This is a genomic window from Pseudomonas sp. SMSB3 (assembly GCF_052041965.1).
Classification (GTDB): Bacteria; Pseudomonadota; Gammaproteobacteria; order Pseudomonadales; family Pseudomonadaceae; genus Aquipseudomonas.
Map to the genome: position 1 here is coordinate 339847 of NZ_JBKGGV010000002.1, position 115343 is coordinate 455189.

Annotated in this window: 104 protein-coding genes, 1 tRNA gene and 3 pseudogenes (2 of these 108 only partly in view); 69 read left to right on the plus strand and 39 right to left on the minus strand. The window is 59.5% G+C overall.

Features of this window, described 5'->3' with window-relative positions:
- Together ACLEJW_RS04815 and ACLEJW_RS04820 are read left to right on the plus strand one after the other, a co-directional pair.
- Window positions 1-184, plus strand: the 3' end of a protein-coding gene (locus tag ACLEJW_RS04815) for an OBAP family protein (RefSeq protein ID WP_440777067.1). 608 nt of this gene lie to the left of the window's left edge; 184 of the gene's 792 nt are visible here — the last part of the coding sequence; its start codon lies beyond the left edge, outside the window; the stop codon is at window positions 182-184.
- Window positions 185-329: 145 nt separating this feature from the next.
- Window positions 330-521, plus strand: a complete 192-nt coding sequence (locus ACLEJW_RS04820) for a hypothetical protein (RefSeq protein ID WP_145187255.1) — start codon at window positions 330-332, stop codon at window positions 519-521.
- A gap of 34 nt (window positions 522-555) precedes the next feature.
- Here ACLEJW_RS04820 and ACLEJW_RS04825 read toward each other — a convergent pair whose 3' ends face one another.
- The 3 genes from ACLEJW_RS04825 to ACLEJW_RS04835 form a co-directional block, all read right to left on the minus strand.
- Window positions 556-843, minus strand: coding sequence for a hypothetical protein (locus tag ACLEJW_RS04825; protein ID WP_145187258.1), 288 nt, complete (start codon window positions 841-843; stop codon window positions 556-558).
- Between the two features lie 149 nt (window positions 844-992).
- Window positions 993-1406 carry an alternative ribosome rescue aminoacyl-tRNA hydrolase ArfB gene (arfB, locus tag ACLEJW_RS04830; RefSeq protein ID WP_313302160.1) on the minus strand — a complete coding sequence of 138 codons (414 nt, stop codon included), beginning with the start codon at window positions 1404-1406 and terminating at the stop codon, window positions 993-995.
- A 134-nt stretch (window positions 1407-1540) separates the two neighbouring features.
- A tRNA-Ser gene (locus ACLEJW_RS04835) sits at window positions 1541-1628 on the minus strand.
- A 123-nt stretch (window positions 1629-1751) separates the two neighbouring features.
- Here ACLEJW_RS04835 and ACLEJW_RS04840 point away from each other — a divergent pair.
- The 8 genes from ACLEJW_RS04840 to ACLEJW_RS04875 all read left to right on the plus strand — a co-directional run bounded on the left by ACLEJW_RS04840 (window position 1752) and on the right by ACLEJW_RS04875 (window position 7507).
- Window positions 1752-2423 (plus strand): Bax inhibitor-1/YccA family protein, encoded by a 672-nt coding sequence (locus ACLEJW_RS04840; protein ID WP_027919754.1) that lies wholly within the window; start codon window positions 1752-1754, stop codon window positions 2421-2423.
- A 183-nt stretch (window positions 2424-2606) separates the two neighbouring features.
- Window positions 2607-3986 (plus strand): nucleobase:cation symporter-2 family protein, encoded by a 1380-nt coding sequence (locus ACLEJW_RS04845; RefSeq protein ID WP_440777068.1) that lies wholly within the window; start codon window positions 2607-2609, stop codon window positions 3984-3986.
- An 85-nt stretch (window positions 3987-4071) separates the two neighbouring features.
- Complete coding sequence (gene tusD, locus ACLEJW_RS04850) at window positions 4072-4464, plus strand: sulfurtransferase complex subunit TusD (protein ID WP_440777069.1); 393 nt, start codon at window positions 4072-4074, stop codon at window positions 4462-4464.
- A gap of 1 nt (window position 4465) precedes the next feature.
- Entirely contained in the window at window positions 4466-4825 is a 360-nt protein-coding gene (tusC, locus tag ACLEJW_RS04855; RefSeq protein WP_313302152.1) for a sulfurtransferase complex subunit TusC, read from the plus strand.
- Window positions 4825-5121: a sulfurtransferase complex subunit TusB gene (gene tusB, locus ACLEJW_RS04860; protein ID WP_145187368.1), complete on the plus strand. Its 297-nt coding sequence runs from the start codon at window positions 4825-4827 to the stop codon at window positions 5119-5121. The genes tusC and tusB overlap by 1 nt, the downstream gene beginning before the upstream one ends.
- Window positions 5118-5453 (plus strand): TusE/DsrC/DsvC family sulfur relay protein, encoded by a 336-nt coding sequence (locus tag ACLEJW_RS04865; protein WP_145187370.1) that lies wholly within the window; start codon window positions 5118-5120, stop codon window positions 5451-5453. The genes tusB and ACLEJW_RS04865 overlap by 4 nt, the downstream gene beginning before the upstream one ends.
- The gene (locus ACLEJW_RS04870; RefSeq protein ID WP_440777070.1) at window positions 5450-6454 is read left to right on the plus strand and encodes a glycosyl transferase family protein; all 1005 of its coding nucleotides are present in this window, start codon (window positions 5450-5452) and stop codon (window positions 6452-6454) included. The genes ACLEJW_RS04865 and ACLEJW_RS04870 overlap by 4 nt, the downstream gene beginning before the upstream one ends.
- Before the next feature lie 93 nt (window positions 6455-6547).
- The gene (locus ACLEJW_RS04875; RefSeq protein WP_145187374.1) at window positions 6548-7507 is read left to right on the plus strand and encodes a glutathione S-transferase family protein; all 960 of its coding nucleotides are present in this window, start codon (window positions 6548-6550) and stop codon (window positions 7505-7507) included.
- Window positions 7508-7546: 39 nt separating this feature from the next.
- On the opposite strand, the gene cysG is transcribed toward ACLEJW_RS04875, so the two are convergent.
- From cysG to ACLEJW_RS04905, 6 genes are all read right to left on the minus strand, one after another.
- A complete protein-coding gene (gene cysG, locus ACLEJW_RS04880) occupies window positions 7547-8938 on the minus strand; it encodes a siroheme synthase CysG (protein ID WP_145187377.1) in 1392 nt (463 codons plus the stop codon).
- Window positions 8939-10219, minus strand: coding sequence for a serine--tRNA ligase (gene serS, locus ACLEJW_RS04885; RefSeq protein WP_145187380.1), 1281 nt, complete (start codon window positions 10217-10219; stop codon window positions 8939-8941).
- A gap of 30 nt (window positions 10220-10249) precedes the next feature.
- A complete protein-coding gene (gene crcB / locus ACLEJW_RS04890; RefSeq protein WP_313302135.1) occupies window positions 10250-10624 on the minus strand; it encodes a fluoride efflux transporter CrcB in 375 nt (124 codons plus the stop codon).
- Complete coding sequence (locus tag ACLEJW_RS04895) at window positions 10621-11946, minus strand: replication-associated recombination protein A (RefSeq protein WP_145187386.1); 1326 nt, start codon at window positions 11944-11946, stop codon at window positions 10621-10623. The genes crcB and ACLEJW_RS04895 overlap by 4 nt, the downstream gene beginning before the upstream one ends.
- Before the next feature lie 12 nt (window positions 11947-11958).
- Window positions 11959-12582 (minus strand): outer membrane lipoprotein chaperone LolA, encoded by a 624-nt coding sequence (gene lolA / locus ACLEJW_RS04900; RefSeq protein ID WP_440777071.1) that lies wholly within the window; start codon window positions 12580-12582, stop codon window positions 11959-11961.
- A gap of 62 nt (window positions 12583-12644) precedes the next feature.
- Entirely contained in the window at window positions 12645-15158 is a 2514-nt protein-coding gene (locus ACLEJW_RS04905) for a DNA translocase FtsK (protein WP_178108325.1), read from the minus strand.
- 362 nt (window positions 15159-15520) lie between these two features.
- On the opposite strand from ACLEJW_RS04905, the gene aat reads away from it, so the two are divergent.
- The 3 genes from aat to infA all read left to right on the plus strand — a co-directional run bounded on the left by aat (window position 15521) and on the right by infA (window position 17284).
- Window positions 15521-16201, plus strand: a complete 681-nt coding sequence (aat, locus tag ACLEJW_RS04910) for a leucyl/phenylalanyl-tRNA--protein transferase (RefSeq protein WP_313455606.1) — start codon at window positions 15521-15523, stop codon at window positions 16199-16201.
- Between the two features lie 55 nt (window positions 16202-16256).
- Window positions 16257-16964 carry an arginyltransferase gene (locus ACLEJW_RS04915; protein WP_145187395.1) on the plus strand — a complete coding sequence of 236 codons (708 nt, stop codon included), beginning with the start codon at window positions 16257-16259 and terminating at the stop codon, window positions 16962-16964.
- Between the two features lie 101 nt (window positions 16965-17065).
- Window positions 17066-17284: a translation initiation factor IF-1 gene (gene infA, locus ACLEJW_RS04920; protein ID WP_002553999.1), complete on the plus strand. Its 219-nt coding sequence runs from the start codon at window positions 17066-17068 to the stop codon at window positions 17282-17284.
- An 85-nt stretch (window positions 17285-17369) separates the two neighbouring features.
- On the opposite strand, the gene clpA is transcribed toward infA, so the two are convergent.
- Together clpA and clpS are read right to left on the minus strand one after the other, a co-directional pair.
- On the minus strand, window positions 17370-19640 hold the full coding sequence (clpA, locus tag ACLEJW_RS04925; protein WP_145187398.1) for an ATP-dependent Clp protease ATP-binding subunit ClpA: 2271 nt from the start codon (window positions 19638-19640) through the stop codon (window positions 17370-17372).
- A 30-nt stretch (window positions 19641-19670) separates the two neighbouring features.
- Entirely contained in the window at window positions 19671-20033 is a 363-nt protein-coding gene (gene clpS, locus ACLEJW_RS04930; RefSeq protein ID WP_003251220.1) for an ATP-dependent Clp protease adapter ClpS, read from the minus strand.
- Between the two features lie 231 nt (window positions 20034-20264).
- On the opposite strand from clpS, the gene cspD reads away from it, so the two are divergent.
- Window positions 20265-20525 carry a cold shock domain-containing protein CspD gene (gene cspD / locus ACLEJW_RS04935; RefSeq protein ID WP_145187401.1) on the plus strand — a complete coding sequence of 87 codons (261 nt, stop codon included), beginning with the start codon at window positions 20265-20267 and terminating at the stop codon, window positions 20523-20525.
- Window positions 20526-20592: 67 nt separating this feature from the next.
- Here cspD and icd read toward each other — a convergent pair whose 3' ends face one another.
- Complete coding sequence (icd, locus tag ACLEJW_RS04940; protein WP_440777072.1) at window positions 20593-21849, minus strand: NADP-dependent isocitrate dehydrogenase; 1257 nt, start codon at window positions 21847-21849, stop codon at window positions 20593-20595.
- Between the two features lie 424 nt (window positions 21850-22273).
- Here icd and ACLEJW_RS04945 point away from each other — a divergent pair, with 424 nt between their 5' ends.
- From ACLEJW_RS04945 to ACLEJW_RS04980, 8 genes are all read left to right on the plus strand, one after another.
- Complete coding sequence (locus ACLEJW_RS04945) at window positions 22274-24499, plus strand: NADP-dependent isocitrate dehydrogenase (protein ID WP_440777073.1); 2226 nt, start codon at window positions 22274-22276, stop codon at window positions 24497-24499.
- Window positions 24500-24654: 155 nt separating this feature from the next.
- On the plus strand, window positions 24655-25095 hold the full coding sequence (locus tag ACLEJW_RS04950; RefSeq protein WP_145187411.1) for an NUDIX hydrolase: 441 nt from the start codon (window positions 24655-24657) through the stop codon (window positions 25093-25095).
- A gap of 60 nt (window positions 25096-25155) precedes the next feature.
- On the plus strand, window positions 25156-26280 hold the full coding sequence (gene mnmA / locus ACLEJW_RS04955; RefSeq protein WP_440777074.1) for a tRNA 2-thiouridine(34) synthase MnmA: 1125 nt from the start codon (window positions 25156-25158) through the stop codon (window positions 26278-26280).
- Entirely contained in the window at window positions 26277-26900 is a 624-nt protein-coding gene (gene hflD / locus ACLEJW_RS04960; RefSeq protein WP_440777075.1) for a high frequency lysogenization protein HflD, read from the plus strand. Before mnmA ends, hflD begins: the two co-directional genes overlap by 4 nt.
- Before the next feature lie 104 nt (window positions 26901-27004).
- Window positions 27005-28375, plus strand: coding sequence for an adenylosuccinate lyase (purB, locus tag ACLEJW_RS04965; protein WP_440777076.1), 1371 nt, complete (start codon window positions 27005-27007; stop codon window positions 28373-28375).
- A gap of 81 nt (window positions 28376-28456) precedes the next feature.
- A complete protein-coding gene (locus tag ACLEJW_RS04970) occupies window positions 28457-29623 on the plus strand; it encodes a ribosomal protein uL16 3-hydroxylase (protein ID WP_145187423.1) in 1167 nt (388 codons plus the stop codon).
- Window positions 29616-30044, plus strand: coding sequence for a GNAT family N-acetyltransferase (locus tag ACLEJW_RS04975; RefSeq protein ID WP_313303205.1), 429 nt, complete (start codon window positions 29616-29618; stop codon window positions 30042-30044). Before ACLEJW_RS04970 ends, ACLEJW_RS04975 begins: the two co-directional genes overlap by 8 nt.
- A gap of 139 nt (window positions 30045-30183) precedes the next feature.
- Window positions 30184-32148, plus strand: a complete 1965-nt coding sequence (locus ACLEJW_RS04980) for a DNA topoisomerase III (protein ID WP_313455616.1) — start codon at window positions 30184-30186, stop codon at window positions 32146-32148.
- Window positions 32149-32153: 5 nt separating this feature from the next.
- Here the strand turns inward: ACLEJW_RS04980 and ACLEJW_RS04985 are convergent, their stop codons facing one another.
- The 5 genes from ACLEJW_RS04985 to vasI form a co-directional block, all read right to left on the minus strand.
- A complete protein-coding gene (locus ACLEJW_RS04985; protein ID WP_313296241.1) occupies window positions 32154-32870 on the minus strand; it encodes a glycosyltransferase family 25 protein in 717 nt (238 codons plus the stop codon).
- Window positions 32871-32925: 55 nt separating this feature from the next.
- Entirely contained in the window at window positions 32926-34296 is a 1371-nt protein-coding gene (locus ACLEJW_RS04990; RefSeq protein WP_145187435.1) for an oligosaccharide flippase family protein, read from the minus strand.
- Between the two features lie 839 nt (window positions 34297-35135).
- Window positions 35136-38744: a type VI secretion system membrane subunit TssM gene (gene tssM / locus ACLEJW_RS04995; protein ID WP_440777077.1), complete on the minus strand. Its 3609-nt coding sequence runs from the start codon at window positions 38742-38744 to the stop codon at window positions 35136-35138.
- On the minus strand, window positions 38741-40213 hold the full coding sequence (tssA, locus tag ACLEJW_RS05000) for a type VI secretion system protein TssA (RefSeq protein WP_440777078.1): 1473 nt from the start codon (window positions 40211-40213) through the stop codon (window positions 38741-38743). Before tssA ends, tssM begins: the two co-directional genes overlap by 4 nt.
- Window positions 40201-40833: a type VI secretion system-associated protein VasI gene (gene vasI, locus ACLEJW_RS05005; RefSeq protein ID WP_440777079.1), complete on the minus strand. Its 633-nt coding sequence runs from the start codon at window positions 40831-40833 to the stop codon at window positions 40201-40203. Before vasI ends, tssA begins: the two co-directional genes overlap by 13 nt.
- Before the next feature lie 317 nt (window positions 40834-41150).
- Here vasI and tssB point away from each other — a divergent pair, with 317 nt between their 5' ends.
- From tssB to ACLEJW_RS05100, 19 genes are all read left to right on the plus strand, one after another.
- A complete protein-coding gene (gene tssB / locus ACLEJW_RS05010) occupies window positions 41151-41654 on the plus strand; it encodes a type VI secretion system contractile sheath small subunit (protein ID WP_440777080.1) in 504 nt (167 codons plus the stop codon).
- Between the two features lie 16 nt (window positions 41655-41670).
- A complete protein-coding gene (gene tssC, locus ACLEJW_RS05015) occupies window positions 41671-43161 on the plus strand; it encodes a type VI secretion system contractile sheath large subunit (protein WP_440777081.1) in 1491 nt (496 codons plus the stop codon).
- Window positions 43158-43568, plus strand: a complete 411-nt coding sequence (tssE, locus tag ACLEJW_RS05020; RefSeq protein WP_440777082.1) for a type VI secretion system baseplate subunit TssE — start codon at window positions 43158-43160, stop codon at window positions 43566-43568. The genes tssC and tssE overlap by 4 nt, the downstream gene beginning before the upstream one ends.
- A 3-nt stretch (window positions 43569-43571) precedes the next feature.
- Window positions 43572-45338, plus strand: coding sequence for a type VI secretion system baseplate subunit TssF (gene tssF, locus ACLEJW_RS05025; protein ID WP_440777083.1), 1767 nt, complete (start codon window positions 43572-43574; stop codon window positions 45336-45338).
- Window positions 45302-46318, plus strand: a complete 1017-nt coding sequence (gene tssG / locus ACLEJW_RS05030) for a type VI secretion system baseplate subunit TssG (protein WP_440777084.1) — start codon at window positions 45302-45304, stop codon at window positions 46316-46318. Before tssF ends, tssG begins: the two co-directional genes overlap by 37 nt.
- Complete coding sequence (locus tag ACLEJW_RS05035) at window positions 46315-46878, plus strand: FHA domain-containing protein (RefSeq protein ID WP_313296272.1); 564 nt, start codon at window positions 46315-46317, stop codon at window positions 46876-46878. The genes tssG and ACLEJW_RS05035 overlap by 4 nt, the downstream gene beginning before the upstream one ends.
- Complete coding sequence (gene tssJ, locus ACLEJW_RS05040; RefSeq protein ID WP_313296275.1) at window positions 46875-47672, plus strand: type VI secretion system lipoprotein TssJ; 798 nt, start codon at window positions 46875-46877, stop codon at window positions 47670-47672. Before ACLEJW_RS05035 ends, tssJ begins: the two co-directional genes overlap by 4 nt.
- 34 nt (window positions 47673-47706) lie before the next feature.
- Window positions 47707-49044: a type VI secretion system baseplate subunit TssK gene (gene tssK / locus ACLEJW_RS05045; protein WP_440777085.1), complete on the plus strand. Its 1338-nt coding sequence runs from the start codon at window positions 47707-47709 to the stop codon at window positions 49042-49044.
- A 55-nt stretch (window positions 49045-49099) separates the two neighbouring features.
- Window positions 49100-49915 (plus strand): type IVB secretion system protein IcmH/DotU, encoded by an 816-nt coding sequence (gene icmH, locus ACLEJW_RS05050; protein ID WP_440777207.1) that lies wholly within the window; start codon window positions 49100-49102, stop codon window positions 49913-49915.
- A 131-nt stretch (window positions 49916-50046) separates the two neighbouring features.
- Window positions 50047-50562 carry an Hcp family type VI secretion system effector gene (locus ACLEJW_RS05055; protein WP_110739898.1) on the plus strand — a complete coding sequence of 172 codons (516 nt, stop codon included), beginning with the start codon at window positions 50047-50049 and terminating at the stop codon, window positions 50560-50562.
- Window positions 50563-50634: 72 nt separating this feature from the next.
- A complete protein-coding gene (locus ACLEJW_RS05060; RefSeq protein WP_440777086.1) occupies window positions 50635-52701 on the plus strand; it encodes a type VI secretion system Vgr family protein in 2067 nt (688 codons plus the stop codon).
- Between the two features lie 15 nt (window positions 52702-52716).
- Window positions 52717-54072: a DUF2169 family type VI secretion system accessory protein gene (locus ACLEJW_RS05065; protein WP_440777087.1), complete on the plus strand. Its 1356-nt coding sequence runs from the start codon at window positions 52717-52719 to the stop codon at window positions 54070-54072.
- Between the two features lies 1 nt (window position 54073).
- Window positions 54074-54430: a DUF4150 domain-containing protein gene (locus tag ACLEJW_RS05070; RefSeq protein WP_440777088.1), complete on the plus strand. Its 357-nt coding sequence runs from the start codon at window positions 54074-54076 to the stop codon at window positions 54428-54430.
- Window positions 54431-54434: 4 nt separating this feature from the next.
- Window positions 54435-55535, plus strand: a complete 1101-nt coding sequence (locus ACLEJW_RS05075) for a polymorphic toxin type 15 domain-containing protein (RefSeq protein WP_440777089.1) — start codon at window positions 54435-54437, stop codon at window positions 55533-55535.
- Window positions 55532-55768 carry a polymorphic toxin type 15 domain-containing protein gene (locus tag ACLEJW_RS05080; protein WP_440777090.1) on the plus strand — a complete coding sequence of 79 codons (237 nt, stop codon included), beginning with the start codon at window positions 55532-55534 and terminating at the stop codon, window positions 55766-55768. The genes ACLEJW_RS05075 and ACLEJW_RS05080 overlap by 4 nt, the downstream gene beginning before the upstream one ends.
- A gap of 3 nt (window positions 55769-55771) precedes the next feature.
- A complete protein-coding gene (locus ACLEJW_RS05085; RefSeq protein ID WP_440777091.1) occupies window positions 55772-56434 on the plus strand; it encodes a GAD-like domain-containing protein in 663 nt (220 codons plus the stop codon).
- Between the two features lie 326 nt (window positions 56435-56760).
- Window positions 56761-57159: an SMI1/KNR4 family protein gene (locus tag ACLEJW_RS05090; protein ID WP_440777092.1), complete on the plus strand. Its 399-nt coding sequence runs from the start codon at window positions 56761-56763 to the stop codon at window positions 57157-57159.
- A 108-nt stretch (window positions 57160-57267) separates the two neighbouring features.
- Window positions 57268-58509 carry an IS256 family transposase gene (locus ACLEJW_RS05095; protein ID WP_440777093.1) on the plus strand — a complete coding sequence of 414 codons (1242 nt, stop codon included), beginning with the start codon at window positions 57268-57270 and terminating at the stop codon, window positions 58507-58509.
- Between the two features lie 238 nt (window positions 58510-58747).
- Window positions 58748-62053: a VPA1262 family protein gene (locus ACLEJW_RS05100; RefSeq protein ID WP_440777094.1), complete on the plus strand. Its 3306-nt coding sequence runs from the start codon at window positions 58748-58750 to the stop codon at window positions 62051-62053.
- 405 nt (window positions 62054-62458) lie between these two features.
- Here the strand turns inward: ACLEJW_RS05100 and ACLEJW_RS05105 are convergent, their stop codons facing one another.
- From ACLEJW_RS05105 to ACLEJW_RS05115, 3 genes and pseudogenes are all read right to left on the minus strand, one after another.
- Entirely contained in the window at window positions 62459-64192 is a 1734-nt protein-coding gene (locus ACLEJW_RS05105) for an FUSC family protein (RefSeq protein ID WP_440777095.1), read from the minus strand.
- Window positions 64189-65069 (minus strand): annotated as a pseudogene (locus ACLEJW_RS05110) (efflux RND transporter periplasmic adaptor subunit). The gene ACLEJW_RS05105 and the pseudogene ACLEJW_RS05110 overlap by 4 nt, the downstream one beginning before the upstream one ends.
- Complete coding sequence (locus ACLEJW_RS05115) at window positions 65066-65221, minus strand: hypothetical protein (protein WP_440777096.1); 156 nt, start codon at window positions 65219-65221, stop codon at window positions 65066-65068. Before ACLEJW_RS05115 ends, ACLEJW_RS05110 begins: the two are co-directional and overlap by 4 nt.
- A 149-nt stretch (window positions 65222-65370) precedes the next feature.
- Here ACLEJW_RS05115 and ACLEJW_RS05120 point away from each other — a divergent pair, with 149 nt between their 5' ends.
- The gene (locus tag ACLEJW_RS05120; protein WP_440777097.1) at window positions 65371-66138 is read left to right on the plus strand and encodes an IclR family transcriptional regulator; all 768 of its coding nucleotides are present in this window, start codon (window positions 65371-65373) and stop codon (window positions 66136-66138) included.
- 130 nt (window positions 66139-66268) lie between these two features.
- Here ACLEJW_RS05120 and ACLEJW_RS05125 read toward each other — a convergent pair whose 3' ends face one another.
- From ACLEJW_RS05125 to ACLEJW_RS05165, 9 genes are all read right to left on the minus strand, one after another.
- Entirely contained in the window at window positions 66269-66751 is a 483-nt protein-coding gene (locus tag ACLEJW_RS05125; RefSeq protein ID WP_440777098.1) for a YbaK/EbsC family protein, read from the minus strand.
- A gap of 61 nt (window positions 66752-66812) precedes the next feature.
- Window positions 66813-68225, minus strand: coding sequence for an aspartate ammonia-lyase (locus tag ACLEJW_RS05130; RefSeq protein ID WP_440777099.1), 1413 nt, complete (start codon window positions 68223-68225; stop codon window positions 66813-66815).
- 2 nt (window positions 68226-68227) lie between these two features.
- Complete coding sequence (locus ACLEJW_RS05135; protein WP_440777100.1) at window positions 68228-69199, minus strand: LysR family transcriptional regulator; 972 nt, start codon at window positions 69197-69199, stop codon at window positions 68228-68230.
- A 41-nt stretch (window positions 69200-69240) separates the two neighbouring features.
- Complete coding sequence (locus ACLEJW_RS05140; protein ID WP_440777101.1) at window positions 69241-70611, minus strand: MFS transporter; 1371 nt, start codon at window positions 70609-70611, stop codon at window positions 69241-69243.
- 315 nt (window positions 70612-70926) lie between these two features.
- The gene (fdhA, locus tag ACLEJW_RS05145; RefSeq protein ID WP_325976155.1) at window positions 70927-72129 is read right to left on the minus strand and encodes a formaldehyde dehydrogenase, glutathione-independent; all 1203 of its coding nucleotides are present in this window, start codon (window positions 72127-72129) and stop codon (window positions 70927-70929) included.
- A 29-nt stretch (window positions 72130-72158) separates the two neighbouring features.
- A complete protein-coding gene (gene dddP, locus ACLEJW_RS05150) occupies window positions 72159-73487 on the minus strand; it encodes a dimethylsulfonioproprionate lyase DddP (protein WP_440777102.1) in 1329 nt (442 codons plus the stop codon).
- Between the two features lie 117 nt (window positions 73488-73604).
- On the minus strand, window positions 73605-74633 hold the full coding sequence (gene proX, locus ACLEJW_RS05155; protein WP_392483819.1) for a glycine betaine/L-proline ABC transporter substrate-binding protein ProX: 1029 nt from the start codon (window positions 74631-74633) through the stop codon (window positions 73605-73607).
- A 56-nt stretch (window positions 74634-74689) separates the two neighbouring features.
- Window positions 74690-75643, minus strand: coding sequence for a glycine betaine/L-proline ABC transporter permease ProW (proW, locus tag ACLEJW_RS05160; RefSeq protein WP_440777103.1), 954 nt, complete (start codon window positions 75641-75643; stop codon window positions 74690-74692).
- A 22-nt stretch (window positions 75644-75665) separates the two neighbouring features.
- A complete protein-coding gene (locus ACLEJW_RS05165; RefSeq protein ID WP_440777104.1) occupies window positions 75666-76826 on the minus strand; it encodes a quaternary amine ABC transporter ATP-binding protein in 1161 nt (386 codons plus the stop codon).
- Window positions 76827-77312: 486 nt separating this feature from the next.
- On the opposite strand from ACLEJW_RS05165, the gene ACLEJW_RS05170 reads away from it, so the two are divergent.
- The 9 genes from ACLEJW_RS05170 to ACLEJW_RS05210 all read left to right on the plus strand — a co-directional run bounded on the left by ACLEJW_RS05170 (window position 77313) and on the right by ACLEJW_RS05210 (window position 87198).
- The gene (locus ACLEJW_RS05170; RefSeq protein ID WP_440777105.1) at window positions 77313-78269 is read left to right on the plus strand and encodes a LysR substrate-binding domain-containing protein; all 957 of its coding nucleotides are present in this window, start codon (window positions 77313-77315) and stop codon (window positions 78267-78269) included.
- 110 nt (window positions 78270-78379) lie between these two features.
- Complete coding sequence (locus ACLEJW_RS05175) at window positions 78380-79636, plus strand: aromatic ring-hydroxylating oxygenase subunit alpha (RefSeq protein ID WP_440777106.1); 1257 nt, start codon at window positions 78380-78382, stop codon at window positions 79634-79636.
- A gap of 5 nt (window positions 79637-79641) precedes the next feature.
- Window positions 79642-80775, plus strand: a complete 1134-nt coding sequence (locus ACLEJW_RS05180; RefSeq protein ID WP_440777107.1) for an FAD-binding oxidoreductase — start codon at window positions 79642-79644, stop codon at window positions 80773-80775.
- A 181-nt stretch (window positions 80776-80956) separates the two neighbouring features.
- Complete coding sequence (locus ACLEJW_RS05185) at window positions 80957-82594, plus strand: BCCT family transporter (protein WP_440777108.1); 1638 nt, start codon at window positions 80957-80959, stop codon at window positions 82592-82594.
- Window positions 82595-82794: 200 nt separating this feature from the next.
- Entirely contained in the window at window positions 82795-84114 is a 1320-nt protein-coding gene (locus ACLEJW_RS05190; RefSeq protein WP_440777109.1) for an NAD(P)/FAD-dependent oxidoreductase, read from the plus strand.
- A 9-nt stretch (window positions 84115-84123) separates the two neighbouring features.
- Window positions 84124-84903: an NAD(P)-binding domain-containing protein gene (locus tag ACLEJW_RS05195; RefSeq protein WP_440777110.1), complete on the plus strand. Its 780-nt coding sequence runs from the start codon at window positions 84124-84126 to the stop codon at window positions 84901-84903.
- Between the two features lie 204 nt (window positions 84904-85107).
- On the plus strand, window positions 85108-86457 hold the full coding sequence (locus ACLEJW_RS05200) for an MFS transporter (RefSeq protein WP_440777111.1): 1350 nt from the start codon (window positions 85108-85110) through the stop codon (window positions 86455-86457).
- Between the two features lie 35 nt (window positions 86458-86492).
- Window positions 86493-86843 carry a cupin domain-containing protein gene (locus ACLEJW_RS05205; RefSeq protein WP_440777112.1) on the plus strand — a complete coding sequence of 117 codons (351 nt, stop codon included), beginning with the start codon at window positions 86493-86495 and terminating at the stop codon, window positions 86841-86843.
- Between the two features lie 10 nt (window positions 86844-86853).
- A complete protein-coding gene (locus tag ACLEJW_RS05210; protein ID WP_440777113.1) occupies window positions 86854-87198 on the plus strand; it encodes a RidA family protein in 345 nt (114 codons plus the stop codon).
- A gap of 62 nt (window positions 87199-87260) precedes the next feature.
- Here the strand turns inward: ACLEJW_RS05210 and ACLEJW_RS05215 are convergent, their stop codons facing one another.
- Complete coding sequence (locus tag ACLEJW_RS05215; protein WP_440777114.1) at window positions 87261-88307, minus strand: GlxA family transcriptional regulator; 1047 nt, start codon at window positions 88305-88307, stop codon at window positions 87261-87263.
- 206 nt (window positions 88308-88513) lie between these two features.
- Between ACLEJW_RS05215 and ACLEJW_RS05220 the strand changes: the two genes are divergently transcribed.
- The 5 genes from ACLEJW_RS05220 to ACLEJW_RS05240 all read left to right on the plus strand — a co-directional run bounded on the left by ACLEJW_RS05220 (window position 88514) and on the right by ACLEJW_RS05240 (window position 95656).
- A complete protein-coding gene (locus tag ACLEJW_RS05220; RefSeq protein ID WP_440777115.1) occupies window positions 88514-89905 on the plus strand; it encodes an NAD(P)/FAD-dependent oxidoreductase in 1392 nt (463 codons plus the stop codon).
- Window positions 89906-89922: 17 nt separating this feature from the next.
- Window positions 89923-90891, plus strand: coding sequence for an NAD(P)-dependent oxidoreductase (locus ACLEJW_RS05225; protein ID WP_440777116.1), 969 nt, complete (start codon window positions 89923-89925; stop codon window positions 90889-90891).
- The gene (locus ACLEJW_RS05230) at window positions 90888-92339 is read left to right on the plus strand and encodes an aldehyde dehydrogenase family protein (RefSeq protein ID WP_440777117.1); all 1452 of its coding nucleotides are present in this window, start codon (window positions 90888-90890) and stop codon (window positions 92337-92339) included. Before ACLEJW_RS05225 ends, ACLEJW_RS05230 begins: the two co-directional genes overlap by 4 nt.
- Window positions 92340-92442: 103 nt before the next feature.
- Window positions 92443-94086, plus strand: a complete 1644-nt coding sequence (locus tag ACLEJW_RS05235) for an acetolactate synthase large subunit (protein WP_440777208.1) — start codon at window positions 92443-92445, stop codon at window positions 94084-94086.
- 241 nt (window positions 94087-94327) lie between these two features.
- Window positions 94328-95656 carry an MFS transporter gene (locus tag ACLEJW_RS05240; RefSeq protein WP_440777118.1) on the plus strand — a complete coding sequence of 443 codons (1329 nt, stop codon included), beginning with the start codon at window positions 94328-94330 and terminating at the stop codon, window positions 95654-95656.
- 93 nt (window positions 95657-95749) lie between these two features.
- Here the strand turns inward: ACLEJW_RS05240 and ACLEJW_RS05245 are convergent, their stop codons facing one another.
- From ACLEJW_RS05245 to ACLEJW_RS05270, 6 genes and pseudogenes are all read right to left on the minus strand, one after another.
- Window positions 95750-97021 carry a c-type cytochrome gene (locus ACLEJW_RS05245; RefSeq protein ID WP_440777209.1) on the minus strand — a complete coding sequence of 424 codons (1272 nt, stop codon included), beginning with the start codon at window positions 97019-97021 and terminating at the stop codon, window positions 95750-95752.
- Between the two features lie 59 nt (window positions 97022-97080).
- A complete protein-coding gene (locus tag ACLEJW_RS05250) occupies window positions 97081-97464 on the minus strand; it encodes a GMC oxidoreductase (RefSeq protein ID WP_440777119.1) in 384 nt (127 codons plus the stop codon).
- 418 nt (window positions 97465-97882) lie between these two features.
- Window positions 97883-98851 (minus strand): annotated as a pseudogene (locus ACLEJW_RS05255) (GMC family oxidoreductase); the annotation flags it as partial.
- 36 nt (window positions 98852-98887) lie between these two features.
- Complete coding sequence (locus ACLEJW_RS05260; RefSeq protein ID WP_440777120.1) at window positions 98888-99529, minus strand: gluconate 2-dehydrogenase subunit 3 family protein; 642 nt, start codon at window positions 99527-99529, stop codon at window positions 98888-98890.
- 431 nt (window positions 99530-99960) lie between these two features.
- Window positions 99961-100589: pseudogene (locus tag ACLEJW_RS05265) on the minus strand (TetR/AcrR family transcriptional regulator).
- The gene (locus tag ACLEJW_RS05270; protein WP_440777210.1) at window positions 100586-100912 is read right to left on the minus strand and encodes a LysR substrate-binding domain-containing protein; all 327 of its coding nucleotides are present in this window, start codon (window positions 100910-100912) and stop codon (window positions 100586-100588) included. The pseudogene ACLEJW_RS05265 and the gene ACLEJW_RS05270 overlap by 4 nt, the downstream one beginning before the upstream one ends.
- On the opposite strand from ACLEJW_RS05270, the gene ACLEJW_RS05275 reads away from it, so the two are divergent.
- The gene (locus ACLEJW_RS05275) at window positions 100826-101020 is read left to right on the plus strand and encodes a hypothetical protein (protein WP_440777213.1); all 195 of its coding nucleotides are present in this window, start codon (window positions 100826-100828) and stop codon (window positions 101018-101020) included. The genes ACLEJW_RS05270 and ACLEJW_RS05275 overlap by 87 nt on opposite strands.
- A gap of 143 nt (window positions 101021-101163) precedes the next feature.
- On the opposite strand, the gene ACLEJW_RS05280 is transcribed toward ACLEJW_RS05275, so the two are convergent.
- On the minus strand, window positions 101164-103224 hold the full coding sequence (locus ACLEJW_RS05280; protein WP_440777121.1) for a TonB-dependent receptor: 2061 nt from the start codon (window positions 103222-103224) through the stop codon (window positions 101164-101166).
- A gap of 367 nt (window positions 103225-103591) precedes the next feature.
- Between ACLEJW_RS05280 and ACLEJW_RS05285 the strand changes: the two genes are divergently transcribed.
- A complete protein-coding gene (locus tag ACLEJW_RS05285) occupies window positions 103592-104626 on the plus strand; it encodes an ABC transporter substrate-binding protein (RefSeq protein ID WP_440777122.1) in 1035 nt (344 codons plus the stop codon).
- A gap of 66 nt (window positions 104627-104692) precedes the next feature.
- Here the strand turns inward: ACLEJW_RS05285 and ACLEJW_RS05290 are convergent, their stop codons facing one another.
- Window positions 104693-105433 carry a sulfite exporter TauE/SafE family protein gene (locus ACLEJW_RS05290; protein ID WP_440777123.1) on the minus strand — a complete coding sequence of 247 codons (741 nt, stop codon included), beginning with the start codon at window positions 105431-105433 and terminating at the stop codon, window positions 104693-104695.
- 493 nt (window positions 105434-105926) lie between these two features.
- Between ACLEJW_RS05290 and ACLEJW_RS05295 the strand changes: the two genes are divergently transcribed.
- The 9 genes from ACLEJW_RS05295 (at window position 105927) to ACLEJW_RS05335 (ending at window position 113051) form a co-directional block, all read left to right on the plus strand.
- On the plus strand, window positions 105927-106664 hold the full coding sequence (locus ACLEJW_RS05295) for a hypothetical protein (protein ID WP_440777124.1): 738 nt from the start codon (window positions 105927-105929) through the stop codon (window positions 106662-106664).
- A gap of 113 nt (window positions 106665-106777) precedes the next feature.
- Window positions 106778-106993, plus strand: coding sequence for an AlpA family transcriptional regulator (locus ACLEJW_RS05300; protein ID WP_102689176.1), 216 nt, complete (start codon window positions 106778-106780; stop codon window positions 106991-106993).
- 3 nt (window positions 106994-106996) lie between these two features.
- Complete coding sequence (locus tag ACLEJW_RS05305) at window positions 106997-107875, plus strand: ParA family protein (RefSeq protein ID WP_440777125.1); 879 nt, start codon at window positions 106997-106999, stop codon at window positions 107873-107875.
- A 14-nt stretch (window positions 107876-107889) separates the two neighbouring features.
- A complete protein-coding gene (locus tag ACLEJW_RS05310) occupies window positions 107890-109425 on the plus strand; it encodes a ParB family protein (RefSeq protein ID WP_440777126.1) in 1536 nt (511 codons plus the stop codon).
- A 16-nt stretch (window positions 109426-109441) separates the two neighbouring features.
- A complete protein-coding gene (locus tag ACLEJW_RS05315) occupies window positions 109442-109993 on the plus strand; it encodes a DUF2857 domain-containing protein (RefSeq protein WP_440777127.1) in 552 nt (183 codons plus the stop codon).
- Complete coding sequence (locus ACLEJW_RS05320; RefSeq protein WP_440777128.1) at window positions 109987-111207, plus strand: STY4528 family pathogenicity island replication protein; 1221 nt, start codon at window positions 109987-109989, stop codon at window positions 111205-111207. Before ACLEJW_RS05315 ends, ACLEJW_RS05320 begins: the two co-directional genes overlap by 7 nt.
- Window positions 111208-111358: 151 nt before the next feature.
- Window positions 111359-112111: a PFL_4669 family integrating conjugative element protein gene (locus tag ACLEJW_RS05325; RefSeq protein ID WP_440777129.1), complete on the plus strand. Its 753-nt coding sequence runs from the start codon at window positions 111359-111361 to the stop codon at window positions 112109-112111.
- Window positions 112108-112617: a DUF3158 family protein gene (locus ACLEJW_RS05330; RefSeq protein WP_440777130.1), complete on the plus strand. Its 510-nt coding sequence runs from the start codon at window positions 112108-112110 to the stop codon at window positions 112615-112617. Before ACLEJW_RS05325 ends, ACLEJW_RS05330 begins: the two co-directional genes overlap by 4 nt.
- Window positions 112614-113051: a single-stranded DNA-binding protein gene (locus ACLEJW_RS05335; RefSeq protein WP_440777131.1), complete on the plus strand. Its 438-nt coding sequence runs from the start codon at window positions 112614-112616 to the stop codon at window positions 113049-113051. Before ACLEJW_RS05330 ends, ACLEJW_RS05335 begins: the two co-directional genes overlap by 4 nt.
- Window positions 113052-113146: 95 nt before the next feature.
- Here the strand turns inward: ACLEJW_RS05335 and ACLEJW_RS05340 are convergent, their stop codons facing one another.
- Window positions 113147-113374: a hypothetical protein gene (locus ACLEJW_RS05340; protein ID WP_440777132.1), complete on the minus strand. Its 228-nt coding sequence runs from the start codon at window positions 113372-113374 to the stop codon at window positions 113147-113149.
- 100 nt (window positions 113375-113474) lie between these two features.
- On the opposite strand from ACLEJW_RS05340, the gene ACLEJW_RS05345 reads away from it, so the two are divergent.
- Entirely contained in the window at window positions 113475-113819 is a 345-nt protein-coding gene (locus tag ACLEJW_RS05345) for a helix-turn-helix domain-containing protein (RefSeq protein ID WP_440777133.1), read from the plus strand.
- A gap of 126 nt (window positions 113820-113945) precedes the next feature.
- On the plus strand, window positions 113946-115343 hold the 5' portion of the coding sequence (locus tag ACLEJW_RS05350) for a DNA topoisomerase III (RefSeq protein WP_440777134.1). The gene runs 582 nt beyond the window's last position; 1398 of the gene's 1980 nt are visible here — the first part of the coding sequence; its start codon is at window positions 113946-113948; its stop codon lies beyond the right edge, outside the window.

Here is a 115343-nt window from a genome sequence, read left to right on the forward strand (position 1 = left end):
TTTGCAGATCGACGCGGCGAAAAACAAATCCGCTCGCGCCGACATCCCGATCCCCCGGGCGGACCCAGCCGCCAATGGCTGGCAGCACGGCCAGGTGATTCAGTTGACTGATCCAACAGGCGGGCATCTGCACCAACCTGCCAAGTCGACTCCGGAGGCCAGTAACAGCCGCTCAACCCGATAAGTTCCACGGCCAGCGACAAAATTTAGCAATTGTTGCTCTTCGCAGTGAACGTTTAGCCCATCCAGGCACTCCATGTACCGCACCGTGCGTTCATGTCGAACACGGTGCGGGAAGGATCCTGCTGGTAGTCCATGGAGAGGTAGCCGTGAGCGTCACCCTGAGATGCCTTAAATGCGAAGGGCAGGAGCTGGTCAAGCCAACGCGCCTGCACCGAAAGTCGATCCTGACCTGCCGCACCTGCAGCGCCATCGCCCTGTACGGTGACTTGCTCGAAGCGGCTGGTCAGCGCCTGATGGCCGACATCAAACAGCGGCTACCCCTGATGAACGTCGGCTAACGGCTTGCACCTCCCTCGGCCTGCCAGACCACGGTCAGGCCGAGCGACGATCCTGTTGCGGCTGCGTTGCCAGGCACCTTGCCCGCCCCACTCCCCACGCGAGCGCGCGGGTCATCGACTCGCCCGGCCGATTGTCGAAGGCCTCCTCATGCAAGGCCATGCCGGTGCCGGCATACACCCCAATGAACATCTGCGTGTGCCCCGTGCGCGACAGGCGTACCTGAATGTCCATGGTCGTGCCGTTATCCAGGGTTTCGTCATGAGTCCTGTGGTGTAGCGTGGGGTCTGCCCATTGCCAGAAAATGTCACCGCGAATCCGCATGCCGACCTCCTACGACTTTAGTCTTATATGGGTGCCTTCACGATAGCGCAGCGAAGCGGCAACGCAATCACCGGCTGGCGGATTATGGCGTTGGATTGTGACGGGATATGAGTTCCTGGTAAGCGGCGCACGCGGCGTCGACAGCGGCGTTAGAAATCCACCTTGCCCCGACCCGCCTTGACCGTACTGCGCCGCGCCTTGCCGTCCAGACGACGCGTCTTCGAGCCCAGCGTGGGCTTGGTCGGGCGGCGTTTCTTTTCGGTCTTGCCAGCTGCGCTGATCAGCTCGACAAGACGCGCAAGCGCATCGTTGCGGTTCTGTTCCTGGGTACGGTATTGCTGGGCCTTGATGATCAGCACACCGTCGCTGGTGATGCGATGGTCACGCAGTGCCAGCAACCGCTCCTTGTAGAATTCTGGCAATGACGAGGCGCGGATATCGAAGCGCAGATGCACCGCGCTGGACACCTTGTTGACGTTCTGCCCGCCCGCACCTTGCGCACGGATGTAGGTCAGTTCGATTTCGCTGTCGGGCAGGTGTACGGTGTTGGAGACAGTGAGCATGACGTGGCCTTGGTGAGTAAGCGCCATTATCACAGGCTTCGCGACTGTTCCCTAGTGCACCGGAGAATCTGCGGTGACCGACGGTCCATAACGACGAAACCCCCGGAACGTGGGTTCTCGGGGGTTTCAGAATATGGCGGAAGCGTAGAGATTCGAACTCTAGGATAGTTGCCCATCGACGGTTTTCAAGACCGTTGCCTTAAACCACTCGGCCACGCTTCCAGCTCGTTTGCGGCCGCCATAATACCGTAATGAAACACGCTGTCAAACTCTCTGTGTCGCGGGTTGCAGGGGCTCTGTTAGACTGCTTGCATCTGAACGTCCAAAACCAACAGGAGTGTCGCCATGCGCGAACAGGATTACGCCGTACACCACGGCCAGCAAGCCGAGCAGCAGGAGGTCAGCAAGGTCCTGCGCAACACTTACAGCCTGCTGGCACTCACCCTCGCCTTCAGCGGTGTCATGGCCTTCGTCGCTCAGCAAATGCGCGTTGGTTACCCGAACGTCTTCGTCGTGCTGATCGGCTTCTACGGGTTGTTCTTCCTTACCGCCAAGCTGCGTGACTCGGTCTGGGGTCTTGTGTCCACCTTCGCCCTGACTGGCTTCATGGGCTTCATCCTCGGCCCTATCCTCAACCGCTACCTCGGCATGGCCGGTGGCGCTGAAGTAGTGAGCTCGGCCTTCGCCATGACCGCGCTGGTGTTCGGTGGCCTGTCGGCCTACGTGTTGATCACCCGTAAGGACATGAGCTTCCTCAGCGGCTTCATCACCGCAGGTTTCTTCGTGCTGCTGGGCGCGGTGGTCGCAAGCTTCTTCTTCCAGATCAGCGGCCTGCAATTGGCGATCAGCGCCGGCTTCGTGCTGTTCTCGTCGGTCTGCATTCTGTTCCAGACCAGCGCCATCATCCATGGCGGCGAGCGTAACTACATCATGGCTACCATCAGCTTGTATGTCTCGATCTACAACCTGTTCATCAGCCTGCTGCAGCTATTCGGGATCATGGGTCGGGACGACTGATACTTCCCGGCCATACCCTGCAAAAGCCCGCTTCGGCGGGCTTTTTTCATCACCTCCGCCTGACTTGCGAGTCAGGAAAATTGGCGAATACCCGTAGAACGTGTCGGTATCGTCCCCGCCTCTACCGCAATCGTGGTTCTGCCCGTAGAATGCGCTCCTTTTTTCTCCGGGGCAGCTTCAGCCATGAGCTCACACGAAAACAGCCCGGGCGCGTCAGCGCCTGCCAATGAACTGGTGCTTGGCCTGGAAGACAAGCCGCGGCTGTTGATCGGCCTGCTGGCGGCATTGCAGCACCTGCTGGCGATCATCGTGCCGATCGTCACGCCTGGCCTGTTGATCTGCCAGGCGCTGGGCGTCTCGCCGCGGGACACCAACCTCATCGTCTCGATGTCGCTGGTGATCTCGGGGATTGCCACCTTCGTTCAATGCAAGCGCTTCGGCCCCTTCGGTGCCGGGCTGTTGATCGTGCAAGGCACGAGTTTCAACTTCGTCGGCCCGCTGATTGCCGGTGGTGCGCTGATGGTCAAGCAAGGCACAACCGTGGAAAGCGTGATGGCAGCGATCTTCGGTGTGGTGATCGCAGGCTCGTTCGTGGAAATGGGCGTCTCGCGAATCCTGCCTTTCGTCAAACGGCTGATCACCCCTCTGGTCACCGGCATCGTCGTGCTGATGATCGGCCTCACACTGATCAAGGTCGGCTTGATCAGCATGGGCGGTGGTTTTGGCGCCATGGCCAACGGCACCTTTGCTGACGGTGAGAACCTGCTGCTTTCCGGCGCGGTGTTGGCGGTGATCGTCATCCTCAACCGCGTCCCTGTGGTGTGGATGCGCAGCTGCGCCATCGTCATTGCACTGGCGGTCGGCTACGCATTGGCCGGTTATCTAGGCCGCCTGGACTTCACCGGCATGCACGAGGCTGCCCTGTTCCAAGTACCGACCCCACTGCACTTTGGCCTGGGTTTCTCCTGGGCATTGTTCATTCCCATGCTGGTCATTTATCTGGTGACCTCGCTGGAGGCCATCGGCGATGTCACCGCCACCAGTAAAGTGTCGCGCCAGCCGGTCGAAGGTCCGCTGTGGATGCAGCGGATCAAAGGCGGCGTGCTGGTCAATGGCGCCAACTCGCTGTTGGCAGGGCTGTTCAACACCTTTCCCAGCTCGATCTTCGCCCAGAATAATGGCGTGATTCAGTTGACCGGCATCGCCAGCCGCCACATCGGCGTGTGGATTGCCGTGATGCTGGTACTGCTCGGCCTGTTCCCAAGCGTAGCCGGGGTGATCCAGGCAGTGCCTGAGCCGGTACTCGGTGGTGCGGCGATGGTCATGTTCGGCGCAGTCGCAGCATCTGGCATCAACATCCTGGCCAGCACCCGCCTGGATCGCCGGGCACTGTTGATCATCGCGGTGTCACTGGCTTTGGGCCTGGGTGTTGCGCAGGTGCCCGAATTCCTTGCGCACATGCCCGCCGCGGTGCGCAACGTACTGGAATCGGGCGTGGCCACTGGGGGTATCTGCGCCCTGCTGCTTAATTGGTTCCTGCCAGAAACCAGACAAGACGCCTGATACGCCTCTTCGTCCGTGCAAGCCCGCGCCCACTTGCGCGGGCTTTTTGTTTTATCATGACGGCATCCATTTGCATGAGTTGCCCATGAAATTCGCTATCGCGGTGTTTTCCCCGGCCCACGCCCCTTCCTCGCGGCGCGCCTTGCGCTTCGCCGAGGCGGCGCTCGCTGGCGGGCACGAGATTGTCCGGTTGTTCTTCTATCAAGACGGCGTGCACAGCGCTTCAGCCAACATTGTCGCGCCCCAGGATGAGCAGGATATCGCTGGCCAATGGCGTGCCTTTGTCAGCGAGCAGCGACTCGACGCCGTAGTCTGCATCGCCGCAGCGCTGCGCCGTGGGGTGCTGGATGAAGCCGAAGCCAATCGCTACCAACGCGCTGCGGTGAATCTGCCCAGGCCCTGGGAACTATCGGGGCTTGGCCAGTTGCATGAAGCCGCTCAACTCGCCGACCGCCTGGTCTGCTTCGGAGGCGACTGAATTGGCCAAATCCATGTTGATCATCAGCCGCCAGGCGCCGTGGAGCGGCCCTTCGGCGCGCGAAGCGCTGGATATCGCTCTGGCCGGCGGCGCCTTCGACCTGCCCCTGGCCATGCTGTTTCTCGACGATGGCGTGCTGCAGTTGGCACCTGCTCAGCAGCCTGACGCGGTACAACAGAAGAACCTTGCGGCCAATCTGCAGGCCCTGCCGCTGTTCGGCGTCGACGAGTTGTTCGCTTGCCAGCGTAGCCTGGCCCGGCGCGGTATGCCCAGTGAGGGCCTGGAGCCTGCTGTGACAGTACTCGACGACGCCGAACTGCAAGCGCTGATCGCGCGCTTTGACCAAGTGGTGACACTCTGATGCCGACCCTCCACGTGCTTTCCCATTCGCCATTCAATGACGACCGGCTCGACAGTTGCCTACGCCTGCTGGGCAGTGAAGACGCCCTTTTACTGTGCGGCGATGCAGTCTACGCGCTACACGAGGGCTGCGACCCACAGGCAAAGTTGATCCGGGCTAATCTGAGCCATCGCCTGTTCGCCCTCGATGAAGACCTCAAGGCACGCGCCATCGACAGTCCATTGATGCAAAGCGTTGATTACTCGGCCTTCGTCGAGCTGACCTTGCGCTTTGACAAGGTGAACAGCTGGCTATGAGCACATTGCACGTTGGCGAGCAGCTCATCGCCCTGGATAAAGATGGTTTCCTGCTTGATCTGCATGAGTGGTCCCACCCCGTCGCGCACGCGCTGGCCGCACGCGAAGGAATTACCTTGAGCGCCGATCACTGGGAGATCATTGAACTGCTGCGGCAGTTTTACGATGAGTTTCAGCTCTCTCCAGCCACCCGCCCGCTGATCAAGTACGCCGCGCTCAAACTGGGCGCGCAAAAAGGCAACAGCCCGCACCTTAACCGCCTGTTCAATGGCACTCCTGCCAAGCTCGCCGCGAAGCTCGCGGGCCTGCCCAAGCCGACCAATTGCATATGACCGTAGCTCGCCCGCTTACCCTGCAAACCCCCGACGAGCACCCGTTCGCCGAATTCGTGCGCATCCTCGGCAAAGGCAAGCGCGGCGCGCGCGGGCTGTCTCGCGATGAAGCCCGCGCCGCCATGACCTTGCTGCTTGAAGACAAAGTCGAGGACACCCAGCTGGGCGCTTTTCTCATGCTGCTGCGGCACAAGGAAGAAAGCGCCGAAGAGCTTGCCGGCTTCACCGAGGCAGTGCGCGCGCACGTGCAAGCGCCGCCGATTGCCGTGGACATCGACTGGCCAAGCTACGCCGGCAAGAAACGTCACCTTCCCTGGTACCTGCTGGCCGCCAAGTGTCTGGCCGATAACGGCGTACGCATCTTGATGCATGGCGGCGGTGCGCATACCGCTGGGCGCCTGTACACCGAGCAACTGTTGGTGTTGTTGAAAATCCCGCTGTGCCGTGACTGGGCCTCGGTCAGCCGAGCGCTGGATCAGCAGCGCCTGGCGTTCGCGCCCTTGCAGGACTGGGCACCGGCACTGCAGCGCATGATCGACTTGCGTAATACCCTCGGCCTGCGCTCACCCATTCACTCGCTGGCGCGCGTACTCAACCCGCTGGGCGCACGCTGCGGCCTGCAGAGTATCTTTCACCCTGGTTACCAGGCAGTACACCGTGAGGCCAGCCGGCTATTGGGCGACCATGCCGTGGTCATCAAAGGGGACGGTGGCGAGATCGAGGTAAATCCCGACGTCATCAGCCACTTGTATGGCACGACGGCAGGCGATGCATGGGATGAACAATGGCCTGCGATGAGCGAGCGCCGGCACGTCAAACCGGCAAGCTTGCAACCTGAGCAACTGGTGGCGGTATGGCGCGGCGAAGCCGAAGACAGCTATGGTGAAATGGCCGTGATCGCCACTATCGCCCTGGCGTTACGTGGCTTGCACCATGACCGCGAGCAAGCCTTCGCCATCGCCCGCAGCTACTGGGTCGCGCGTAATCAATCGAATATCTAGATAATTTGTGCGCACTCTTTGCGCTAGTTATTCGAACGATATTCCCTAGACTGGGCTCCAACGACAACCAACTTGTGTTTCGAGGAGCTCACCATGGGCCTTTTGATCGACGGCCGCTGGCATGATCAGTGGTATGAAAATGGCAAGGACGGCAGCTTCAAGCGCGAAAGCGCCCAACGCCGCAATGAGCTCCCAGCCGCAGAAGCAGGTCGCTATCACCTGTATGTTTCATTGGCCTGCCCGTGGGCACACCGCACCTTGATCGTACGCGCGCTCAAGGGACTGGAGCCTTTGATCGACGTCTCGGTGGTGAGCTGGCTGATGCAGGATCACGGCTGGACCTTCGATCAACGGCAGGGCTCAAGCGGCGACCATCTCGACGGCTTGCAGTACCTGCATCAGCGCTATACCGAGGATGACCCACACTACACCGGCCGGGTGACCGTGCCGGTGCTGTGGGACAAACAGGAGAAGCGCATCGTCAACAACGAGTCGGCGGAAATCATTCGGATCTTCAATACAGCCTTCAACGCGCTGACCGGCAACGCCCTGGACCTCTACCCTGAACCGCTGCGACCTACCATCGAGGCGCTCAATGAACGCATCTATCCAGCCGTGAACAACGGCGTGTACCGCGCGGGTTTCGCCACCACCCAGGATGCCTACGAGGCAGCGTTCGACGATGTCTTCAACGAGCTGGATCATCTGGAAGCGCTGCTAGAGCGCAACCGCTACCTGGCCGGCGAATACCTGACCGAAGCCGATATCCGCCTGTTCACCACCCTGGTGCGTTTCGATGCCGTGTATCACGGGCATTTCAAATGCAACCTGCGCCGTTTGAGCGACTACCACAATCTGTCCAACTGGCTGCGTGAGCTGTACCAATGGCCGGGGGTGGCAGACACGGTGAACATGGAGCACATCCAGAAACACTATTACATGAGCCACAAGACCATCAACCCGAACGGCATCGTGCCCAAAGGGCCGCTGCAGGACTTCACTCAGCCGCATGATCGGCAGCGGCTGCCAGGCAAGGGTATCTGGCAGGCTTGAAGCAAAAGGGGCCGCATTTCAAGTGCGGCCCCGTTTGCTTCAGCTGTTTTGTGAGCCTTCGAACCAGGCCAGTTTCTCGCGCAGTTGCACCACCTCCCCGACAATCACCAGCGTAGGCGCATGCACCTCATGCCGGGCGACCAGGTCAGGCAGGTCCGCCAAGGTACCGGTGAATACCCGCTGATTGCGCGTCGTGCCCTGCTGCACCAGCGCAGCCGGAGTGCTGGCCGCACGACCGTGACGAATCAGTTCAGCGCAGATGGTGGGCAGTCCAACCAATCCCATGTAGAACACCAGGGTCTGGGCTGGAGCCACCAGATCATGCCAGGGCAGGTTGCTGGAGCCGTCCTTGAGGTGCCCGGTGACGAAGCGCACCGACTGGGCGTAATCGCGATGGGTGAGAGGTATGCCCCCGTACGCCGAGCAACCACTGGCCGCGGTGATGCCTGGCACCACCTGGAATGGGATACCCTGCTCGGCCAGCTCTTCGATCTCTTCGCCACCTCGGCCGAAGATGAACGGATCGCCGCCCTTGAGGCGCAGTACCCGCTTGCCCTGCTGCGCCAGGTCGACCAGCAGACGGTTGATCTGGTCCTGGGGTACGGCGTGATCGGCCCGGCGCTTGCCCACATAGATGCGCTCGGCATCACGCCGGCACATCTCGATGATCGCCGGGGCCACCAGACGGTCGTACAGCACCACGTCGGCCTGCTGCATCAGCCGCAAGGCGCGAAAAGTCAGCAGGTCCGGATCGCCCGGCCCCGCGCCCACCAGATACACCTCGCCTCCTTGCTGCATCGGCGCGCCGTCGACCATGGCCTGCAACATCCGCTCGGCTTCGCCACCCTGTCCGGCCAACTGGCGCTCGGCAATCGGGCCTTGAAAAACCGTCTCCCAGAAGCCACGGCGCTGATTGACGTCCGGATAGAGCGATTTGACCGTGTGCCGAAAACGCGCAGCCAAGCCTGCCAACTCACCGTACGCGGCGGGAATCCACGCCTCGAGCTTGGCCCGGATCAGCCGTGCCAGCACTGGCGCATCGCCGCCACTGGACACCGCGATGACCAGGGGCGAACGGTCGACGATGGCCGGAAAGATCACCGTGCACAGGGCTGGCGCATCGACCACGTTCACTGGCACGCTGAGCGCCTGTGCATCGGCCGATACCTGGGCGTTGAGCTGCGCATCGTCGGTGGCGGCGATGACCAGTCGGCAACCTGCCAGGTCCGCAGCCTGATAGCCGCGCACCAGCACCTCACCGCCCCCTTCGCGGGCCAATGCGGCCAGTTGGCCGTCGACGTCCGGCGCGACCACGCGCAGCGCGGCGCCGGCATCGGCCAGCAAGCGCGCCTTGCGCAAGGCAATCTCGCCGCCGCCGACGACCAACGCACGGCCGCCCTGCAACTTGTGGAACAGCGGCAGGTAATCCATTTAGCCGATGACCTCGATGCCGCCCATGTAAGGCTTGAGCACTTCTGGCACACGGATCGAGCCATCCGCCTGCTGGTAGTTTTCCAGCACCGCCACCAGCGTACGGCCTACAGCCAGCCCCGAACCGTTGAGGGTATGCACCAGCTCCGGCTTGCCGGTTTCCGGGTTGCGCCAGCGCGCTTGCATGCGTCGCGCCTGGAAGTCGCCGCAATTCGAGCAGGAGCTGATTTCGCGGTATTTGTCCTGGCTGGGCACCCACACTTCCAAGTCATAGGTCTTGACGGCGCCAAAGCCCATGTCGCCGGTGCACAGGGCCAGCACCCGGTATGGCAGCTCGAGCAGCTGCAGCACACGCTCGGCATTGGCCGTCAGGCCTTCGAGCGCTTCCATCGACTTGCCCGGCTCGACCACCTGGACCATCTCGACCTTGTCGAACTGGTGCTGACGAATCATGCCGCGGGTGTCACGGCCCGACGCACCGGCCTCGCTACGGAAGCACGGGGTATGGGCCACCAGCTTGAGCGGCAGCTGCTTGGCATCGAGGATCTGCTCGGCCACCAGGTTGGTCAGCGACACCTCGGCCGTCGGGATCAGGTAGAAATCGGCTTCGCCTTCGCGCGTGATCTTGAACAGGTCTTCCTCGAACTTCGGCAACTGCCCGGTGCCCTGCAGCGCAGGTGCTTGCACCAGGTACGGGGTGTAGTGTTCCTCGTAGCCGTGCTCGCCGGTGTGCAGGTTGATCATGAACTGCGCCAGGGCGCGGTGCAGGCGTGCGATGGGGCCGCGCAGCACGGCGAAGCGGGCGCCCGAAAGCTTGGCGGCAGCTTCGAAGTCCAGGCCACCGCTGATTTCGCCCAGGGCCACATGGTCCTTGATGTCGAAATCGAAGGCAGGCGGCGTACCCCAGCGGCGTACTTCGACGTTGTCGTCTTCGCTGGCACCGACCGGCACGCTGCTGTCCGGCAGGTTCGGGATGGTGAGCAAGATGCCATCGAGCTCGGCCTGGATCGCGTCCAGTTCGGTCTTGCCCAACGCCAGCTCGTTGGCCATGCGCTCGACGTCGGCCATCAGCGGCGCGATGTCTTCGCCCTTGGCCTTGGCCTGGCCAATCGACTTGGAGCGGGCATTACGCTCGGCCTGCAGCTGCTCGGTGCGGGTCTGCACCGTCTTGCGGCGCTCTTCCAGTGATTCGATGCGCGCGACATCCAGGCTATAGCCACGGGAGGCCAGGCGATCCGCCACTTCCTGAAGTTGGCCGCGTAACAGTTTGGAATCGAGCATATCGTTCTCTCGTTATAGGTAGGTGTTGGTTCAGAAGCGAGTGAGGGACAGGCCGGCCCAGGTGGCCAATAGCCCGCCCACTACGCTGATACTGGTATAGCCCAATGCAAGCGGCACTTGCCCACTTTCAAGCAGGCGCACGGTATCGAGCGAGAAGGAGGAAAAAGTGGTAAGACCGCCGAGAAACCCCACGATCAGGCCGGCGCGCAACTCGACAGGCACCAGCGGCTTGTGCAGGAACAGGCCGTACAGCAAGCCGATCAGCAGGCAACCGAGCAGGTTGACCGCCAGCGTACCCAGATAGAAATGCCGTGGCCAGTGGGCGGTGACCCAAGTGGCGGTGGCAAAACGCAGCAACGTGCCAGCTACCCCACCGGCGCTTACGGCGGCAATCAGCGCAATCATGGTTTTCTCCGCTGTCGCGGGCTAGTGCGGTCTAGATCGGCCAAATGGCGGAGCTTCTCGCCGATTTTCAACTCCAGGCCTCGCGGCACGGGCTGGTAGTATTGCCGCGGCTCAAGCGCGTCTGGGAAGTAGTCTTCACCGGCCGCGTAGGCGTCGGGCTCGTCATGGGCATAGCGGTACTCATCGCCATAGCCTAACTGCTTCATCAGCTTGGTCGGGGCATTGCGCAGGTGCAGCGGCACTTCCAGCGAACCGTGCTCGGCGGCCTCACGCATCGCGGCCTTGAAGCCGGTATACACGGCATTGCTCTTCGGCGCGCAGGCAATATAGGTAATTGCCTGCGCCACTGCCAGTTCGCCCTCGGGACTACCCAGGCGTTCTTGCACGTCCCACGCCGCCAGGCACAGGCTCAGGGCACGGGGGTCGGCATTGCCGATGTCCTCGCTGGCCATGCGCACCACCCGCCGGGCGATGTACAGCGGATCGCAGCCACCATCGAGCATGCGCGCGAACCAGTAGAGTGCGGCATCGGGGTTGGAGCCGCGTACCGATTTGTGCAACGCAGAAATCTGGTCGTAAAACGCCTCGCCACCCTTGTCGAAGCGTCTACGGCTGTCGCCCAGCAGGCTTTGCAGCATCTGCACGTCGATTTCGCTGCCATCTTCGGCAAGGTCGGAAGCGTTTTCGAGGAAGTTGAGCATGCGCCGGCCATCGCCATCGGCGGCGGCCATGAGCATCTTGAAGGCTTCATCGCCAACCCGCAGGTGGCGTTTGCCCAGGCCGCGCTCTTCAGTCAGGGCGCGATCGACCAGCTTGCGCAGGGCGGGCTCGTCGAGACTTTTGAGCACGTACACCCGCGCCCGCGACAACAGCGCGTTGTTCAGCTCGAACGAAGGGTTTTCCGTAGTGGCGCCGATGAACAGCAGGGTGCCGTCCTCGACATAGGGCAGAAAGGCATCTTGCTGGGACTTGTTGAAGCGGTGGACCTCGTCGACGAAGAGGATGGTTCGCCGCCCATACTGCCCGGCCTGCTGCTTGGCCACTTCGACCGCCTGGCGAATCTCCTTGACCCCGGCCAGCACCGCCGAGACTGTTTCGAAGTGCGCGTCACAAAACTGCGCCAGCAACCGCGCCAGGGTGGTCTTGCCCACTCCAGGCGGGCCCCAGAAGATCATCGAATGCAGTGCACCCTGCTCCAGTGCCTCGCGCAGCGGTTTTCCACGCGCCAACAGGTGCTCCTGGCCAACGTACTCGTCCAGGTTGGAAGGACGCAGGCGTGCCGCCAGAGGTTGGGCCACAGGTTCGCTTCGAAACAGGTCCATGACGCGCTCTGTTTACTCCTTGATGACGTCGGCACCTTTGGGGATGTCGAACGTAAAGGTGCTGTCCGCCACGGCCTGGTTGGCCTTGACGCCATTGAACAGGATGTTGGTGCGCTGACCGACGCTGTCGATCAACTGCATGTCATTGATCAGACCCTTGCGGAACGATACCCGCAACGAATCGAACAACGTGTCCTTGGTCTTGGGCTTGAGGGTGAAGTCCATGACATCACCCTGCTGCTTGGAGGTAATGTCGAAACTCTGGCTGATCTTCGACACATCGCCAGAGAGCAGCAGTGCCGGGGTCTGGTTCAGACGCTGATCGAGCTTCTTGACGGTGGCCTGCTCCAGGTCCGGGTCCCACAACGTTACATTGCGGCCGTCGGACACTACCACCTGCTCCTGAGGCGCATCAGTGTGCCAGTAAAACAGACCTGGGCGCTTGACGGTCATCTTGCCGGAGGTTTCCTGCAAGCTGGTGCCGCCTGCGTCGAGGGTCAGCTGGGAGAAATTGGCCTGGATGGTCTGGGACTTTTCCAGCAACTGGGTCAGGCGCTGCACATCTTGCTCACCGGCATAAGCAGTAACCGAGCCCAGGGTAAGGGCAGAAGCCAACAGCATGCGAATCGCGCGCATGGGAATCCTCTTTGAGCGTATGGAAAAGCCGAGCGTCCTGTAGGACACCCGGCAGGTATCGGTCAATCGCGCGGGCCACCAGGGGCAATCACTTCCCGCGAACCGTTGCTGTTCATTGGCGTTACCACGCCGGCCATTTCCATGGCTTCGATCATCCGCGCGGCGCGGTTGTAGCCGATCTTGAGCTTGCGCTGCACGGCCGAGATCGAGGCGCGACGGCTCTCTAGCACGAATTGCACGGCCTCATCATACAGGGCGTCGGTTTCGGAGTCGTCCCCGTCGCCACCACCGCTGCCACCTTCGAAGCCGCTGCCGGCCTCTTCGACGCCGTTGAGGATGTCATCGTTGTAGTCCGGGGCGCCGCGTTGCTTCCAGGCCTCGACCACACGGTGCACTTCGTCGTCGGAAACGAATGCACCGTGGACGCGAATCGGCAAGCTGGTACCCGGCGGCATGTACAGCATGTCGCCGTGACCGAGCAGCTGTTCGGCGCCGCCCTGGTCGATGATGGTTCGCGAGTCGATCTTGCTCGACACCTGGAACGCCATGCGAGTTGGAATGTTGGCCTTGATCAGGCCGGTGATCACGTCGACCGAGGGACGCTGGGTGGCGAGGATCAGGTGAATACCCGCGGCGCGCGCCTTCTGCGCGATGCGGGCGATCAGCTCTTCGACCTTCTTGCCGACGATCATCATCATGTCGGCGAATTCGTCGACCACCACGACGATGGTCGGCAGGGTTTTCAGCGCGGGCGGCTCATCGTCCATGCTTTCACGGCGGTACAGCGGGTCGTGGATGATCTCGCCGGCCTCCTGGGCATCCTTGACCTTGCGATTGAAGCCGGCCAGGTTACGCACGCCCATGGCCGCCATCAGCTTATAGCGGCGCTCCATCTCGGCGACGCTCCAGCGCAGGGCATTGGCGGCATCCTTCATGTCGGTGACCACCGGGCAAAGCAGATGCGGGATACCTTCATAGATCGACAGCTCGAGCATCTTCGGGTCGATCATGATCAGACGCGCGTCTTCCGGACTGGACTTGAACAAAATCGACAGGATCATCGCGTTGACCCCCACCGACTTGCCCGAACCCGTGGTACCGGCGACCAGCAAGTGCGGCATCTTGGCCAGATCGGTGATCACCGGCTTGCCGCCGATGTCATGCCCCAGCGCCAGGGTGACCGGGGATTTCTGCTCATCGTACTGCGGTGTGGCCAGCACTTCGGAAAAGCGCACCATCTGCCGGTTTTCGTTGGGAATCTCGATACCCACGGTGGTTTTGCCGGGGATAACCTCGACCACCCGCACACTGGTTACTGCCAACGAACGGGCAAGGTCCTTGGCCAGGTTGGCAATACGGCTGACCTTCACCCCTGCTGCCGGCTGGATTTCGTAGCGGGTGATCACCGGACCCGGGTGGATGGAGTCCACCGAAACCTCGACGCCGAATTCCTTGAGCTTGATTTCCAGCAGTTGGCCGACCCCGGCCAGCGATTCAGGCGAATACTCGATCTTCTTCTGCTCGGCCGGATCGAGAATGGTGATCGGCGGCAGGGTGCCTTCGACGGCGCTGTCAACGAACAGCGACGCTTGCTTTTCCTTCACGATTCGCTTGATCGGCTCGGGGGCACGTGCCGCCGAAGGTGGCACGATGGTCGGCGTCGGCGCCTTTGGCTGCTCGCGTGCGATCAACGCCTGGCGCGCCACCACAGGCTCACGGGCCAGGGTCGGCTCGCGCGGCGTGATCGGTTCGTCGTCGAAGGTTGGCTCGCGCGGCTCGACCGGCTGAGCGGTGGCTTCACGCTTGAAGATGCGCTCGCGCAAGGCCGGCTTGGCGGCAGGCTCGGGCTTCTCGGCAGCCTTTGGCGCCAGGTTGAAGACCGGTTCATCCACTTCGCGCAGCTGCGCTTCCAGGCGTTTGCGCTCGTTGCGCGCCTCCCACCAGCGGCTGGCCGCGCCCTGGACCAGCTCGAACAGGTCGAGGGTGATCTTGCCGGTCATGTCCATCACCTTGAACCACGACAGGTCGGTGAACACGGTCAGGCCGAACAGGAACAACGCAATGAACATCAGCGTGCTGCCCTGCACGTTCAGCAGGCTGCGGGCCAGGTCACCAAGGCTTTCGCCAAGCGCACCGCCTGCCGAAAACGGCAAGCTGGCAGGCGGATGGAAGTGGATATGCGCCAGCGCAGCGCCCGACAGCACGAGAAACACCAGGCCAATCAAACGCCAGGAGAACAGCCAGCCACTCCACTGCCAGGGCTGGTGCCGCTCACGGAAGATCTGCCAGGTCTTGATCGCCAACAGTAGCGGAAAAATGTAAGCGAAGTAGCCGAGCACCATGAACAAGACGTCGGCGAAATAAGCCCCGGCACGCCCGGCAGCGTTCTGCACCTGGTCGACGTTGCTGGTGTGGCTGAAGCCCGGGTCGGAAGTGTCGTAGGTCAGCAGTGCCATCCACAGGTACAGGCACAGGGCACCGACCGCGATCAGCGCACCCTCCTTCAGGCGATAGTGCAACTGCTGGCGCCACAGGGGCACTGGCAAAGGAGCTGGAGTTGCGGTGGATTTCTTCAAAACGCGTCTATTCCTGCGCGTGCTGCGCGTCCAGTAGAGCTCGGCCGGGACTCGGCCGTGGAACCACTACTTTTAACATTACTGCCCGCCAGCCGCCATCGCGGCACGCCGTATGGCGCTCGTAGGGTGGGCGACTTTCATAGGCTGCAATTTGAGCATGCATTTTCTTTCGTGACAAAGGCTTATGCTGTGTTTTTGCACAGGTGTGACAGCAAATGTCGCCGATGGTGCCAGGGGCTTGATGAATGTGTAGGAAATTGCCCAATTTGCTGCCAGCCCATGGCCCATGCCTCTGCCAGCATTGACCCCACCCACCCTGCACGCCATGCTGAGCACTCCCCTCCCCTAGCGCACCATAGACCATGCTCACCTGGCTGACCCGCGATTCGCTGACCTTCCCGCCTCTGGAAAAGGCCCTGCACGACCCCAACGGCCTGCTTGCTGCTGGCGGCGATTTGAGCCCTGAGCGCCTGGAGCAGGCTTATCGTCATGGCTGCTTTCCCTGGTACCAGGATGGCCAGCCGATCCTATGGTGGTCGCCGGACCCGCGTACCGTGCTGGTGCCCGATGAGCTGCACGTTTCACGGTCTTTGGCCAAATTGATGCGCCAAGGCCGCTACCAGGTGAGCTTCGACACAGACTTTGCAGCGGTCATCGATGCCTGCGCAGCACCTCGCGATTATGCCGACGGCACCTGGATCACCGACACCATGCGCGACGCTTACTGCGAACTGCATCGGCGCGGCATCGCCCATTCGGTCGAGGTGCGCGAAAACGGCACCTTGGTCGGCGGCTTGTACGGTCTGGCGATCGGCAAGCTGTTCTTCGGCGAGTCGATGTTCAGTCGCGCCGACAATGCCTCGAAGGTCGGCTTCGTGACGCTGGTCGAGCACCTGCGCCAGGCCGGCTTTGTGCTGATCGACTGCCAGATGCCAACCAACCACCTGCACAGCCTCGGCGCCCGCGCGATCAGCCGCGCTCGCTTCGCCGAGTACTTGGCTGCCCACCTTGACCAGCCCAGCAGCGCTAGCTGGGTTCGCTAGGCGAGTTCTGCCAGCTGGCATACACTTAAGGCAACGTCTCACCAAGGGGTCGATCATGACAGAGCTGGCGCGGTTGAAGTTCTATGCCACTCAGCCCCATTCCTGCAGCTACCTGCCGGACGAGCAGGCCACTACGCTGTTTCTCGATCCCAGCCAGCCAATGGACGTGCATGTGTATGCCGACCTTTCGGAAATGGGCTTTCGCCGCAGCGGCGATCATCTCTATCGCCCGCATTGCCAAAACTGCAATGCCTGCGTGCCGGCGCGCATCCCGGCGGCGCGGTTCATCCCCAACCGCCAACAGCGGCGCATTCTCAAGCGCAACGCCGACCTGACCGTCACGGCAGCGCGCCCGGCATTCACCGAAGAATACTTCGATCTCTACCGGCGCTACATCGAAACTCGGCACGCCGATGGCGACATGTACCCGCCAAGCCGCGATCAATTTTCCACCTTTCTGGTGCGCGACTTGCCGTTCTGCTGGTTCTACGAGTTTCGCTTCAACGGCCGGCTGCTGGCGATCGCGGTGTGCGACTTGCTCCCCAACGGATTATCAGCGGTGTACACCTTCTACGAACCCGACGAAGAGCGGCGCAGCCTGGGGCGCTATGCCATTCTCTGGCAGATCACCGAGGCCCTGCGCTTGGACCTGGAGGCGGTGTACCTGGGCTACTGGATCAAGAACTGCAAGAAAATGAACTACAAGACGCAGTATCGGCCTATCGAGTTGTTGATAAACCAGCGCTGGGTGACCCTGAACTGAAAGCATTGGCTTGACACACAGTTTTCCGGCATAATCCACGCCACTTTTTTGCCCGGTGCGGTTATGCGTCGGGCCAACACTGGATCCGAGGGCTCTACTGCATGTCGAAAGAAGACAGCTTCGAAATGGAAGGCACTGTCGTCGACACCCTGCCCAACACCATGTTCCGCGTGGAGTTGGAAAATGGGCACGTCGTAACCGCGCACATCTCCGGAAAGATGCGCAAGAACTACATCCGTATTCTCACTGGCGACAAGGTCCGCGTTGAATTGACGCCCTACGACCTGAGCAAAGGCCGCATCACCTACCGCGCGCGCTAAGCTTCAGCCATGAAAAAGCCCGGCAAATGCCGGGCTTTTTTGTGCCTGTGAGGCTATCGGGGGCTGCATAGCGCGCCCCCGACGATTACGCCACCTCGGCCGTGGTCTCGAAGTCGAACACCAGTTCGCCATCGCGCAGGTCGACGTGTACCACGCCGCCATGCTCGGCCAGCTCGCCAAACAGGATTTCCTCGGCCAATGGCCGTTTGATCTTGTCCTGGATGAGCCGACCCATCGGCCGTGCACCCATCTGCACATCGTAACCCGACGCTGCCAACCAGCCGCGCGCAGCATCGCTGACTTCCAGAAGCACACGCTTGTCTTCCAACTGCGCCTGCAGCTCGATGAGGAACTTATCGACGATACTTTTGATCGTCTCGTGGCTCAAGCGGCCGAACTGGATGATGGTGTCCAGGCGGTTGCGGAACTCCGGCGTGAAGCTCTTGCGAATGACTTCCATGGCATCGGAGGCATGATCCTGATGGGTGAAGCCGATCGAGGCCCGCGCAGCGGTTTCAGCGCCGGCGTTGGTGGTCATGATCAAAATCACGTTACGGAAATCAGCCTTGCGCCCGTTGTTGTCGGTCAGGGTCCCATGGTCCATCACCTGCAGCAGCAGGTTGAACACTTCAGGGTGAGCCTTCTCGATTTCATCGAGCAGCAGCACGCAGTGCGGTTGCTTGGTGATGGCCTCGGTCAACAATCCCCCCTGGTCGAAACCGACATAGCCAGGCGGCGCACCGATCAAGCGCGACACGGTATGGCGTTCCATGTACTCGGACATGTCGAAGCGCACCAGTTCCACACCCAGCGCCTTGGCCAACTGCCGGGCTGCCTCGGTCTTGCCGACGCCGGTCGGGCCTGCAAAGAGGAACGACCCCACCGGCTTGTCCGGTGATTTGAGGCCCGCGCGGGACAGCTTGATCGCAGTCGCCAGCGAGTCGATCGCCGCATCCTGGCCGAACACCGTCAGCTTGAGGTCGCGCTCGAGGTTGCGCAGCAGCTCCTTGTCGGAGCTGGTGACATGCTTGGGTGGAATACGCGCAATCTTCGCGACGATGTCCTCAACCTGCGGCACATCGATACGCTTGACGCGATTGGCTTCCGGCTGCAGGCGCTGATAGGCACCTGCTTCGTCGATCACATCAATGGCCTTGTCTGGCATGTGCCGATCATTGATGTACCGAGAGGCAAGCTCAGCAGCGGCGCGCAGGGCTTCGTCGCTGTACTCGATGTTATGGTGGCTTTCAAAGCGACCCTTCAACCCGCGCAGGATCCCGACAGTGTCTTCAACTGACGGCTCACTGACATCGACCTTCTGGAAGCGCCGCGCCAGCGCGCGGTCTTTTTCGAAGATGCCGCGGAACTCCTGGAACGTGGTCGAGCCAATGCAGCGTATTTCGCCAGACGACAGCAGCGGTTTGAGCAGATTGGAAGCGTCCATCACTCCGCCCGATGCCGCGCCTGCGCCGATGATGGTGTGGATTTCATCGATGAACAGAATGGCCTGCGGGCGCTTGCGCAGCTCGCCAAGCAGCGCCTTGAAGCGCTTCTCGAAATCGCCGCGGTATTTGGTGCCGGCCAACAGCGCGCCCAGGTCAAGGGAATACACCACGCTCTGGGCCAGCAGATCAGGCACCTGACCGTCGACGATACGCTTGGCCAGACCCTCGGCGATGGCAGTCTTGCCGACACCGGCCTCCCCGACCAGCAGCGGGTTGTTCTTGCGGCGCCGCGCGAGGATCTGCGCCACGCGCTCGACCTCCTGCTCACGGCCGACCAACGGATCGATGCGGCCGGCGCGTGCCAGTTCGTTCAGGTTGCTGGCGTAAGCGTCCAAGGGGTTGCTCGAGGAAGAAGTCTCGCCACCTTCTTCGTCCTGCATTTCCTGATCGCTCTCGGCATTGGAGCCGTGACCGGGCACTTTCGAGATGCCGTGGGCGATGTAGTTGACCACATCGATACGGGCCACGCTTTGCTGCTTGAGCAGGAAAACCGCCTGGCTTTCCTGCTCGCTGAAGATCGCCACCAGCACATTGGCGCCGGTGACTTCGCGCTTGCCGGAGCTCTGCACATGGAAAACGGCACGCTGCAGCACCCGCTGGAAGCCCAGGGTGGGCTGGGTTTCGCGGTCTTCGTCGTTGACAGGGATCAGCGGCGTGGTGGAGTCGATGAACTCTTGCAGGTCGTGCTTGAGTTTGTCGAGATTAGCGCCACAGGCGCGCAGAACGGTCGCGGCAGCCTCATTGTCCAGGAGTGCCAACAGCAGATGTTCGACGGTCATGAATTCATGACGCTTCGAACGGGCCTCCTTGAAGGCAAGATTGAGGGTGACTTCGAGCTCGCGGTTTAACATAGCTTCACCTCATACCCAAGTGGTCGGCGATTAACCGTCCTTCTCGATTTCACAGAGTAGCGGATGCTGGCTTTCCCTGGCGTATTGGTTGACCTGCATGGCCTTCGTTTCGGCGATGTCACGGGTAAACAATCCGCACACTGCCCGCCCCTCGGTATGGACGGTCAGCATGATCTTGGTCGCCAGCTCGCGGTTCAGACTGAAGAACGTTTCGAGCACTTCGACGACGAAATCCATCGGCGTGTAGTCATCGTTGAATAAAACCACCTTGTACATCGGTGGCGCCTGCAGGATCGGCTTGGCTTCCTGTACCGCAAGCCCTGAGCCGTCGTCCTCATTCGATTGCGGGCGATCCTGATTGAATGTTAGTCGAATCTCGCTGGGTGCATGCATGGAAAGAATTTCATCATGAGCGACAGGTTAAGGTTGTGGGTTGACTGCATACGCGGCCGCTGGCGCACGCGCCACCTGACCTTGACTATCGGCAAAACGGTGTTACAACCAATAAGAACCCACCGTGGGCGATAAAGATCCGCGCAGTCAACCAGATTTTTTCGCATGGTTCGTATGCGGATGACGTGGATGATACTCCAGTGATGGAGTCCTTTGCAGAGGGACATAGGGATGGCAAGCGGTAAAGTCAAGTGGTTCAACAATGCCAAGGGCTATGGATTCGTCAACGAAGAGGGCAAATCCGAAGACCTGTTCGCCCACTACTCGGCGGTTCAAATGGACGGATACAAGACGCTCAAAGCCGGTCAGAGCGTGATCTTCGATCTGGTCCAGGGACCCAAGGGCATGCACGCGGTGAACATCAGGGACGCCGCCACGGTCGCCGCCGCCAGTGCCGTTGGCCACTCCGAAGGCGAAGCCGTGCAAGCCTGATCGAGCCCTCTCTGCCGGGTGTCGAACGACCGGCCGCCTGTCTAGCCAAGCGGCCGGTTTCGTCTGCCTACATGTGCTTGATCATTTCCTCGCCAAAGCCGGAACTGCTCACCAATTGCGCGCCTTCCATCAGGCGTTCGAAATCATATGTCACAGTTTTAGCGGCAATCGCGCCGTTGGTTCCTTTGATGATCAGGTCAGCTGCCTCTGTCCAGCCCATGTGACGCAGCATCATTTCCGCCGACAGGATGACCGAACCCGGGTTGACCTTGTCCTGCCCGGCGTATTTGGGCGCGGTGCCGTGAGTGGCTTCGAACATGGCCACGGTATCCGACAAGTTGGCGCCTGGCGCGATGCCGATCCCGCCCACTTCTGCCGCCAGGGCGTCGGAGAGGTAATCACCATTGAGGTTGAGCGTCGCGATCACGTCGTACTCGGCCGGGCGCAGCAGGATCTGCTGGAGCATGGCATCGGCAATGGCGTCCTTCACCACCACTTCACGGCCGCTCTTGGGATTGCTGAACGTCATCCATGGCCCGCCGTCGAGCAACTGCGCGCCGAATTCATCACGCGCCACTTCGTAGCCCCAGTCCTTGAAGGCGCCTTCAGTGAATTTCATGATGTTGCCCTTGTGCACCAGGGTCAGCGACTCGCGGTCGTTGTCGACCACGTACTGCAGGGCCTTGCGCACCAGGCGCTTGGTGCCCTCGCGCGACACGGGCTTGACGCCGATGCCGCAGTCCTGGTCGAAGCGGATCTTGGTAACGCCCATTTCTTCCTTGAGAAACTTGATGACTTTGTCAGCTTCAGGCGAGCCTGCCTTCCATTCGATGCCGGCGTAGATATCCTCGGAGTTTTCGCGAAAGATCACCATGTCCACATCGCCCGGGCGCTTGACCGGGCTTGGCACACCTTCGAACCAGAGCACCGGGCGCAGGCATACGTACAGGTCCAGTTGCTGACGCAGGGCCACGTTCAGCGAGCGTATACCGCCGCCTACCGGCGTGGTCAGGGGCCCTTTGATCGAAACCACGTACTCCTTGACTGCATCCAGGGTTTCCTGGGGCAACCAGGTATCCTGGTCGTACACCTGGGTCGCTTTCTCGCCGGCATAGACCTCCATCCAGGCGATCTTGCGCTTGCCGGCGTAAGCCTTGCGAACGGCGGCATCGACCACCTTGATCATCACTGGCGAAACATCGACGCCGATTCCGTCACCTTCTATATAGGGAATGATCGGGTTGTCAGGCACGTTGAGCGAATGGTCGGCATTGACGGTGATCTTCGCCCCGTCGGTCGGCACCTGAATTTTCTGGTATCCCATGCTTGCACTACTCCGCTGTCGGATGTGATTGGACATCATGCGATCCAATGAGCCTAAACCACATCCGCCCACCTGCAAGCGCTGCGGCAATACACCACATTGCGGCTACGTCTTTGGTCTTATAAATGGCGCCGATGTCACTTCGCCTTGCTGAATTGCCTGATGGGTTTGATATACTGCGCCGCGACCGAAGGGTCATCGGGGCGAATCCCAGGAAATGCGGACCGCCCTCGGCCATCGAGGCACGACGCCTGGCCACCCAGCCTGGGCTGTTACCGCAGCTCGGCACTTGACGCTCGACTGATGCATCCACCATCACAGCTCGCAGCCTCTCGACTTTCCGCTCATGGCATTGCCAGGGCGATGCGCCTACCCTGCGCACCACGAGACTCGAGCACGCTCAGCACACAGAGAGTTAACCCGCATGCCCACCCGTTCCAAGATCATCTATACCTTCACCGACGAAGCCCCTGCCCTCGCCACTTACTCGCTGCTGCCGATCATCGAGGCGTTCACCGCTTCGGCTGACATCGCCGTCGAAACTCGCGACATCTCCCTGGCTGGCCGTATCCTTGCCGCCTTCCCGGAGCAACTGGGCGCTGAGAAGCAAGTAGGCGATCACCTGGCGGAACTGGGTCAGCTGGCTACCACCCCTGAAGCCAACATCATCAAGCTGCCGAACATCAGCGCCTCGGTGCCGCAGCTCAAGGCCGCGATCAAGGAACTGCAAGGCAAGGGCTTCAACATCCCTGATTACGCCGACGAGCCGTCCACCGAAGCCGAGAAAGAATCGCGCTCCCGCTATGACCGCATCAAGGGTTCGGCCGTGAACCCGGTACTGCGGGAAGGCAACTCCGACCGCCGTGCGCCGCTGTCGGTCAAGAACTACGCCCGCAAACACCCGCACAAAATGGGCGCCTGGGCAGCCGACTCCAAATCCCACGTTGCCCACATGAGCAGCGGCGACTTCTACGGCAGCGAAAAAGCTGCCCTGATCGAGGCCGACGACAGCCTGCGCATCGAGCTGGTCGGCAACGATGGCACCACCACCGTGCTCAAGGCCAAGACCGCGGTCAAGGCCGCTGAAATCGTCGATTGCGCCACCATGAGCCGCAAAGCGCTGAAGGCCTTCATCGGCGAGCAGATCGCCGACGCCAAGGCATCCGGCGTGCTGCTGTCGGTACACTTGAAAGCTACCATGATGAAGGTTTCCGACCCGATCATGTTCGGCGTCATCGTCGAAGCCTTCTACGACGCCGTGCTGGCCAAGCACGCCGCCGCGCTGGCCGAAGTCGGCTTCAACGCCAACAACGGTATCGGTGACCTGTACGCCCGCATCAAGGACCTGCCAGCCGACAAGCAGGCCGAGATCGAAGCCGACATCCAGGCCCTGTACGCCGAGCGTCCAGCCCTGGCGATGGTCAACTCCGACAAGGGCATCACCAACCTGCACGTGCCAAGCGACGTCATCGTCGACGCCTCGATGCCGGCGATGATCCGTGATTCGGGCAAGATGTGGAACAGCGCTGGCGAACTGCAGGATGCCAAGGCGATCATCCCGGATCGCTGCTACGCCGGCATCTACCAGGCCACCATCGAAGACTGCAAGGCCAATGGTGCCTTCGATCCGACCACCATGGGCAGCGTGCCGAACGTTGGCCTGATGGCGCAGAAGGCCGAAGAGTACGGCTCCCACGACAAGACCTTCCAGATCCAGACCGACGGCGTGGTCCGCGTGGTCGATGGCAAAGGCAAGGTCGTGCTCGAGCAGCAGGTCGAAGCCGGTGACATCTTCCGCATGTGCCAGACCAAAGACGCCCCGATTCAGGACTGGGTCAAGCTGGCAGTCAACCGTGCTCGCCTGAGCGACACGCCGGCCGTGTTCTGGCTGGACCCAGCCCGCGCCCATGACGGCGTGATGATCGAGAAGGTGCAGAAGTACCTCAAGGATCACGACACCAGCGGTCTGGATATCCGTGTCCTGGCGCCGGTCGAGGCCATCAAGTTCTCCCTGGCCCGTATCCGCGAAGGCAAGGACACCATCTCGGTGACCGGCAACGTGCTGCGCGACTACCTGACCGACCTGTTCCCGATCATGGAGCTGGGTACCAGCGCCAAGATGCTGTCGATCGTGCCACTGATGAACGGCGGCGGGCTGTTCGAGACCGGTGCTGGTGGTTCAGCGCCCAAGCACGTGCAGCAGTTGGTGGAAGAGAACTTCCTGCGCTGGGATTCGCTGGGTGAGTTCCTCGCCCTGGCAGCTTCCCTGGAGCACCTGGGCAACACCTATGACAACCCGCGCGCCAAGGTCCTGGCCAATACCCTGGATCAGGCTACCGGCAAGTTCCTCGACACCAACAAGTCGCCATCGCGCAAAGTCGGTGGTATCGACAACCGCGGCAGCCACTTCTACCTGACCCTGTACTGGGCCCAGGCCCTGGCTGCACAAACTGACGATGCCGCCCTGCAGGCGCGCTTCGCACCACTGGCCAAGACCCTGAGCGAGAACGAGGACACCATCGTCGCCGAGCTCAACGCGGTCCAGGGCAAGCCGGCCGATATCGGTGGCTACTACGCCCCGGATGCCGAGCTGACCGCCAAGGTGATGCGCCCAAGCCATACCCTCAACAGCGCCATCGCTGCGCTGTAAGGCTCGCTTGAAGTAACCGCCCAGACCCCGGCCACGCACCGGGGTTTGTGCTTTTTCAAGCGGCAACTTTCACGCGGCACGCTACAAGTGAAGGCGCTCCGGCTGCAGCTGGATCCGACTACTTGCAGCTTGCAGCCAATCAGGAGCGATCTACCGTGTCTTGGCATCCGCACATTACCGTCGCCACCATTGTGGAGGACGAAGGCAAATTTCTCTTCGTCGAAGAATTCAAAGCTGGCCAGCATGTGTTCAACCAGCCCGCTGGCCACCTCGAACCCAACGAAACCATTGCCCAAGCCGCATTGCGTGAGACCCTCGAAGAAACAGCCTGGGAAGTGCAGCTCAGCGGTGTGGTCGGCATCTATTTGTATACCGCTCCGAGCAACGGCGTGACCTACCAGCGCATCTGCTTCGCCGCACGGCCGGTACGTCACCACCACGACCTCGCGCTGGACAGCGACATCGTCCGCGCCGTCTGGCTGACCCGCGAAGAACTGCTGGCAGACCCTGCCCGCTGGCGCAGCGAGCTGGTGCCGCGCTGTCTGGACGATTACCTCAACGGCCCGCTGCACAGCCTCGACCTGCTGCGCGACTGACGCGGCGCTGCGGGTTTGATAGACTCGGCGCTTTTCCCCCTTAGATACACACCGGTAACCATGACCAGCCCAGCACTCAAAGACCCCGCCAAGACCCGCGTCATCGTCGGCATGTCCGGCGGCGTGGACTCTTCCGTCTCCGCCCTCTTGCTCATCGAGCAGGGCTACCAGGTGGAAGGGCTGTTCATGAAGAACTGGGAAGAAGACGACGGCACCGAATATTGCACCGCCCGCGAAGACCTGGCCGATGCCCAGGCTGTCTGTGACCGCATCGGCATCAAGCTGCACACCGCCAACTTCGCCGCCGAGTACTGGGACAATGTGTTCGAGCACTTCCTTGAAGAATACAAGGCAGGTCGCACGCCGAACCCGGACATCCTGTGCAATCGGGAGATCAAGTTCAAAGCCTTTCTCGACTATGCCCTGTCCCTGGGCGCCGACTTGATCGCTACCGGCCATTACGTGCGCCGCCGCGATACCGGCACGCTCACCGAGTTGCTCAAGGGCCTGGACCCGAACAAGGACCAGAGCTACTTCCTGCATGCCGTTGGCGGTGCCGAAATCGCCCGCACGCTGTTCCCGGTCGGTGAACTGGAAAAGCCCGAAGTGCGCGCCATTGCCGAAAAACACGGTTTGGCCACTGCCAAGAAAAAGGATTCCACCGGCATCTGCTTCATTGGCGAGCGGCGTTTCAGCGATTTTCTCAAGCAATACCTGCCCGCCCAGCCCGGCGACATCGAAACCACCGACGGTGAAGTGATCGGCCGCCATCATGGCCTGATGTACCACACCATTGGCCAGCGCCAAGGCCTGGGCATCGGCGGGCTCAAGGATGCCAGCGACGAGCCTTGGTATGTGCTGCACAAGGACCTGACCCGCAATGTGCTGGTGGTGGGCCAGGGCAACGAGCACCCATGGTTGTTCTCCCGCGCCCTGCTCGCCTCGGAAATCTTTTGGGTCAACCCCATCGACCTGAGCCGCCCGCGCCAGCTGACGGCCAAGGTTCGGTATCGCCAGGGCGATCAGTCCTGCACCTTGGAGCGTACCGAAACCGGCTACCGCGCCGTCTTCGATGAACCGCAGCGCGCGGTGACCCCGGGCCAGTCGGTGGTGTTCTATGAGGGCGAAGTGTGCCTGGGTGGCGGTGTGATCGAAACCGCAGAGCCATGGAGCCCGCGCGCATGAGCACGCTGCAGGAGCAACTGACTGCCCTGGGCGGCGTCTTCCAAGCCGCTGTACTGGTCGATCGCATCGCCCGCACCGGGCAGGCCAGCGAGGCGGACATAGGCTGCATGCTCGGCAGCCTGCTGGTGCGCGACCCCAAGGACACGCTGGAGGTGTTTGGCGGCGACGACCTCAACCTGCGCGATGGCTACCGCGCCCTGGTCGGCGCCCTGGAGCGCGATCCGAGCAGCCTGCAGCGCGAACCACTGCGTTATGCCCTGTCGATGCTGGGCTTGGAGCGCCAGCTGCACAAACGCGGCGACCTGCTCGACACCATCGCTAATCGCCTGCCACAGATCCAGTCCCAGGCCGATCATTTCGGCCTGGTGCACGAGAACGTCATCGCATCGGCCGGCGGGCTGTATCAGGATACCTTGAGCACGCTGCGCCAACGTATTCAGGTTCACGGCGACATGCGTTTTCTCCAGCAGCCGAGCAATGCTTCAAAGATCCGCGCCCTGCTCCTGGCCGGTATCCGCGCCGCCCGCCTGTGGCGTCAACTGGGCGGACATCGCTGGCAGCTGGTGTTCAGCCGCCGCAAGCTGCTCAACGAGCTTTATGACATGATGCGTCAGGGCTGAGGGAAGCGGCGAGCTGCAAGCTTGCAGCTTGAGCTTCCCCCTCCCAGCCACTTTTTCATGTATGATATGCGCCCTCCAAAAGCCTGACTGTCCGAGAACACCCCATGCAGCTTTCTTCGCTCACTGCGGTTTCCCCTGTAGACGGCCGTTACGCCGGCAAAACCCAGGCCTTGCGCCCCATTTTCAGCGAATTCGGCCTGATCCGATTCCGCGCCCTGGTGGAGGTGCGCTGGTTGCAGCGTCTGGCCGCGCACCCGCAGATCGGCGAAGTGCCGGCGTTCTCCGCCGAAGCCAACGCCGTGCTGGACAGCCTGGCCAACGACTTCAAGCTTGAGCACGCCGAACGCGTCAAGGAAATCGAGCGCACCACCAACCACGACGTCAAGGCTATCGAGTACCTGCTCAAAGAACAGGCCGCTCAACTGCCAGAACTGGCCAAGGTGAGCGAATTCATCCACTTCGCCTGCACCAGCGAAGACATCAACAACCTCTCTCACGCCCTGATGCTGCGCGCCGGCCGTGATGACGTGCTGCTGCCGCTGATGCGCCAGATTGCCGAGGCCATCCGCGCCCTGGCCCACGCCCACGCCGACGTGCCAATGCTGTCGCGCACCCACGGTCAGCCGGCTTCACCGACCACTTTGGGCAAAGAGCTGGCCAACGTGGTGTACCGCCTGGAGCGTCAGATCGCCCAAGTCGCCGCCGTGCCGCTGCTGGGCAAGATCAACGGCGCCGTGGGCAACTACAACGCCCACCTGTCCGCCTATTCGCAGATCGACTGGGAGCAGAACGCCCGCGCCTTCATCGAAGACGAGCTGGGCCTGCAGTTCAACCCCTACACCACACAGATCGAGCCGCACGATTTCATCGCCGAGCTGTTCGACGCGATCGCCCGCTTCAACACCATTCTCATCGACTTCGACCGCGACGTCTGGGGTTACATTTCGCTGGGCTACTTCAAGCAGAAGACCGTGGCGGGTGAAATCGGCTCCTCGACCATGCCGCACAAGGTCAACCCGATCGACTTCGAAAACTCCGAAGGCAACCTGGGGATCGCCAACGCGCTGTTCCAGCACTTGGCCAGCAAACTGCCGATCTCGCGCTGGCAGCGCGACCTGACCGACTCTACGGTCTTGCGCAACCTCGGCGTGGGCTTTGCTCACAGCGTCATCGCCTACGAGGCCAGCCTCAAGGGGATTGGCAAGCTTGAAGTCAACCAGGCGCGCATCGCCGCCGACCTGGACGCCTGCTGGGAGGTGCTCGCCGAGCCGATCCAGACCGTCATGCGTCGCTTCAACATCGAGAACCCGTACGAGAAGCTCAAGGAGCTGACCCGCGGCAAAGGCATCACGCCCGAGGCACTGTTGACCTTCATCGATGGCCTCGAGATGCCCGCCGAGGCCAAGGCTGAATTGAAGTTGCTGACTCCCGCTACCTACATCGGTAATGCGGCAGCGCAGGCCAAGCGCGTCTAAGCGCAGCGCCTCGCTCAACGCCCGGCCTAGCCGGGCGTTTTTATTCCCGGACAAAAATTACGTTTTATCAATAGGTTGAACATGAATCCTGATACTCCACTGCAGCTGCTCGGCGGCATTTCGGCCCGCGAATTCATGCGCGACTACTGGCAAAAGAAGCCACTGCTGGTGCGCCAGGCCTTCCCGGACTTCGAAAGCCCGATCGACCCGGACGAACTGGCAGGCCTGGCGCTGGAAGAAGAAGTCGAGTCGCGCATCGTGCTCGAGCACGGCGCCCATCCATGGGAGCTGCGCCGCGGCCCGTTCACTGAAGAAACCTTCGCCGAACTGCCGGAAAAAGACTGGACCTTGCTGGTTCAGGCGGTCGACCAATTCGTCCCGGAAGTCGCGCAGCTGCTGGAGCATTTCCGCTTTCTGCCGAGCTGGCGTATCGATGATGTGATGATCAGCTTCGCCACGCCGGGCGGCAGCGTCGGTCCGCACTTCGACAACTACGATGTATTCCTGCTTCAAGGCCATGGTGAGCGCAACTGGAAAGTGGGTCAGATGTGCAACAGCGACAGCGCGCTGCTCGAGCATGCCGACCTGCGTATCCTGGCTGATTTCGAACAGACCGGCGAGTGGACCCTGGAGCCCGGCGACATGCTCTACCTGCCGCCACGTCTGGCTCACTACGGCGTTGCGGTCGACAACTGCCTGACGTATTCGGTTGGCTTCCGCGCCCCGAGCGCCGCGGAAGTGTTGACTCACTTCACCGACTTCCTCGGCCAGTTCCTGCCCGATGAAGAGCGCTACAGCGACGCCGACGCACAGCCCGTCAGCGACCCGCACCAGATTCAGCACGAAGCGCTGGATCGTCTGAAAGCGTTGATGGACAAGCACATGGGCGACAAGGACCTGCTGCTCACCTGGTTTGGCCAGTTCATGACCGAACCGCGCTATCCCGAGCAAGTGGTGGGCGACGACTTGAGCGAAGACGAGCTGATCGACGCCCTGGAAGACGGCGCCATCCTGATCCGCAATCCGGCCGCGCGCCTGGCCTGGTCCGAACTGAACGACGACCTCATGCTGTTCGCCAGTGGTCGCAGCTGCCCACTGCCGGCCAAGTTGCGGGACCTGTTGAAACTGGTGTGCTCGGCCGACGCGTTACACATCGACAACCTTGAGCAATGGCTGCAGGATGAAGATGGCCTTATGCTGGTACAACAGTTGATCAAACAAGGAAGCCTGGGATTCGCCAATGAATAAGATTCGTGTCCGCCTTGCCGACTGGCACAAGGACAACGCCGACATCCGCCGCATCCGCGAGACCGTGTTCATCGCCGAGCAGCATGTGCCGCCGGAGCTTGAATGGGACTCGGATGATCCGGGCGCTGCGCATTTCCTGGCCCTGGAAGGCGATTACCCGATTGGCACGGCTCGCCTGCTGCCCGACGGCACCATTGGCCGAGTCTCGGTGCTCAAGGATTGGCGCGGCCTCAAGGTAGGCGACGCGTTGATGAACGCGGTGATCGAAGAAGCGCAGAATCGTGATCTGAGCCAACAGACGCTCAGTGCTCAGGTTCACGCGACGCCGTTCTACGAGCGCCTGGGCTTTCGTGTCATCAGTGAGGAATTCCTCGAGGCAGGCATTCCCCACGTCGACATGGTGCGCGATTCACGCGCCTGATCCGGCAGTGCGTCGCTCCCCCAGCGGGAGCGCGCAACTGCAAGCAACATAAAACTGTACATCCATACAGATAAAGCTTGCCTGTGCGCCCACGCTTGCGCATCCTAGCCCGAACATTCCAGATAAAGCGTTTCCGGCCATGCGCCTGTATCTCTGCGAAAAACCCTCCCAGGCCAAAGATATCGCTAAAGTACTCGGTGCCAACCGCAAGGGCGACGGCTGCTGGCAAGGTACCGATGTGTGCGTCACCTGGTGCATCGGCCATCTGCTGGAAACAGCGCCACCCGACAGCTACGACGCGCGTTACAAGCGCTGGAACCTGACTGACCTGCCCATCATTCCGCAGAGCTGGAAGATGCTGGTGAAGCCCAAGACTGCTAGCCAGTTCAAGGCCGTCAAGCGGCTGCTGGGCGAAGCGCACGAACTGGTGATCGCTACCGACGCCGACCGTGAAGGCGAGATGATCGCCCGCGAGCTGATCGAGCACTGCCGCTACCGCGGCCCCATCCAGCGCTTGTGGCTATCGGCCCTGGATGATGCCTCGATACGCAAGGCGCTGGCGCACCTGCTACCGGGTCAGCAGACCTTCAACCTGTATCATTCGGCCTTGGGCCGATCTCGCGCCGACTGGCTGATCGGCATGAACATGAGCCGGCTTTTCACCCTGCTGGGTCAACAGTCCGGTTATCAAGGGGTACTACCCGTGGGCCGGGTGCAAACCCCTACCCTGCGCCTGGTCGTGGACCGTGATCGCAGCATCGCCGATTTTGTGCCAGTGCCGTTCTGGGCCATCGAAGTCCAGCTGCAAAGCGCGGGTCATCTGTTCAATGCACACTGGCGCGCACCTGACGAACACTGCGATGACCAAGGCCGGTGCCTGAACCAGGCACTGGCACAGCAAGCAGCGGCCGACATGCAGGCAGCCGCTGTTGCGCAGGTTTTGAACGTGGCCACCGAGCGCGTGCGTGAAGCTGCGCCACTGCCCTTCGACCTCGGCACGCTGCAAGAGCTGTGCTCGAAAAAGCTCGGCCTGGGCGCGCAGGAAACATTGGATATCGCCCAGGCGTTGTATGAAACCCACAAACTGATCACCTACCCGCGCAGTGACTGCGGGTACTTGCCGGTGAGCCAACACGGCGAAGCGCCCGCTATTCTCGCTGCGCTGCAGCGTGCCGATGCCAGCCTGGCGCCATTGCAGGCGCACCTGCAGCCGCAACGCCGATCACGGGCCTGGAACGACGCCAAGGTCAGCGCCCACCACGGCATCATCCCCACCGCAGCGGCCAGCGACCCCGCTCGCTTGCCTGCCAAGCACAAGGCGGTCTATACCCTGATTCGCGCGCGTTACCTCGCGCAGTTCTTGCCCAACCATGAGTACGACCGCACCCAGGCCGAGCTCGACTGCGCAAGTCACGCCTTGCGGGCGGTGGGCAAACAGATCGTCGAGCCAGGCTGGCGCCGCGCCCTGCCAGAGGCATTGACGCCGCCCAAAGGTCGCGAAGCGCAGCCGGCTCAGGTCCTCCCTCCCCTGCAACAAGGGCTGGCATGTGCCGTGCAAGGCGTACAACTCAAGGATCTGTGGACCCAGCCGCCCAAACCCTTCACCGAAGGCGACCTGATCAAAGCCATGAAAAATGTCGCCAAGCTGGTGGACGACCCACGCCTGAAGCAGAAGCTCAAGGAAACTACCGGCATTGGCACGGAGGCGACGCGCGCCAGTATCATCCAGGGCCTGCTTGACCGTGGCTACCTGGTCAAGCAGGGTAAGGCCCTGTCGGCGACGCCGGCCGCGTGCAGCCTGATCGACGCGGTGCCTCGGGCGATCGCCGATCCCGGCACCACAGCCATCTGGGAGCAGGCGCTGGATATGGTGCAAAGCGGCGAGATGAGCCTGGAAGCATTCGTTGCACGGCAGTCGGCCTGGATGGGCAAATTGGTCGAACGCTGCCGCTCGATGCGCATGACCATCACTGGGCCTGCCGTGGGCAAATCACCACCGTGGAAGAAAAAGCGCCGTGCTGGTGGCCAGAGCAAAGCGGCCGAGGGCAAGGCCAAGGCCAAGGCCAGCAAGCCGCGACAGTCCAGGCGTAAAAGCAGCGGTTGATCGGCTTAGCGAACCCGCCTGAGTTTTGCCGCCTTCAAGCGCCTGTACAGCGCCATGACCGGCCGTAAGATCGCCAACCGGTCGAATATCGACAGTGCATGCAGGTCAGTGCGCGAAGGCCTCTGGTAACCCAGATTCCAGGTGAAGTAGTACGCTTGGATGCTCTTGTCGGTATGGATCAGCGTGTTTAGCGCTGCATCGTAATGCATGGACCCGCCCTCTGGATGTCCCGGTGGACGCTCCAGCACTTGAGTGAGAAACGCACGCAATTTAGTCAGGCTCTTGCCATTCACCGCATAGAAGTGAGTGAGGTGAATCGGTCCGTCCACCAACGCCCAGCCGGGTTCATCGGCGTTGCCTTCACAGGAGTGGCCCAAGTACAGAATGTCCCACTCCAACCCTCGTAACGCTTCGACAGCTTGCTTGCCAAATGTACCGATGCGCTGTGAAAACTGAATGTCGTCTTCCAGAATGAGCACGTTGTCGACGTTGAGCTGCTCGGCTTCTTCGAGGATGCCCAAGTGGCTCAAGAAGCATCCCCGAGCACCGATACTCGGAAATCCCTCTTGAGCGTCAGGTTGAACGGCAGCATAGAAGCCGATTTTTTCGTTATCCAGAGCAAAGCCGTGGCGAGCGAATTCAGCTGTCGTTTCCTGACGACGGTCGGTTCTGGCAGGTATGTTGATGATCCGGGTTCGATCAAAATACTCGATTACATTCATCTTTCAGTCCTTCGTACCACTGATCGACGCCACGAAATTGCAAGCCTGAAGCAGCTCACATGAACAGTTTGCTAAGCAACTCGCCGCATAACGCGCCAATGAGCAGTACCGGTAGCACCAGCAGCTCGCGCTTGATGCTCAACATGCCTAATTGGTGGCTGACCTTGAAGATCAGGAACAATGTGAAGAAGGTATGCAGGGCCACGCCCCACAGCGCGTAGTGCACACCGCCGATCGCCAGCAGCAGCGGCATCAGCGTGAACAGCGCGACCACACGGATGATGTTGTCCATCGCCATGTACTTGGTCAGGCCGAGCGCCATCCATATCTGCTGGGTAAGGCTGTAGCGCAAGGTGAACAGCGATAGCGACAGCACTGCCATCATCTCGCCGGCGTCATGGTAGCGCTCGTCGTATAACCACTGAATGATCAGCGGGCTGGCGGTGAATAGAAAGCCGCAGGTGAACAGCGTCAGCACATCGAACATCAAGCGAAAGCGAAAGTACAGCTGGCGCAGACGGTCCTTATCGCCGCTGCGGGCGGCTTCGCTGAACGCCGGCAAGGCTACTGCCCCGGCCAAGCGCAACAGGCTGGTCTGAAATGCAGCGAGGATACCGATGGCAATCGAATACACCCCCAACTGCGCCACCGTCATGCTGCCGCCAAACCAGATGCGGTCGCCCTGCATCGCCAACACCCCCACCGCCGAGGAGAGAAACACCCAGCGTCCGTAGTTCATGATTTCCTTGAGGGCGACCGGGTCCCACTGTGGGCGATCTCGATGCCCAGGAAAGATCATGTGGCTAAGCACCGTGGTAACCAGCGTCGACACCAAGCCCGCCGCCACCAGCGCCCAGATCGACCGGGTCAGGTAGCCAATGATCAGCATTACCAGCAAACCTGCCACTTGCGATACCAGTTCGACCAACACCACTTTCTTCTGTTGGAAGGTGCGAATGGCCACGTCGATCTTGGTCGACTGGAAGGCGAAGATAATCGCGAAGAATCCAGTGACCGCCAATACCCCCGGCAACTCCGGTGCTGCATAGGTGGAATGTGCTGGCCACACTTGGTAAAGCTGTGACACCCAAGCGCCCAGCGCGACCAACTGCATGACCACGAACAATCCGAAGCCACGGATGATCTGTAGCGACCACACCGTATTGAGAAACAACGGCTCATCGCCGCGCGGGCTTTGAATGATGTTCTGGCGCAGTCCCACATCCGACAGCAACAGCAGCAACACGGACACGGTGGTGGCGATGGCCATGAGACCGAACATTTCCGGCAGCAACAAACGGGTGATCAACAGGTTGCCACCCAAGCGGATCACCTGGGAGGCAACAATGGAGCCGATATTCAGCGCCCCAGCCAACAGCACGCGTTTGCGAAGACTTTGCGGGGACGGGACATCGATCGTAGACATGGCACCCAGTGACCTGATTTTTCAAGCCGTTACTATAGTCGCGATCTGCCATATCGCTAAGGGGCGGGTCAGGTGTTTTTATCGATATTTGCGAAAACGCACCTAGCATTTTTGCTAGTTGCGCTTGAGCATGATCAAGCGTGAAATGAAGGGCCACAGCCACCGCTTGCATCGCTGGCGTTGACGTCAAAGAATGCGCGCATTCTACAGGGAGGTTCCATGCTTGACTGCACGGCAGAGGACTGGCCGCATGCGTGCGACTTTCCTACGCTCTTGGAGAAATTACCCCGGCACATCCATACGCTGGGGTTTCACTATTTTCATTTCGCCTACGTATCCGATCGCCGTAACGTCACGGAAGGAAACCTGCTGCCAGGTGGTGCACAGCTCGTGCAAGCGGCCCTGGGGACTCGACCTGAGCATGCCCGATATTCCAACCTGCCATTGCTGTGGGACGCCCAGACGTTTCGCAGGTCACCAGATCGGTGGCGCGAGGCCCATGCGCTGGGCCTTCGTCATGGCTGGATACAACCCGTTAGGCTTGGCTTCGAGCTACCTGGCAGTATTGAGGCCCCATGTCAGCGTGTCACGCGACGAACTGTATCTGAAGTCGGCGTGGATCATGTGGCTGAGCGAGCGCCTGCACCTTGCCGTTGAATACAGCGATGGCGCGCCTGACTCAGGCAATCATTGTCTTGACCGACAGTGATTGCCTGAGCCGAAGCACGATCTCCAGTCACAGCCAATCAGCTAGGTGAGGACAACCAAAGCCAGTGCCGCTTGCCCGTTCAGCCACAAGCTCGCCCCTCGGCGATTACCTGATACACATCGCGCTTAGCCTATCGGCGAGCCCGCGCCGTCTGCAGTGCCTTGGACGAGTACTGCAACAACCCGCGTGGTAACTGGAACCCTTCGAACGGCTGTTGAGTGATCGGGTTGAAGGCTTTCTCAGCACTCAGCCTGTAGCGCATTACGCCGTCTGCGGTGCTGAAACTCAGGTCCACGCTGGTTGCCGTGCGGCCAATGAGCGATCCACGGCTGAGCAAGCGAAACATCGACCACGGACCGCGATACTCTAGGCTGCTGCTATTACCGTTCTGCCTGAGCAAGGTCAGGTTGCTGCGCACATGCTGGCTCAACGTATTTGGCCAGACGATGCCGGTGATCTGGCGCGGACCATGGGTATAGGAAATCAGCTGCCCGTCTAGATCCAGCAGACTGGTGCGCTGATTGGCACTGAGCCCCAGCGGTTCGATGCTGAACTGCACACTCAGGTTGCCACGTTGATCGAAGAACGTTTCTCGGATGCGGTCTGCCCGCTCAAGTTGCTCGATAATGTCGCTGCGAATCAGCGAGCGCCCGTGTTGGCTGGCCTGCAGAGCTTCGAGGTTGTCTTTCAAGAAGACCTTCAGGTACCGGTCGTTGAACTGCTGCAACCGCCCCCTCGGTCCGAAGAATGCCTCGAAGTCGTCCAGCGAGGCATCGGGCGCGCGCACCACGAAGGGGTAGCGGCCAGCCAGGCGCTGCTGAAAAAAGCTGTACACCTCCGCATCCCAGCGTCGCTCCAGCTCCCGCAAGGCTTCGATGTTGAGCACTTGCGCCGTTTGATCGGCGACTTTTCTGATCTGGTGGTTGATCGGCTCTGGCAAGCTGGTGGCTACACGTTGCAGGGTGCCGATCGGATCCTGGCCTGTCATCGAGAAGCGCTGATGCACAGCCTGGAGTGCGGCTTTGCCTCTATCCGGGCTGTCTTGCACCGCCTTGGCGTAATCATGAACTGCGGTCATCGCGGCAAGGATTTCGTCGTAATAGCTGGGCTTCTCAGTTGTTGCTCGCAGCATGGCGCTCAGCCCTGCAAAAGCACGCTGAATGGCCAACGCCTGTTGCTGCTCTGGCCTGCCGGTTGCCGGCCGCAGCGCCTCAGCCTTCTCAAGTGCATCGACGCCCACAGCGGATGAAAGCGAAGTATTGTCTTTGATGGTATCCAGCAGCCGATGCAAAGGGGCTGCGGGCCCGGTCAGCTGCTGCAGGACCGCAACCCCGTGATCCAGATCGCGGAAGTCAGCCACCGAGAAGGCATTCAAGGCTCGCCGCCAACTGTCGATGAAATCGGCGCTGTACAGATTTCGTAACCGTTCGCCCAGCGCCTCGCGGTCGGCATCCGAGTAATCCAACTGGCCGCGCTCACCCAACGCCCACTCATCAACCATCGCCAGTTCGGCGAACCGCTGACTGCGGGGTTCGAAGTACTCCTTAAAGCCCTTGGCGGTCAGCATCGGCTCCAAGAGCACGCCTTCGACGTCGCTAGCACCGGTGGATGACTGATACACCACATCGAAGGCCGGGCCGACCTGATTTCGCAGGTCCAGGCCGCTATGCAGTTGCTCGGCGGCCTGCTGTTTGAGGCTGGCATAGACCCGCTCTGGCAACGGCATCCTGCGCAACGTCTGCTGCACCTCGGCGATACGCTGGTTGTACTGCGGCAATTCGGTATCGACGTAGGTCAAGGCGTACTTCAAGTGCCGCATCAGGTCGCCCTGCAATTGCCCCTGGCCCGGGAATTTTTGTTGCCACTGGCGGGCCATCCACTCCTCGACCCATTCGGGCCGGCGGTTCTGGCGATCCTCCAACATCCGATAAACCCTGAGGGCAGCCATCTGCTGCTCGCTGCCTGGCGGCGCGGCATCCATGGCCTCGATCACTCCGCTGGCCAGGGCAGGCAAGAAGCGTTTGGAGAGCAGGCCCAAATAGGCCTCATCGATGCGAGGGCCGATGGCACGCCCCTGATACAGCCCCAAATCAGCAACTCCCGGCCATGCGGCGCGATAGTCGTCAAATACCGAGACCGCGTCGCGGATCTGATCCAGCGGCCCAAGCAGGTTGCGCCCGGTCGGGTCCAATCGCTGGTCAACCTCGTGGTAACTGTATTGCTTGCTCTTGGCGAGCACATTGGCGGCCTTGGCGCCATTGATCTCGAAGTAACGCTGCCAACCGGCGATGGCGACTGAAAATGCCAGTACGCCCACCCCGGTGCCCACCCAAAGCAGCTGCCGCTTGTTGCGCGCCACGCGAATGTTATCTGCGGCAAGCCCGGATTCCGGATAAATGACGCGCTTGAACGCATGCTGGATGAAATAGGCCAATGCCTTGCCCTGTGCCTTGCCTTCAAGCAATGGAAGCCTGGTCTTGTAAGGCTGCGCCGCCTCACGCACGAAGGCATTGAGCATATCCCCTTGCTGTACGACCGAAGACCAGTACACGCCACGCACCAAGGCCGGCGTGGTGAAACGGTCGCTTGCCAGCGTTTCTTTCAGGAAGCCCAGCAGTATCGGGCGCAGCCCGACCAATTGAGCGTGCAATGAGAAGAGACGTGCTCGCAATGGCGCACCGCCCAACGTATCGAGCCGGTCCAGCACCTGCTCGAACAATTGGTTGATCAACTGATTGTAGTAATCGCCATACTCGTCCAGCCAGGCGTCGAATGTCCCGGTCGCATCAAGCTTGAAGGTGAAGCCCAGCATCTTTTCCCGCGTGGCTGCAGGAAGGCCGGCGTAGAGCTGGTCAAAACCATCCAGCAGGTCGAATTTGGTCAGTACCACATACAGCGGCAGGCGTGAGCCCAACTGGCAGCTCACTTCGTACAACCGCGTGCGCAACACATGCGCCAGTGCAACACGCTGCTCGGGCGTGCCATGAAGTAACGCAGGTAGGTCGACAACCAGCAGCACACCGTTGAGGGCTCGCTGACTGCGATTGCGCAGCAGCCAACCCAACAGATGCTGCCACAACCTGGCCGGCGTAGCGGGTGGGACTTCCGATGCGTCGGCTTCTTCAGCTGGTGAAACTGAGCGCGACTCCTGGCTGATGAAGGCCCCCGGCGGATCGATGATCACCGCGTCGTTGCTGATCCACCAACCAATCGGGTAGGCCAAAGCCTGTGCTTGTCGGCCGCGCGCCTGCGCCTTGTCGATACGGGTCAGCGAGAAACTTTGGTCGGTACGGTCAATGAAGCTGGTCTTGCCTGCATGCTGTTCGCCCACCACCAGGTACCAGGGCAATCGATACAAGGCGCGCCGCCCACCAGCATTGTGCAGAAAGCGCGCGAGCCCTTGGTCCAAGGCCTTCTCTTGCGCGCGAACGAACGGCAAGGTTTGGTCAAGTTCGGCGGCTACTGCCTGATTGCGCTCTGCCTGCAGGCGGCGATTACGTCTGCGCAGCACAACGAGCCAGCACAACAACGGCACCAGCACGAGTACCAGGCTCGCCAGCCCACGATGGGCCATGCTGGCCAACGGCTGCTGCTCACGCCAGGTCCATTGCGGGCCGAGCCACCAGATGGCAACGAGCAACAGTACAGCGCCCAGCCCGAGCAGCAGTGGCATGGCCAGACCTATACGGGTCACCAGGGGCAAGCCCCAACGTTTGAGGTGCTTCCATAGTTGATTCATCGTGATTCCCGCTCCTTGTTCCGTTCAGCCTGTACTGGCGGCGCCGCATACTGCTGAAGACGTTGAAACACCTCCGGCTCCCAGGCGCTGGCGGTTGTTTCCTGCATCGTTCTGGCAACACCTGCGCACAAATCCCGGGCCAACCAGGACACTCCGCGGGCGGCCAACAGGTCGGCAGCGATGACGGTGGTATGGCAGCGTTCACGGGGGGCGTGAAGCTCCGCCTGCATCCCCTGCAACCGCAGCAGAACCGGTTCGACGCCGCCCGTTTCCAGCTGGCTGACCAACTCCTCACGCAAGCTGACAAACTCCTGGGCGGCCGCCCCCTGATCGGATACGCCTTGTGTGCCCTTGAGCCATGCCAGGCATTGGTCATCGACAAACATCCTGCCGTCGCTGAAACACAACTTCTGCAGTGCCGGCATGCGCAATACGAACCGCGCGGTCGCGGCGCGAATGGCTTGCGCCACTTCACTCATGGCCAGTTGCGTGGCAGCGGTCGCAGCCAGGAAGCTGCCGCGTATCCAGTAGGGGCAAGCCGTCACGCTCTTTTCGATTCGCAGCAGCAATGCCGCGTCAACCGCAGTCCTCGCAAGGGCCTCTTCGTAATCGCCGGCGATATCCTGTGGCACCGCCATCAGCTCTGTGCGGTTGCCTTGCTTGGTTGGCGGCGCCGACTGGATATGGGCCCACAAGCCAAACCGCCGCAGCTGGTAGCCCGTCGGGTCGTACAGGTCTTGCTGGTTGATCTGCTCGGCCATGCTCAGCAGGGCCCTGCGTGATTCACGCTTGTTGCCCAACGACACGCGAGGCACGGGTGTGGCGATGACTTCGGCCAGCGGTGCAGGCCTGATGCTCACCGATGAGGTATCGACTGGGGCTGAGGCGGTAGAGGACTCGCCTACACCGTTGGCAAGTTCTGTGTGTTTGCCAAGCAGGTGCTCAAGTTCGCTAAGAAGCGCTTCATCCAATTGCGCAGCAGCCCGTTGCAACCGTTGCAACGCGTCTTGGGCAGCCGCCGCGTGGGCCGGGCTGTACGTAAAGCGATCCAGCCGTGGCAGCGCTTCGATCAAACGATTGAGCATCAGGGCGACCAGCTTGCGCTTGCCCAGAAACCCTTTTGGGCCAGGTTTCGGGTGAGAGCTTTCCCAGTAGTGTTCGACCAGACCGGCCAGCAGTGCCAAGCTAAAGCCCCAGCGCTCCCAGCATCGGCTGCGCAGCCAGGCGACATTCAGGTGAGCGGCGATGCGCAGGTGCTTGCACTGCTGGCTCAGGTACTGGCAGGACGCTTCCTCGATGTAGGCCCAGTCGATGGAAGACGCCTGCAGTCCGCCCAGCTTGACCATTTCCTGGTCAATGGCCTGGTAGGTTTCGTCCTCCACATCGAACAGGCCGGCCGGTGACTGCGCGTCGATGGGAGCTAGCAGCCGAGCCATTTCCTGCACGTTGAATTCCGCTACCAGCGACATGTTTTGCGCGCCTCGTCGATGAGCGGGTCCAGGCCTTGAGCATCGAAGATCAACCCGTCGACTGTCGGGTTATCACTCTCGACTTGAATGCGATGAGCCCCGATCAGTTGCTTGATCTGCTCGATGCCCGGCAAGCCTCTACCGGCGTCGAGCACCTGGCCGTTCTCCGTCACCTGCCAGGGTGTCGGCACTGTTGCGCCACGCTTGCCCTGCAAGCGGACCGTCACGCGTCCGGCATCGATGGGCTGTGCCGTGACAAGTTGCAACCTGGAGATGTTCTGCACACAGCTGATCACCAGGTAGGGATGGGGGGCGACCGAAGCAATCGCAGGTGCGGCGATCATGAGCCCGTGCTCTTCAGACCTCAGGCTAAACGTGAGGTCATCCGGCGCCCGCCCCGCCTCATGGGCCATCACGCGGCGCAAGGTAGGCGAGTCTTGCTCCGGTGCAGACCATTGCACAGGCACACGGTGCGCAGGTGTTCCAGCGAAACTATCGAAACAGGCCAGGCGCTCAAGGTTGGACACGATCCGTGGACAATCCTGATCGGAATACGCGGCTATCGGCAAACAACCAAGCGACAGCGAAAGAATTGCGCCATAAGCATTTTTACCAATCATCGCAAGCAAATTCCCTCTCGATAGTGCATATGCCCTATTCCATCAGCGGGTATAAAACCCACCGCCAGACCCTCAGCGAACAAAACTAGCGAGAGCCTAGCCGATAGAAATCGAAGGCTACAAACAAATATTTTCTTACACTTTCTCGCTCGACTAAATATCAATAAAGGCGACATGGTTTTTAGGCGAGCAACAACAAGGCCCGCCATTTTGTTTATACCGTACACCGATATCAAAGAAATTTCCTACACAACTAAATCGAAGCCCTTACGCAACTACCAAGAACTACGCCCACAAAACCAATGAGAGATTCTGCGATGTCAAAATCCACAGGATCGGTTGCACCCAAAGAGCGCATCAATATCAAGTACGTACCCGCCACCGGTGATGAACAGGCCGAAGTAGAGCTGCCGCACAAGATGCTGGTGATGGGCGATTTCGGCCTGAACGATACCCGTGCGCTGGAAGACCGGCCGGTCATGCGCATCGATAAACACACCTTCAACAGCGTGCTTAACGACGCCGATGTCAGCCTCGCCATGTCCGTACCGTCCACGCTCAGCGCGGCTCCGGATGCGGAATTGGCAGTCAACCTGCAGTTCAGGTCGATCAGCGACTTCGGACCCGACCGCATCGCCCGCCAGGTACCTGAACTGAACAAGCTGCTGGAGCTGCGCGAGGCCTTGGTCGCCCTCAAGGGCCCGCTGGGCAACGTGCCCACGTTCCGCAAGCAGCTGCAGGATTTGCTGAACGACGAGCATGCCCGCAAGCAACTCGCCAAAGAACTGGAACTGGTGCTTGAGGCACCCCAAGAAGACTGAGACAACGGAGCGTCCCATGCCACAGCGAACCAGCACCACTGTCGCCGTTGAAACAACGGGCGAGATATTGAGCAATGCTACGTTGCTCGACCAGATCATGGCGCAAACCAAACTAGCGCCCGCGCAAGAGGGCTATCAGGTCGCTCGCCAGGGTGTCTCTGCCTTTATTACGGAAATACTCAAAAGCAATGATCCAGATCAACTAATCAATAAGCACCGCGTCGATCAGATGATTGCGGAACTGGACCGGGCACTGAGCAAGCAGATGGATAGCATCTTGCATCAGCCAGCGTTCCAACAGCTTGAGTCTTCCTGGCGCAGCCTCAAAGTTCTGGTCGACCGGACGGACTTTCGCGAGAACATCAAGCTCGAAGTTCTGCATGTCAGCAAGGAAGACTTGCTCGATGATTTCGACAATGCCGCCGATATCACCTGCAGCGGTATGTACAAACACGTGTACACCGCAGGCTATGGTCAATTTGGTGGTGAGCCCGTTGCGGCCATGGTTGGCAACTACAACTTCGGCCCCTCCTCCCCCGATATCAAACTGCTGAGTTACATGGCCTCTGTCGGTGCCATGTCGCACGCGCCTTTCCTCGCAGCCCCATCCCCTGAGTTCTTCAACCTGAACAGCTTCGAAGAGCTGCCCAACCTGAAGGAAATCAAGGACATTTTCGCCGGACCACGACATGCCAAGTGGCGGGCATTCCGTGAAAGTGAAGATTCCCGCCATGCCGCCCTGACCGGACCACGCTTCATGCTCCGCTCGGCCTATCACCCGCAAGAAAACCCCGTCCAGAGCTATCACTACTACGAGAACATCGACGGCAAGCACGACAACTACCTGTGGGGCAACTCTGCCTTCCTGCTGGCCAGTTGCATCAACGACAGCTTTGCCCGCTACCGCTGGTGCCCGAACATCATCGGCCCGCAGTCGGGCGGTGCCGTCGAGGACCTGCCGGTGCACCTGTACGAGTCCTTGGGGCAGCTGCAGGCCAAGATTCCTACCGAAGTCCTGATCTCCGACCGCAAGGAGTTCGAGTTGGCCGAAGAAGGTTTCATCGCCCTGACCATGCGCAAGGACAGCGACAACGCTGCCTTCTTCTCGGCCAACTCGATACAGAAACCGAAGAACTTCCCCAAAACCCCCGAAGGGCTGCAAGCGCAGACCAACTACAAGCTCGGCACCCAGTTGCCCTACCTGTTCATCGTCAACCGCCTGGCCCATTACATCAAGGTGCTGCAGCGCGAGCAGATCGGCAGCTGGAAAGAGCGCAAGGATCTGCAATCCGAGCTCAACAAGTGGATCAAGCAGTACGTCGCCGACCAGGAGAACCCGTCAGCCGATGTACGCAGCCGCCGTCCGTTGCGGGCGGCGAAAGTCGAGGTGTCCGACGTGGCCGGCGATCCGGGCTGGTACCAGGTTTCACTTGCCGTGCGCCCGCACTTCAAATACATGGGCGCGAATTTCGAGATCTCCCTGGTCGGCCGGCTCGATACCCAATGAGTGGATTTTTTGATCGCTTGATGACGGATCAGCTCGCCAACCGCACACCTTCTCGGCAAGAGAACGCCGCCGAGAAATTCGCCGCCATCAAGCGCCACCTGGAAACACTGCTCAACGCCCGTCAGGGCTGCTCACAAAGCAGCCCTGAGCTGGGCCTGCGTGATTTCAACGGGCACGACGCTAGCAGTGGCGACCTGCTGAAGCAGGTCAGCGCCGACATCCACCGCACCATTCGGCGCTTCGAACCGCGCGTGCACGTACGTTCGCTCAACGCCATGCCCGACTGTCATGCCCCGCTGGAATTGCACTTCAAGCTGGACTGCTACGTTCAGGTCAACAACCAGAAGGAGCAGCTGCAACTGGAGCTGCTGGTAAACGGCCATAGCGGCCACACCCGAGTGAGGTGACCGATGTCACTCAAGGATCGATTCAGCGAAGAGATGCGTTACCTGCATGAACTGGGGAACGACTTCGCCAAAGACAACCCACAGCTTGCCCGCCTCCTAGGCAAGGGTGGCAGCGACCCGGATGTCGAACGCCTGATGGAAGCCTTTGCCTTTCTCACGGCCAAGCTGCGCCTGAAGTTGGAGGATGACCTGCCGGAGCTGACGCACCCCATGCTGCAGCTGCTGTGGCCCAATTACCTGCGTCCGCTGCCGAGCGCCACGATCATCCAGTTCACGCCACGCAAGCAAGCGCTCAGTCAGTCGCAACGTATCGCCCAAGGCGCACAGCTGTTCTCCAAACCGGTGGACGGCGTGCCCTGCGAGTTTCGCACCTGCATGGCGGTCGACATCCATCCGTTCGAGATCGAATCGGTGAGCGCCACCCAGACGCTCGATAGTTCGGTGGTGTGCATCGACCTCGGCACCTTGGTCGAACGACCATTGAACACCCTTGGTTGCGACAGCCTGGATTTTCACCTGAGCGGTGACACCCAGACTGCACGCACCCTGTATCTGTGGATCGCTCAGTACCTCAGGCATGTCGTCGTGACGATCAATGGGGAGATCCGCCGGCTGCCAGCCAGCAGCATTCTATTCCCAGGCTTCAGCTCGAACGAGGGGCTGCTGCCTTACCCGCAGAACGTCTTCGACGGCTACCGGATCTTGCAGGAGTACTTTGTATTTCCAAAGCGCTTCCACTTCTTCAGCGTAACAGGGCTGCAAAACGTCTGGCTCGATCAAGCCCCTGGGCGGGTGGGCCTTGAGCTTCATTTCACCCGCCAGCTCCCTGATTCGCTGCGTATCGGCAAGGGGGATTTCAGCCTGTTCTGCACTCCGGCAATAAACCTGTTCAGCCACAGCGCCGAACCGATCGACCTCTCCAACCGGCACGCCCCTGCTGACCTCACACCCCGAGGTAAAGAGCGGCACGCCTATGAAATCTTCAGTGTCGATCGGGTGATCAGCACCCGCACGACAACAGACGGAAGTACCGGCGAACAGCTGCGCACCTTCCGCCCGTTCGAATCCTTCGCCCATGAGATCGAGCATGTGCAAGGGCGCACGGCCTTGTACTACCGCTACAGCCTCGAGGACTCGCTGCGGGGTGATGGCGTCGCGCACCGCATCGCCTTCGTGCGAGCGGATGCCAATGCTTACATCGGCGAGCTGGAAACCGCCTCCATCGACCTGACCTGCACCAACCGCGACCTGCCACTGGCGCTGGGCATCGATGACATCAATGCGCTCACTGAAGCCACACCACCTCTGGTGACGTACACCAATATCTGTCCACCAACCCGCCCCTACCGGCCGGTACTCGACGGTCAGCTGCAGTGGGCCCTGATCTCCAACATGTCGCTCAACTACCTGTCGCTGCTTTCAGCCGAGACGCTGAAAGCGGTGATTCGCGCCTATGACTTCGTGGCCCTGCATGACCTGCAGCAGACGCGCACCACCCATAAGCGCCTCGAAGGCATTCGGGATATTCAGACAGAACCCCTGGACTGGCTGATCAAAGGCCAGCCCATTCGTGGACTGCGCACCCGACTAAAGCTGGATCAGGCCGCATTCGTCTGCGAGGGCGACCTGTACCTGTTCGGCTGCGTGCTCGCGCACTTCTTTGCCCTGTACGCCAGCATCAATTCCTTCCATCAACTGGAAGTGATCAATACCACCAACAACGAGCGTTACACATGGCCCATTCAGACCGGCAAGCAACCGCTGATCTAGCCGACAAGCTGCTCGCCGACGCACACCAGTACAACTTCTTCCAGTTGCTGGAGCGCCTGCACGGCTTGCACGGCGATGACTTGGAACCGCGCTGGCCGGACCAGGCCACACGGCTGCGCGTACGGCTGGCCAGCGATCCGAGGCTGACCTTCCCGGTTTCGGACGTATACAAAGCCGAACGCATGCCTGGGGACGCGGACCGCTACCGCGTGTGCACCACTTTTATGGGCGTGCACGGCACCGATTCGCCGCTGCCCTCCTATTACCTGGACCAGGTAGCGTACGAGCACGCACAGGGCATCGGTGTGCGGCCGGCGTTCTTCGATTTCTTCAATCACTACCTGCTCAGCCTGCTACACCGCATCTGGCGCAAATACCGTTACTACATTCGCTTCCAGCCAGGTGCCAGCGATGGATTTTCGCAGTACATCTTTGCCCTGCTCGGTTTGAACGACAAACAGCTGCGCGGCGACACGGCGCTGCCCTGGAGCCGCCTGCTCAGCTTCGCCGGCCTCATCGCCAGCCGCAGCCGTGCGCCCGGCGCCGTCGCCGGCATCATCGCTCACTGCTTCGACCTGAAACAGGTGCAGATTCGCGAGTTCGAAACCCGCCTGGTGCTCACCACCGCCCAGCAACTGGTAAGCCTGGGCCGCAGCAATGGCGAGCTGGGCAGCGCTTTCATGGTCGGCAGCCGCACGCGAACCCGCAGCAGCAAGTTCACCATCGTGATCAGTGAGCTCGACCAGGAGCAGCTGCGTGACCTGCTGCCAAGTGGCATCAACTTCAATCGTTTGCGTGCATTGATCGACTTCCTGTTGCGCGACGCCCTGGCCTACGACCTGGAGCTTCGCCTCGAGCAGAACGCCCTGTCGGCCTTCTGCCTGCACCCCAGCCAAGGTGCTCTGCTGGGCTGGACCAGTTTCGTCAATGACCGCCATGGCCAGATCGCTCCGGTCGTGCGGTTTCGGGGGCGCTCATGAGCCTATTGACCTTGAACATCAGCAACCTTGGGCAGTTGAAGCACAACGCCACGGCCCGGCACCAGTTCGATGACACCGGCGGCACCATCGGCAGCGCGGGAGCCACCTGGCTGATCGATGATCGTGATCAGACTGTTGCGCCGATCCACTGCGAGATTCGCTGGATCGAGGGTGTTTTCTGCGTCATCGACCGCTGCCAGGGCACTTACCTGAACGGCAACCTTGACAGCGTGGGACCGCTCAATACGAGGCGATTGCTCGACGGTGACCAACTGCGCATTGGCGCTTTACGGCTACTCGTTCAGCTCTCGCAGGCGGATACGCGCTCACTGGAGGATATGTTCAGCCCTGATCAGCGATCCCTTGATCACTGGCTACACGATGTACCGGCCGCAGCCCGGCTAGCCGCCCCAGCCACCCGCGAGTTCGCTGTTGAAATCTGCTCGGCCTTCGACCCAGGTGTCGGCAGTGACCCTCTGGCCGCGCTGGATGCCGTGGCAGTCAAGCGTACCGAGCAAGTCGATCCTTTGCAGGCCGTGGAAGTGGGAGCACACCCATGACGCGTCATTCATTCATGGCCGGTCTGCTGGCTGTGGCGATAGGGCTTTCGGGCTGCACGTCCCTGAGCAAAATCGGCCAGGTGATCAAAGATCCCTCGGTGCCCGTCGGGCCACCCAATGAACACCCCACCCAGGTTGCGTTCAGCATCAACGCCAGCGCGACGCTCAACGGTAACCCTCACAGCGTGGAGGTGCCGGTTGAGCAGCAGCCAGGTGCAGTGGAACCTAGCCCCTACGCGGTCAGCTTGAGCGCGGGGGATCCCTACGCGTTGACCGAGAAGGTCGGAACCCTGTTCGCATACCTTCAGGAACAGTTCCCGGCAATGTCGCCCATCGCGATGCCGGTAATCGAGGACGATCAACCGGCGCGCTCGCCCATGGAAGAGAGCTCGCCTGGGCGCTACGAAGACCCGACCGTGGTGCTGACCCTACCCCAGACGACCACCGTAGCCAGCGAGCCTGTCGCTACGCCCATGGCCATCAAGATCCTGCAGCTGCGCGACGACTCACTGCTGCGCAACAGCGTCTACCAGCTGTTGGAAGCAGACCCGGCCAAGGCCCTGCGCAGCACCTACGTGCGCGCTGACGACTACCTGGTGAGTCCTGGCCAATTCAAGTTCATCCCCTTTGCGCCAATCGAGTCCGAAACCCGGTTCGTCGCAGTCATTGCCGACTACCGCAACCAGGAAAACGCCACCTGGAGCCAAGTGCTGCGCATTCCCCCCCGCGGCCACCAGATCATCCTGTCGGTACTGCTCAACGACACGCAGGTCCTGCTCAAGGAAGAAGACTGATGGCACTACTTACTCACGCTGACACGGAGCGCTCATGAGCTCACGTAACCCTGTCCTATGGCCTGAAGGCCTGTTCGTCAAACCGCAGCATTTCCAACAAGCGGCTCGAGCCAGCGAAGCGGCCCAGCACCAGCGCCTCGGCAGCCTCAATGCAGCCTTCTACGGGTTCAGCGAACTGCAGTTGAACGACGAATACCTGAGCCTCGGCAAAATCGCGATAACCCGTGCGCGCGGCATCATGCCGGACGGCACGGTGTTCGATATCCCGGCAGACCTGCCACCACCGCCACCCCTGGAGATCGAAGACGACGGCGCCAACGACAGCGAGATCTACCTGTGCCTACCGCTGCGTACCGAAGGCGGTCGCGAAGTGAGTTGGCCCGACGATGGTGCCAACTTCCGTTACAGCGCCCAGGCCCATGAAATCAAGGATACCCACAGCGCTGACGGTGACCTGGTCCAGGTCGACCTGGCAGTGCCCAACCTGCAGCTCAAACGCAAGGCCGACGACAGCAGCGCCTACACCCGCCTGGCCTTGGCTCGAATTCTGGAGCGGCGCCCCGATGGCAGCCTGCAACTGGATGAACGTTTCTATCCCACCAGCGTTTCAGTGCGCGCCATACCTGCGCTGCAACGCTTCTTGGAGGAGATCACCCACACCCTGCGCGAACGCGCACGCAACCTCGCTGCCCGCATCGGCGCGTCCGGCCAATCCGGTATCGCCGACGTCCGCGATTTCAACCTGCTGCAGGCCATGAACCGGTGGTGGCCGTGTTTCCAGCACCTGGCATGTCAGGGCCAGACCCACCCGGAGCAGCTCTATCTGCACATGAGCCAAGCCTGCGGCGAGTTCGTCACTTTTACCGACGAGAGCCGGCTGCCACAGGACTGCCCCGCCTATCAGCACAACGCATTACGCGCATCGTTCAAGCCGTTGCAAGACACCTTGCGCCGCGCGCTGAGCACCGTGCTGCAGCCCCGAGCCGTATCGTTGCCCTTGCAGACGCTGGATTTCGGTGTGATGACGGCCACGCTGGAAGACCGTCGCTTGATCGATCATGCCGATTTCATCTTGGCAGTAAGCGCCGATCTACCGGCGCAGACCTTGCGCCAGATGTTCGTGCAGAAAGCCAAAGTCGTCTCGCTGGAGTCGTTGGCCGAGGCGGTACCGCTGCAACTGCCTGGCATTCCTCTGACGGCGCTGCCAGTGGCCCCACGCGACCTGCCTTTCCACGCAGGCTTCATCTACTTCGAGCTGGACCGGCGTGATTCGGCGTGGGCACCGATGAAGTATTCAAACGGCTTCGGTCTGCACATTGCCGGCGAATTCCCGGGGCTTGAGCTGCAGTTCTGGGCGATAAGGAGTGAATGAATTGGACAGGATCGGCACTGCTGGCGGCAATGACGACCGGCACACCAAACATAAACTGCGGCGTCTTATCGAGCACGTGTCAGCCGACGAGTCAGCCGCCTCAAGTTGGCATCACAGCAACGGCCAAGCACATGACGCGGATACGTCGCCCTCGGGATATCCCGCCGACCCTGATTTCCAGCTTCGCGGCGGCTATGCCAATCGCATGCTGGACGCCGCCGTCCCGCTGTTGGGTCTGGTCATCCGCCTGCGGACCCTGGACAGGTTGCCCAACATCAAGGAAGTGCACCAGCAAGTGCGCACTCAAGTCGAAAACATCCGCGAAGAGATGCACCAGCACAGCTACGAAGTCACCCAAGTATTGGCGTACACGTACGGCCTGTGCCTGCTTATCGATGAAGCGGTGATGGAGCGGCCCTGGGGCAAAGCCAGCTGCTGGAGCCAGGAACCCCTGCTCAGCATCTTCCACGATGAAACCTGGGGTGGCGAGAAATTCTTCACCGTGCTCTCCCGCCTGATGCTTGAACCCGCCCGCTACCAGGACGTACTGGAATTCATGTACTTCGCGCTGTGCCTAGGCCTCAAGGGCAAATACGCCATCGCCCCGAAGGGCGAAGAATCCTTGAACGCTTTGATCCACCAGCTCCACGAGATCATCCGCGAGCTTCGCGGACCGGCGCCAGAGCATGTCTGCGATCCTTACACAAACGTGGCCCCACGCAACTTTCGCATGAACCGGCAATGGCCGTGGTGGAGCCCGTTGGTGATCTCCGCCTTTGCCATGGCGGTAGCCTACGGCATCTACAGCTACCGCCTGCACCTGATCACCACCGAGGTGTTGGCGTCGCTCAACGGCATTCTGCAGCAGTAGCCCGCCGCAATCCGGCGTAACGGAATTCAACGAATTGACGAGGCATTCGCTTTGTTGACAAGCCCATCGTTCCCGATGGCCACGCCACCTCGTGCGCGTGCTTTATCCACATGGACGCAGGAGAAACTGCCATGCCAACACCCGCTTACATCAAAATCGAAGGTCAAACCCAAGGCAACATTACCGCGGGCGCCTTCACCTCCGACTCGGTAGGCAACGTATTCGTCGAGGGTCATGAAGACGAGATTCTGGTGCAGGAAATCAAGCACCAGGTCACCGTCCCCACTGACCCGCAAAGTGGCCAGCCTGCTGGTCAGCGTGTGCACAAGCCGTTCATCTTCACCAGCGCACTGAACAAGGCAACCCCATTGATGTATCAAGCCCTGTCCAGCGGCGAAATGCTGCCGACCGTCGAAGTCAACTGGTACCGCACCTCGGTGGAAGGCAAGCAAGAGCACTTCTTCACCACCAAGCTGGAAGACGCCACCATCGTCGACATCAACACCACGTTGCCCCACGCACAAAACAAGGAGAACGCCGACTTCACCCAACTGATCGAGGTATCGATGTCGTACCGCAAGATCTCTTGGACCCATGTGACCGCAGGCACCGAAGGCTCCGACGACTGGCGTAAACCGATCGTCTGACCCGGCTGAGCATCCCTGGCAGGCGCGACCTGCCAGGGGTTTACGAACTCTCAGACGGCGGAAGGATTGCTTATGCCTAGCCAATCTGAATTGCGTTACAGCTTCCAACCGCTGGTTGGCGATGCTGAATTTGAAGTGGTTTCGTTCGAACTCAAGGAGGGAATCAGCACGCCCTTCCAACTGGAGCTGACCCTGATCAGCTTCGAGAACGATATCGACTTCGGCCACCTGCTCGACAAACCTGTGCTGTTCACCATTTGGGACGGGGAACGTCCGGTGCGCTACGTGCACGGTCTGGTCAGTCGCTTCAGCCAGGCTGAAAGTGGCTTCTACCGCACCTACTACCACGCGCTGGTCGAACCACAGCTGGCCCGTGCCAATCTGCGCTCCAACTGGCGCATTTTCCAGCAGAAGACTGTTCCACAGATTCTCGAACTGATGCTCAAGCGCCAGGGCATCAACCAGTATGAACTACGTGCCAGCATGGACCATCAGGTCCGCGAATTCTGCGTTCAGGCCGGCGAGACGGACCTGGCGTTCTTTGCTCGGCTTGCCGCCGAAGAGGGCTTTGTCTATCGCTTCGCCCACAGTGAAAAGCTCCACAAACTGATCATCACTGATCGACTGCAATCACTGGGCTTGATCAGTCATGGGGCCATCAAGGCCGAAGATGAAGACGAGGGCTTCTACGATGACGATGAGCCGATAGATCCCAACACGGTCCTGTACCAATCCAAGAGCGGTGGCGACCAGCCAATGCCGTGCCTGCGCCGCTTGAACTACAGCGAGCAGGTCCGCACCGCACGCCAGGTTCAACGCGACCACACATTCACCAACCCGGCCTATCGCCAGGAGCACCGAGCCTCCGGTCCCTTCCTGGAACATCAGTCGGCCGAATACGAGTACTTCGATTATCCAGGCCGTTACAAGCGCGATGTCGTCGGTAAACCGTTCACTGAAAACCGTATAACCGCACTGCGTCATGATGTGCGGCTGGCAGAAGTGCACGGTGATGACGTGCGCCTGCAACCGGGCCTCAGCTTCAACCTGACAGGTCACCCACGTGAAGATCTCAACACCCACTGGCGAGTGAAATCGGTCAAGCATAAAGGCAGCCAGCTCACCAGCCTGCAGGAAGAAGCCTCCGGCGCCGATCAGAGCACGCGCTACGAGCAGACCGCAGCGCTGGTGCCCGGCCGGACTGAGTGGCGTCCTGCTCCCCTTGAAAAGCCACAGGTAGAAGGGCCACACATGGCCACCGTTGTTGGCCCGCCCGGAGAAGAAATCTACTGCGATGAATGGGGCCGGGTGAAGGTTAGCTTTCCCTGGGACCGCGAGAGCCAAAACAACGAGTTCAGCTCCTGTTGGGTGCGCGTCTCACAGGGCTGGGCCGGTGGGAGTTGGGGCTCCATGGCCATCCCGCGGATCGGCCAGGACGTGATCATCCAGTACGTCAACGGCGACCCCGACCAACCGATGATCACCGGGCGGACCTACTGCGGCGATCAGTTGCCGCCCTATGACCTGCCCGACCACAAGACCCGCATGACCATCAAGAGCCAAACCCACAAGGGCGATGGCTACAACGAACTGCGCTTCGAGGACCAACTGGGGCGGCAAGAAGTGTTCATTCACGCCGAAAAAGACCAGAACAACGTGGTAAAGCACAACGAAACCACCTTCGTCGGCAATGACCGCACTGAACGGGTTGACCACAACGAAACCATCTCCATTGGCGATCACCGCACTGAAGACGTTGGCAAGAACGAAACCATCAGCATCGGCGCTAATCGCAGCGTGACCATCGGTGCCAACAAGTCCGAAACCATCAAGCTGGCCAAAGCGGAAACCATTGGTCTTGCCAAGGCCCTGACTATCGGTGCGGGGTATCAAGTAAGCGTGGGTGCGGCCATGAACACAACTGTTGGGCTGAGCCAGAGCGAGCAGGTGGGGATTCATAAGTCCGTAGTGGTCGGCAACAAGTTCAGCATCACCGTCGGCGACGAACTGAGCATCACCGTGGGTAAGTCCACCCTAGTGATGAAGTCCGACGGCACCGTGCTGATCAACGGCAGCAACTTTGACTTCAGTGCCTCAGGGCCAGTGCAAATCAACGGCAAGGATGTCGATATCAACTGAAGGGGACCACCCAAGATGGAATTTCGCAACCTGACGCCATTTGACGTCAAGTGCTTCAGTGCGCTCGCGCCTGACGGTCAAGAACATCCTGTTGTCGCCATGAAAGTCGGGTATCGGCTCGAACCGATTGAGGGTTGTCTTGGCCGATTCCGGGTCATTGTCATCGATGATAAGCCGCTACCGCTGTGCATGGCCGATACCTACTACGCTGAGACCGACAGCAGTTCCTTACTCGAAGAGAGCGACCTCGCTCCATTCAAACCACTCTGCGATGTCATTGTGGTCGGCAACTCCTACGCACCAGCAGGTCAACCAGCAGAAGCGTGGGAAGCCGGCATACGCATCACCTCGACGCGTCCTAGACAGGTACTTGCTGACCCACCTCCGCCGAAACGAGCTCCCGGCGTTTATCTCACGGCCGATCAACTGCAGGTCCATCAGGAACAAGTATTGGAAGTTCGGCGGCGCAACAGAGAACAGCAAACACCACAACTACTGCTGGACAAAACCCTTCGCTTCACCGGCCCGCGAGAATTTCGTCTGGGGTTGCTCGGCTGGCAGCTCACCAGACCGGAACCTGCCACACGTGTTCCGCTGCGCTGGGAGCGAGCCTTCGGTGGCACCAGCCTGATTGCCAACCCGCAATACGGGCACATTACCGACGCCCCCGAATACCTGCTCAACGAAGTCTGCTTCAGTAATCCACTGGGCTGTGGCTGGCTGGAGCACCACCACGAGAAACTGCACTACGAGCAGACTGGCGACAGGCTCACGAGCTTGCCCGCTCCTCAGATAGAGCATCTTGACACGCTTATAGAGCGTCCCCTGCGGTCATTGCATCCATGTGGTCCTCTAAACGCCCAGGCCATGGCCGAGGTAGCTACGTCATACGGCTGCATACCCGCCGGCTTCGGCATCGTTGGCCGAGCCTGGGCGCCACGCTTGGCACTTGCTGGTACTTATGATGAAAGCTGGGAGGAGAGCCACTGGCCAGGTCTACCGCTGGACTTCGATTTTGCGTATTGGAACGGTGCCCCCATCGATCAGCAGGTGACCTTTCCTGCACCCGATGCCCGCATTGCCTTAGTCAACCTCACTGATCCAGCGCTCAGTTTGGATGGGCACTGTGAGTTCGAACTCCCTGGTCATCGCCCTTTTTTGCTCATGCGTATGACCAACGGCTTGATGCTACCGCTGCCAATGCTCACCGACACTCTGCGCATCGACACCGATGCCATGACGCTGTCGATGACCCATCGCATAAGTCTCCCCAAGTCGCTTGACATCCGTGTGCTCGAAGCGCGTTTCGAAACCAATCCCGAAGCGCCCATCATCCGGCGTGCCCCGCACCACAGCAAGGAGCACACTTGATATGGCCGATAACGTAATGGCCCGGCAACAGACGAAGTGGGCCGTCATCAGCATTGCGCCAGACGTTTGCAAGACACCTATGGGCAGCAGCATTCCACCTGTCCCCTACCCCGTCACAGCAAAGTTGGAAACTAGCACGGGTGTGGCGAAGAGCGTTCGCGCCAATGGCCATCCGGTGGTCGTCTACAAGCGTAGTTTCGCACCCAAGACCATCGGTGACGCCGCAGGCAAAGCCAAAGGCGTCAAAAGCGGTACCGTCGAAGGTAAATGCCACCCTTTGGAGCACAGCAGTTCCGTGCGTGCAGAGGGGCGCCACTTGGTTCGCCATGGGGACCTGTTCTGGATGAATGGGAGTTGATGCCATGAGCGCTGATCCAATCCAACTGGACACGCTTGTTGTCCAGGTACACGAAGTACCGCTGCGGAAGCTGCCAAACGGTCCGGATAGGCTATTTGTACAGACCGATGGCGCTGGCAATGTGCTTGTCGACTTTGCCGATGGCGTCGATGAATGGGGCAAATCCCTCACACTGAGCGAGACACAGTATGAAGCTCTTCGTCAGGAAGCATTCCGGAAGGAACTGGCTGACTTGGAGGACATACCGACCTACACTCAACTCTATCCATCATCGAAGAACCGCGGCGCGACCACCACGCCGAATGGCAACACGCTGGGTAGAGTAAGCGGTGAAACGCCCGCCACTGGTGATGCTGCGGAACACTCCAATCCTGAGGTTGAAAGCGAAACGCCAGAAGAAGGCATCACGGGCGAAGAGATCCTGGATGGTCTTCAGTTGGGACTGGATATAATTGGCTTGATCCCAGTCGTTGGCGAAATAGCAGATATCGCTAATGCGGGCATCAGCCTTGCCCGTGGTGACTATGCGGGGGCAGCTCTGTCTTTGCTATCGGCAGTTCCCTTTGTGGGGTACTTAGGCACAGCAGGTAAAATAGGAAGACATGGCGTCAAAGCAGTGGCGGAGACATCCGCCAAGACTTCCAAGGAAGTTGCTGAGCGAGCGGCGAAAGAAGCAGCGCAAAAGCGAGCAAAGGAGGCAGCAGCACGTAAACAGGCTTCAGGTGGAAAGGTTACGCCGCAGAAGCTGAGAAAGAAAAAACCCGAGTGCTTCGACCCTCGGCAATCCGACGCCTTCAAGAATATGAGCGAAGCAGAAAAGAAAGGGTATCTCAAAGAATATGCTCGCCAGCTCAAGCGTCAGGAAGACGCGATTAACAACATGTCGGCCAAAGAATTCACTGGTGCAAGGAGGATGTTCGACGAAACCAAGCGGAAAACAGGAGATTCCGGCCGGAACCGTCTGGCGGATAAAGCACAGCGAGATTACCGTCGCGACAGGCGTAAAGAGATTGAAAAAAGCATATATGAAAGCAAAAGAATTAGGGGGGGGCAGATCCTAAGGTCGCGAAAGCCGAGGCGAAAGCAGAGAGCCGCAAAATCATGAAAAAGCTAGCCGCGCTGCACGAGCCTGATATGATTGCGGGAGGCTGGGCCAAACCCGACCCCACAGGGTTAGGAGACAAACGTATTAATAGCGCTATTGGTGGAAGCTGGGGGCATAGGGGAAGATTAGAAACGATCGAACGCGCGGCAGAAAAAGCCCTACAGCGCGGCGAAGGTATGGACATGATGAATGTTGAACTAACCATTTGCCCTCCAGACAAGAAAGGGAAATAATTTATGCGAGACTCAGACTTTGCTGAATTCATCGACTGCTTTGGTGAGGCCACTCAACAAACCCACGTACCAGAAGCTAGTCTTGCCAAATGGAACGGCATACTCCCTCCTATATTAATTCAGTACTGGCAAAATGAAGGATGGGCAGGTTATGCAAACGGACTTTTTTGGACTGTTAACCCCGACGACTACGAGCACCTTAAAGATGCCTGGCTGAAAGACACATCACTTGAATCTCTTGATAATTTTCATGTAATAGCCAGAAGCGCATTTGGAAACCTTTACTTATGCGGAGAAAATACCGGACATAGCGCATCAATTATCTGCAACCACAACGAAATACTAGCATTAAAAAGTCGCTTAAAATCGAAAAAATTAGCCGCTCAAAACATCACGATTCAGTCATTATTCGGAGCTAGCGAACCAGACGACTACGACAATACCGACCCGAACGGCAAAGCTTTGTTCAAACGCGCACTTAAGAAATATGGCCCACTTGCCCCAGATGAAATATATGGTTTCGAACATGCTCTTGTGGCGGGCGGAGAACCCACCTTGGAAAATCTTTGTAAATTGAAGCTTGATCCGCACCTACTAATCTTACGCAACCTCGACAAACCGAGACTACCCTTCTCCGATACAGACTTGGAAAAATTGATGAAATAGCGCCACCTTTTTTGACAAGAAGTCTCTTGCAAAACAAAATCAGGCTGCTCCGGCAGTATCATAAATTTTCAGCCCACACATAATGACAGCAACCTCAGAATCAGCACAGGGAAATCCAACCTGTGCTGAATCAAAACTACATAAGAGCACCAGAAAAAATCTATTCAGCTGCCGCGATACCACTCCCAACCTGGCATCACTTATATAAGGTGAGGGGCCATAGGGCGAACCTGACCTGCTAATAAAGTTATCTTACCTCGCGATATTCATCGGCAGCAGGTAACTCCTTGGTGAAACCAATTGCAGAAAGACTTAGGAAAATAGCTATGAAATACTATCTAACAGAGGGACAGCTCAATGAACCAGCTGGAATTTCAGCTATTGATGATCTGTCAACACACTTGGGGATAGCGCTTCCTGAGAGCCACATTGAATTTCTTAAGGTGCACGACGGTGGCGAAGGATTCATTGGCGATAACTATATAATTTTCTGGAAAGCAGAAGAGGTAGTCGATTTCAATCGTGGGTATGAGGTCGAGACATATGCGCCAGGCGTAATTCTGTTCGCTTCCAGCGGCGGAGGGGAGGGCTATGGATTTGACACATTGGATGCAGCAATGCCGGTAGTTCGGATTCCGTTTATAGGCATGGATCGTCAGTATGCCATCTCGGTAGCAAGCGACCTTCCCGATTTATTTACTCGACTGGCAGATCAAAATGATTAGACCGAACAATCAATCACGTCCCAAAGGCATGGAGCTATTCGAGATCAAACCCGCTAGAGGGTGTCAGAAATTTTGTGTTCGGGCATAACATGAGCAAGAGGTGCATGTATGCCAACCAAAAAGAAACCCTTGCGTGACCTGCCCAAAATCCCCAAAGAGCTGCTGGAGCAGTTCGGTGAGGGCCTGATGACCGCAGATGCTATCGAAGATGCCTCTGCGGCATTCAAGAAGGCCTTGATCGAGCGTGCTCTGCATGCCGAGCTTGGCCACTACCTAGGCTATCCGCCGGGCGCGCAGCGCCCAGAGGATGAGACCAACCAGCGTAACGGCAAGAGTGGCAAGACGGTTTTGACCGGTGATGGCCCGCTGCGGCTGGAAATTCCCCGTGATCGAGAGGGCATTTTCGTACCCATTCTGATCGCCAAGCATGAGCGGCGGTATACCGGTTTCGATGACAAAATCATCGCCATGTACGCTCGGGGGATGACGGTCAGAGAGATTCGGGCATTTCTGTCCGAGCAGTACGGCACAGACGTTTCACCCGATTTCATCAGCTCGGTGACAGACGAGGTCATGGACGGCACGTGGCAACAGCGGCCCCTGGAGCCGATGTACCCCGTCATTTTCTTTAATGCGCTGCGGGTGAAGATCCGAGAAGAAGGCTTGGTGCGTAACAAGGCAATTTACCTGGCGCTGGGTGTTCTACCCGACGGAACCCGCGACATATTAGGCATCTGGATCGAGAACACCGAGGGTGCGAAGTTCTGGATGAAGGTCTTCAACGACCTCAAGACGCGTGGTGTCGAGGACGTGCTGATTACCGTGACCGATGGTCTCAAAGGCATGCCAGAAGCCCTCAGCGCAGTGTTTCCAGAGACGACGCTGCAGACATGCATCGTGCACCTGATTCGCAACAGCCTGGACTTTGCGGCGTGGGACAAGCGGCGGGCGCTGGCCATGGAGCTCAAGCCGATTTATCAAGCCATCAACGCGGAAGCGGCTGAGCAGGCACCCGATGAGTTCGAGAACGGGCCCTGGGGTGAGAAATATCCAACCGTGGTGGCGGCTTGGAGACGGGCTTGGGATCGCGTAATTCCATTCTTTGTTTTCCCGCCCGCCATTCGGAAGGTGATTTACACCACCAACGCCATCGGGAGCATCAACGCCCAGCTGCGCAAGGTGATCAAGACTCGCGAGCATTTCCCGAACGATGACGCAGCGACCAAGCTGATTTGGCTGGGACTGCGCAACATTACAGCCAACTGGGGAAAACCGGCCCATGATTGGAAAAGCGCGATGAATCAATTTGCGATTCTGTACGGAGATCAGTTCATCAGGCCAACATGGTGAAAATCAGTGCCGCCTGACGGCAGGCCGCTACCGGCCTGCACACAAAAAATCTGACACTTCCCTCGTCGGTAGCGTCCGGCAAGATTCCTGCCCATAAAACGCTCCTTTTCCTCCCAACATTGCCCTCCGTCAACTGCCGCCCTTCCAGCCTGATATCAAATTGACATAACCCGGCGCACCTACCCCACAGGCAATGGGCTCCGGGCCTGTCCCCCGACTTCTCGCAAAAGGACGCCCTATGACCACCCTATTCCATCTCCTGGCTTCAGACTACAGATTGCACGACCTCTTCGGGCAGGATCAGGAAGCCACCACCACGCAACTCTGGATTCTCGAGATCGATCGCGCAGGCGCTACGGAGCTACGCTTTCTCTATGCTCGTTCGCTGGCAGGCTGTCATCAATCGCATAAATGGAGCGGCAGCTGCAGCGCTAAAACGGTCCTTTACGACGGTTGCTGGGCGAGGACCCATACCCTCACGTTGCACACTTCGACGCAGCGCCTGAAGATCTTCCTGGATTACTTGTTTGCCAACACCACCCTGCATGGCGCCAGTCGAATGGCCGATATCCACCTTGATGACAAAGTGGAGAAAAAGCTCGGCAGCCTCCTGTTCGGGGAGAAACCGGTAGCACGATCGGTCATGCACCTGCCGACGCGGGACTTGTTCCAATTCCGCACGCGCCGCTTGAGCCCTACTGCCTATGCCAGCGTCGATAGCGCAGCCATCTCCTGCGACGGCAAAGCAGAGACGTTTGCCATGCTGGAGGGGCTGGATAGGACGCTAGCGAAAGCCGCATGTGAGCGTCTGAACGCAGACACAGGAATGGACTTCACGGCGTTGGATGCCTGGCGGATCGGGGACTTCGAGTTCATCTGCAGCCCTAACCAGAGTCGCGCCGAAAAAAGCAGGTACGACATCACCTTGAAAGGCGATGACGCCTCTCTGGTTCTGTACGAGGCATTCACACGCGACCCCACGGATTTATTGGTCGTGATCAATGCTTATAGCGACGACAGCGTATTGGCCACTCACACCGCAAGACTGGGCAAGGATGAAGGCTACCCCCGCACGCATCGCTTCAATCTCGAAGCCCTGGAGAAGCAGATTTGCACATCGTTCACCCTGGAAATCTACGCGCTCAGTGCTTCGGGCGACGTGTCCTTCCTGGTGCTGCAGACCGGCAGTTACTTCGTGCGCAGCATGAATCTCAATATGCAGGTGGTCGAGCCTGTCCGAGCCAATGGCCGATTCGACTGGTTGAGCAAGCAGGTGCCGGCAAAGGAGCAAGCGCAACTCCAAGCCACGGCGCGAGTAGGCCGAGCACTGCGCGACTCACGCTCCCAGCTTGGAGGGCATGCTGACGATCCATGGGTAGCGCTCAACAGATCCATTGAAACCACCATGAAGCAGTTGTGCCCAGCGCCGTCCACCGGCCGTTTCTTCCTCACCCTGAGCGACAGTGGCGGTACTAGTCGGATTGAGCTTTCGCAGTGGTTGCGTCAGGTCTTCGAGAAGCACCACGATGCGCAAATCGCCTGGTTCGATCCCTTCATGGAAGATGTCGGCATCGAACTGCTGCACCGAATGGGCACGGCCACGGGCGACTACCTGATCATTACCACTGAAAAAGAGCCGAATGCCCCTGGCAACGCCGGCGCGCAAAAGCCCAGCCGAATCGGCAAGCTTCTCGACCAGTGCGCAGGCTGGGGCAATGGCTACTTCGGTAACGTACGGTTGAAGGTACTGGCAGTTCCAGAGAGCAAGATCCATGATCGAATGATCCTGATCCGCTCCGCCAACGGTCGGCCATTGGCAGGCTATCAACTGTCCAATTCGATCCAGCGCGCCAACGACAACTATCCTCTGTTGGCTACGCCCGTCCCTTTGGATGTGATGCCACAGGTGTTCGACTACTGCGACCAGATCCTGCAGAGCACGGTCCACGGTGACGGCAAGCATGCGCCGTCAGCGAAGCTGATCTTCGACTCGGCATCGTTCAGCGAATCAACAGACGAGCCAGAGGCGAACGCCCTGCACCAACGCTCCTGTTTCAGCGCCGCCCCCAGGTCCGGAGACGTGCTCGCCTGGTGGCTGGATGATGCAGAACTTGCAGGCTCGTCCGGCGCTGAACTGATGGCAAAGCTCGATGGAAAAGGCAGGTTGAGCGACGGCCGGCTCGAACCGGAACTGTTCGAGCAGATACCCGCCAAGTTTTGGTCGCAGGGCCTACCCCTCGAGGAATTCCACACGGCCTGGGACGCGCTTGGCTACGTCCTGGCGCACTGCTCGCAGGAGCCGCTGTACGTAGCTGACCCAACGCCCCTCGCGCAGCCCTTGCAGAGCGCCTTGCTCGCGCATCTTGAGCCGGCTCGGCGCGATGCGCTGCAGCCCAGGACGCGCAAGGCGCTGTTGGACCTTGAGCACTACCGCGCACAGCCACTCGCTTCACTGCTGCTGTCAGCCGCCAACCCCCATGACGCGTTCAGCTATTCGCCGCCCGACACGGCGTGGAGTGACTACTACGCGCTCAAGCTGCTCTGGACTCATGCACCTCAGGCACTCGTCGACTGGTTGAGTGAGGTCTGTGCCAGCCCCATCAAAGGCTTGCGCCCAACGCTGCTGGTCATCGAGGCGCTGAAGCTTGTTTGTCTCTCACTGAGTTTCGACAAGCATCATGAGCGAATCGAAGCCTTGCTGCGCAGTGAGTCGAGCATCATCAACTGGGTAGGCCTGGATGCGTTCAAGAACGCAATCAACGATGGCTCTTGGGGCGTTGAAACGCTTGGCCTGATTGACCAGGTTCGGCCTGCCAGCGTTCAGCGAACGCTACTTTGCTGGCTGATCAACGAAGCGAACTATGTAGGGGCGGACATCAAGCCTGCATTGATCGCCAAGCTGGTGCAGTCTATCGACGGTCCGCTGACCGACCAGCAACTGGACGACCTTGTGCAACCGCTGCGAGGACGCCTGGGCAGGTTGCACCAGCTCACACCGTGGATCCTCGAATCGTTGCTGGTGCCCCTGCTGGAGCAGCAAAGCATCAGTTGCACCCAGGTATGCAAGGCCTGGTTCAACGAGCTGGCAAGCCAGTGGCGCGAATCGCTCACCGAGAGTAAAAGCTTGTACTTCAAGCTTGCTGCCGATGGGGCCTTCACCGATGAGGTCGCCTTGCTAACGCGCTATCTGGAGGATGAGGAGCAAGCGCAGATGGTCCAGGAGCTGTGGAGAATCTTCAACACGTTAGCGCGTACGATTCACCGCCCCTTCAGCGCTCAGGTCAGCTGGCAAGCGCATATCAGGGCGCATGAAGTGAATCTCTGGCTCTGTGGGTTAGCCAGAAGAATCGATGCGCTGAGTGAAGTCCGCACGCCCTCCCTCACCGAGCTGCTGCGCGAGAGCCGGGCAATCATCGATCGACTTCCTGAAAGGTTCCGGGATTATGCCGCCAGCGCTGAGTTGCTTGGCTATGTGGAAGGCGACGCTGGCGAGCTGGAAACTCACCGCCTCGCTCAGGTCATTCAGCAGGCTGTTAGCCACTAGCTGCGCGAGAGTAGCGAGTGCCACCCTGCGGTAGCGATAGCGGAGATCGGCGCTGCGGGCCTACATTTAACGTTCCAGCTGAAACGAAAAAAGACGCCTAAGCGTCTTTTTTCAAGATTTAAAGAACATTGAAGCCCTGTAAATCGATATATGGAGCGGGAAACGAGACTCGCATCGGGCTTGCGAGCTGTTGAAATACAAAGCTTTTCAGCCATCCCTTAATCTGGGATAGACTCAATTCTGGACTCATTTTGCAGGCCGAGCAAGTGACTGGATCTACGATTGGTAGGCTTGAGCAAATACCCGGTCCCCCAGATTGATAGCACACCCGTCCAATCTGCCTGCGCATCTGGGTTAGGGCCACAGAAGGCGGGCTTGTCAGCCAGGGACTTGTCCCGGCTGGCTTCAGCCAGTAGCTGAACTATTCCTTGCCAAGCGATGCCCTTTCTCAAGCAGAGCCAAGCCGTGTACGGTGAGCTCTCGCCCCTCGACGGTATCGGGTGCATAACCTTGTAGGTAAGCGAGTCGTTCAGCCACACGCCGGTTGAACCACGCTACCGGCTTTCCTGTCGCCTTCATGACGGTCAAGTCGGCAGTCAACGCCTTGATTACCCGCCTCTGTAACGCAACGCCCTTGAGTGGTCCTGTGAGGGCGAACGCAATGTAGAGGACGCCGAGACCAGCTATGACACCGATGCCGGTCGTAACAGCTTGATCAACTGCAAACGTCATGTAGTTGCTAGGCTGGGTCGATACCGCCAGCGTCAGGCAAAAGCCCAGTCCATACGGCGTCAAGGCAGGCGACGTCATCGCCATCAGGCCAAGAAACAGGGGGCCTGCCAGCATCATGATTAAAGCTGCAAAATGATCAGGGCCTTGGGCAACCGTTCCCAACACAAAAAAAGTTGCCACCGGTACCGCGAGGGCTACCCCTGCCATCAGTTTACGAACGATCATCGCCGGCGCCGGTGCCGAACCGAACATTTGCGAGAAAAGAGTGGGCAGTACCATCATCATGATCAGCGCTGGGGCACCATCGGACAGGATCCATACGTAAGCTACGGCAAGAAACACCATTGCATTGCGCAGCGCCGATGTTCCGGCGGTCCGCCAGTCCCTGTGCCTTTTCAGGCGTGGGCCCGGCTCATGGAAATGTTCATTCTTCTCCAAGGTTTCATCTGAAGCAGACATCATCGCACTGGCCCTGGCCAACTCCCGAAACGCGGTGTCGAGGTCAGCCTCGCGGGTCTCACAGAATCTTTGGCTTAGCTCAGCCAGAAGCTGCAGCGGGGAATGCTGTGCACCCTGATCTGTCTTGTGCACAGCCAGCAAGCCTGCCCAGCTCGCTTTGTTCTGCCTGAACCATCGCTCGACTGTCTGGCCACAGGCGATCACCGTCAGGGCAGCGTTCGCTATATGCAGAGCAGCGCGAATGGTGCTGGCCCGCTCGTAGCGACCGGCGTTCGAATCATCGCTGATCGTGGTGACCAAGGCGATCATGCTCAGACGCTGCTGGTGCAGCGCTGCACGATCTAGCTCTGGCTGCAGCAGCAGTTCGAGGTGACCCATGCTCAAAGCCTGCAGCCGTTTTGCATGACCTTTGACCAGGGTTTCAACCCGCCAGGGAAACAGGAACAGGCTCGAAAGCGTTGCACAGCTTGCGCCTACGATCACCTCGGTCAGCCTCGCTCTGACCACCAAGAATATTGACCTGCTGGAAGTGGTCGCCGGATCGGCTATCGCGAACATGACAATCAGGATGGCCGTCACCGAAACGAGTGCGAGCCCAAAGACGAAATTGACATGCCGCTCGGTTGAAGCTAGCGCAGAAGTGAAGGCACCGCAGACAGCCAACGCACCGATAGCCAGCGTCGGATAAGGCATGAAGTTATCCAGAATGAATATCGCCACCGCTGAGCCCAGCGTTGAGCCAAGGATCAAGCACAGTGCCTTTTCCATGACGAGGCCGGTTTCAGGGCGCGCTTGTAGCATCATCGAGGCGACCATCGCCCAAAACGGCTTGTCCAGATCCAGACCCATGGAGACGGCGAGAGCCAATGCGACCGCAGACAACCCTTTCAGCGCAAAGAGAACGCTGCGCAAGTTCGGCTGCAGGTAATGTATGAGCAAGGATCTCATCGGCCAGCGACCGCGCCATGGACAGGTACAAGTCTCACCGAGACGTTCATGCCTGCACTCAAGCGTACTTCACGCGGCACGGATTCGAGCTGGATATCCACGGGTATCCGTTGCGCCAGCCGAACCCAGTTGAATGCCTGCTGCACTTGCGGCAGCAACATGGGGTCGGATTGGGTGTTCGTGTTGGCGACGCCCTTGGCGATGCTCGTGACCCGCCCTGACAAGATCGGCCCACCGCTCATCAACGCGATATCAGCCGTGTCTCCTTCGCTGATGCTGGGCAACTTGGTCTCCTCGAAATACGCGGTCACGTAGAACGAGCCATCTTTGATCAAGGAGAATGCTGGGCCGCCCTGGGTCACATAATTGCCTTCCTGCAGCCGGATATTGGTGATGGTGCCATCTGCCGGGCGGTGACTCGGGTACGTGCGAGATTGATCCGGGCTGTTTCCCACTGCGCCTTGGCTATTTCATATTCGGATTTGGTGAGCAGTACCTGAGAGCGGGCGTTGTCTAAATCCTCGGCGCTGATAGCGTTGATTCTGGCGAGCGGAACTCGCCTGCGCTCCTGGCCGGCGGCTAGTTGCCAGGCATGTTTCGCATGCTCCATCTTCGATTTCGCTTCGTCAAAGGCTGCCAGATATCGGGCAGGATCAATCACGAACAAGAGGTCGCCCTTCCTGACCGCCTGGTTATCCCGAACACTCAACCGGGTTACCCAGCCGGCAACGTCAGGAGCAACCACCACGACGTCTGCACGCACGCGCCCATCCCGAGTCCACGGCGAATATTGATAGTGGTTCCATACCCACGAGCCAGCAAGAATCGTAGCGGCGGCGATCAGCAAGGTCATCGAACCGCGTAGTACCCCGCTCATTTCAAGCCCCCATCCAGAATGGACATGGCCGCGGCGACATAGCCTGTGAAAAGCGCGAGCCCTAACCAGGCGGGTCTGACCTGGAGCAGCATTTCCAGCCGCCCAGGGATCAGCCGAAGCGTCATGGCCGTGAGCAGCGCCGCGATGAGCACGCATACCACCATCGGGCTTACCAATAGCCCTGCAAATGAAAACTCCCGAAGCACCGCCCACCTCATGACCTGTATCGCAATGTGGTCACTGTATCGTGAATTAATGCGTATCGCAATGTGGTACACTAACCGAAAATTTGGAGGTGGCCATGGAACCATCGAATCAGGCAGGCACCAGCGACGAACGTGGTGGTGGTATTCAGGTGATTGCACGTGCAGCCAAGATATTGAATTTGCTAGGCAAAAGGCCCGACGGGCTGAGCCTTGGAGAAATCGCTCAGGAGGTTGGTTTCCCGCGTTCCACGGTGCAGCGGATTGTGGGCGCGCTGGAAGAGGAAGGCATGATTCGAAGCGAGGGCGTAGGCGGTATCCGTCTGGGTGCTGGCCTGCTGCGGCTCGTAACCCACGGGCATGCCGACCGCGTCACGATTGTCCAGCCGTGGCTTCAAAAGCTCAGCGGCAGCGTTCAGGAAACCGCTGTGCTATCTCGTGCGGACGGGCTTCGGCTGCTAGTGGAACATCGCGTGGTGGCTGATCGTGAACTGCAGGTCATGCCCAGGTTGGGGCTGCTCGATTTGCCACTGCCTGGAACATCAGCGGGACGTGCGCTATTGGCACTGGAAGATGACGATAAGATCCGGAGCATGATGGTCAGTGCAGATGCGGCAAGTTACCCGCTCGATGACCAGATATTTCAACAGCTGAATACAATCCGCCAGCTAGGTTTTTCCTGTGATCATGGCGAACTGATGGAAGGTATCACCACCACTGCAGTCGCTTTGGATACGGTGCTCGGCTGCTTCGCCATCTCGATGCCGATCCCGACGTTCCGCTTTGAACGAGATCCGAACCGGTACACCGATGCACTTCTGGCGTGCAAGGCAGGGCTGGCCAGCGAGATCGGGCTTGAGCGGTAGTCAAGTCGCTGATGGCTGAAGCCCAGCGCCTCGGCCATTACCAGATCACGAAGCGCTCAGCTCACATCCGTAGGCACAAACAAAGCGAAGCCAACCCATGGCTTCGCTTCTTGCATTCACAGCGCTATGCCTACAGCGGCGTCCAAGCGGGCGCATACCCCAGTTGAGACAGGAAATTACCCAGCGCCTGGCTGGAAAGCTGGACACTCATGGTGTTATCGAGCGGATGCAGCAAAAGCCCGAGGCTTAGCTGGAGTTCACTATCGATAACCAGCTTGACTGCGCGCTGGGTATCGTTGATCAATGCCAGAGGGCTCAACGCACCAGTCTTGACACCGAGCGTCTCGAACATCTGATCCTGGCTCGCCATGGACAGCCGAGCAGAGCCGAGTGACGCCCGAAGCGTCTTGAGATCTAACGCCTTGTCAGCAAGGGTCATGACCAGAAAAAGCTGCCCGGTTTTATCGCGCAACAGCAGATTCTTGCAGCGTTCACCTTCAAGCGTCAGTTCCAGTTCGCCTGACTCGGCCATGGTCAGGACGGCAGCATGGGTCTGGACTGCAAACGCCAATCCCATGCATTTCATTTCTGCCAGCAATTGAGCCGGATTCACCACATTTACTCTCGTTAAACCCGCAAGACACGTAGCGCGTATCTTGCAGGTTGTTGTACTGTCAGACGTCGAAGACTGGTCGCGACGCTTTTTCAATGGCCGCCATCGCTTCCGCTTCGCTCATCACGCCGGCCTCTTCCATGATGACGAGCAACGACCGCCCTTCGCTCACCGATTGGCGGGCCAGTTTACTCACCTTCGCATAGCCAAGCTTGGGCACCAAGGCCGTTGCCACTGCCATCGACTGGGTGAGGTGCGCCCTGTTTCGCTGCGCATTCGCCGTCAGGCCGGCAATGCATTTTTCACGGAATTGTCTGACGCCCTTGGTCAGCAGCGTAATGCTGTCAAACACCCGAGAGGACACTACCGGTTCGAAGTGGTTGATCTCGAGCTCACCGTACTGAACCGCTTGGGCGACGGCGGTATCATTGCCGATCACAGCGAAGCTCAGTTGGATCATGGACATCGGCAACACAGGGTTGACCTTGCCAGGCATGATCGACGAGCCGGCCTGGGCTTCGGGCAACTTGACTTCCGCCAATCCGGCAACCGGCCCCGAGGAGAGCACGGTGAGGTCGGCCGCGATTTTGGCGATGGAAGCGGAACAGGTACGCAACTCACCCGATACCCGCGAGAACACATCCATGTTCTGCATGGCATCAAAGGAATTCGATGGCGCCTTGTAGGCCACGCCGGTGATGGCGGCCAAATGTTGATACACCGCGGCTCGGTATGCGGCCGGCGCGCCGAAGCCCGTACCGATCGCGGTACCGCCCAGAGGCAGCGTGTGCAGTTTGCTCCGAACCCCGGCCAGTTCGTCGGCCAGGCGGTGGGTCAGCGAAGCGTAACCGGAAAACAGTTGACCCAGGCGCATCGGCTGCGCGTCCTGCAGGCACGTGCGGCCCAGGTGCAGGATGTCAGCAAACTGCAGCGCCTTGCGATCGAACTCGGCGGCGAGCAGCCCGACTTCCGCGATCAGCCCGCCCAGCATGGCGTGGGTGGCAATCTTCAAGGCAGCCGGATAGACGTCATTGGTGGACTGCGAGCAGTTCACATGATCGTTGGGATGCACGACTTCGTAAGAGCCCGCTTCATGTCCAAGCAACTGCTGGGCACGGTTGGCGATGACTTCGTTGAAGTTCATGTTGGTGGACGTGCCGCCTGACCCTTCCAGCAAGTCAACGATCAGAGAGCTGTCACAATTGCCTGCAATCACATCCTGGCAGGCCTGGGCGATCGCATCACATTGAGCGTTGGTCAACACGCCGCAGTCCAGGTTGGCCAGGGCAGCTGCCCATTTGACCTGGGCAAACGCGTTGCGGAAATCCGAGTAGTGGGCAACCGTTAGTGGCGAAACGGTCAAGTTCTCGTAGCCACGCAGCGAATTGACGCCATACAGCTTGTCCGCAGGAATCTGGACTTCACCCACATAGTCACGTTCCAGACGTTCTTTCACGCTATCAAAGGTGTTCACGGCTATTTAACCTCGGCAATATTTATCAGTGTTTCAACACCAAACCCCAGTGCGGTTAGGCGGGGCAAAAAGGTGTTGAGCACTACGTCATGAGCAATTTCACATGCATCGGCAAAAAATGAGCTGTATTCATCGCGGCGGGCTACGAGGTACAGCGAACGTTGCAGTCCCAGGTCGGGTGTGAGATGAACTGCAACATCGTTCACCCAATGGGCGGCCTGCAAGAAACAGATCGGGCTGGTCACCGCCCAACCTATGCCTTCAGCGACCATCGAGGTCAGCGCATCGGCATTGTCGAGTTCCAGGCGATTGGGCACGCGGATATCTAGGCCACGCAAATGCCGCTCAGTCTGAAGACCCACCTGAGAGGCCCTGTTGAAACGTACTACGGGTAGAACATTGGCCAGCGCGCGGAGCTCTTCCATGGTGGACATCGTCGGCCGGTTGTCTTTAGGCGTGATCACGAAGTATCGCTCCGACAGGATTCGATACCGCTCCACGTTCGCATCCATGAGCGGGTCACTGGTCACGATAAGATCCAGATCCCTGCGCAGTAGCGATTCGCCCTGCTGAGGGCTCAAGCCGGTTCGAATCGACAGTTGAGACACCTTGCCCAAAAGCCGCTTGGTGAAAACCGAACCGCAGGTGGCGGCGAAGGAATCCACCAAACCGATCCGAAGGTCCGGTTTCACACCGCGGCCGGCATCCAGCACCTGTGCCTTGAGGTGAGAGAGCTCCTCGCTAAGCAAGGACCCTCTATTCTTCAGCGCCATGCCAAAGGGGGTAAGCGTCATTGGCCGCGTCGAGCGGTTGATCAAAATGACGCCCAGCTCCTCTTCCAGCTGCCTGACCATTTGCGAAACACCAGACTGGGAGATCCCGAGACGCACCGCCGCGCCCGACATGCTGCCCGTCTCTGCAACCGCAATGAAAACCTGCACGGCGTACATGTCGATAAGCTTGTCGGTCGGCATAGGCTCTACTCGTTCGGAATCGTGAGTCGGTCAAACTGGTGTCAGCCGATCTTGCGCCCGGCAGGAGGCACTGCGCAGGCCTCAGGCGGCAACGCCCCATGGGTATCGGTCGTGACGGCAGACAACTGCTCTTTGCTGGTCTCTGGCGCAAACAAATGGCACACCACACCACCGATCAACAAAACGGCGACACACACACCCAATGCCACGTGGATACCGAGGTCCTGTACGGCGATAGGCAACAGGAAGGTAGCAAAAGCAGAACCAAATCGGCTTGCCGCTACGGCCATGCCGATGCCCGAGGCGCGCAGGTGAGTGGGGAACAGTTCTGGCGGGTAGACGAACTCCAGGTTGACGGCTGCAGCCAGTACACAGGCGAAGAAGCCGAAGGCGATAATGGTGCCAACCGGACCGAACCCGGCAAAGGCCAGGACGGCAAGCCCCATCGCACTCAAGTAGAACGTGCCAACCAGAAATGCGCGGCGGGAAATTCGGTCGATGATCATCAGGCCAAGCAATGCACCGATCATCAGCAACACGTTGTAGACCAGGCCACCGACAAACTTGTCCTGAACGTTGAGGGCCTCGAGAACACGCGGCGCGAAGGTTCCCAGCGCAAAGAACGGAATGACCTGGCAGGTGTAGAAGACGCAGCCGACAATGGTGTTTTTCCGCCACCGCTTGCTGAACAGCTCGGACCAGGCACCTTCGGTTTTCGTGGGAGTCGCATTCGGGGCTGGCAGATAAACGTTGGGGCCGAATTTATCGCGGATGATCGCCAGCGCTTCTTCTTTGCGACCACGAGCCATCAGCCAGATTGGAGATTCAGGCACGCCCATTCGCAGTGGCAGGATCAGCAATGCAGGGATGCCGCTGACCGCGAGCATGATGCGCCAGGCGTCCGGCCCAAGATCACGCAGGACGAAACCGATTAGGTAGGCCGCGACGTAACCTGCCGCCCACGCGGCCGCAAGAACGCTCAACAGTCGCCCGCGATAGCGCCGCGGAGCGAACTCCGTCACCAAGGACTTGCTGACTACGTAATCGAAACCGAGCACCAGCCCAAGCAACAGTCGTAGAACCAGCAGTTGTTCGGGTGAGGTGACGAAGAATTGTGAGGCGGAGATGGCGGCGAACAGCAACATATCCCAGGCGAAGATTTTTCGGCGTCCGAATTTATCTGCGAGGGGGCCTGCAACCAGACTACCAATAAAGAGACCTGCGAGGGAGGCTGCACCCAGCAAGCCCATCCAAAGCGCATTCAATTGGAGGGGGCCAGCTGCCATGCTGACTGCAATGCCGATAATCCCTAATACGAACCCGTCACTGAACTGTCCACCTGTCCCACTGAATACCGTTCGTACATGGAAACGGCTAAGGGGCAGGTCTTCGACCGAAACTTGAGTGTTCATGCGTGACTCCAGATGACATTTTTGTACTTGTCTTATGTGCCGGTTGTAATCCGGCGTGGCTCCGAGTCTACGCCTGTGAAATTACAGAAACAGCATATGCGTTCGCCCTATCAGGATTCCTGATACTGACTACCGGAATCTTTAATTCTTTCAACATTCAAATTTCGCATCATCAAATCTCATGATCGGCATTGCACAAATGTAAACGCCGCGGCCCAGGGCCACGGCGTCTCTTTGCTGCAGGCATCAAGCACTAAAAAGCTGCGGCCTCCCCTGTCACAGCGCGTTAACGCTGCGATTAACTAACCTGCCAGATCACGCCGCGCTGAACATCTTGTGTGGGTCGATAACAAATTTCTTGGGCACACCAGCATCGAACTCACCGTATCCTTCCGGAGCTTGATCCAGGCTGATCACCTGCACACCGACTACTTCGGCAATGTTGATTCGGTCCCACATGATCGCCTGCATCAACTGACGGTTGTACTTCATCGTGGGGGTCTGGCCAGTGTGGAAGCTGTGCGATTTCGCCCAGCCCAAGCCGAAGCGGATGCTCAACGCCCCCATTTTTGCAGCAGCATCGTGCGCGCCCGGGTCTTCTGTCACGTATAGGCCAGGAATACCAATCTTGCCGGCTACACGGGTAACCTGCATGAGCGAGTTGAGCACGGTTGCTGGCGCTTCCTGTTTAGCGCCTTCGTGGCCGTGGCCGCGAGCTTCGAAACCTACTGCGTCGATCGCGCAGTCCACCTCTGGTTCGCCCAGAATATCGGCGATCTGTTCGTGAAGCGGGGTGTCCTTGGTCAGATCGACCACTTCGAATCCTTGTGCCTTGGCATGAGCCAGGCGCAGCGGATTTAGGTCGCCAACGATCACACAGGCAGCGCCCAGCAGGCGCGCCGAAGCAGCGGCGGCTAGGCCGACCGGGCCGGCACCGGCAACGTAGACAGTGCTGCCTGGGCCAACGCCCGCTGTGACGGCGCCGTGGTAACCGGTCGGGAGAATGTCGGACAGGCAGGTCAGGTCACGGATCTTTTCCATGGCCTTATCGCGATCAGGCAGTTTCAGCAGGTTGAAATCCGCGTAGGGCACCAGCACATACTCAGCCTGGCCACCCGTCCAGTCGCCCATGTCGACATAGCCATAAGCCCCACCCGGGCGATCCGGGTTGACGGTAAGGCAGACACCGGTGTGCATTTCTTTGCAGGAGCGGCAACGACCGCAGGCTACGTTGAACGGCACCGACACCAGGTCGCCGATCTGCATGCGCTCGACATCGCTGCCCTTTTCGACGATCTCACCGGTAATCTCGTGCCCCAGCACCAGGCCGACCTGGGCAGTGGTGCGACCGCGAACCATATGCTGGTCGGAGCCGCAAATGTTGGTCGACACCACTTTCAGAATGACGCCGTGCTCGATCTTCTTACCGCGCGGGTCCTGCATTTTCGGGTAGTCAATGTGCTGCACCTCGACCTTCCCTGCGCCCAGGTACACCACACCTCTGTTATTTGCACTCATCTACTACCTCTCTTTTTGGTAAAACTCGTTTACTTCAAAAATCGATCTTCGAATGGATACCGCGTGAGTACCTCACAGCCGTCATCCGTGACCAACAACTGGTTTTCAAGCTTGATGCCGTCCCGCCCCCCGACCTCACCGATATAAGCCTCCACGCACAATGCCATGCCCGGTTCCAGTACGCCTTCATAACCGTACGATTCGACATCCTCGGGATAACGGATGCACGGATACTCATCGCACAGGCCGACCCCGTGGAACATCACGCCATAACGTTGAGCGCGGCATGATTCGGGCAGACGATGACCGAGCTTGGTCAGTTCAGTGAATCCAACACCTGGACGAACCAACTCGGTGTTGTGATGAATGTGTTCGAAGGCGATCTGATAAAGCCGTTTCTGTTCTGCAGTAGGCTGCAAATCCCCGCAGATCCAGCTACGCGACATATCTATACACATGCCATAGACACCGATCAGATCGGTATCGAAGGACACCAGGTCTCCGTCACTCAAGACCCTAGGCCCCGACTCTTGATACCAAGGGTTGGTGCGCGGTCCAGAACTCAAGATGCGCGTTTCGATCCACTCGCCGCCCCGACGGATATTTCCTGCGTGAAGTGCCGCCCATACATCGTTTTCCGTCGCCCCCGCATGCATCGCTTCGCGCATCTCACGAATGGACGCTTCGCAGGAAGCCACAGCACAGCGCATGGCCTTGATCTCTTCGGGCCCTTTGACGACCCGCGCGTACTCGGTTACCTCTTGGCCGCTGCAAACCTCCACGCCGAGAGCATCAAGTGCTCGAAGGCCGGCAACCTCGATGCGATCGACAGCCAACCTACGATTGGCGCCCCCGTGCGTGCGTAGGAGTTCATCCACTTGCCCAGCAAAACGCTTGGCATGCTGATCCGTACGATCGCCCGTTTCGAAGAAGAAGAACGAGGCTCCGCTACGCAGCTCGCTGACCAGGGGTAAATGGGCCGAGAGGTGTTCGCAACCATGGAAATCCCACAGCACCACATGCCCACTGGCAGAAACAAAGCAGGCCCTGGCCGGGTTGTGAGTGGTCCACAGCTGCATGTTCGTCGTATCAGTGGCGTAGCGAATGTTAAGCGGGTCGAACAACAGAATGCCCGCAACGTCACGGGCCTGGAGCTGCTGAACCAGGCGTCCCAGACGATACTCGCGCATCGTCGGGAGATGGGGCACCGCCAGCGATAATGCTGCCCATTCAGCGAAAGCCAATGGCGTTGGGCCGATTTCAGTACGGTCGTTGTTTGCTGAAGAGCCGTCCGGACGATGCCGGGAAGGATCGATACGTCGGCTATTGGCAGAAATGGAAAATGGTGTACTTCCCATAGCTCACGGTTGTCCTGATGTTCTTGTCATTTCACCTTGGCACCCGCTGCGCGACCGCCTGGAATTATTGTCCCCAGGCGACGCGGTTGGTGCCGTTCGGTGTGGGCAGGGGTTCGGTCAGTTGCTTGCCTGGGCAGCAGCGGCGCGGGCCGCTTGCAACCAGCCATCGAATTCCTGTTGATGGGCGGCAATCCATTCTTTGGTGTGACGCTGGATATCGGCCACGGATTTCTCCCCCTGCTGCATTTTCAGGTTCTGCGCGCTTTCGTCAGCAGCCGGGATCTGCATCACGGAAAGAAACTTGACTGCTGCAGGGTTTTTCTCGGCGAAATCGCGATTGACCAACGCCTGCACCTTGTCCAGCGCGAAGCCGAGGTTCTTACCCTCATAGACCGTGTTGACCGTGTTATCGCCGCCGGGCAGGTCAGTTTTGGGCACCTGCAGCCAGACGACATCTCGCCCTTCCACCAACACACCTGCAACCCATTGCGGAACCCAGGTGTAGTAGAGCACCGGCTTACCTTCCTTGAAGCGAGAAATCGTGTCCGCCATCAGGGCGAAGTATGAGCCCTGATTGACATGAACCGTTTTCTCCAGATCATAGGCCTTCATCTGATGGGCGATGACAAGCTCGCAACCCCAACCGGGATTGCAGCCGGTCATATCCGCTTTACCGTCGCCATCCGCATCGAAGAGCTTCGCGATTTCAGGTTTTTTCAGGTCGGTGAGGTACTTGATGTTGTATTGATCGGCTGTTTTTTTGTCGATCAAGTAACCCTGCAAAATTCCAGGCAGGATGTTGCCAACCTTGATCATATTGGCGTCGCCACCGGCTTTCTCGTAGAACGCAGCGTGCAATTTGTCCCACGCATTCACGGTAAAGTCGGCATCACCATAACCGACCGCCAGCACCATGGTGGCGTACTCAGTCTCCTTGGGCTGTTGAACTTTGTAGCCAAGCTCGCGCAAACCCGCCAGGGCAACTTCTCCGCGGAAACGCTCCTCATCGACGGTAGGAAACGCTGGAGTGATTTTCACGCCCTCCCCTGGCTTATCCGCTGAAGCGTTGGCCCCCAGGCAGAACAAGCTCAACGCCACGGCGCAGGTGCCGTGAAAGAACTGACGGGCAAATTTGGACTCGAACATCTTCGCGTACCTTTTTAGGATTGTTGGATGGACTGCGGCAGATAGAACAGAGCAGCTCAGGCGGTCTCACGCCGAACGCGTGGCGGGTTTTTGTTGAACAAGCGAAGGACAAGGCCAGTAGGGCCGGTGTGGTACCAACGCCGGCTCGGGTCAGCACTTGTGCGGGCGCCCATGGCCTGAGTCAGGCGGTCGAGGAAAATCGCCAGCAGAACCAGCCCGACCCCACCGACCGTGGCCAGGCCCATGTCCAGGCGGCCGATGCCGCGCAGCACCATCTGGCCCAGGCCACCGACCGAAATCATCGACGCGATCACCACCATCGACAGCGACAGCATCAGGGTCTGGTTCAGGCCGGCCATGATGGTCGAGGTGGCCAGCGGCAGTTGCACGCGGGTCAGCATTTGCCGTGGCGTGCAGCCAAAGGCGCGGGCCGCTTCGATCTTGTCTTCCGGCACCTGGCGGATGCCCAGGTTGGTCAGACGCACCAGCGGCGGCAGGGCGAAGACGATGGTCACCAGCACGCCGGGCACGTTGCCGATGCCGAACAGCATCACCACCGGTACCAGGTAGACGAACGCAGGCAGGGTCTGCATGGCGTCGAGCAGAGGCCGGATAATGCTTTCCAGGCGGTTGCTGCGGGCGCAGACGATGCCCAGCGGAATACCAATAACCGCGCAGAAAAACACCGAGGTCAGCACCAGCGCCAGGGTGGTCATCGACTCCGACCACACGCCGATCAGGCCGAGCAAGGTCAGGGTGATGAAGCACAACAACGCCATGCGCTTGCCGGCCAGCTGCCAGCCCAGCAACGACGAGAGGATGATGCCGATGGTGGGCGGGATGCTCTGCAGGGTGAACTCGATGCCATTGAGCACCTGGTCGATCGGCCAGCGAATGGCGCGAAACACCTCACGGAAGTTGTGCACCAGGAAGTTGAGCGTCGCAGTGACCCAGTCGCCCAGCGGGATGGTGGCCGCCTGGAACGGGTCGAGAAGGCTGAATTCGGACATGAGGGCTTACCTCTTTGTTGTTTTAATGGCGGCTCAGGGTCTGCAGCAGCTCGTTCTTCGACAGCGTGCCCTTGAAGGCACCCTGTCGATCGAGTACCGGCACCGGGTACGGCAAGTCGGCGGCAATGCCCAGCACCTCGTGCAGCGGCGTGTCGGTGTACACCGGGCGTTGCTCGTGCAGGCTGTAGCGGTCACTGGCGGTAGCGCCGTTGGCGTCGGTATCGACCACACCCAGCAATTGCCCGCGGTCGTCGACCAGGTAACCGAATGGCACACCGGCCTGGAAGCTCGGCGCCTTGCCATTGACCTTGCACACCACCGCCGGGTCGAAGCGGGCCACATCGCCGGCCTTGAGCACCCGCGAGCTGTCGAAGCTCTTGAAGAAGGTGCGCACGTAGTCGTTGGCCGGCTGGTTGATAAGCTCTTGCGGGGTGCCGATCTGCACCACGCGGCCGCCTTCCATGATGGCGATGCGATGACCGATGCGTATGGCTTCCTCGATATCGTGGGAAATAAAGATGATGGTGCGCTGCTGCTCGGCCTGCAGGCGGATCAACTCGCCCTGCATCTCGCTGCGGATCAACGGGTCGAGTGCCGAGAACGCTTCATCCATCAACAGGATTGCCGGGTCGTTGGCCAGCGCCCGGGCCAGGCCCACGCGCTGCTGCATGCCGCCGGACAGCTGGTGTGGGTAACTGTGCTCGTGGCCGGCCAGGCCAACCTGGCCCAAGGCTTCTCGGGCGCGGCTGTGGCGTTCGCTTTCCGGCACGCCGGCAATCTCCAGGCCGAAGGCGGTGTTTTCAAGCACGCTCATGTGCGGCATCAACGCAAAGGACTGGAACACCATGCCCATTTCCTTGCGCCGAACATCGAGCAAGGCTTTGTCGGAGAGCCCGGTAATTTCCTTGCCGTTGAGGTGGATGCTGCCGGAGGTAGGCTCAATCAGACGATTGAACAGCCGCACCATGGTCGACTTGCCTGATCCGGACAAACCCATGATGACGAAAATCTCACCGCGCTTGACGGAAAAACTGGCGTCAAACACACCCACCACATGCCCTGTGCTTTTGAAAATCTCATCTTTGTGCGCGCCCTTTCTCAGCATATCCATGGCCAATTCAGGACGCGGCCCGAATACCTTGAAAATATTCTTTACCGAAAGGATTTCATTGCCTTCACTCATACGACCCTCTTTATTATATTTGTGACCAATTCGCCGACTCGTTACACGAGTCGACACACAACTGGCAGGTCGCTCTGCAGGTGCGAGCGATACATTAGACGAGGCGCCCTGCTCGTTGAGCACGGGCAGTGATGCACAGAACTTCCGTGATTAAATTACTTAGCTTGCAATCCATTTTCATCTCGACTTAACCACACTTTAGGCCAGACGGCGCGGGCCTCATTGTATGCCTGAGTCAAAAAATATAATTTCCAGGCAGACGCGAAAGAACATGCGAGCAAAGCGCTATGCATAACTTCAGCTCACCCATCCATAACCCGACGCCAAGGTGAAAATTTTTGTAGCGACGCGCTGTATGGCACCTTAATCTGTCCCGCGCACAGTACTAAGCCTAGACGTGTTCGGGTGCGCTGTGTCACTAAGCTATGCCTTGTTTAGCCTTACGTCTTGACCAAGCTCCTTTTCAGCACCTCGCTCGGAACCTGTATGAAAAACCACGAGACGAATAACAATCATAAAGGCTATCGGCGCATCATCCCGTCCATGACTGCCTTGCTACAGTTCGAGGCTGTCGCGCGCCTTAACAGCTTCACGCTAGCCGGAACGGAGCTGGGAGTTTCACAAGCTGCTGTCAGCAAGCAAATCAGGCTTCTGGAAGAAAATGTCGGTACCCAGTTGTTTCAGCGCATGCACCGCAATATCTACCTGACCGAAGCAGGACAGACGCTGTTCGCTATCATTTCGGAGGCGTTGCAGAAAATTGCCAGCGGGTTCGATCAGATCCTGGAAGGTAATGAAAAGGAGGAAATCGTCCTGTCCTCCACCGCGCCCGTGTCCCAGTTCCGGATAATGCCGCGCCTGAATACGCTGGTAGATGCCCTACCCCACGTCAGGCTCAGGCTGTCGACCCAGATGTTTCTGGGGGACCTCAAGGCGCCGGATTTCGACATGGACATCCGTTTCGGCAACGGTCACTGGGATGACGGTGAAGCCATCCTTTTGTTCGAAGAAGAAGTCTTTCCGGTGTGCTCTCCGGCCTGGCTGGCTCGCAACCCCATGCCATCAACCCTTGAAGATCTGACCACCGCTGGGCTGTTGGACGCCGAAGCCACGTCGGAGGGCTGGATCACCTGGCCGGCCTGGTTCAAGGAGCTAGGCGCCAGCTACTCGAAGCTGACCATCAACCTGCGTTGCAGCCTTTACACCGATGCCATTCAAGCTGCTGTCAACGGTTACGGCATCGCACTGGGATGGGGAAGAATGGTCGATCACCTGATTGACAGCGGTGATCTGGTCAAACTTGAACCTTTCGTCGTCAGGCCCAAGAAGTCGTATTATCTCATCGTTCCAAAAGGTCGTCCCGTAACAGCGAACGTGACCGCGGTGGTGCAGTGGCTGCAGAGCAAAGCGGTGCCACCCACCAAGAAAATCGTCACTGAATAACTTAGGGTTATGCAAGCGTAAGAATTGGTGCGTTGACGAGATATGGCGGTGCTCAAATAATTCACTGGCGTTCATGGCGAACTAAAAAATAAGAGCCCGTGAGGATTACAATGAGCACTTCCCCTATCAAAACGCATCGTGAGTTGCTGGACTCGCGCAAGCCTGGTTTCGGTATGCCTGGCGAACTCTATAGTCGCCAGGACGTATTCGAAAAGGATCTTGAAGTCTTCTTCCACAAGCACTGGATTCTGGTTGCCGTTACCGCTGACGTCGCTGAGCCTGGCGATGTTTACACGGTCGATATAGGCAAAGCGTCGATTATCGTCGTGCGTGACGACGACGAGCAGGTCCGTGCGTTCCGCAATGTCTGCCGCCACCGCGGCGCACGCCTTAAAGCAGCCGGCAAGTCGACTGTCGGCATGCTGGTCTGCCCTTACCACCAGTGGACCTATGACCTGGACGGCAGCCTTAAACACGCCAAGCATATGGGCAGCGATTTCGATCCTTCATGCCGCAGCCTGATCCCCGTCAACTGCGAAGTGATCGGCACCCACGTATTCGTTTGCCTGAGCGATACGCCGCCAGAGGACATCAAGGTCCTGGCGGACACCATGCGCCCACGCTTCGAACCGTTTGACCTGACCAAGACCAAGATTGCCTACGAGCTCGATTATGTCGAGAGCGGGAACTGGAAACTGGTGATGGAGAACAATCGCGAATGCTATCACTGCGAAGGCACTCATCCTGAGCTGATCGTTTCCTACCAGTCGGAAGACCTGGGTGTAAGCCTGGAGGAAATGACCGAGGAGCAGCGGGCTTCCTACGATGCCTACCAGATTCGTAAAGCAGGCATCGAAGCCGACTGGGAAAGCGACGGTCTGCTCTATGCCACGGTAGAACACCTGGCAGACGATGCCCCCACCCAATTCCGCACTCAGCGCATGATCATCGCGGGTTCCGGCGAATCGCAAACCCTCGACACCAAGGTGGCGTGCACCAAGCTGCTCGGCAACCTCACCCGCAAAGATCTGGGCGATACCCATATGTGGGGGAACAACGGCTGGACGCATGTGATGAGTGACCACGCCATGATCAGCTGGATCTTCCCGCTGTCGCCGGACAAGACCTTGGTCCGCACCAAGTGGCTGGTTCACCAGGATGCGGTCGAAGGCGTCGATTACGATCTCCAGCGCCTGACCGAAGTGTGGGTCGCTACCACCCAGCAGGACGCAAACCTGGTCGCGATCACGCACAGCGGCACTCAGGATCCAGCATTTGTACCTGGGCCCTACTCTCAATTCACCGAGCCGTATGTTGACCAGTTTGCACGCTGGTACTCCACTCGCCTCGCGGCTCACGGGGTTTAAGGGTGATGGGCATGATCGAAAATATTGCCAGCCTGCGGGCTGATCAGCGCTTCGCCGACACCGATCACTGGGCGACCTTTGGCGTGCAGTGGGCGAGCGGTGAAACCAAGCGAATTGAATGCCTGACCGTCGTGGACGAAACGCACGACGTCAAGACATTCGTGTTCCATTGCCCTGATTATCACGCGCTGGCATACGAACCAGGGCAGTTCCTCACCGTGTCGCCGGTCGTGAACGGCGAAAGCATCTCGCGGTGCTATACCCTGTCGTCGACGCCGACGCGCCCATTCACCTTCAGCATTACGGTGAAGAGGGTACCGGGCGGCATCGTCTCCAACTGGCTGCACGACAACCTGCGTGCCGGTGATGCGCTCGTGGCTTCCGGCCCGGCCGGCATCTTCACGCCCATAGCCGCACCGGCCAGAAAGTTGCTCTACCTCTCGGCGGGCTCGGGGGTAACGCCGGTGATGGCCATGACTCGCGCCGCTGCGGATCTGCACGCCGACCTGGATATCGTGTTCGTGCACAGCGCCCGCACCCCGAAAGACATCATTTTCCGCGATGAGTTGTCGCGCCTCGAACGCTCCATGCCGCGCCTGAAGACCTTCTTCTTCTGCGAGAGCAATGGGGACGAACCGGACTGGCAGGGGCCAACGGGCCGGTTGTCTGTCGAGCAGCTTCAACAGCTGGTCCCGGACTTCCTCGAGCGGGAAGTCTTCACCTGCGGCCCGAAAGGCTACATGGACGCGGTCAAGGCCCTGCTGCAGACCGGCGGCTTCGACATGAGTCACTACCATCAGGAAAGCTTCGACATCAACGCCGAAGTCGTGGTTGAAGTTGAAGCAGCTGCGTCGATCGAAGCAGCGCTTGGGACGGACACCTTTACGGTGCGCCTGGCACGGTCAGGCAAGGAATTCACCATGACCGCCGACCAGACCGTACTCGCTGCTGCAAAAAAAGCGGGCGCAGTGGTGCCGTCGTCTTGCAGTCAGGGCGTATGCGGCACATGCAAGACCGCCGTCTTGGAAGGCACCGTGGAAATGCACCACAACGGTGGCATCCGCCAACGCGAGATTGATAAGGGCCTGCGGTTGCTCTGCTGCAGCCGGCCGACCTCTAACCTGGTTGTCGACCTCTGACTCCGAGCGGATGCCCTACTCCCATGCAGAGGCGCCCTGGAGACCCTGAGCATCACCCTTCCAGGTGAATACCTGGTTTTGGCTGGTTCGCGGCTAGCGCCGCGCGCCAGCTTTTTTCGTTACGTTTCGATCAGTATGCCGAGCTGATTTAAAGCTTTCAAAAATAAAAAGGATATAGCCGATGCGTGCAAAGCAAGGCCTTTTAAAAGGCCTGAACCCCACCGTGACCGTTTGCTCACTTGCCCTGGTCATGGCCTTCGTCATTTTCTGCGGCATCTATGGAGAATCAGCCACAGGCGTTTTCAAACTCGCCTCGGACGCCATTCTCGACAACTTCAAATGGTTCTATATCTCCTTGGTCAGCGGCGTCTTGCTGGTGCTAGCGGTGTTGGCCATGAGCCGATACGGCACCCTGCGCCTCGGGCGGCCTGACGAAAAACCCGAATATAGCTTCGCGGCATGGATCTCCATGTTGTTCAGCGCCGGCATGGGCGTGGGCCTGATCTTCTGGTCGGTCGCCGAACCTGTGCTGCATTACGCCAGCAACCCATTCACGCCAGGCTTCACGGACGAGTCCGCCAGCATGGCAATGCGCATCACCATGCTGCACTGGGGTCTGCACCCGTGGTCGATCTTAACCATCATCGGTCTGGGCCTGGCCTATTTTGCCTATCGCGAAGGCCTGCCCCTGGCGCTGCGCTCGATTCTCTATCCGCTGATCGGAAACCGGATCTACGGCCCGATTGGTCACACGGTCGATATCGTCGGCGCGGTCGTCACAGCTTTCGGCGTTTCCCAAGCACTGGGCCTCGGTGTCGAGCAGATCAACATGGGGCTGCACCACGTCTTCGGGTTCCCCGTCAGCCTGAGCTTCAAGCTGTCGATCATCGTCGTGGTGACGATCATTGCATCCATATCGCTTCTTGCCGGTGTGTCCAAGGGGATGAAACGCCTCTGCACACTGAACATGTGGATCTCTCTGGGGCTGGTGGCCGTGGTGCTGGCGTTGGGGCCAACCAACTTCATCATGAACCTGTTGTTCGAAACCACCGGGGATTATCTGCAGAACATCGTGGGCATGAGTTTCTGGACCGACGCTCAGGCGGGTGGCGAATGGCAGAAGACCTGGACCGCGTTCTACTGGCCATGGTGGATGACCTGGGGCCCCTTCGTGGGGCTGTTCATCGCCAAGATTTCTCGAGGCCGGACCGTCAGAGAACTGGTTTTCGGCGCGCTACTGGTACCCACCATGGTCACGCTGATCTGGATGTCGGTATTCGGGGGCACCGCCCTGAAAGACGAACAGCAGGCGCGCCATGCCTACGCCAACCTGCCAGTGACGGAGCAGTCTGCAGCCGCTGCGTTCAAAGGCGGCCCGATCCTTGAAGAAACCCGACGCGAAACCACTACTGCCATGTTCACCTTCCTGGGAAGACTGGACGGTCCGACCGTGGGCGGCATCCTGAGCCTGATTGTATGCCTGCTACTAGCCGTGCACTTCGTTACTGCAGCCGATGCCGGGACGCAGGTGATAACGACGCTCAACTCGTCCGGGTCGCTGCACCCGCCAAAGTGGATACGCATCCTGTGGTGCGTACTGGAAGGGGCAATCGCGGGGAGCCTGATCATCGCGGGCGGGCTTCTGGCCATTCAAATGGCCAGTATCGTGGTCGGCCTGCCGATCGCTGTGTACATGCTGCTTACCGCCTACACGCTTTGCCGCAGCCTGCTATCGAACAAGGATGTCATTGACGCCCCTGCGGTAGTCGAGACTTCCGGCACCAGGGCACCTTCGGCAACAACCATATCGGCCGATTGATCGACGAAATGACCATCGGCTGTTATGGGAATAAAAGCGCACGCCGCGGATTCGATTGGATCTGCGGCGTGCGGTTTTCAGTTTGGAGTCGGTTGCAAAACAGGCGCAGCCAGAACCTTCCATGAGTCGTCCCGGCCGTTATATTTTCACGCGGCGATGGGTGCGATAGTGACTCAAACAACATCTAAAAGTAGATTCGCATGTACAGAAGCACTTCCACCCCTGCGGATGACAATGGCTGTGGCTGGTTCCACCTGAGCCCGGCCCGCACTCCAAAACCTGGTCACAAGGGCCGCAGCTCGGCACGCTGGGTTGTATTGGGTGCAGGCTTCACAGGCCTCGCAGCGGCACGCCAGCTCGCCTTCCATTATCCCGCCGACGAAATCATTCTGATCGAGGCCCAAGTCGTGGGCTTTGGCGCGTCCGGGCGCAACTCCGGCTTCGCCATCGACCTGCCTCATGACATTGGTGCTGCGGACTATATTGGCCCGCTGCCGACTGCCCGGATGAATCTGAAGCTTAATCTGCGGGCGCAGGGCATCCTTGAGCAGTTGATCAAAGCGCACGGCATCGACTGCCAGATAAGACCGGATGGCAAGTATCAAGCTGCCGTTGAAGCCAAGGGGCTTGCGGTGTTGGAGGCATATCGCAGTGGCCTCGAAAAGCTTGACCAACCCTATGAAATGATCGACGCACAAGATCTTCCCGATCATCTGGGTACACCGTTCTACAAAAAAGCGTTGTATACCCCCGGCACCAAACTGCTACAGCCAGCGGCACTGGCCAAAGGGCTCGCAGAGACGCTGCCGGCCAACGTTACCCTCTACGAGGGCACGGTCATCACATCTATCGAACAGGGCGACCGCGTCACGCTGAGGCACGACGCCGGCGAGATCATCGCCGACCAGTTGCTGCTCACCAATAACGCCTTTGCCTCGCACTTCGGTTTCCTGCCGGGCCGCCTGTTGCCTATCTTCACCTACGCGAGCATGACTCGCCCCCTGACGGCAGAGGAACAGCAGCGACTCGGCGGCAAGGAAACCTGGGGCGTGATTCCCGCAGATCCATTCGGTAGCACATTACGTCGTACTCCCGATCAACGCCTGCTTGTGCGCAACAGTTTCAGCTTCAATTCCGATGGTCGTGCCCACCAGCGTTATCTGGATCGTGCCGGGCGCCAGCACAGAGAATCGTTCGAACGACGCTTCCCGATGCTGTCAGGTTTGCCGTTCGAGTACACCTGGGGCGGTTCCATGTGCTTGTCGCGCAACCACATGTCGCACTTCGGCTCACTCGCGCGCAATGTACATGGGGCGCTGTGTTGCAACGGCCTGGGCATCACCCGGGGTACCGTGACCGGCACCTTGCTGGCCAACTGGCTCGCCGGCGAACGCGATGAGCTGATTGATTTCCTGTTGTGTGCCGAAGGGCCGAATCGCAACCCTCCCGAACCGTTTCTGAGCGTTGGCGTCAACTTGAATCTGCGCTGGGGTCAGCACCGCGCGGGAATGGAAAGCTAGGGGGACGACATGCAGAGCCTGGGCATTATCGGTGTAGGTGAGCTGACTGAAAGCATCGTCCGTGGATTGCGCAGAGGCGGGTTTACCGGCGTGATCATGGTGTCTCCGCGAAACACGGAACGCGCCCAGACTCTGGCTGCAGAATGCGCATGCCAGGTTCTGCAAGATAATCAGGCGGTCGTTGATTGCAGCGAAATCGTGGTGCTCGGCGTCCGGCCAGAGCATATCGCAAGCTTGGCAAATAAAGTTCACCTGAAGCCCGGCCAAAAGCTGATTTCGCTTGCGGCAGGCATAAGCCTGAAGCAGCTGCGCACCGCGTTCCCGCAAGCCGACTGCGTACGGGCAATGCTCTCATGCGCAGCCAAGCTCAACCACTCGACGGTGGTCATCTGCCCGCCTGATGCGACGACGGCGAACCTGCTCGAAACGCTGGGCCAGCTGGTGACTTTGCAAGACGAAGATTCGTTCGAGCTTGCAACCGTCGCAGCGTGCATGAACAGCTGGTTTTACTTCTTGCTGCACGATCTTGAGCAATGGTTGAGTGAAAAAGGATTGCCCGCTGACCAGGCACGCGCCCTCGTGCTTGGCAATATCAAGGATTGTGTAGGCTCTGCGGAATCCAACCCCGACAAGAGTCTCCAGTCACTAGGCTGGGCAATTGCCACTCCGGGGACGTTCTCTGCCGAAGGGCTGTCCGTGTTGATGCACCAACCGGTAAGCGCCAACTGGGGAGCGGCCTGTGAAGTTGTACTGGACGCACTTCTTACCCGAACTCGACCACCGCAGTAAAATATCAAAAAGCCCTTTTACTGTTATGACTTGTCCTATGCGTTATATGGCCTGTTAACAATCGATGCCATAGTGACGCACGGCAGGATGCCAAGGTGCGCAAGTCACCCATTGGGCAAGGCGCCTCCCCGCTAGTTATAACCCGCATAGTCGACTCGCCATCGGGCCGGTGACTGTGCGCGCAATAAAAACAAGAGGTAGTAAATGTCAGTTTCAAAACGCTCCGTCGAGGATGCTCCACTCAATGCATTTCACCGCAAACTGGCGGTCTATTCATCGGGGGGGCCGTTTCTTGACGGCTATGTATTAAGCATTATCGGCGTTGCCATGGTGCAGATTTCAGGCGCCCTCTCCCTTACTGCTTTTTGGGAAGGCCTGATTGCAGCATCCGCCTTGATTGGGGTCTTCCTAGGTGGTTTTTTAGGCGGGTGGTTCACTGACAAGTACGGCCGAAAAATCCTGTACCTGGTTGATTTGATCGCCATCGTAGGCTTTTCGGTCGCACAGTTCTGGGTGGAGTCCGCCTGGGCCTTGTTTGCCTGGCGCTTGCTGATCGGTATCGCTGTCGGCGCTGACTACCCGATCGCCACATCCCTGCTGGCCGAGTTCTTGCCCCGCAAGCATCGTGGCCCCTTGCTGGCTGCCATGGTGCTTATGTGGTTCGCAGGCGCCGCAGTCGCCTATCTGGTCGGTGAGCTCTTGCTGCGTGTCATGGGTGATGACGGCTGGCGCTGGGTCTTGGCCAGTGCGGTAGTACCCGGCGCACTATTCCTGATCGCCCGTTCCGGCACCCCGGAGTCGCCACGCTGGCTGCTGAACAAAGGGCGCGCGGCTGAAGCAGATGCGGTGATCAAGAAGGTATACGGGCCCTCGTATTCCATCAGTGATCTGCCAGAAGCGGTAAGCGAAAAGCCAACTTCCGTGTGGTCGCTGTTCCACTCCGGCTATGGCAAGCGCATGGCATTCATCACGCTGTTCTGGACCTGCGCCATTGTTCCACTGTTTGCCATCTATGCGTTTGCCCCCAAAGTCCTACAAGCATTGAAACTGACCGGTGACTGGGCCAGCTACGGCTCCATCGCCATTACGTTCCTATTTACCTTGGGCTGCCTCCTGGCGACCAAGCTGATCAACCGCATGGGCCGGCGCAAGATGCTGATCCACAGCTTCCTGTGGTCAGGCTTGTCCCTCCTGCTGCTTGGCATGTTCCCGGACGCCTCCCCTACCCTCGTACTGATCCTTTTTGGCGGGTATGCGGTCATGATCGGCGGCGCTCAGGTACTGGAATATGTATACCCCAATGAACTCTTCCCGACCGAGATCCGCGCGTCCGCGGTGGGGCTTGCAACATCGCTCTCGCGCATTGGCGCAGCGGTCGGCACTTATCTGGTGCCTATTTCACTCGCGTCGTTGGGCATTGCCAACACCATGTTCGCAGCGGCTGTGATTTCGCTTTTTGGCGCACTCATCTCCTGGTGGCTGGCCCCAGAGACGAGCAAGCTTGACCTGCAGCAGGCTTCTTCACTAACTCACGCCAAAGCAGGCAGTTACTAACCAACCTGAACGACCGAGACACCAAGGAGTACCTGATGACCCAAGTTCTTACCGTTGTACGAAACGCTGCCGAGTCGGCACTGGGTGAAACCTCCCCAGCCAAACTGCCAATCGGCGACATCGTCGCCGTGGCGGCCACCGGCCAGGCACACACCGATGAAGCGGTCGGCGCCAGCATCGGCGTGTGGGAAAGCAGCGTCGGCGTTTTCCGTCGCCATTTGAAGAACCGCGAATTCAGCCACATCGTTAGCGGCTGGTGCACGTTTACCCCAGACGGTGGCGAGCCTGTCGAGCTGCGCGCGGGTGATGCCGTGCTATTCCCAGAGAACTGTGAAGGCATCTGGGACATCCGCGAGCCACTGCGCAAAACCTACGTACTGTTCTAAGGAGGGGGTCATGATCGAAAGGATCAAGCCTGGCGCCCGTGCCAGCCAGATGGTGCTCATAAATGGGCGCCTTGAAACTTCAGGCATCGTCGCCGAAGCGCCCCAAGGCAATATCAGCGAGCAAACGCAATGCGTGCTGGCCCAGCTCGAGTGCTGGCTTTCGGAAGTAGGCGCGAGCAAGAAAAACATCTCGCGCATTCAGATCTGGCTGGCCAACATGGACGACTTCGCCGCCATGAACGCTATCTACGACGCTTGGGTCGGCGACGAGCCGCCGGTACGCGCGTGCGTAGGCGCGCAACTGGCCGCGCCTGAGTACCTCATCGAGATTCAGGCTTTCGGCGAGATGCCGTAACACCGGCCTTTTCGCTCGGAAATCGCCGCAGCCACAGACTGCGGCGTTTTTTTGCGCTGAATTTACAGCTCAGGATCCAGACCGACCCGCTCGTTGCCCCATTCGAAGCGCTCCACCTCGTGCCGACGCTTGCGGAAGCTGTAGGGCGTTTCGCCGTACTGCTTGCGGAACCAGAGTATGAAATGGGAAGCGTCCGAGAAACCGCAGGCCAGCGCAATGGTAGTAATGTTCTGACTAGTATTGACCAACAAGCGCCTGGCGTGATCGAGACGCAGCTTGCGCCAATAGTTGGCGGGAGGTTCTTGCGTATTGGCGACGAACTCACGGTGCAACTGTCGAGGATGCGTACCGACAGCACTGGCAACTGCCTGGATGGTAAGGGATGACCCCAGATTCTCGCGCATGAAAGCGATGGCTCGTTGCACCCGGTCGTTTTGATAGACGCCTTCTTCCGGTCGGGTCGCCTCCTCTTCGTTTCGCTCCTCGACCAATAGGTATTCCAGGCCTTTCTGTGCCCGGATCGCTCCGCAGTGGCGGCGTATCAGGCTGGCTGCCAGGTCAATGGCGGTGCCACCGGGACAGGTGATGATCCCCCGATCATCGACATAGTTCTTGTCGATCACCGCAGTGGACAGCGGGAAGCGCTCCTTGAATTCTTCTCGCAGGGTGAAATGCAGCGCACAGCGCCTGCCATCCAGCAGCCCCGCCTTGCCCAGCACGAAAGAACCGGAGCACAGCGCGATGATTGGAATATTGGCAGCATGCACTTCCCGTAGCGCGTCGAGCAGCCAGTCCGGCGGGTTGCGCGTCTCTCCGAGCAGTCCCCCGGCAATCACGATGTAGTCATACTGGGCCCAGAGGTTCAGGGGCTTGGTCGGTAAGATAGGCATGCCGCAACTGGCCACAATGGGCTGGTCATTCAGCGTCATCCAGTCCCACTGACAAAACACCTGCTGGCTGCGGAAGGACTTGTCCGCCGCGAAGCGCAAGGAATCCACCAGCCCGGCAACGGGTACCAAGGTGAAGTGATTCATCAAGACAAAGCCGACCCTCAACTCTGGCTTGATGGAGGCAGGAACGCTGCTTTGTTCTTCGGATTCCCGGACCACTGCGAATCACCTCGGCGTGTTGGACTGCTCAATTCTAAAGCACCCCTGCGGTCCTACATATCATATCGATCTCAGCTAATGGGAAGTTTAGGACATCCGGTGCGAATAAGCGCAAGCGTACTATCAATTGTCATGAGCGTAATATCTAGGCGGCCGTTTACTGAGCATCATGTTGACAAAAACCAACATGCTCAAAGGCACTCACTATGTACCGTGGATTCTGGTATGCCCAGGCACTCGACCTGGACAGCGATCTGGCCCCTGCTCTGCAGGATGCAATTCAAGCGGATGTCTGCATTGTCGGCGGCGGCTTCCTTGGCCTTTGGTCGGCCATCCGCCTGAAGCAGGCGCACCCGGAAAAAACCATCGTTATCGTCGAGCGCGACCGTTGCGGTTCTGGTGCCAGTGGGCGTAACGGTGGCGTCGCCACGAACTGGTGGGGCAAGTACCTGTCAGTGCGTACCATCTGCGGTGACGTCGAAGCGCGACGTATCTGTGAAGCCGCTGAATCGGCCATCGACGAAATTGGCAGCTTCTGCCAGGAGCACGGTATCGATGCCCAGTACCGTAAAGACGGTTGGTTGTGGACCGCCACCAACCAGCGGCAGATGGGCTCCTGGAAAGTGCTGACCGACGGCCTGCAGAAGCTCGATGTCAATCCGTTCCAGGAATTGGACCGTGAGACCATTCGCGGCCGCGTGGGCTCGCCGCTGGTTCTGGGCGGTATCTACGACCCTAACGCCGCTACCGTGCAGCCCGCCATGCTGGCGCGCGGCCTGCGCCGTGTCGCCCTTAAGCTCGGGGTGAAGATCTTCGAAAAATCGCCATTCACCCACCTTGAGCGCGGCAAGAATCCCGTGGTGCACACGGCTATGGGACGTGTGAAGGCCAACCATGTTGTACTTGCACTCAACGCCTGGGGTGCACAGTTCCCCGAGTTGCGTCGCATGATTGCCATCATGTCCAGCGACATGGTGGCCACCGCGCCGGTCAAAGCCAAGCTCGATGCCATCGGCTTCAGTGGCGGCGAGTGCATGACCGACTCGCGCACCGTGCTCAACTACTGGCGCAACACCCCGGATGGCCGTGTGGTGTTCGGCAAACCACTGGGTCAGTTCGCCTACGCAGGACGCATCGGCAACCTTTACGAAAAACCCTCGCCGGCCGCCGACAAGGTCGCTGCCGAACTGCGCCGCCTGTACCCACAACTGCAGGACGTGCCGGTGGTCAGCAGCTGGACCGGCCCGATCGACCGGGCCATGAAAGGCTTGCCGAACTTCGGTTACCTCGACCATCACGGGACCGTCAGCTACGGCATCGGCTTCTCGGGCAACGGCGTGGCGACGACCGTGTTTGCCAGCCGCATCATCAAGTCGCTGGCGACCCATGCCAACGATGAGTGGGCCAACTGCGGCCTGGTGAACCAGAAAATGAAACTGCTGCCGCCAGAGCCCTTCCGCTTCTTCGGCGCGCACATGGTGCGCGATGCACTGGTGCGTAAAGAGTCCCTGGAAGACCACGACCAGGATGCAGGCTTCATCACGCGGCAGCTGGTTTCCATGGCACCCGCCGGCTATGTCCCTGCCCAGAAGAAATAAGTATCAGGATCAGGATCATGAGTGAACACATCGTTTTCCTCGACGACGACAGCCTTGCCGCGTCGACGCGACTCAAACGCCCTGACTGCGAGCACAGCTGGCAGCAGTTTGCCTATACCCATCCCGACCAGGTGCTTGAGCACCTGAAGGACGCTACCGTGGCGCTGACGTGCAGCGTGCCGCTGCGTGAAGAGCACCTGCGCCAATTGCCAAAACTGAAGATGATTTCCCTGGCACTGACCGGCCGCGACATCGTCGACGTCGATTACTGCGATGCCCACGGCATCGAGGTTTCCAGCGTACCCGGCTATGCCGCGAACACCGTCGCCGAACACAGCATGGCGATGATGCTCGAGCTGTTCCGTCGCCCGGCCGCCTTCAGCCGCCTGATGCGCAAGGTGCATGCCGGGCAGGCCGAGTACAAGAACATCTATTTCGACCACCGCATCCGTGATGTGCGGGGCAAGCAGATGGCGATCATCGGCAGCGGCCCGATCGCTATCCGGCTGGCCGCGCTCGCTCGCGCCTTCGGTATGGAAGTGTTGTTCGAAGACCGTGGCGGAAAACGCCCGGGGCCGGACAACCGCCCGCTGGACAGCCTGCTCAAGAGTTGCGATGTGCTGTCGATCAACGCGCCCTTGACGCCTGAAACCTACAACATGATCGATGCCCAGAAACTTGCGCTCATGAAAAGCGACGCTGTGGTCATCAACACCGGTCGCGGCGGCATCGTCAACGAAGCAGCCCTGATCGATGCCCTGCAAAATGGTCGCCTGGGTGGCGTTGCACTCGACGTGGTTGAAGTTGAACCGCTGCATCCAAGCAACCTGCTGTTCGCACTTATCGATCGCGACGACTTCATTCTCAACCCACACATCGCCTGGAGCAGTGAGGATGCCATGCAGCAGCTAATGGATCGCGCCGTCGACAACATCACTGATTTCGTAGCCCGTCACAATACTCAAACAAGGACTTGCACCGCATGACCATCGCCACCAAAAGCAGCTTCGTCGACGGTGCTTTCGTAGCCCTGGACAGCGGCACCGATATCCTCGAAAACCGCAACCCTTCCAACCCAGGTGAAGTGGTCGAGCGCTTCGTGCGTGCTGACCAGTTGCTGACCGAGCAGGCAATCGCCGCCGCACGGCGCGCCCAGCCGGCATGGGCGCGCAGCAACCCGCAGCAGCGTGCCGATGCATTGGACTTTATCGGCACGGAAATACTTGCACGCCGTGAAGAGCTGGCCACCCTGCTCGCCCGTGAGGAAGGCAAGATCGTTCGCGAAGCGCTGGGTGAAGTCGACCGCGCCGGCCGCTCGTTCAAGTTCTATGCCCAGGAGGCGCTGCGCGCCGAGGGCGAGAAATACCAGTCTGTGCGCCAGGACGTCGGCATCGACGTATTCACTCAACCACTGGGTGTAATTGGCATCATTGCGCCGTGGAACTTCCCGATTGCAATCCCAGCCTGGAAGATCGCGCCAGCACTGTGCTTCGGCAACTGCGTAGTGTTCAAGCCTGCCGAACTGGTTCCATCCTCGGCCTGGGCCTTGGCCGAGATCATCAGCCGCTCGGGTTTGCCTGCTGGCGTGTTCAACATGCTTATCGGTCCAGGTCGCAGCGTAGGCGATACCATCATTCGGTCGCCAGAGGTCGACGGCATCAGCTTCACCGGCTCGGAAAACACCGGTCGCCAGATCGCCAGGCTGGCTGCTGAAGGCATGAAGAAAGTGCAGCTGGAGATGGGCGGCAAGAACCCGCTGATCGTGCTGGACGATGCCGACCTGGAGCAGGCGGTGGATGTGGCGCTCAACGGCTCGTTCTTCAGCACCGGTCAGCGCTGCACGGCCAGCTCTCGCGTTATCGTAACCGAGGGTATTCACGACAAATTCGTAGCGCGCCTGGCCGAGCGTACTCAGGCTCTGAAAGTAGGCGATGCATTGCAAGCCTCTACCGATATCGGCCCAGTGGTGGATGGTCGGCAACTGGAGCAGAACCTGTCCTACGTAGCCAGCGGACGTGAACAGGGTGCCAAGCTGGTTTGTGGCGGAGAGCGCATCGAAAACCAGGCTGGCGCCTACTTCTTCACACCGGCGCTGTTCACCGAGGTGACGCCGGACATGCGCATCTATCGCGAAGAGATCTTCGGGCCGGTGTTGAGCGTATTGAAGGTACGGAATTACGAAGAAGCCTTCGCCGCGGCAGAGGACACCGCTTTCGGACTTTCGGCGGGTATTGTCACCACCTCGCTGCGCCACGCCGAACATTTCAAGCGCAACAGCACGGCAGGCATGGTGATGGTCAACCTGCCAACCGCTGGTGTGGATTACCACGTGCCGTTCGGTGGTAACGGTGCATCAAGCCTGGGCTCTCGCGAGCAAGGCACCCACGCCCGTCAGTTCTTCACTCGCGTCAAGACCACCTACCAGCTGGCCTGACGTCACCGGTTCAAACGCAAGCTGTTCATCGCGAGATCGACGCTGGAGTCGGTCTCGTGAAACCTGCTGTACGAACAATTATAAAGTTGAGGTAGTGAGCAAGATGGCCAAGGCCGCCGATGTCGTTGTGCAATGCCTGGAAAATGAGGGTGTCGAGTATGTGTTCGGCATTCCTGGTGAGGAAAACCTCGACCTGCTGGAATCCCTGCGCAAGTCGAAGATAGAGCTGGTGCTGACCCGCCACGAGCAGTCCGCAGGCTTCATGGCCGCCACCTATGGTCGCCTGACCGGCAAGACCGGCGTCAGCCTGTCAACCCTCGGCCCTGGCGCGACTAACCTGGTCACCGCCAGTGCCTACGCCTATTTGGGCGGCATGCCGATGATGATGATCACCGGCCAGAAGCCGATCAAGAAGTCCAAGCAGGGCCGCTTCCAGATCATCGACGTGTGCGGCATGATGGACCCCATCACCAAGTACACCCACCAATTCGCCTCGGCCGACAACATCCCGGCGCGCATGCGTGAAGCGTTCCGCCTGGCAGAAGAAGAGAAGCCGGGAGCCGTGCATCTGGAATTACCAGAAGACATTGCTGCGGAACAGACTGACTCGCTGCCAATTCCACGCAGCCTGCACCGCCGTCCGCTGGCTGAGCACAAGTCAATTGAAGCCGCTCTCGAAAAGCTGCAGAACGCCCGCAGTCCAATTCTAGTGATCGGCGCCGGCGCCAACCGCAAGATGACCGCCAAGGTCCTCAAGCAATTGATCGACAAGACCGGCATCCCGTTCATCACCACCCAGATGGGTAAAGGCGTGGTCGACGAGCGCCACCCGCGCTTCCTGGGTAACGCTGCGCTGTCGTCCGGTGACTTCGTTCACCGCGCCATCGAAGCAGCCGACCTGATCATCAACATCGGCCATGACGTGATCGAGAAGCCACCGTTCTTCATGGTGCGTGGCGGTACCGAAGTCATCCACATCAGCTTCCGCTCCGCCGAAGTCGATGCCGTGTACTTCCCGCAGGTGGAAGTGATCGGCGACATCGCCAACGCCGTGTGGCAGATCAGCGAAGCACTGAACGAGACCGCGCACTGGGACTTCACACGGCTGATGACGATTCGTGAGGCCAACGAAGCGCAGATCGTGGAAGGTGGCGACGATGATCGCTTCCCGGTCTACCCGCAGCGCCTGGTCGCTGACATCCGTCGCGTACTGCCGTCCGAAGGCATCGTTGCATTGGACAACGGCATTTACAAGATTTGGTTCGCTCGTAACTACAAGGCACATAAGCCCAATACCGTGTTGCTGGACAACGCCCTGGCGACCATGGGCGCTGGCCTGCCATCAGCGATGGCGGCGCACCTGGTGCACCCGGATCGACCGGTGATCTCGGTGTGCGGCGACGGCGGCTTCATGATGAACAGCCAGGAGCTGGAAACCGCAGTGCGTCTCGGCATGCACATCACCGTGGTGATCCTGCGTGACGACGGTTACGGCATGATCCGCTGGAAACAGGCCAACATGGGCTTCACTGATTTCGGCCTGGACTACCGTAACCCTGATTTCGTCAAGTACGCCGAAGCGTACGGTGCCAATGGCTATCGGGTCGAAAGCGCGGATGCCTTGTTGCCCCTGCTGGACCACTGTGTTTCCAACCCCGGTGTGCACGTGATCGACTGTCCGGTGGATTACAGCGAAAACGATCGCATCCTGAATGTAAACCTGCGCGAGCGTAGCGCGGCTGTCTGAGGAGAAACGATCCATCCAGTCACCTGAACTCTTGTGGTAACTAGTCCTTCTTGGGACGCGGGCGCTTAGCGCCCGTTTTTTGGAAACCCTTCATCAAAGGTTCAAATCAACCGTCCTTCTAACGCCTGTGGCCTGACAAGCCGCGCCATGGCTAATTCGTAAGCTGATCATGTGCCGCATGTTTCTTAACAATGTCATGCCGCCAACAAGAAATAAAAGATCAGCCGTACTTGGAGACCCCATGACTCGTCCAACTCGTTCGATCGAAGATGTTGCACTCACCCGATTTCATCGGCTACTCACCTTGCGCTCCGCTGGCGGCTCCTTCGTCGACGGTTACATACTCAGCATCATCGGCATCGCCTTGATGCCCACCTCTGCCGCACTCAATCTCAGCAGCTTCTGGGAGGGAATGATCGCGGCATCCGCCCTGATAGGCATTTTCTTCGGCGGTTTCCTCGGCGGCTCCCTGACTCAGCGCCTGGGCCGTAAACGGGTCTACTTTATTGGCCCGATCATATTTGTCGTCGCGTCACTGGCGCAATACTGGGTCAGCGACCCCCTCACCTTGTTTGTTCTGAGGCTGATATTGGGGATAGCGGTAGGCATCGAGTATCCGGTCGCCACCGCAATGCTTGTCGAATTCATGCCCAAAAAGTATCGAGGCCCGCGCCTTGCCTGGTTCATGATCATCTGGTTCGCGGGCGCCGCCGTGGCCTATGGGCTGGGTGAGCTGATTTTGCGCATAGGGGGTGCCGATGCCTGGCGCCTGGTATTGGCAAGTGGCGCAGTGTTCGGCCTGGCGCTGATATGGGTTCGCATGGGCTCACCCGAATCGCCGCGCTGGCTTTTGAGCAAAGGCCGCCCGAAAGAAGCCGAGCAAATCATCAAAGCCGTCTATGGCCCCGCATTTTCGCTGGAAAATCTTCCGGAAGAGCCGCAAACGCAATCGCTTTCCACCTGGTCGTTGCTGCGCGCGGGTTACGGGAGGCGAATGTTTTTCGTGAGCGCATTCTGGACATGCTCGATCATCCCGTTGTTTGGCGTTTATGCGTTCGCCCCTAAAGTCATGTCGTCATTGAACCTGGAAGGCGACCTCGCCTCCAGCGCCTCTTTCGGCATCACCCTGCTCTTCATTGCCGGATGCTCCGTGGCGGCCAAGCTGATCAATACATTGGGCCGGCGAAACCTGTTATTGCTCAGCCTTTTTATTTCCGGCGTATCCCTCCTTGGCCTGGGGATCATGCACGCGAGCGGCCCTGTGGGCGTCCTGGTGCTTTTCGGTCTCTATGCAGTATCCATCGGCGGCGCGCAAGTACTTGCGCTTGTATACCCCAATGAGATCTTTCCCACTGAGATTCGTACGCAGGCGGTCGGCCTTGGTACTTCGCTCTCCAGAATCGGGGCAGCGTTGGGCACCTATCTCGTGCCGATCTCACTTCAAAGCTACGGAATCGAATTGACTATGTACGCGGCAGCAGCCATCACCTTCGTCGGGTTGGCAGTCAGCTGGATGCTGGCCCCTGAAACGCGCTCCATGAGCTTGCAGCAGGCCGCAGCGCTTAGCTAACCAGCACGCAAACGTCCTTCCCAATGCCGCAGTAATAACAAGGCCAGCCCTGGATACTCAGGGCTGGCCTCGTTACATCAAGCACAGCCGAAATCAGTGCAACTCAACGGCCTCTCGTACTGAGCGTACCTGGTCAGCAGAAACCTTACCGGCTTCGTTAGACCATCCCGTGCGCAGGAAGGAGGCAAGCGCTGCGACCTCGGAATCGTCCATCCGGTCGGCAAAACCCGGCATAGGCAGAACCGACGGTGCACGCTCGGTAGAGGGTGTTTGCGCGCCGGCCAGAATGACGTGAATGAGTGCCGACGGGTTTTCAGCATTCACGATCGAGGCGCCATCCAGACGTGGGAACACCCGCTCTGCACCCTGACCGGCAACGAAATGGCAGGCACCGCAGTTGTCGATGTACAACCGCTCGCCCAGGGTCAAGTCCTTGGCCGCAGTCAGCTTGGCGGTGGTCGTCGCGCTGCGTTCGGCCCGCTGCTGGTAAGCCGGCCCCTTAACCGGCGACAACGTCTTGAGGTAGGCGGCCATGGCCTGCAGGTCGGCATCGCTCATGTGCGAGGTGCTGTTGGCGATCACGTCGGTCATCTCACCAGCCACCGAGGCCTTGGCGTTACGCCCGCTGCCCAGGTACTCGACCAGCTCTTCCTTGCTCCAGTGCGGCATGCCACGCAGGGCCGGCACATTCCAGCCATTGAGCTCGGCACCGGTCAGGTAGCTGCCGGCAGACTCGTCCAGGCCTTTCTCCTGCAAGGTCAGTGCACGCGGCGTGTGGCACGAGCCACAGTGACCGAGGCCCTGCACCAGGTAGGCGCCACGGGCGAGCTGGGCATCGCTGGTGCCGGCCACGAACGCCTGCGGCGCTGGCGAGAATAGTGCGCGCCAGTAGGCCAGCGGCATGCGGATCGACAGCGGCCAGGGGATGTCGTTGGCCTTGTTCGGCTGCTTGACTGCGGCAACGCCTTGCATGAAATAGGCGTACAACGCCTGGGTATCTTCGTCGCTGACCTTGGCATAGGACGGGAACGGCATCGCCGGATACAGTGCGTTGCCATCGTGGCCGATACCTCGGCGCACGGCGCGCTCGAACTCACCGTAGGTCCAGTTGCCGATGCCGGTTTGCTTGTCCGGGGTGATGTTGGTCGAGTAGATGGTGCCGATCGGCGAGGCGATTCCCAACCCGCCGGCGAACGGCTTGCCGGCATCGTGGCTGGTGTGGCAGGCCACGCAGTCACCGGCACGGGCAAGGTAGGCGCCCTTTTCGATCAAGGCCGGAGTGACCTCCTGTGTCAGATTGGCTTCGGCATCGCCTGCGCGATTGAGCAGACCGGCCACGATCCAGGCCAGCACGACAGCCAGCATGGCGACACCCAGCAGTACCGATAGAATGGAACGGGCTTTGGCTTTCATGTTTTCGCTCCTCACTCCTGCACCAGCGGACCAGGGTTCTTCAGGTACTGGTCCTTGATGGCCTGGGCGGCGAACAGGGTCAGCGCACCAATCATCGAGGTCGGGTTGGCCTGGAAGTTCTGCGGGAAGGCGTTGCCGCCCGGCACGAACACGTTGTGTACGTCCCAGCTCTGCAGATAGCGGTTGAGTGCGCTGGTTTCCGGCGAGTCACCCATGATCGCGCCACCCACATTGTGAGTAGATACGTACTTAGTGACGTCCCAGTGCGAATCCATGCCCAGGAAGCTTTCGCTGTAGCTGTCCGGGTTCAGCTCGTTGGTGATGTCCAGAACGATCTTGCGCAGGTGCTGCTGCAGCTTCAGTTCGTTCTCTTTCCAGTCGAAGGTGATGCGCAACAGCGGCTGGCCCCACGGGGTCCTTGTAGGTCGGGTCGAGGTCGACGTAATGGTCGCGGTAGGACATGCAGCCGGTGGAGATGCTGATCTTCATCGAGTGGCCGTACCAGTCCTGCATGCCCTCCTTCCAGCCCTTGCCCCACTCGGGGGTGCCCGACGGCAGCGAGGTGCCGATCGGCGCGCCGCTGGCCTGGGAGCTGTGGATCTTGGCTCCGCCGATGAAGCCCAGGGACGGACCGTCGTAGTTGCCTGGGGAGACGTCGTTGAACATCTGCCCGGTGGCGCCGGCGGTGGCGAACGGGTTGAAGTGCTTGTCCTTGAAGAACAGCGTGGCGCCGCCGTTGCTGAGGAACGCGTAGTTACGGCCGACAGTGCCCTCGCGGGTGATCGGGTTGTACGGCTTGCCGATGCCCGACAGCAGCATGAGGCGCACGTTGACGAACTGGAACGCCGCCAGCACCACGATCTTGGCCGGCTGGAACACTTCGTTGCCCTGGCCGTCGATGTAGGTGATGCCTTTGGCGGTCTTGCCATCGACGTGCAGTTCGACACGCAGGACGTTGGCGTTGACCCGGTAGTCGAAGTTGTCCATGCGCTTGAGCGCGTCCATCACCGCGGTTTGCGGCGAGGCCTTTGAGTAGTTCAGGCACGGGTACTTGCTGCAATAGCCGCAGTAGTTGCACGGCGCGATCTGGTTGCCGTAGGGGTTCTTCCAGGCGCGCGAGACGTTGGCCGACGGGTTGGGGAACGGGTGGTAGCCCAGCTTGCGCGCGGCATCGGCGAACAGCTTGTTGTTCAGCGTGTCTTCCAGCGCAGGCAGCGGGAACGGGTTGGTACGGGGGCCCTCGTACGGGTCGCCGCCTTCGATGATCTGGCCACGCAGGTTGCCAGTGTTGCCGGACAGGCCGCAGATCTTGTCGAACTTGTCGAGGTACGGCTCGATTTCGTCCCAGGTGAACGGGAAGTCGCCGATGGTCATGTCGCTTTGCAGGATGCCCGGGGCATAGGCCTGATCGGCGTAGGTCTTGAGCTTGATGTCGGTCGGCGTCGGGCGGATCAGCACACCTCTCCAGTGCAAGCCCGAACCGCCGACGCCGGTGCCGGGCACGAACGCGCCCCATTGGCGAGTCGGCAAGGCGGTACTGTTCATGTTATGACGAACGGTGAGTGCACCGTCTTTGGGCGCAACCATGATTTTGTTACGCACGCCGTAGGCGTACTGATCGGCCGGTTTCGGGTAGGCAAAGTCGGCGTTGGTGCGGTCCTCACCGCGCTCGAAGGCTCGCACTTTCAGGCCCGCCTGAGCGAGCTCGATACTCATCAACGAGCCGGCCCAACCCAGGCCGACGACGGCGACGTCAACTTCGTCATTGGTAATGTGTGACATAAAAAACCTTGAATGGTGTTACTCGGGGCGAAGGAATCAACCGCGTTGGCCGGTCAGGCTGACCGGGCCGAGGGGATACGGGACGTTGTGCTGGGCGACCCATTCCAGGTAGCTGGCGCGGGCACCGGGGAAGCCGATGGCGATCCACGCCTTCATGCCTTTGTTACCGCCGTAGATCGGGTCGGCCAACCAGCCCTGGCGCGTGTGGTTGAGCAGTTCGCTGAAGAACAGCTTGGCCTTGAGCACATCCTCGCCGTGGGCAGCGAAATCGATCTGGCCGGCCTGCAGCTTCTTCAGCACTTCGTCGCGTTGTTCCAGCGCCAGCAGGGCAAAGTGTTGGCCGAGGTTGGCCTGGCACCAGTGCTCCAGCGCGGCGATACCCTTGCGGTAGATTTCCTGCGGGGTGTACGGCAACTGGTAACCCAGGGTTGCCGGCGCGTTCAGGTCGAACGGCCCTTCCAGGTAGATTTCGCTACCCAGGTCACCGGCCAACTGCTGGTCGATGAAGATCGGCACGTTGGTTTCCAGCGCGCCCGGGCCACGGCCATCGGCGGGAATCAGACGATCACACGCGGCGAGAATGAATGTCCACTCGGCCTGAGTGAAAAAAACTGCCTTGTAGCCTTCAAGGCTGGGGGCGGCCAGGTCTGCAGCCTCCGCCGCACTCAGACCGTTCATGCAGATTCCGATGGCAGGCATGGCAATTACTGAAGAAAGCAGAAATTTCCTTCGAGAGGTTTGCTTTGATAACAACATTGATGTTCACCGTTGGCTTATTACGAAACCCGAGATGAAGCATCACCTAACTGCTCTGACCTCACCCGATTACGACAAATAGATGCCAACACTGCGAGCACGCAGACAAGGAGTGCGAGATTGGAAGGAAGGCAGACCTCTGCTGTTCTTGTTTTTCTGTTACAGAAGGCCCAGCTAAACATCACGGAGGTGCACTATATCAAGACTATTTCTTGTAACAAAAAATATTTACAACCGACACCTCTGCGCAACTCATGGCTATGCACACATAACTGTAAGTTATCTATGGATCATTAGAAAAAGTAGGCGCAAACCTTCTCGTTGGGACGATGAACTTTTCATGGTCTCGGCCGCTAGCTACTGCATCTGCACTTCCGCTCATAAAATTCCATTTTTACCAAGCTCCAGGCTGCCGTGGCCAACATCTCCCGATACTGCTTCGGACTCTTGCGAACCCGGTTGGAAAGCCAGGCACGCGAGTAGCTCTCGGACGGACCAATGATCAGCGATGGCAGAAGTTCAGCGGGAATGTGCAAAAGCGTTTCCATGCCGCTCAAGCTGCTCATCCAGGCATAAAGCTTCTCGTTCAGTTGCTTGTTTCTAGTTGCCAACTCGTTCTTCAGCGGCCCGGTTAAAACCACCGAGCGAGCCTGCAACAGGAAGCGGGCCCATTCTGGCTGTTCTTCAACCCAATCGACGTAACTATGCACTAGCGCGTGGATGCCCTGTTCGGCAGACGCGGCGCTACGCAGGTACTCTTCGCGCAATCGCTCTTGATCGTCCAGGGCAGCAAAGAAGAGTGCCGCTACCCCCCCCTTCCTTGCTCTGGAAATGATGATAGACCGCGCCGACGCTCGCTCCGCATTCAGATCGAATGGTTTCGATCGTCGTCGCCTCAATGCCTTGGGCGTTGAACGAAAGGAGGGCCTGACGAAGGATCGCGCGTTTCAGCTCCCCCCCGACGCCCAGGGAAGCCCGTCACGCGACGGGCACACGCTTGAAAAGGTCATGCGCATGCGCCTTTTTATACCTTACAGGCGTTCGCCTTGGGGACAGGCTTCCATACCCTCCAACCGAGCAGGCAGTTTTTTGCAGCAACGCATCCACTGCCACACGCGTCTTGAGCAAAAGGTGCGGAGTCCGAGGCCACTCGGCATTGATCGGGAACTCGACCGCGGTGTGATCAAGCATTAGTGTCTCGAGTTTCCCGGAGCCCAGATGATCAAGCACCAGCCATCTTGGCAGCCATGCGACGCCCAGTCCCGCCAGGCAGGCATCAAGCACAGCCTGCAAATCATCCATCATGATCCTGGCAGTTGGTATGAACTCTGGAACGACGTCACCGATCAAGAACTTCCAACTGAGCATTTTTCCAAACCGCATGTAGCCCCGACGGCCTTGAAAATGGATTGATGGCGGCTCGCGAGGAGATCGCTCAATTACCAGCCTGAAGTGAGCGCTCGACAGCGCTATGCGGCACACAAGTAGATTTGCTCGTGTAATACGTGAGACGAACGGGAGCTGCCTCGATAATGGTAGCTCGCCGAAGTCTGGTGTCAGATTTTCAGATTAAGTGAAACGAAAGCGGTACGGCCAGGAGCCGGTGAAAACATGGGTCGGTCAGCACCATCCCAGAAGAAATTGTCGTACCACACATACTCGTACTCCCGGTCAGTCAGATTCTTGACCTGCAGGTCGAGGCTCAGCGCATCAGAGTGGGTGTAGCGCACGCTGGCGTCGAGCAGTGCATATCCCCCGTATTTGCCCTGTTCATTCAGCGAATCCACGTAATAGTCACCTTGGGCGCGAGCCTGAAGACCGAACCGCCAGTGGTAGTTGAGCTGGTAGTCGGTCCCCAGGTTGCTGATATGACGCGGAGTCGAGAAGACTTCCTTGCCCGCCAGCGACTGGCCGTCAGCGGCGTACGCGCTTACTACTTTCGCTTCCTGTATGGTGTGCGAGCCCCACACGTTCCATTGCTCGGTCACGCTGGCATTGAACTGCAGGTCGATACCCCGGCGTCGTGTTTCGCCGAGACCCACCGAGGTACCTGTACTGGGCATGTTGGCCACTTCATCCGTGGCGTCTTGTTGCCATATGGCGATGCGAGCCTCTGTACCCATTACCGGGCTGAAGTTGACCCCCACTTCCTTGCCCGTGTTGATGGAGGGATCAAAACTCGTCTGGCCCGGCGTCACGTAAGCAGGCGCAGTAGAGCCGGTGAGGATCTGGAACGTACGCCCCCAGTTGGCGTAAATACTGATCTCAGGTGTGAGGCTATAGATGACACTGAACTTAGGCTGACGGATCCAGCCGTAGTCCTGGAGATCTGCGTGGACGCCGCCCAGCATATGAGTTTCGCCGTAGAACCGATCCACACGCATCGCGGGTATAATCTTCAACGCTTCGGTTGGTTGGATGACAGCCTGAACATACCCGCCCACATTATCCAATGTGTATGAGTCGTCGTTTTGAACGCGGGCAGGAGCTGCGTCGAAGTCGGTGGGCATGCGGTAGCGGTAGCGGTAGCGGCGGTACTCATTATCCTGGTGCTCGAGGTTCAATCCTCCATCCAGGGTCACAACGTCAGAAGCAACCCAAGTGAGGTTACTCAACAGGCCTGTTTGTTGCTCGTCCCACTGACGGCGCTGCCGTGGCGCATCACCAACGGGATTACTACTGAATGTGACTTTCCGGTCATCCTTGTAACTGTTGTAGTAGACCTTGTTGCTCAGGCTCAGGTCGTCGCGCATCTGCCAGTCGAAATGCACAGCCAGCTGCTTCATGTCGCGGTCATCGCCGTCATTGGCGTTTCGCGGGTCGGAACTGCGGCGATCCGCATCGAGCTCAGCCTTGGTCATGAAGCCCGCCTCGTCTGCCTCATGGTGATAGAGACGCGCTACCAAACCAAGCTTCATACTCGCTTCATGATCGGTGTAGAACCATTTGCCGCTCAGCGAGTATTTTTCGGAGGTGTCGTGATCCCGATAGCCATCCGAGGTTTGACTGGCCAGGAAATAGTTCTGCGCAAAATTGCCGGACTCCAGCCCAGTCGCCAGTTGAAGTTCTTGGGTATTGAAGCTGCCGTAGGTCAGGCGGCTGTCGACGTAATTGCCGCCCTGCCGGGTAACCATGTTGATGTTGCCGGCGATGTTGTGCAGGCCATAGCGCGTGTCGTTTGTGCCTCGAACCACCTCGATGTATTCAAGATCAAGGGGGAAGACCATATCGATGAAACGCTGGTTCCCGCTATTGACGTTACTGGGCACGCCGTCGATCAACGTCTTGATCCCGTTGATATAACCTTCGCCATTGAATGCCCGGAAGCTGACCTTGCCCGACTCGCCGCCTTGGCGAGTCTCCGTCATTTGAATGCCTGGCATCTGCCCAAGCAGCTCCCAGCTGTTCATGACAGCCTGGTCCTCGATTTTGTCAGCCCCGAGTACATCCACGGAAGTCAGTACGCTACTTCCGGTCTGATAAACCTGTTCTCCACCAGAACCTCCTCCAATGTGGGTCTCGCCCAAAACAATGGTGGATTCTCCTGTTGACGCAGCGAGTGACTCACCAGCGGTGAAAGCTGCAAGGAGCGCAAAGGGAGCCAGATCGGTTTTCATCATTATCCTTAACGCGCGCGCCCACTGCCCTGTCTGAATCCCTCTCGCGGGATTACTGCCAAGGAGACGGCGGCGGTGGTCAGTCGTATAACGGCCGGAGCCCTGAAGCTCCACCAGAAGAAGGGCGCAATTTACGTTATATTATAACTTTTCACAAGCCATCCAACCGGCCTCTCAATGCGTGCTCAATGCCTCGATCCAAGGTGACTCTCTGCGCTCGTGCATGGCAACCAACATTCAAATTGCCACTCAGCCGAGCGGTTCGATAAAGCGTCCTGCACGTTATAGAACCGCATCCAGCCACCACGAAAAATGGAGCGGCCCTGCCCAACTACCGCATTCACAATGAAAACAAGGAAGAACGCGTATGGATAAGAATTTGGCCTCTCTCACCCTGGCGCTCGCGATGTGCGCCCCAGTCAGCGCCGAGGAAATGACCGTTATTTCTTATGGAGGCGTCAGCAAAGATGTACAAACTGAAATTTTCTACAAACCTTTCGAAACAGCTCACCAAGCGAAAATCATCGCGGGTGAGTACAACGGTGAAATGGCCCGCATCAAGGCCATGGTGGACACCAAAAGTGTGAACTGGGACGTTGTACAAGTCGAGTCAGACAAGTTGGTCAGAGGGTGTGACGAGGGGCTGTTTGAACCACTTGATCAGAACCAGTTTGGCGATGCGCAGGCGTTTGTGCCTGAAGCCCTGTCTGAGTGCGGAGCGGGGTTATTGGTATGGTCGATGACTTTGTCCTACAACGCCAATGCGCTCAAAGAAGCTCCGCAGGGCTGGGCTGATTTCTGGGATTTAGAGAAATTCCCCGGCAAGCGTGCGCTACAACGCGGTGCCAAGTTCACATTGGAAGCGGCGTTGATTGCCGACGGCGCTCCCCGCGAGAACGTCTACGAAGTGCTGGCTACATCAGAGGGAGTTGACCGCGCGTTTGCGAAGCTGGACAAGATCAAACCTGCTATCCAGTGGTGGGAAGCCGGCGCTCAACCGATGCAGTACCTGGCCGCAGGTGACGTTGTGATGACCACCGCATTCAATGGCCGAATCTTCGCCGCCCAGGCGTCCGGAGCGCCGATCAAACCCGTTTGGGGAGGCAGCATCCACGCGATTGATTATTGGGCCATTCCCAAGGGCAGCAAGCACAAGGCGCTTGCGCAAACGTTCATCGCCTCGACCTTGCAGCCACAGGCTCAAAAGCTCCACGCAGAAAAGCTGGGTTATGGGGCAGTGAATTTACAGGCTGCAAGGCTGCTGGATGCCAGTGTGGCTCCACGGCTCAATACCTTCCCCGCGAATATCAAGCAGTCGCTGGCGTTCAACAATGAATTCTGGGTCGATCATGGCGAAGATCTGGAAGTGCGCTTCAACGCGTGGCTGGCTAAAGGCAATTAAGGCCAGCCAGTACCTGTCTTGGAGGCCGCCTAGGCGACTCGCTGAGTCGCCTGCGGTACCGGGCCGTTAAACAAAGCTACCCAAGGCAAGCAGCATCAGTAGTACGAGAATAACCTTTCTCGCTACCGCTTCTTCTACATGCTGGGCAATCCGCGCACCCAACCACACGCCCGCTACCAACACCGGCAAGCTCATCAATCCGAGATGTAGCGACTCGCGCCCGAACAGGCCAAGCGCCCAGAAAGCGGGAAGCGCCGCCACATCCATTGCCAAAAACGCAGCAACGATCGACGCCCGCCCCGCTTCCAAGGCCAGCGGAGACCCAAGGAAAAAGACGATGATGGGCGGACCACCCAGGCCCAGCGAACCATTGAGCACCCCTGCCCCTGCGCCTGTTGCAGCGGTCTGCGTGGCCGAGGGCATCCTCTTTAGTTTATATCCAGTGATCATGACCAGACAGCACGCCATTATCAGGATGGCGAGCACAAACTTGACATACTCGGCAGGCAGGCTGACAAGCAGATACGCGCCCACCGGCGTCGCCATGATCGAACTGATGACCAATATTCGAATGGATCGCCAATGCACTTGCCCCCAGAGGGAGGGCAAAAGCTTCACACCGGCAGCAATTTCCAGAACAAACATGGCCGGCACAATCGTCGATAAGGGCAACACGAACGAAAGTGACATGATGGCCAGAAGGGTAAAGCCGAAACCGGAAAAACCCCGCGCAACCGCAGCTACGAAAACACAGCACAGGGCGTAAGCGGTAACTGACGGCGAGACAAGCACAACATCAGAAAGCATGTTTCTTTGAACCTGATCATTGATTGGACAACAATGTGGCGTTGAGGCTCGCTCTCAGCCGGCGAGACTAAGCGGTAGCGGCGCCTAGATTGTGTTATTGACGACACATACGGGATAGTAGCGAACGGACTCAATGTATAAGGGGTAAGCGCGGTGAAGGTGACCGCATTTGTATGCAGATTACGCCTTGCTGTCAGTTCGGGGCTTGGGAAAGCTATTATCTACGTACCAAGAGACCTGCTGACGATCGTTTAATCGAATCTAGCATGCATAGGCGAAGCGATTTTCAAATTACAACCCCAGATCACCAAGAGTCCTCGAGCGCTGGTCACGACACATCGTGTCGTGACCGATATCCATCGCAGAACCAAATCCCTGGCGTATGGTCACCATCTCTTGATGAGATTGCTTTTTGAATTGGCTCGCTCGACAGGGGCCAGATCACAGTCCCCGCCAGCGCTTCCAGGATGAACGCAGCAGGAGGCTGTGTGCCATGATCTCAATAAGAAGCTCCTACCACCCCATCGACGCCGCGATTCTGTGGTGCGACCTCTCCGAGCACGAGGACGAGATTCTTCAAGTAGACCTTTCTCAGCCGGGCAGCTTGCGAAAGCATTTCCCGCAATGGCCAAGCCTGCACGACCACGTCGAGTGTCTCTATGACGCCATTCTCAGCGGGGAATTGCCAGCGACTTACCTCGGCCAGCCTATTACTGCCGAGAAGCACGTTCACCGAGGCTTTTATTCCATTCGGCGCGCCGACCTCCTGCTCTGGTTCATACGGAGCCGCCCCGATCAGAAACCCGCCTTTCTGTTTCCCCAGAATGCTGATCACTCGAGATGCGTCAGCCTGAATGCGCATTTAGCCAAACAAGCCGAGCTCGAGTATGCCCTGAATACGCTTGAGCAGTTGCAGCAAAGCTACGATATCACCGCTGGTGAGATGGCCGCCCTTTCCACGCTCAACGAAAAGCTGAAAACGCGGCTCGAGTCACTTGGCATCCCATCCGAGACGTCCGAAGCCATGCACAACTGGCTGATCGGCGCCATGCTCGAAACCACGCTCGGGAAAAACCAAAACGGTAAGCAGCAATCGATCTATTCCAGCCAAGCAGCATTGGTACAAGCTATTCTGCTGCGCTTTCCCGGTGTGGATGGGTTGAGTAAAAGTACCATTGATCGCCGATTTGCCGACGCCCGCCGCCTTATAGCCCAGGCGAAACGGGGCTGACGCCGCATTGTCAGGGAATGCCCGGCATTGCCTGACAATGTTTTTTACCTTCTTCAGACCTTCACTGACTGTCACTACCCACCACGCGCCACCCGGCGCTAAGGAGTGACATCATGCAACCGACCAGCCCTACCCCTCCTGCAGCTGACCGCCACATCATGCGCCGCGATGAAGTGGAGCAGAAAACCGGCTTCAAACGCTCGCACATCTACAACCTGATGAAGGCCGGTCAGTTTCCGCAATGTCGGCGTATCGGCACCCGTGCCGTCGGCTGGGATTCACTGGAGATCGAGCAGTGGGTCCAGGACCGACTGTCCATGGGGGGCTAACTCATGGAAGTCCTCTCGCTGATCTCGACCAAGGGCGGCGCGGGCAAGACTACCGTCGCCGCCAATCTCAGTGGCCTGCTCGCCGACGCGGGGTTTCGAGTCTTGATGTTGGACCTGGACAGTCAGCCAACCCTGTCCAGCTACTACGCCCTGAGTGCACCGTGTGAGGTCGGGTGCTATGAGCTGATCACCGAAGGGCTCACTGGTGCAGAGCAGGTCATCACGAATACGGTCATTCCGCGCCTGTCGCTGATCGTTTCCAACGACCGGGCGGGCCACTTGAGCACCCTGTTGCTGCACGCCGCCGATGGCCGGCTGCGCCTGCGCAATCTGCTGCCGGCGTTTGCCGATCAGTTCGATGTGATGATCGTGGACACCCAGGGTGCCCGCAGTATGGTGGTGGAGATGGCCGTGCTGGCCTCCGATTGCGCCCTGTGTCCCCTCCCCCCGGAGATGCTCGCCGCGCGCGAGCTTCGTCGAGGCACCCTCGGGCTGTTCGAAGAGCTGGAGCCCTACCGATATTTGGGCGTGGCGCTACCGTCGGTAAAGCTGCTGCTCAACCAGGTCAATGCCAACCGCCGCGACACCCGTTTGATCATGCAGAGCCTGCAGAACACCTTTGAAGGTGATCCGCATGTCAGCGTCTGCGACACGGTCATTCCGGACCGCGTCGCGTACCTCAACGCCGCGTCGCTGGGCCTGCCGGTGCACCGTGTCGAAGCCACGCCACCAGCCGGAAGCCGAAGCCGCTGCGCAGCGGCTGTCATGACCAGCTTGGCGATTGAGCTGTTTCCCGAGTGGGCGGACAAGCTCTGCCTGGCGACCGTGAACGGCCGCTGGCTAGCGCATGCCAACCGCAGTCGACTGGCCGGGCATCGTTGATCGGAGGATGCGAGATGAAACCGCCAACCTCCGAAGACGTCACCCGGCAGTTGCAGCAGACGCACTTCCCGCAGAAGAGCAGAGAACAGCCGGCCAACCCGGTCGGTGAAACGGCAATGGTCGTGACGCTGGAGCAATTGCGGCCCTACGAACTGAATCCTCGTGTCGTGCGCAACCCGCTGTACGACGAGCTCAAAGCCTCAATACGTGAACGGGGTCTTGACCATCCGCCATCCATCACACGTCGCCCCAACGAGCAGCACTTCATCATTCGTAATGGCGGCAACACCCGCCTGAGCATCCTCGGCGAGTTATGGCAGGAAACCCATGAGGAACGATTCTTTCGTCTCCACTGCCTGTTCCGCCCCTGGCAATCCGAGTCGCATGCCTTGCTCGGCCACTTGGCAGAAAGCGATCTGCATGGGCAACTGACATTCATCGAGCGGGCCCTGGCGGTCGCGAAGCTGTTGGACATGCTCCAGGAGCCCGGGGAGGCCCTCAGTCAGCGTGAGCTCGCCACACGCTTGAGCAAGGGTGGGCATCCCGTCTCGCAATCGCACATCAGCCGCATGTTCGACGCACTCGAATTTCTCCTACCCTCCATCCCTCAAGCGCTCTATGCAGGCCTTGGCAAACCCAATATCGAGCGTGTGATTACCCTGCGACGCCGAGCAGAATCGACCTGGAATCAGTATTTCGGTGATCCCCAGCAGTTCGCGCTGCTCTGGATGGAGGTGCTGTCCGCCTTCGATGACGAGACACCTGAGCTGGATGCCAGCGAGCTGCAGGATGAGCTCATCGCCAAGATGGCCGTGTACCTAAACCAATCGCCGCGCGTCCTGGCGCTGGACATCCACCAGGACAGCCGTGCGCTGCCGAACCCGACACCGCCAATGCCGAGCCTATCGCAACAAGGCGCAAACCCTAGCCCAGCACCTCCAGCGGACCAGGCTATTGAGGCGGCGAAAATTCCTGAGGCGCAGGGCGTTGATCCGGACGTAGCCAGTGTCGGAGACAGTCCCAAATCGGAACCGCGGTTGCCGCATATCCTGCAAGCACTCGGAAGCGAATCGTCCGAGGCTAGGCATTCTGAGGTCGGCAATTCAGACCCAACCACCCCATGTACGATAAACAACCGTTCTGGGGCAGTCTATGACATCAACGGCCTGCGTGAGCGCTGTGCCGAGCTGGCCCAAGGCCTCGCTACTTACGCCGATGCCGACGACTTGGTGCTGCGGCAATCAGAGGGTCTCGGTTTCAACCTTTCTCTGGACCAAGGCACGCCCCTCACGCCTCGACACACGGGCATCCAACTGCTGCTCTCGGCGCTGCTGCGCCTGCAGGATGACGTGGCCTGGGCGCAACGCCAACAACTCCCTGCTGCCCTGTTTGGGCAATTGCTGATTGGCGCTTACGACCTGCCGTTTGCCGAGCGCCCGGCCCTGACCATTGGCCTCGAGCGCTTGCCAGACGAGCAACTGGAGCAGCTGTTTGCCCTCATCCGCCATGCTCGGCAGCTGATCGATACCACGCTGTCGACCCTTCGTTAACGTGAGGAGCCACCTCATGACCACGACTTTCAACCTGTTGAACCATGCCATGTTGAACCAGGTGCTGCATGAGCTGCGCCACGGGCGTTTGCAGCGTTGCAAAGCGCTCGGCCTGGCGGATGAGGACATTGAGGTGATGCAGTCGCTGCCGCCGACCACGCTGTCGCAGCTGGCCCATTCGACAATCAGCTGGGTCGAAATCAAGGTCGATACCACCGTGTTGCGACGACTCATCGCCCAGGCCGAGCGCGACGAACTGAACGAACGGTTGATCAATCGGGCACTGAAGCTCGGCGCCAGCTCCAGCATCATGTACCGCTGCTTCGGCCTGGACCACTCGGAAACCGCCCTGCGCCGCCGGGTACTGAAGATCGAAACCCACCGCGGTCGACCGGTGCAACTCACCGAGGCACAGGAGCATGCGGTGTGGAACCGCTGGAGCCAGTTGCGCCAGGAAGACCCGGAGAATGATCCACTCGACGCGATGATGATGCTCGCCGAAGAGCAGCACATCAGCCTGACGCTGATCTGGCAACAGATCGAATTGTACGGAGGTGCTCCATGCTGAGCTTCTACGAGGTCGACTGGCAGGACGTCGTGCGTCAGTGCTACGACGCACTTCGGCGGCGCTTGGAATGGCAGGCCGCTCAGGCAAAACTGGCAGAGGCCGCTGCTGCGGAGGCACCGATCCGCACGATCTACTATGGCGACAACGATCCACTGCCGATGAAGCTGTTGCTCGACCGCCGCCTCACGCCGCTGGAGCGCAACACCTGGCAGGTCCTGCGCTGGCTGATTACCGAACGCAAGGTGCAGACACCGCGGTATCAGGACCTTCAGCCCTACCTGGCCACCAGCCCCTGCGGAACCCAGGCCTCCCGTGAAACGATCGCCCGGGCGCTCAATGTCTTACGCACCACCCGCTGGCTCAGCCTGGTCGAACGCTCTCGGGATGCACAGGGCTGTCTGCGCGGCTGCGTCTATGTGCTGCACGGAGATCCGTTGACGGCGGCCGAGCAGCTCGAGCTCGACAGCGGCTACCGGTCACTGCTGCTGCAGAATCTGACCCATGCCACCAAGGGCGTCAGGGATGTCGCCGAATATGTGATCGCGGGCATCCAGGCTGACCCCAAGGTCGCCGCTGCCGACAAGGCCATGCTTGCGACACCTCCGGCTGTGGCGGAGCAGCACTCGCTGCCGCTGGCCAACGACGAGGCGACGGATTCCGAATGCGGTGAATGCCACCCGGTTCGGAATCTCACGGCCCTAGGAACGAATTCCGAATCCTGCGGAAAATCCCCAGTTTCCGCTGCAGTTCGGAATGCCGACGACGGCCGTACAGTACAGAAAGACAAAAGCAAAAAAAGTACAGTACTGGCGCAAGTGGAGTTTGGACGAGCGCGCTGGCCAGAGGATCTAAAACTGAGCCCGGCCGAGCGGCGCATGGCCTCCCAGGCGATGCGTCCGCTCGAGCCTGAACAGCAACAAGCGGTAATCAACGAAGCGGCGGTGCGTTGTGCCCGCGGCGAGATCCGAAAACCGGTCGCCTATCTGATGGGGTTGATCAAGCGGGCGTGCAGCGGCGAGTTCAAACTGTGGGCCGCACGCAGCGATACAACTGCGCCAGAGCAAACACCTCGGCGCCCGGCTGCCGCGATGTCGGAAGCTGAACCCCCTCGCAAGCGTCGTCAGCCAGGCGGGCAGCCCACCGCCTCGCCGCTTGCCCTCGCCTGCCTGGAAGAACTCAAACTGCGTTGCCGCGTCCCCGCCGCATCGACCTAGCGCCGGAACGCAGTGGATTTGATGCCTAGTGTGATCAGATCCAAGGACGTCCACTCTTCGAAAATGCGAGCCCAGCACCTTCGCGTTGATCCACGCCGAGTGCGATGACACAACTCATCGTCTGCCTCACTTCAACGGCGAGGATCCGGCGATGGTCGACCACTACCAGCTCAATCTGGGCTCATTGCGCAGCAGCATCACGCTCACCCTGCACACCCACCATGCCGCTCGACTGTGGCAGGGACGAGCCGCCCGCGAGGGCGTCCATGGCATCCTCGGCATGGCCGGCTACATCAGCGTGACCAACCTGCTCAAGCAGGCCTGCAGCCAGGACGATCCCTTCGCCGATTGGTTCATGCTGCAACTCGAAGACAAGCTGTTGCAGGCGAAGAGTGATCTGCAGACGTTGACCGAACAGGTCAGTCTGGTGGAGCGCGGACTCCCCACTCAGGTCGATGTCGGCGACAACCTCAACATCCATCCCGTAACCCTGCCGCTGTTCATCGGCAGTCAGCTCGGTTTTCTCGCCGTGTACCTGCTGACCGACTACGACACGTTGGTGCGTCGGGTGCTGCTGGCGCACCACACCGCGTTGATTGGCCGGGGCGACATGGAGACCTGGATCGACCGCGGCGCGCACCTGCTACGCAGCGTGTTCGGCCTGGCCCAGCGCTACCGCCTGGCCGGGGTCAGCCGCGACGACGTAGCGGCCAACAACGCGCGGGCGCGTGAGGCCGTGGACAAGTTCGGTTTACCCCCGCAAGACGTGCTCGAGGGCACGCGCCGCTCCCGCTTTGCTCCGCCCATTCTGCGCCAATCGATGGACCCGAGTCTGTCCACAGCGCCGGCTGAGATCGCCGAGCCTCTGATCCCGCCGCCCGCGTCGGAAGGCGGTGACGCATGAACCTGGCCGAAGCCATCGCACGGCGCCTTTCAACTGATGCTTATCGTCAGCTCGAACAGGGTGCCTCCCTAAAAGGCCTTTTAAAGCCTTTTAAGGGTAAGGGGGAGCTGCAGCAGTTCGCCGAATCGATCCTGCGCCTGCGTACCCAGGTCGCGGGGCTGATGGCAGGAATGCTGGCGATCGTGGCGCAGCCGCCCTTCTCGCTGCTGGACCTACGGTTGGTGGTGCAGCACAGCGCAGCCGGGACGGACTTTCTACGCTGGCGCAGCCGGGACTTCAGCCGCATGGGCGCCGAGGTTTGGAAGCAGGCGATGGAACAGCCGCATCTGGCACCTGCCGTGCGCGAGGCGCTGCACCAGCTGGAGGTCAATCGCGTGGTGCTGAACCTGCAAATGAGCAGCCTGCACTCACTGCACCGCCAGGCGAGCGCGTCCGCCCGCCAGCTACTCGACGCCGAGGCCGCCCTCGGCAGCACCGTTTACCCCCAACCGGAGTCAATCCCATGAGTACGTTTTTTGTTGGCGAAGGCAACATCGGCAGCGTCCCCGAGTTTCAGGAATTCAATACCAACCCCGAGGAGCCACGCCGCCTGCTGCGGCTCAATGTGTATTTCGACAACCCGGTACCGCGTGACGGCAACTACGAGGACCGCGGCGGTTACTGGGCCCCGGTCGAACTCTGGCACCGCGATGCTGAGCACTGGAGCACGCTGTTCCAAAAGGGCATGCGCATCCTGGTCGAGGGCCGTACGGTCAAAGAGGAGTGGGAGGACAGCGAGGACAACGCGCGGGTGACGTTCAAGGTCGAGGCCCGGCGCATTGGCATCCTGCCCCACCGTCTGGCGTCGGTGACCATGCGCGAGAAGAACCCGGACGGCGGCAAAGGCGACGGCGCCAGCCATAGTCGTAAACCCGCGAGCAAGAAGAGCCCACGCAAGTAGGCTGATCCTGTGATACTCGGTGGACTGGCCGAGCCAGCGCGAAGCTGGTTCAGCACGGCCATCCACCGACGCGGGACACGCCGTAAGGGGTGCGCTCAATGGCGCGATGATGACGCTAGTCTGCTATGGGCCAGCAGCAACGAGGCCTGCTCTAGGTGCTCATCCAAAGCGCGAAACGCGCGCCAGTGTTCGGGGCTTTCGCGCAGCCACACCTCAAGCCGGGTGCGAGCGTCAGGGTTGTCCGGCTCCAGGTGCGTGGCCAGCAACAACTCGTACGCCTTCAACTGTAGAGCCTCGGCCCCACTGTCCTTGCTTTCGTTCATGTCCCTACCCTCCACGAGAGTTGGCAACTGCACTTTATTGGGGTGATACGCCTCATAAGGTTGATAGTCAACCATATGGGTCGAATTGGAGAACGCCCCATTGCCCGCGAAGAACCCTAGCCTACGCCATCATATTGGCCGCCAATTGGCCAAGGTTCGCAGTGCCTGCAATCTGACGCAGGAAGAAGTGGGCGTGCGGCTGAACGTAACCGGCGAGGCCATTTCCCGCATGGAGCGGGGCCAGGTCGACCTGTCAGTGAGCAAGCTGCTACGGTTGGCGGACATCTACCAATGCACGGCAGACGAACTGTTGCTGACCGCGAGCAGCCGGCCTCTCGATCAAGGGCTGGTGATCGCTGAGCTGCTGCAAGACTTGAATGAAGCCGATCGGCTGTATGCCGTGGAGAATTTGCGCCAACTGGCCACCCACCTCGCCCGCCGTTGATCCGCGCACTCCCCTCCCTTTCCCCCTCGGGCCGATCGCTGAAGTGATTTGCGCCCATTCGGCTTTCCGCTGGCCTCGCCTTCCCACCCCGGCACGCTGTGGTGAACCGACTGGGAGTGCCTGCTCATGCGTCTGTTCATCTGTGAAAAACCTTCGCAAGCGCGCGATATCGCTCGCGTGCTCCAAGCCACGCGGCGCGGCGACGGCTGCCTGGCGGGGTCGGGCGTGACGGTGACCTGGTGCGTGGGCCATCTGCTGGAGACCGCACCACCGGAAGCCTATGGTGATCGCTACAAGCGCTGGATCCTGGAGGATCTGCCCATCATCCCCGAGCGGTGGCAGGTCGTCGTCAAACCGAAGGTGGCCAAGCAGCTGAAGGCTATCCAGGGCCTGCTGCAGTCATGCGCCGAGGTGGTAATCGCCACCGACGCCGATCGCGAGGGCGAGATGATTGCTCGCGAAATCATTGAGCGTTGCCAGTACCGCGGTCCGATCCAGCGTCTGTGGTTGTCTGCCCTGGATGAGGCATCGATCCGCCGGGCTTTGACCGCGCTGCGTCCGGGCGAGCAGACCCTGCCGCTGTATCACTGCGCACTGGCGCGATCGCGAGCCGACTGGCTGATCGGCATCAACCTCAGCCGCCTGTTCACCCTGCTGGGCCGGCGTGCCGGCTTTGATGGGATACTGCCGGTGGGACGGGTACAGACGCCGACGTTGCGCTTGGTGGTCGAGCGCGATCGCGCCATCGCCAGCTTTGTCGCCAAACCGTTCTGGACCGTTGACGCCACATTGGAGGCGGACGGCACGCGCTTTCGCGCACGCTGGCAGCCCCCGGTGAACGCCTGCGATGACAGCGGTCGTTGCCTTACTGAGACCGTCGCGCAGGAGGCCGCCGCACGACTGGAGCACCGAGCCTCGGCGCAGGTCAGCAGCGTCGAAATTGAGGCCGTCCGCGAAGGTCCGCCCCTTCCCTTCGACTTGGGCACCCTGCAGGAAGTCTGTTCCGCCAAGCTGGGCCTGGGTGTTCAAGAAACGCTGGCCGCGGCGCAGTCGTTGTACGAGAACCATAAGGCCACGACTTACCCTCGAACCGACTGCGGCTTCCTCCCCGAAAGCATGCTGGATGACGTGCCCAATGTACTACGAGCGCTCGCCGCCGCGTCGCCGGCCTTGGCCCAGTGGTTGAGATCGGCTGACCCAGCGCGACGATCGCGCGCCTGGAACACGGCCAAGATCACCGCCCACCACGGCATCATCCCCACCGCCGTGGTCATCGACCTGGCGCAGTTGTCCGAGCGGGAGCGGGCCGTCTACTCGCTGATCCGCGCCCGCTACCTGGCCCAATTACTCCCCGACCATGAATACCTGAAAAGCCAGGTGCTGCTCCAGGCGGGTCAAGACCGCCTGGTCGCCCGTGGCAAACAGATCCAAGTGCGCGGCTGGAAAGCGGTGATCGACGAGCTCGGTGACAGCGATCGTCCAGAACCTAGCCAACCGCTGCCCACGTTGCGCGAAGGCGCTGAC

Coding starts and splice junctions, on each gene's coding strand:
- ACLEJW_RS04825 (WP_145187258.1), bottom strand. CDS start 843: ATGCGGATTCGCGGTGACATTTTCTGGCAATGGGCAGACCCCACGCTA.
- arfB (WP_313302160.1), bottom strand. CDS start 1,406: ATGCTCACTGTCTCCAACACCGTACACCTGCCCGACAGCGAAATCGAA.
- ACLEJW_RS04840 (WP_027919754.1), top strand. CDS start 1,752: ATGCGCGAACAGGATTACGCCGTACACCACGGCCAGCAAGCCGAGCAG.
- ACLEJW_RS04845 (WP_440777068.1), top strand. CDS start 2,607: ATGAGCTCACACGAAAACAGCCCGGGCGCGTCAGCGCCTGCCAATGAA.
- tusD (WP_440777069.1), top strand. CDS start 4,072: ATGAAATTCGCTATCGCGGTGTTTTCCCCGGCCCACGCCCCTTCCTCG.
- tusB (WP_145187368.1), top strand. CDS start 4,825: ATGCCGACCCTCCACGTGCTTTCCCATTCGCCATTCAATGACGACCGG.
- ACLEJW_RS04865 (WP_145187370.1), top strand. CDS start 5,118: ATGAGCACATTGCACGTTGGCGAGCAGCTCATCGCCCTGGATAAAGAT.
- ACLEJW_RS04870 (WP_440777070.1), top strand. CDS start 5,450: ATGACCGTAGCTCGCCCGCTTACCCTGCAAACCCCCGACGAGCACCCG.
- ACLEJW_RS04875 (WP_145187374.1), top strand. CDS start 6,548: ATGGGCCTTTTGATCGACGGCCGCTGGCATGATCAGTGGTATGAAAAT.
- cysG (WP_145187377.1), bottom strand. CDS start 8,938: ATGGATTACCTGCCGCTGTTCCACAAGTTGCAGGGCGGCCGTGCGTTG.
- serS (WP_145187380.1), bottom strand. CDS start 10,219: ATGCTCGATTCCAAACTGTTACGCGGCCAACTTCAGGAAGTGGCGGAT.
- crcB (WP_313302135.1), bottom strand. CDS start 10,624: ATGATTGCGCTGATTGCCGCCGTAAGCGCCGGTGGGGTAGCTGGCACG.
- ACLEJW_RS04895 (WP_145187386.1), bottom strand. CDS start 11,946: ATGGACCTGTTTCGAAGCGAACCTGTGGCCCAACCTCTGGCGGCACGC.
- lolA (WP_440777071.1), bottom strand. CDS start 12,582: ATGCGCGCGATTCGCATGCTGTTGGCTTCTGCCCTTACCCTGGGCTCG.
- aat (WP_313455606.1), top strand. CDS start 15,521: ATGCTCACCTGGCTGACCCGCGATTCGCTGACCTTCCCGCCTCTGGAA.
- ACLEJW_RS04915 (WP_145187395.1), top strand. CDS start 16,257: ATGACAGAGCTGGCGCGGTTGAAGTTCTATGCCACTCAGCCCCATTCC.
- infA (WP_002553999.1), top strand. CDS start 17,066: ATGTCGAAAGAAGACAGCTTCGAAATGGAAGGCACTGTCGTCGACACC.
- clpA (WP_145187398.1), bottom strand. CDS start 19,640: ATGTTAAACCGCGAGCTCGAAGTCACCCTCAATCTTGCCTTCAAGGAG.
- clpS (WP_003251220.1), bottom strand. CDS start 20,033: ATGCATGCACCCAGCGAGATTCGACTAACATTCAATCAGGATCGCCCG.
- cspD (WP_145187401.1), top strand. CDS start 20,265: ATGGCAAGCGGTAAAGTCAAGTGGTTCAACAATGCCAAGGGCTATGGA.
- icd (WP_440777072.1), bottom strand. CDS start 21,849: ATGGGATACCAGAAAATTCAGGTGCCGACCGACGGGGCGAAGATCACC.
- ACLEJW_RS04945 (WP_440777073.1), top strand. CDS start 22,274: ATGCCCACCCGTTCCAAGATCATCTATACCTTCACCGACGAAGCCCCT.
- mnmA (WP_440777074.1), top strand. CDS start 25,156: ATGACCAGCCCAGCACTCAAAGACCCCGCCAAGACCCGCGTCATCGTC.
- hflD (WP_440777075.1), top strand. CDS start 26,277: ATGAGCACGCTGCAGGAGCAACTGACTGCCCTGGGCGGCGTCTTCCAA.
- purB (WP_440777076.1), top strand. CDS start 27,005: ATGCAGCTTTCTTCGCTCACTGCGGTTTCCCCTGTAGACGGCCGTTAC.
- ACLEJW_RS04970 (WP_145187423.1), top strand. CDS start 28,457: ATGAATCCTGATACTCCACTGCAGCTGCTCGGCGGCATTTCGGCCCGC.
- ACLEJW_RS04975 (WP_313303205.1), top strand. CDS start 29,616: ATGAATAAGATTCGTGTCCGCCTTGCCGACTGGCACAAGGACAACGCC.
- ACLEJW_RS04980 (WP_313455616.1), top strand. CDS start 30,184: ATGCGCCTGTATCTCTGCGAAAAACCCTCCCAGGCCAAAGATATCGCT.
- ACLEJW_RS04985 (WP_313296241.1), bottom strand. CDS start 32,870: ATGAATGTAATCGAGTATTTTGATCGAACCCGGATCATCAACATACCT.
- ACLEJW_RS04990 (WP_145187435.1), bottom strand. CDS start 34,296: ATGTCTACGATCGATGTCCCGTCCCCGCAAAGTCTTCGCAAACGCGTG.
- tssM (WP_440777077.1), bottom strand. CDS start 38,744: ATGAATCAACTATGGAAGCACCTCAAACGTTGGGGCTTGCCCCTGGTG.
- tssA (WP_440777078.1), bottom strand. CDS start 40,213: ATGTCGCTGGTAGCGGAATTCAACGTGCAGGAAATGGCTCGGCTGCTA.
- vasI (WP_440777079.1), bottom strand. CDS start 40,833: ATGATTGGTAAAAATGCTTATGGCGCAATTCTTTCGCTGTCGCTTGGT.
- tssB (WP_440777080.1), top strand. CDS start 41,151: ATGTCAAAATCCACAGGATCGGTTGCACCCAAAGAGCGCATCAATATC.
- tssC (WP_440777081.1), top strand. CDS start 41,671: ATGCCACAGCGAACCAGCACCACTGTCGCCGTTGAAACAACGGGCGAG.
- tssE (WP_440777082.1), top strand. CDS start 43,158: ATGAGTGGATTTTTTGATCGCTTGATGACGGATCAGCTCGCCAACCGC.
- tssF (WP_440777083.1), top strand. CDS start 43,572: ATGTCACTCAAGGATCGATTCAGCGAAGAGATGCGTTACCTGCATGAA.
- tssG (WP_440777084.1), top strand. CDS start 45,302: ATGGCCCATTCAGACCGGCAAGCAACCGCTGATCTAGCCGACAAGCTG.
- ACLEJW_RS05035 (WP_313296272.1), top strand. CDS start 46,315: ATGAGCCTATTGACCTTGAACATCAGCAACCTTGGGCAGTTGAAGCAC.
- tssJ (WP_313296275.1), top strand. CDS start 46,875: ATGACGCGTCATTCATTCATGGCCGGTCTGCTGGCTGTGGCGATAGGG.
- tssK (WP_440777085.1), top strand. CDS start 47,707: ATGAGCTCACGTAACCCTGTCCTATGGCCTGAAGGCCTGTTCGTCAAA.
- ACLEJW_RS05055 (WP_110739898.1), top strand. CDS start 50,047: ATGCCAACACCCGCTTACATCAAAATCGAAGGTCAAACCCAAGGCAAC.
- ACLEJW_RS05060 (WP_440777086.1), top strand. CDS start 50,635: ATGCCTAGCCAATCTGAATTGCGTTACAGCTTCCAACCGCTGGTTGGC.
- ACLEJW_RS05065 (WP_440777087.1), top strand. CDS start 52,717: ATGGAATTTCGCAACCTGACGCCATTTGACGTCAAGTGCTTCAGTGCG.
- ACLEJW_RS05070 (WP_440777088.1), top strand. CDS start 54,074: ATGGCCGATAACGTAATGGCCCGGCAACAGACGAAGTGGGCCGTCATC.
- ACLEJW_RS05075 (WP_440777089.1), top strand. CDS start 54,435: ATGAGCGCTGATCCAATCCAACTGGACACGCTTGTTGTCCAGGTACAC.
- ACLEJW_RS05080 (WP_440777090.1), top strand. CDS start 55,532: ATGAAAAAGCTAGCCGCGCTGCACGAGCCTGATATGATTGCGGGAGGC.
- ACLEJW_RS05085 (WP_440777091.1), top strand. CDS start 55,772: ATGCGAGACTCAGACTTTGCTGAATTCATCGACTGCTTTGGTGAGGCC.
- ACLEJW_RS05090 (WP_440777092.1), top strand. CDS start 56,761: ATGAAATACTATCTAACAGAGGGACAGCTCAATGAACCAGCTGGAATT.
- ACLEJW_RS05095 (WP_440777093.1), top strand. CDS start 57,268: ATGCCAACCAAAAAGAAACCCTTGCGTGACCTGCCCAAAATCCCCAAA.
- ACLEJW_RS05100 (WP_440777094.1), top strand. CDS start 58,748: ATGACCACCCTATTCCATCTCCTGGCTTCAGACTACAGATTGCACGAC.
- ACLEJW_RS05105 (WP_440777095.1), bottom strand. CDS start 64,192: ATGAGATCCTTGCTCATACATTACCTGCAGCCGAACTTGCGCAGCGTT.
- ACLEJW_RS05120 (WP_440777097.1), top strand. CDS start 65,371: ATGGAACCATCGAATCAGGCAGGCACCAGCGACGAACGTGGTGGTGGT.
- ACLEJW_RS05135 (WP_440777100.1), bottom strand. CDS start 69,199: ATGCCGACCGACAAGCTTATCGACATGTACGCCGTGCAGGTTTTCATT.
- ACLEJW_RS05140 (WP_440777101.1), bottom strand. CDS start 70,611: ATGAACACTCAAGTTTCGGTCGAAGACCTGCCCCTTAGCCGTTTCCAT.
- fdhA (WP_325976155.1), bottom strand. CDS start 72,129: ATGAGTGCAAATAACAGAGGTGTGGTGTACCTGGGCGCAGGGAAGGTC.
- dddP (WP_440777102.1), bottom strand. CDS start 73,487: ATGGGAAGTACACCATTTTCCATTTCTGCCAATAGCCGACGTATCGAT.
- proX (WP_392483819.1), bottom strand. CDS start 74,633: ATGTTCGAGTCCAAATTTGCCCGTCAGTTCTTTCACGGCACCTGCGCC.
- proW (WP_440777103.1), bottom strand. CDS start 75,643: ATGTCCGAATTCAGCCTTCTCGACCCGTTCCAGGCGGCCACCATCCCG.
- ACLEJW_RS05165 (WP_440777104.1), bottom strand. CDS start 76,826: ATGAGTGAAGGCAATGAAATCCTTTCGGTAAAGAATATTTTCAAGGTA.
- ACLEJW_RS05170 (WP_440777105.1), top strand. CDS start 77,313: ATGAAAAACCACGAGACGAATAACAATCATAAAGGCTATCGGCGCATC.
- ACLEJW_RS05175 (WP_440777106.1), top strand. CDS start 78,380: ATGAGCACTTCCCCTATCAAAACGCATCGTGAGTTGCTGGACTCGCGC.
- ACLEJW_RS05180 (WP_440777107.1), top strand. CDS start 79,642: ATGGGCATGATCGAAAATATTGCCAGCCTGCGGGCTGATCAGCGCTTC.
- ACLEJW_RS05185 (WP_440777108.1), top strand. CDS start 80,957: ATGCGTGCAAAGCAAGGCCTTTTAAAAGGCCTGAACCCCACCGTGACC.
- ACLEJW_RS05190 (WP_440777109.1), top strand. CDS start 82,795: ATGTACAGAAGCACTTCCACCCCTGCGGATGACAATGGCTGTGGCTGG.
- ACLEJW_RS05195 (WP_440777110.1), top strand. CDS start 84,124: ATGCAGAGCCTGGGCATTATCGGTGTAGGTGAGCTGACTGAAAGCATC.
- ACLEJW_RS05200 (WP_440777111.1), top strand. CDS start 85,108: ATGTCAGTTTCAAAACGCTCCGTCGAGGATGCTCCACTCAATGCATTT.
- ACLEJW_RS05205 (WP_440777112.1), top strand. CDS start 86,493: ATGACCCAAGTTCTTACCGTTGTACGAAACGCTGCCGAGTCGGCACTG.
- ACLEJW_RS05210 (WP_440777113.1), top strand. CDS start 86,854: ATGATCGAAAGGATCAAGCCTGGCGCCCGTGCCAGCCAGATGGTGCTC.
- ACLEJW_RS05220 (WP_440777115.1), top strand. CDS start 88,514: ATGTACCGTGGATTCTGGTATGCCCAGGCACTCGACCTGGACAGCGAT.
- ACLEJW_RS05225 (WP_440777116.1), top strand. CDS start 89,923: ATGAGTGAACACATCGTTTTCCTCGACGACGACAGCCTTGCCGCGTCG.
- ACLEJW_RS05230 (WP_440777117.1), top strand. CDS start 90,888: ATGACCATCGCCACCAAAAGCAGCTTCGTCGACGGTGCTTTCGTAGCC.
- ACLEJW_RS05235 (WP_440777208.1), top strand. CDS start 92,443: ATGGCCAAGGCCGCCGATGTCGTTGTGCAATGCCTGGAAAATGAGGGT.
- ACLEJW_RS05240 (WP_440777118.1), top strand. CDS start 94,328: ATGACTCGTCCAACTCGTTCGATCGAAGATGTTGCACTCACCCGATTT.
- ACLEJW_RS05245 (WP_440777209.1), bottom strand. CDS start 97,021: ATGCTGGCTGTCGTGCTGGCCTGGATCGTGGCCGGTCTGCTCAATCGC.
- ACLEJW_RS05260 (WP_440777120.1), bottom strand. CDS start 99,529: ATGAACGGTCTGAGTGCGGCGGAGGCTGCAGACCTGGCCGCCCCCAGC.
- ACLEJW_RS05275 (WP_440777213.1), top strand. CDS start 100,826: ATGATCAAGCACCAGCCATCTTGGCAGCCATGCGACGCCCAGTCCCGC.
- ACLEJW_RS05270 (WP_440777210.1), bottom strand. CDS start 100,912: ATGATGGATGATTTGCAGGCTGTGCTTGATGCCTGCCTGGCGGGACTG.
- ACLEJW_RS05280 (WP_440777121.1), bottom strand. CDS start 103,224: ATGAAAACCGATCTGGCTCCCTTTGCGCTCCTTGCAGCTTTCACCGCT.
- ACLEJW_RS05285 (WP_440777122.1), top strand. CDS start 103,592: ATGGATAAGAATTTGGCCTCTCTCACCCTGGCGCTCGCGATGTGCGCC.
- ACLEJW_RS05290 (WP_440777123.1), bottom strand. CDS start 105,433: ATGCTTTCTGATGTTGTGCTTGTCTCGCCGTCAGTTACCGCTTACGCC.
- ACLEJW_RS05295 (WP_440777124.1), top strand. CDS start 105,927: ATGATCTCAATAAGAAGCTCCTACCACCCCATCGACGCCGCGATTCTG.
- ACLEJW_RS05300 (WP_102689176.1), top strand. CDS start 106,778: ATGCAACCGACCAGCCCTACCCCTCCTGCAGCTGACCGCCACATCATG.
- ACLEJW_RS05305 (WP_440777125.1), top strand. CDS start 106,997: ATGGAAGTCCTCTCGCTGATCTCGACCAAGGGCGGCGCGGGCAAGACT.
- ACLEJW_RS05310 (WP_440777126.1), top strand. CDS start 107,890: ATGAAACCGCCAACCTCCGAAGACGTCACCCGGCAGTTGCAGCAGACG.
- ACLEJW_RS05315 (WP_440777127.1), top strand. CDS start 109,442: ATGACCACGACTTTCAACCTGTTGAACCATGCCATGTTGAACCAGGTG.
- ACLEJW_RS05320 (WP_440777128.1), top strand. CDS start 109,987: ATGCTGAGCTTCTACGAGGTCGACTGGCAGGACGTCGTGCGTCAGTGC.
- ACLEJW_RS05325 (WP_440777129.1), top strand. CDS start 111,359: ATGGTCGACCACTACCAGCTCAATCTGGGCTCATTGCGCAGCAGCATC.
- ACLEJW_RS05330 (WP_440777130.1), top strand. CDS start 112,108: ATGAACCTGGCCGAAGCCATCGCACGGCGCCTTTCAACTGATGCTTAT.
- ACLEJW_RS05335 (WP_440777131.1), top strand. CDS start 112,614: ATGAGTACGTTTTTTGTTGGCGAAGGCAACATCGGCAGCGTCCCCGAG.
- ACLEJW_RS05340 (WP_440777132.1), bottom strand. CDS start 113,374: ATGAACGAAAGCAAGGACAGTGGGGCCGAGGCTCTACAGTTGAAGGCG.